Origin of the sequence: Janthinobacterium pasteuri, from assembly GCF_051380775.1 — a bacterium.
Classification (GTDB): domain Bacteria; phylum Pseudomonadota; class Gammaproteobacteria; order Burkholderiales; family Burkholderiaceae_D; genus Janthinobacterium.
Map to the genome: position 1 here is coordinate 1 of NZ_JBNYXS010000017.1, position 113,674 is coordinate 113,674.

The 113,674-nt window shown below is 63.2% G+C and carries 100 protein-coding genes and 2 pseudogenes; 62 read left to right on the plus strand and 40 right to left on the minus strand.

The genetic code is table 11. From position 1 onward, the window contains the following. Window positions 1-350: 350 nt before the first annotated feature. Window positions 351-668: a helix-turn-helix domain-containing protein gene (locus ACQ4WN_RS17180; protein ID WP_436552636.1), complete on the plus strand. Its 318-nt coding sequence runs from the start codon at window positions 351-353 to the stop codon at window positions 666-668. A 161-nt stretch (window positions 669-829) separates the two neighbouring features. Here the strand turns inward: ACQ4WN_RS17180 and ACQ4WN_RS17185 are convergent, their stop codons facing one another. Next, entirely contained in the window at window positions 830-988 is a 159-nt protein-coding gene (locus ACQ4WN_RS17185; protein WP_436552637.1) for a Rossmann-fold NAD(P)-binding domain-containing protein, read from the minus strand. A gap of 355 nt (window positions 989-1,343) precedes the next feature. Here ACQ4WN_RS17185 and ACQ4WN_RS17190 point away from each other — a divergent pair, with 355 nt between their 5' ends. Both ACQ4WN_RS17190 and ACQ4WN_RS17195 read left to right on the plus strand, forming a co-directional pair. Then, window positions 1,344-2,882, plus strand: a complete 1,539-nt coding sequence (locus ACQ4WN_RS17190) for a PA domain protein (protein ID WP_436552746.1) — start codon at window positions 1,344-1,346, stop codon at window positions 2,880-2,882. Window positions 2,883-3,127: 245 nt separating this feature from the next. Next, the gene (locus ACQ4WN_RS17195; protein WP_436552638.1) at window positions 3,128-4,468 is read left to right on the plus strand and encodes a chitinase; all 1,341 of its coding nucleotides are present in this window, start codon (window positions 3,128-3,130) and stop codon (window positions 4,466-4,468) included. A 6-nt stretch (window positions 4,469-4,474) separates the two neighbouring features. On the opposite strand, the gene ACQ4WN_RS17200 is transcribed toward ACQ4WN_RS17195, so the two are convergent. After that, window positions 4,475-4,621 (minus strand): hypothetical protein, encoded by a 147-nt coding sequence (locus tag ACQ4WN_RS17200; RefSeq protein WP_436552639.1) that lies wholly within the window; start codon window positions 4,619-4,621, stop codon window positions 4,475-4,477. 231 nt (window positions 4,622-4,852) lie between these two features. Here ACQ4WN_RS17200 and ACQ4WN_RS17205 point away from each other — a divergent pair. Then, window positions 4,853-5,005 (plus strand): annotated as a pseudogene (locus tag ACQ4WN_RS17205) (IS30 family transposase); the annotation flags it as partial. 126 nt (window positions 5,006-5,131) lie between these two features. Further along, a complete protein-coding gene (locus ACQ4WN_RS17210) occupies window positions 5,132-5,257 on the plus strand; it encodes a hypothetical protein (RefSeq protein ID WP_436552640.1) in 126 nt (41 codons plus the stop codon). Window positions 5,258-5,447: 190 nt separating this feature from the next. Here ACQ4WN_RS17210 and ACQ4WN_RS17215 read toward each other — a convergent pair whose 3' ends face one another. Continuing rightward, entirely contained in the window at window positions 5,448-5,786 is a 339-nt protein-coding gene (locus tag ACQ4WN_RS17215; protein WP_495542759.1) for a lysozyme family protein, read from the minus strand. A gap of 131 nt (window positions 5,787-5,917) precedes the next feature. On the opposite strand from ACQ4WN_RS17215, the gene ACQ4WN_RS17220 reads away from it, so the two are divergent. Further along, complete coding sequence (locus tag ACQ4WN_RS17220; protein ID WP_436552642.1) at window positions 5,918-6,340, plus strand: DUF2061 domain-containing protein; 423 nt, start codon at window positions 5,918-5,920, stop codon at window positions 6,338-6,340. Between the two features lie 13 nt (window positions 6,341-6,353). On the opposite strand, the pseudogene ACQ4WN_RS17225 reads toward ACQ4WN_RS17220, so the two are convergent. Continuing rightward, window positions 6,354-6,548 (minus strand): annotated as a pseudogene (locus ACQ4WN_RS17225) (amidase family protein); the annotation flags it as partial. Between the two features lie 115 nt (window positions 6,549-6,663). Here ACQ4WN_RS17225 and ACQ4WN_RS17230 point away from each other — a divergent pair. Beyond that, window positions 6,664-7,965 (plus strand): NRAMP family divalent metal transporter, encoded by a 1,302-nt coding sequence (locus ACQ4WN_RS17230; protein ID WP_436552643.1) that lies wholly within the window; start codon window positions 6,664-6,666, stop codon window positions 7,963-7,965. A 3-nt stretch (window positions 7,966-7,968) separates the two neighbouring features. Here the strand turns inward: ACQ4WN_RS17230 and ACQ4WN_RS17235 are convergent, their stop codons facing one another. Continuing rightward, on the minus strand, window positions 7,969-8,751 hold the full coding sequence (locus ACQ4WN_RS17235; RefSeq protein ID WP_436552644.1) for an SDR family NAD(P)-dependent oxidoreductase: 783 nt from the start codon (window positions 8,749-8,751) through the stop codon (window positions 7,969-7,971). A 189-nt stretch (window positions 8,752-8,940) separates the two neighbouring features. On the opposite strand from ACQ4WN_RS17235, the gene ACQ4WN_RS17240 reads away from it, so the two are divergent. The 5 genes from ACQ4WN_RS17240 (at window position 8,941) to ACQ4WN_RS17260 (ending at window position 11,566) form a co-directional block, all read left to right on the plus strand. Continuing rightward, complete coding sequence (locus tag ACQ4WN_RS17240) at window positions 8,941-9,333, plus strand: MerR family transcriptional regulator (protein WP_436552645.1); 393 nt, start codon at window positions 8,941-8,943, stop codon at window positions 9,331-9,333. 3 nt (window positions 9,334-9,336) lie between these two features. Then, window positions 9,337-9,987, plus strand: a complete 651-nt coding sequence (locus tag ACQ4WN_RS17245; RefSeq protein ID WP_436552646.1) for an SMI1/KNR4 family protein — start codon at window positions 9,337-9,339, stop codon at window positions 9,985-9,987. A gap of 98 nt (window positions 9,988-10,085) precedes the next feature. Further along, complete coding sequence (locus ACQ4WN_RS17250; protein ID WP_436552647.1) at window positions 10,086-10,637, plus strand: DUF4142 domain-containing protein; 552 nt, start codon at window positions 10,086-10,088, stop codon at window positions 10,635-10,637. A gap of 103 nt (window positions 10,638-10,740) precedes the next feature. Continuing rightward, window positions 10,741-11,121, plus strand: coding sequence for a hypothetical protein (locus tag ACQ4WN_RS17255; protein ID WP_436552648.1), 381 nt, complete (start codon window positions 10,741-10,743; stop codon window positions 11,119-11,121). A 28-nt stretch (window positions 11,122-11,149) separates the two neighbouring features. Then, window positions 11,150-11,566 (plus strand): hypothetical protein, encoded by a 417-nt coding sequence (locus tag ACQ4WN_RS17260; RefSeq protein ID WP_436552649.1) that lies wholly within the window; start codon window positions 11,150-11,152, stop codon window positions 11,564-11,566. Window positions 11,567-11,719: 153 nt separating this feature from the next. On the opposite strand, the gene ACQ4WN_RS17265 is transcribed toward ACQ4WN_RS17260, so the two are convergent. Beyond that, window positions 11,720-12,763, minus strand: coding sequence for a hypothetical protein (locus tag ACQ4WN_RS17265; RefSeq protein ID WP_436552650.1), 1,044 nt, complete (start codon window positions 12,761-12,763; stop codon window positions 11,720-11,722). Between the two features lie 12 nt (window positions 12,764-12,775). Then, window positions 12,776-13,207, minus strand: a complete 432-nt coding sequence (gene cadR, locus ACQ4WN_RS17270; protein WP_436552651.1) for a Cd(II)/Pb(II)-responsive transcriptional regulator — start codon at window positions 13,205-13,207, stop codon at window positions 12,776-12,778. Between the two features lie 98 nt (window positions 13,208-13,305). Here cadR and ACQ4WN_RS17275 point away from each other — a divergent pair, with 98 nt between their 5' ends. After that, window positions 13,306-15,606, plus strand: a complete 2,301-nt coding sequence (locus ACQ4WN_RS17275) for a heavy metal translocating P-type ATPase (RefSeq protein WP_436552652.1) — start codon at window positions 13,306-13,308, stop codon at window positions 15,604-15,606. Between the two features lie 129 nt (window positions 15,607-15,735). On the opposite strand, the gene ACQ4WN_RS17280 is transcribed toward ACQ4WN_RS17275, so the two are convergent. Beyond that, window positions 15,736-17,235: an MFS transporter gene (locus ACQ4WN_RS17280; protein WP_436552747.1), complete on the minus strand. Its 1,500-nt coding sequence runs from the start codon at window positions 17,233-17,235 to the stop codon at window positions 15,736-15,738. Between the two features lie 118 nt (window positions 17,236-17,353). Further along, the gene (locus tag ACQ4WN_RS17285; RefSeq protein ID WP_436552653.1) at window positions 17,354-17,938 is read right to left on the minus strand and encodes a GNAT family N-acetyltransferase; all 585 of its coding nucleotides are present in this window, start codon (window positions 17,936-17,938) and stop codon (window positions 17,354-17,356) included. Between the two features lie 97 nt (window positions 17,939-18,035). Between ACQ4WN_RS17285 and ACQ4WN_RS17290 the strand changes: the two genes are divergently transcribed. Beyond that, window positions 18,036-18,917 carry a LysR family transcriptional regulator gene (locus tag ACQ4WN_RS17290; RefSeq protein ID WP_436552654.1) on the plus strand — a complete coding sequence of 294 codons (882 nt, stop codon included), beginning with the start codon at window positions 18,036-18,038 and terminating at the stop codon, window positions 18,915-18,917. Between the two features lie 165 nt (window positions 18,918-19,082). Beyond that, on the plus strand, window positions 19,083-19,541 hold the full coding sequence (locus tag ACQ4WN_RS17295) for a hypothetical protein (RefSeq protein ID WP_436552655.1): 459 nt from the start codon (window positions 19,083-19,085) through the stop codon (window positions 19,539-19,541). A gap of 14 nt (window positions 19,542-19,555) precedes the next feature. Here ACQ4WN_RS17295 and ACQ4WN_RS17300 read toward each other — a convergent pair whose 3' ends face one another. Then, the gene (locus ACQ4WN_RS17300; RefSeq protein WP_436552656.1) at window positions 19,556-21,115 is read right to left on the minus strand and encodes an FAD-dependent oxidoreductase; all 1,560 of its coding nucleotides are present in this window, start codon (window positions 21,113-21,115) and stop codon (window positions 19,556-19,558) included. Between the two features lie 76 nt (window positions 21,116-21,191). Between ACQ4WN_RS17300 and ACQ4WN_RS17305 the strand changes: the two genes are divergently transcribed. The 3 genes from ACQ4WN_RS17305 (at window position 21,192) to ACQ4WN_RS17315 (ending at window position 23,523) form a co-directional block, all read left to right on the plus strand. Then, on the plus strand, window positions 21,192-22,418 hold the full coding sequence (locus ACQ4WN_RS17305; protein ID WP_436552657.1) for a citrate synthase: 1,227 nt from the start codon (window positions 21,192-21,194) through the stop codon (window positions 22,416-22,418). Between the two features lie 54 nt (window positions 22,419-22,472). Then, window positions 22,473-22,997 carry a MarR family winged helix-turn-helix transcriptional regulator gene (locus ACQ4WN_RS17310; protein WP_436552658.1) on the plus strand — a complete coding sequence of 175 codons (525 nt, stop codon included), beginning with the start codon at window positions 22,473-22,475 and terminating at the stop codon, window positions 22,995-22,997. Between the two features lie 73 nt (window positions 22,998-23,070). Continuing rightward, on the plus strand, window positions 23,071-23,523 hold the full coding sequence (locus tag ACQ4WN_RS17315; protein WP_034748275.1) for a PaaI family thioesterase: 453 nt from the start codon (window positions 23,071-23,073) through the stop codon (window positions 23,521-23,523). A gap of 649 nt (window positions 23,524-24,172) precedes the next feature. Here the strand turns inward: ACQ4WN_RS17315 and ACQ4WN_RS17320 are convergent. Next, window positions 24,173-25,231 carry a tyrosine-type recombinase/integrase gene (locus ACQ4WN_RS17320; protein ID WP_436552659.1) on the minus strand — a complete coding sequence of 353 codons (1,059 nt, stop codon included), beginning with the start codon at window positions 25,229-25,231 and terminating at the stop codon, window positions 24,173-24,175. A 182-nt stretch (window positions 25,232-25,413) separates the two neighbouring features. On the opposite strand from ACQ4WN_RS17320, the gene ACQ4WN_RS17325 reads away from it, so the two are divergent. Beyond that, window positions 25,414-26,436, plus strand: coding sequence for a DNA-binding protein (locus ACQ4WN_RS17325; RefSeq protein ID WP_436552660.1), 1,023 nt, complete (start codon window positions 25,414-25,416; stop codon window positions 26,434-26,436). Between the two features lie 273 nt (window positions 26,437-26,709). On the opposite strand, the gene ACQ4WN_RS17330 is transcribed toward ACQ4WN_RS17325, so the two are convergent. Both ACQ4WN_RS17330 and ACQ4WN_RS17335 read right to left on the minus strand, forming a co-directional pair. Then, window positions 26,710-27,273, minus strand: coding sequence for a hypothetical protein (locus ACQ4WN_RS17330; RefSeq protein ID WP_436552661.1), 564 nt, complete (start codon window positions 27,271-27,273; stop codon window positions 26,710-26,712). Window positions 27,274-27,423: 150 nt separating this feature from the next. Further along, a complete protein-coding gene (locus ACQ4WN_RS17335; RefSeq protein WP_436552662.1) occupies window positions 27,424-28,032 on the minus strand; it encodes a hypothetical protein in 609 nt (202 codons plus the stop codon). Window positions 28,033-28,219: 187 nt separating this feature from the next. Here ACQ4WN_RS17335 and ACQ4WN_RS17340 point away from each other — a divergent pair, with 187 nt between their 5' ends. Together ACQ4WN_RS17340 and ACQ4WN_RS17345 are read left to right on the plus strand one after the other, a co-directional pair. Then, a complete protein-coding gene (locus ACQ4WN_RS17340) occupies window positions 28,220-29,152 on the plus strand; it encodes a VirK/YbjX family protein (protein WP_436552663.1) in 933 nt (310 codons plus the stop codon). Window positions 29,153-29,275: 123 nt separating this feature from the next. Continuing rightward, the gene (locus ACQ4WN_RS17345; protein ID WP_436552664.1) at window positions 29,276-29,878 is read left to right on the plus strand and encodes a serine hydrolase; all 603 of its coding nucleotides are present in this window, start codon (window positions 29,276-29,278) and stop codon (window positions 29,876-29,878) included. Window positions 29,879-29,937: 59 nt separating this feature from the next. On the opposite strand, the gene ACQ4WN_RS17350 is transcribed toward ACQ4WN_RS17345, so the two are convergent. The 3 genes from ACQ4WN_RS17350 to ACQ4WN_RS17360 form a co-directional block, all read right to left on the minus strand. Then, the gene (locus ACQ4WN_RS17350) at window positions 29,938-30,291 is read right to left on the minus strand and encodes a hypothetical protein (protein ID WP_436552665.1); all 354 of its coding nucleotides are present in this window, start codon (window positions 30,289-30,291) and stop codon (window positions 29,938-29,940) included. Beyond that, complete coding sequence (locus ACQ4WN_RS17355; RefSeq protein ID WP_436552666.1) at window positions 30,288-31,856, minus strand: EAL domain-containing protein; 1,569 nt, start codon at window positions 31,854-31,856, stop codon at window positions 30,288-30,290. The genes ACQ4WN_RS17350 and ACQ4WN_RS17355 overlap by 4 nt, the downstream gene beginning before the upstream one ends. 92 nt (window positions 31,857-31,948) lie before the next feature. Further along, window positions 31,949-33,454, minus strand: coding sequence for an MFS transporter (locus ACQ4WN_RS17360; protein WP_436552667.1), 1,506 nt, complete (start codon window positions 33,452-33,454; stop codon window positions 31,949-31,951). Window positions 33,455-33,517: 63 nt separating this feature from the next. Between ACQ4WN_RS17360 and ACQ4WN_RS17365 the strand changes: the two genes are divergently transcribed. Continuing rightward, on the plus strand, window positions 33,518-34,414 hold the full coding sequence (locus ACQ4WN_RS17365; RefSeq protein ID WP_436552668.1) for a LysR family transcriptional regulator: 897 nt from the start codon (window positions 33,518-33,520) through the stop codon (window positions 34,412-34,414). Here ACQ4WN_RS17365 and ACQ4WN_RS17370 read toward each other — a convergent pair. Beyond that, a complete protein-coding gene (locus ACQ4WN_RS17370) occupies window positions 34,411-34,983 on the minus strand; it encodes a helix-turn-helix domain-containing protein (protein WP_436552669.1) in 573 nt (190 codons plus the stop codon). The two genes, ACQ4WN_RS17365 and ACQ4WN_RS17370, sit on opposite strands and share 4 nt — an antisense overlap. Window positions 34,984-35,074: 91 nt before the next feature. Between ACQ4WN_RS17370 and ACQ4WN_RS17375 the strand changes: the two genes are divergently transcribed. Next, on the plus strand, window positions 35,075-35,605 hold the full coding sequence (locus ACQ4WN_RS17375; protein WP_436552670.1) for a GNAT family N-acetyltransferase: 531 nt from the start codon (window positions 35,075-35,077) through the stop codon (window positions 35,603-35,605). A gap of 27 nt (window positions 35,606-35,632) precedes the next feature. On the opposite strand, the gene ACQ4WN_RS17380 is transcribed toward ACQ4WN_RS17375, so the two are convergent. From ACQ4WN_RS17380 to ACQ4WN_RS17390, 3 genes are all read right to left on the minus strand, one after another. Continuing rightward, entirely contained in the window at window positions 35,633-36,817 is a 1,185-nt protein-coding gene (locus ACQ4WN_RS17380) for a low temperature requirement protein A (RefSeq protein ID WP_436552748.1), read from the minus strand. Window positions 36,818-36,867: 50 nt separating this feature from the next. Continuing rightward, on the minus strand, window positions 36,868-37,821 hold the full coding sequence (locus ACQ4WN_RS17385; protein WP_436552671.1) for a 2-hydroxyacid dehydrogenase: 954 nt from the start codon (window positions 37,819-37,821) through the stop codon (window positions 36,868-36,870). A gap of 117 nt (window positions 37,822-37,938) precedes the next feature. Further along, window positions 37,939-38,553, minus strand: coding sequence for a hypothetical protein (locus tag ACQ4WN_RS17390; protein ID WP_436552672.1), 615 nt, complete (start codon window positions 38,551-38,553; stop codon window positions 37,939-37,941). A 294-nt stretch (window positions 38,554-38,847) separates the two neighbouring features. On the opposite strand from ACQ4WN_RS17390, the gene ACQ4WN_RS17395 reads away from it, so the two are divergent. The 8 genes from ACQ4WN_RS17395 (at window position 38,848) to ACQ4WN_RS17430 (ending at window position 47,249) form a co-directional block, all read left to right on the plus strand. Then, window positions 38,848-39,738: a hypothetical protein gene (locus ACQ4WN_RS17395; RefSeq protein WP_436552673.1), complete on the plus strand. Its 891-nt coding sequence runs from the start codon at window positions 38,848-38,850 to the stop codon at window positions 39,736-39,738. Between the two features lie 52 nt (window positions 39,739-39,790). Further along, window positions 39,791-40,948, plus strand: a complete 1,158-nt coding sequence (locus tag ACQ4WN_RS17400) for a sensor histidine kinase (protein WP_436552674.1) — start codon at window positions 39,791-39,793, stop codon at window positions 40,946-40,948. Between the two features lie 128 nt (window positions 40,949-41,076). Beyond that, the gene (locus tag ACQ4WN_RS17405) at window positions 41,077-42,531 is read left to right on the plus strand and encodes a circularly permuted type 2 ATP-grasp protein (protein ID WP_436552675.1); all 1,455 of its coding nucleotides are present in this window, start codon (window positions 41,077-41,079) and stop codon (window positions 42,529-42,531) included. After that, a complete protein-coding gene (locus tag ACQ4WN_RS17410; RefSeq protein ID WP_436552676.1) occupies window positions 42,525-43,478 on the plus strand; it encodes an alpha-E domain-containing protein in 954 nt (317 codons plus the stop codon). Before ACQ4WN_RS17405 ends, ACQ4WN_RS17410 begins: the two co-directional genes overlap by 7 nt. Then, window positions 43,478-44,287 (plus strand): transglutaminase family protein, encoded by an 810-nt coding sequence (locus tag ACQ4WN_RS17415; RefSeq protein ID WP_436552677.1) that lies wholly within the window; start codon window positions 43,478-43,480, stop codon window positions 44,285-44,287. The genes ACQ4WN_RS17410 and ACQ4WN_RS17415 overlap by 1 nt, the downstream gene beginning before the upstream one ends. A 90-nt stretch (window positions 44,288-44,377) precedes the next feature. After that, window positions 44,378-45,256, plus strand: coding sequence for a proteasome-type protease (locus tag ACQ4WN_RS17420; RefSeq protein ID WP_436552678.1), 879 nt, complete (start codon window positions 44,378-44,380; stop codon window positions 45,254-45,256). A 106-nt stretch (window positions 45,257-45,362) separates the two neighbouring features. Then, the gene (locus ACQ4WN_RS17425) at window positions 45,363-46,721 is read left to right on the plus strand and encodes an alpha/beta hydrolase (RefSeq protein ID WP_436552679.1); all 1,359 of its coding nucleotides are present in this window, start codon (window positions 45,363-45,365) and stop codon (window positions 46,719-46,721) included. A 102-nt stretch (window positions 46,722-46,823) separates the two neighbouring features. Next, window positions 46,824-47,249: a Fur family transcriptional regulator gene (locus ACQ4WN_RS17430; RefSeq protein WP_436552680.1), complete on the plus strand. Its 426-nt coding sequence runs from the start codon at window positions 46,824-46,826 to the stop codon at window positions 47,247-47,249. 13 nt (window positions 47,250-47,262) lie between these two features. Here the strand turns inward: ACQ4WN_RS17430 and ACQ4WN_RS17435 are convergent, their stop codons facing one another. The 3 genes from ACQ4WN_RS17435 to zigA form a co-directional block, all read right to left on the minus strand. After that, a complete protein-coding gene (locus ACQ4WN_RS17435; RefSeq protein ID WP_436552681.1) occupies window positions 47,263-47,499 on the minus strand; it encodes a GNAT family N-acetyltransferase in 237 nt (78 codons plus the stop codon). Window positions 47,500-47,586: 87 nt separating this feature from the next. After that, complete coding sequence (locus tag ACQ4WN_RS17440) at window positions 47,587-48,594, minus strand: CobW family GTP-binding protein (protein ID WP_436552682.1); 1,008 nt, start codon at window positions 48,592-48,594, stop codon at window positions 47,587-47,589. Between the two features lie 22 nt (window positions 48,595-48,616). After that, window positions 48,617-49,843 (minus strand): zinc metallochaperone GTPase ZigA, encoded by a 1,227-nt coding sequence (gene zigA, locus ACQ4WN_RS17445; RefSeq protein ID WP_436552683.1) that lies wholly within the window; start codon window positions 49,841-49,843, stop codon window positions 48,617-48,619. A gap of 175 nt (window positions 49,844-50,018) precedes the next feature. On the opposite strand from zigA, the gene ACQ4WN_RS17450 reads away from it, so the two are divergent. The 7 genes from ACQ4WN_RS17450 to ACQ4WN_RS17480 all read left to right on the plus strand — a co-directional run bounded on the left by ACQ4WN_RS17450 (window position 50,019) and on the right by ACQ4WN_RS17480 (window position 57,392). After that, window positions 50,019-50,675, plus strand: coding sequence for an ABC transporter ATP-binding protein (locus ACQ4WN_RS17450; protein WP_436552684.1), 657 nt, complete (start codon window positions 50,019-50,021; stop codon window positions 50,673-50,675). Next, window positions 50,672-51,868, plus strand: a complete 1,197-nt coding sequence (locus ACQ4WN_RS17455; RefSeq protein WP_436552685.1) for an FtsX-like permease family protein — start codon at window positions 50,672-50,674, stop codon at window positions 51,866-51,868. Before ACQ4WN_RS17450 ends, ACQ4WN_RS17455 begins: the two co-directional genes overlap by 4 nt. A gap of 23 nt (window positions 51,869-51,891) precedes the next feature. Beyond that, the gene (locus ACQ4WN_RS17460) at window positions 51,892-52,347 is read left to right on the plus strand and encodes a DUF3299 domain-containing protein (RefSeq protein ID WP_436552686.1); all 456 of its coding nucleotides are present in this window, start codon (window positions 51,892-51,894) and stop codon (window positions 52,345-52,347) included. Beyond that, window positions 52,344-52,799, plus strand: a complete 456-nt coding sequence (locus ACQ4WN_RS17465; RefSeq protein ID WP_436552687.1) for a TlpA family protein disulfide reductase — start codon at window positions 52,344-52,346, stop codon at window positions 52,797-52,799. The genes ACQ4WN_RS17460 and ACQ4WN_RS17465 overlap by 4 nt, the downstream gene beginning before the upstream one ends. Window positions 52,800-52,882: 83 nt before the next feature. Continuing rightward, the gene (locus tag ACQ4WN_RS17470) at window positions 52,883-54,979 is read left to right on the plus strand and encodes a bifunctional 2',3'-cyclic-nucleotide 2'-phosphodiesterase/3'-nucleotidase (RefSeq protein WP_436552688.1); all 2,097 of its coding nucleotides are present in this window, start codon (window positions 52,883-52,885) and stop codon (window positions 54,977-54,979) included. A 56-nt stretch (window positions 54,980-55,035) separates the two neighbouring features. Continuing rightward, entirely contained in the window at window positions 55,036-55,728 is a 693-nt protein-coding gene (locus tag ACQ4WN_RS17475) for a tetratricopeptide repeat protein (protein WP_436552689.1), read from the plus strand. 227 nt (window positions 55,729-55,955) lie between these two features. Further along, on the plus strand, window positions 55,956-57,392 hold the full coding sequence (locus ACQ4WN_RS17480) for a catalase (RefSeq protein ID WP_436552690.1): 1,437 nt from the start codon (window positions 55,956-55,958) through the stop codon (window positions 57,390-57,392). Between the two features lie 90 nt (window positions 57,393-57,482). Here the strand turns inward: ACQ4WN_RS17480 and ACQ4WN_RS17485 are convergent, their stop codons facing one another. The 4 genes from ACQ4WN_RS17485 to ACQ4WN_RS17500 all read right to left on the minus strand — a co-directional run bounded on the left by ACQ4WN_RS17485 (window position 57,483) and on the right by ACQ4WN_RS17500 (window position 62,016). Beyond that, window positions 57,483-57,815 (minus strand): hypothetical protein, encoded by a 333-nt coding sequence (locus ACQ4WN_RS17485; RefSeq protein ID WP_436552691.1) that lies wholly within the window; start codon window positions 57,813-57,815, stop codon window positions 57,483-57,485. A 164-nt stretch (window positions 57,816-57,979) separates the two neighbouring features. Next, window positions 57,980-59,158 (minus strand): chymotrypsin family serine protease, encoded by a 1,179-nt coding sequence (locus ACQ4WN_RS17490; RefSeq protein WP_436552692.1) that lies wholly within the window; start codon window positions 59,156-59,158, stop codon window positions 57,980-57,982. 378 nt (window positions 59,159-59,536) lie between these two features. Then, complete coding sequence (locus ACQ4WN_RS17495) at window positions 59,537-60,712, minus strand: SDR family oxidoreductase (RefSeq protein ID WP_436552693.1); 1,176 nt, start codon at window positions 60,710-60,712, stop codon at window positions 59,537-59,539. After that, window positions 60,712-62,016: a nucleotide sugar dehydrogenase gene (locus ACQ4WN_RS17500; RefSeq protein WP_436552749.1), complete on the minus strand. Its 1,305-nt coding sequence runs from the start codon at window positions 62,014-62,016 to the stop codon at window positions 60,712-60,714. The genes ACQ4WN_RS17495 and ACQ4WN_RS17500 overlap by 1 nt, the downstream gene beginning before the upstream one ends. A 219-nt stretch (window positions 62,017-62,235) precedes the next feature. On the opposite strand from ACQ4WN_RS17500, the gene prsT reads away from it, so the two are divergent. The 3 genes from prsT to ACQ4WN_RS17515 are packed head-to-tail and all read left to right on the plus strand — an operon-like array spanning window position 62,236 to window position 68,285. After that, on the plus strand, window positions 62,236-65,019 hold the full coding sequence (gene prsT / locus ACQ4WN_RS17505) for an XrtA/PEP-CTERM system TPR-repeat protein PrsT (protein WP_436552694.1): 2,784 nt from the start codon (window positions 62,236-62,238) through the stop codon (window positions 65,017-65,019). A gap of 3 nt (window positions 65,020-65,022) precedes the next feature. Further along, on the plus strand, window positions 65,023-67,506 hold the full coding sequence (locus ACQ4WN_RS17510; protein ID WP_436552695.1) for a hypothetical protein: 2,484 nt from the start codon (window positions 65,023-65,025) through the stop codon (window positions 67,504-67,506). Next, complete coding sequence (locus ACQ4WN_RS17515; protein WP_436552696.1) at window positions 67,503-68,285, plus strand: S1 family peptidase; 783 nt, start codon at window positions 67,503-67,505, stop codon at window positions 68,283-68,285. The genes ACQ4WN_RS17510 and ACQ4WN_RS17515 overlap by 4 nt, the downstream gene beginning before the upstream one ends. Before the next feature lies 1 nt (window position 68,286). Here the strand turns inward: ACQ4WN_RS17515 and ACQ4WN_RS17520 are convergent, their stop codons facing one another. Then, window positions 68,287-69,033 carry an N-acyl amino acid synthase FeeM domain-containing protein gene (locus tag ACQ4WN_RS17520; protein ID WP_436552697.1) on the minus strand — a complete coding sequence of 249 codons (747 nt, stop codon included), beginning with the start codon at window positions 69,031-69,033 and terminating at the stop codon, window positions 68,287-68,289. A 200-nt stretch (window positions 69,034-69,233) separates the two neighbouring features. Beyond that, window positions 69,234-69,857, minus strand: a complete 624-nt coding sequence (locus ACQ4WN_RS17525; RefSeq protein ID WP_436552698.1) for an XrtA/PEP-CTERM system exopolysaccharide export protein — start codon at window positions 69,855-69,857, stop codon at window positions 69,234-69,236. 252 nt (window positions 69,858-70,109) lie between these two features. On the opposite strand from ACQ4WN_RS17525, the gene ACQ4WN_RS17530 reads away from it, so the two are divergent. The 12 genes from ACQ4WN_RS17530 to ACQ4WN_RS17585 are packed head-to-tail and all read left to right on the plus strand — an operon-like array spanning window position 70,110 to window position 86,836. Continuing rightward, on the plus strand, window positions 70,110-71,639 hold the full coding sequence (locus ACQ4WN_RS17530) for an XrtA system polysaccharide chain length determinant (protein WP_436552699.1): 1,530 nt from the start codon (window positions 70,110-70,112) through the stop codon (window positions 71,637-71,639). Window positions 71,640-71,659: 20 nt separating this feature from the next. Further along, window positions 71,660-72,526 (plus strand): XrtA-associated tyrosine autokinase, encoded by an 867-nt coding sequence (locus ACQ4WN_RS17535; RefSeq protein ID WP_436552700.1) that lies wholly within the window; start codon window positions 71,660-71,662, stop codon window positions 72,524-72,526. After that, window positions 72,510-74,042, plus strand: a complete 1,533-nt coding sequence (locus ACQ4WN_RS17540) for a TIGR03016 family PEP-CTERM system-associated outer membrane protein (RefSeq protein WP_436552701.1) — start codon at window positions 72,510-72,512, stop codon at window positions 74,040-74,042. The genes ACQ4WN_RS17535 and ACQ4WN_RS17540 overlap by 17 nt, the downstream gene beginning before the upstream one ends. Window positions 74,043-74,063: 21 nt before the next feature. Then, complete coding sequence (gene wecB, locus ACQ4WN_RS17545) at window positions 74,064-75,224, plus strand: non-hydrolyzing UDP-N-acetylglucosamine 2-epimerase (protein WP_436552750.1); 1,161 nt, start codon at window positions 74,064-74,066, stop codon at window positions 75,222-75,224. Continuing rightward, the gene (locus ACQ4WN_RS17550) at window positions 75,221-76,072 is read left to right on the plus strand and encodes an XrtA system polysaccharide deacetylase (protein WP_436552702.1); all 852 of its coding nucleotides are present in this window, start codon (window positions 75,221-75,223) and stop codon (window positions 76,070-76,072) included. Before wecB ends, ACQ4WN_RS17550 begins: the two co-directional genes overlap by 4 nt. Further along, a complete protein-coding gene (locus tag ACQ4WN_RS17555) occupies window positions 76,072-77,163 on the plus strand; it encodes a FemAB family XrtA/PEP-CTERM system-associated protein (protein WP_436552751.1) in 1,092 nt (363 codons plus the stop codon). The genes ACQ4WN_RS17550 and ACQ4WN_RS17555 overlap by 1 nt, the downstream gene beginning before the upstream one ends. Window positions 77,164-77,184: 21 nt before the next feature. Further along, the gene (locus ACQ4WN_RS17560) at window positions 77,185-78,456 is read left to right on the plus strand and encodes a TIGR03087 family PEP-CTERM/XrtA system glycosyltransferase (protein ID WP_436552703.1); all 1,272 of its coding nucleotides are present in this window, start codon (window positions 77,185-77,187) and stop codon (window positions 78,454-78,456) included. Next, window positions 78,453-80,024: an exosortase A gene (gene xrtA / locus ACQ4WN_RS17565; protein ID WP_436552704.1), complete on the plus strand. Its 1,572-nt coding sequence runs from the start codon at window positions 78,453-78,455 to the stop codon at window positions 80,022-80,024. Before ACQ4WN_RS17560 ends, xrtA begins: the two co-directional genes overlap by 4 nt. Further along, complete coding sequence (locus ACQ4WN_RS17570) at window positions 80,014-81,216, plus strand: TIGR03088 family PEP-CTERM/XrtA system glycosyltransferase (RefSeq protein ID WP_436552705.1); 1,203 nt, start codon at window positions 80,014-80,016, stop codon at window positions 81,214-81,216. The genes xrtA and ACQ4WN_RS17570 overlap by 11 nt, the downstream gene beginning before the upstream one ends. 10 nt (window positions 81,217-81,226) lie before the next feature. Then, on the plus strand, window positions 81,227-83,179 hold the full coding sequence (locus tag ACQ4WN_RS17575; protein ID WP_436552706.1) for an XrtA/PEP-CTERM system amidotransferase: 1,953 nt from the start codon (window positions 81,227-81,229) through the stop codon (window positions 83,177-83,179). A 4-nt stretch (window positions 83,180-83,183) separates the two neighbouring features. Next, window positions 83,184-84,407 carry a TIGR04063 family PEP-CTERM/XrtA system glycosyltransferase gene (locus ACQ4WN_RS17580; protein WP_436552707.1) on the plus strand — a complete coding sequence of 408 codons (1,224 nt, stop codon included), beginning with the start codon at window positions 83,184-83,186 and terminating at the stop codon, window positions 84,405-84,407. Next, complete coding sequence (locus ACQ4WN_RS17585) at window positions 84,404-86,836, plus strand: glycosyltransferase (protein WP_436552708.1); 2,433 nt, start codon at window positions 84,404-84,406, stop codon at window positions 86,834-86,836. The genes ACQ4WN_RS17580 and ACQ4WN_RS17585 overlap by 4 nt, the downstream gene beginning before the upstream one ends. 57 nt (window positions 86,837-86,893) lie before the next feature. Here ACQ4WN_RS17585 and ACQ4WN_RS17590 read toward each other — a convergent pair whose 3' ends face one another. The 7 genes from ACQ4WN_RS17590 to ACQ4WN_RS17620 form a co-directional block, all read right to left on the minus strand. Then, the gene (locus ACQ4WN_RS17590) at window positions 86,894-87,595 is read right to left on the minus strand and encodes a response regulator transcription factor (RefSeq protein ID WP_436552709.1); all 702 of its coding nucleotides are present in this window, start codon (window positions 87,593-87,595) and stop codon (window positions 86,894-86,896) included. Window positions 87,596-87,602: 7 nt separating this feature from the next. Then, on the minus strand, window positions 87,603-89,000 hold the full coding sequence (locus ACQ4WN_RS17595) for a sensor histidine kinase (protein ID WP_436552710.1): 1,398 nt from the start codon (window positions 88,998-89,000) through the stop codon (window positions 87,603-87,605). Between the two features lie 124 nt (window positions 89,001-89,124). After that, complete coding sequence (locus ACQ4WN_RS17600; RefSeq protein WP_436552711.1) at window positions 89,125-90,819, minus strand: ShlB/FhaC/HecB family hemolysin secretion/activation protein; 1,695 nt, start codon at window positions 90,817-90,819, stop codon at window positions 89,125-89,127. Between the two features lie 7 nt (window positions 90,820-90,826). Next, window positions 90,827-97,003, minus strand: coding sequence for a YDG domain-containing protein (locus ACQ4WN_RS17605; protein WP_436552712.1), 6,177 nt, complete (start codon window positions 97,001-97,003; stop codon window positions 90,827-90,829). 60 nt (window positions 97,004-97,063) lie between these two features. Continuing rightward, window positions 97,064-98,026 (minus strand): tetratricopeptide repeat protein, encoded by a 963-nt coding sequence (locus tag ACQ4WN_RS17610; protein ID WP_436552713.1) that lies wholly within the window; start codon window positions 98,024-98,026, stop codon window positions 97,064-97,066. A gap of 87 nt (window positions 98,027-98,113) precedes the next feature. Then, window positions 98,114-98,959, minus strand: coding sequence for a phage tail protein (locus ACQ4WN_RS17615; RefSeq protein WP_436552714.1), 846 nt, complete (start codon window positions 98,957-98,959; stop codon window positions 98,114-98,116). Between the two features lie 98 nt (window positions 98,960-99,057). Further along, the gene (locus ACQ4WN_RS17620) at window positions 99,058-100,281 is read right to left on the minus strand and encodes a lipase family protein (RefSeq protein ID WP_436552715.1); all 1,224 of its coding nucleotides are present in this window, start codon (window positions 100,279-100,281) and stop codon (window positions 99,058-99,060) included. Window positions 100,282-100,856: 575 nt separating this feature from the next. Between ACQ4WN_RS17620 and ACQ4WN_RS17625 the strand changes: the two genes are divergently transcribed. From ACQ4WN_RS17625 to ACQ4WN_RS17640, 4 genes are all read left to right on the plus strand, one after another. Continuing rightward, window positions 100,857-101,891 carry a zinc-dependent alcohol dehydrogenase gene (locus ACQ4WN_RS17625; RefSeq protein WP_436552752.1) on the plus strand — a complete coding sequence of 345 codons (1,035 nt, stop codon included), beginning with the start codon at window positions 100,857-100,859 and terminating at the stop codon, window positions 101,889-101,891. An 82-nt stretch (window positions 101,892-101,973) separates the two neighbouring features. Further along, window positions 101,974-102,690, plus strand: a complete 717-nt coding sequence (locus tag ACQ4WN_RS17630) for a hypothetical protein (protein ID WP_436552716.1) — start codon at window positions 101,974-101,976, stop codon at window positions 102,688-102,690. A 148-nt stretch (window positions 102,691-102,838) separates the two neighbouring features. Next, a complete protein-coding gene (locus tag ACQ4WN_RS17635) occupies window positions 102,839-104,788 on the plus strand; it encodes an FTR1 family protein (RefSeq protein WP_436552717.1) in 1,950 nt (649 codons plus the stop codon). Window positions 104,789-104,894: 106 nt separating this feature from the next. Then, window positions 104,895-105,119, plus strand: a complete 225-nt coding sequence (locus tag ACQ4WN_RS17640) for a hypothetical protein (protein WP_436552718.1) — start codon at window positions 104,895-104,897, stop codon at window positions 105,117-105,119. A gap of 49 nt (window positions 105,120-105,168) precedes the next feature. Here the strand turns inward: ACQ4WN_RS17640 and ACQ4WN_RS17645 are convergent, their stop codons facing one another. Then, window positions 105,169-106,674 carry a DASS family sodium-coupled anion symporter gene (locus ACQ4WN_RS17645; protein WP_436552719.1) on the minus strand — a complete coding sequence of 502 codons (1,506 nt, stop codon included), beginning with the start codon at window positions 106,672-106,674 and terminating at the stop codon, window positions 105,169-105,171. A 260-nt stretch (window positions 106,675-106,934) separates the two neighbouring features. Here ACQ4WN_RS17645 and ACQ4WN_RS17650 point away from each other — a divergent pair, with 260 nt between their 5' ends. From ACQ4WN_RS17650 to ACQ4WN_RS17660, 3 genes are all read left to right on the plus strand, one after another. Further along, window positions 106,935-108,080, plus strand: a complete 1,146-nt coding sequence (locus ACQ4WN_RS17650) for an acyltransferase family protein (protein ID WP_436552720.1) — start codon at window positions 106,935-106,937, stop codon at window positions 108,078-108,080. Window positions 108,081-108,313: 233 nt separating this feature from the next. Next, entirely contained in the window at window positions 108,314-109,087 is a 774-nt protein-coding gene (locus ACQ4WN_RS17655; protein WP_101481324.1) for a ferredoxin--NADP reductase, read from the plus strand. Between the two features lie 529 nt (window positions 109,088-109,616). After that, a complete protein-coding gene (locus ACQ4WN_RS17660) occupies window positions 109,617-110,207 on the plus strand; it encodes a type 1 glutamine amidotransferase family protein (RefSeq protein WP_436552721.1) in 591 nt (196 codons plus the stop codon). Here the strand turns inward: ACQ4WN_RS17660 and ACQ4WN_RS17665 are convergent. The 3 genes from ACQ4WN_RS17665 to ACQ4WN_RS17675 form a co-directional block, all read right to left on the minus strand. Continuing rightward, the gene (locus tag ACQ4WN_RS17665) at window positions 110,204-111,682 is read right to left on the minus strand and encodes a serine hydrolase domain-containing protein (RefSeq protein ID WP_436552722.1); all 1,479 of its coding nucleotides are present in this window, start codon (window positions 111,680-111,682) and stop codon (window positions 110,204-110,206) included. The two genes, ACQ4WN_RS17660 and ACQ4WN_RS17665, sit on opposite strands and share 4 nt — an antisense overlap. An 85-nt stretch (window positions 111,683-111,767) precedes the next feature. Then, a complete protein-coding gene (locus tag ACQ4WN_RS17670; protein WP_436552723.1) occupies window positions 111,768-112,097 on the minus strand; it encodes an immunity protein Imm33 domain-containing protein in 330 nt (109 codons plus the stop codon). Between the two features lie 7 nt (window positions 112,098-112,104). Next, window positions 112,105-112,485, minus strand: a complete 381-nt coding sequence (locus ACQ4WN_RS17675) for a hypothetical protein (protein ID WP_436552724.1) — start codon at window positions 112,483-112,485, stop codon at window positions 112,105-112,107. Window positions 112,486-112,601: 116 nt separating this feature from the next. Here ACQ4WN_RS17675 and ACQ4WN_RS17680 point away from each other — a divergent pair, with 116 nt between their 5' ends. Both ACQ4WN_RS17680 and ACQ4WN_RS17685 read left to right on the plus strand, forming a co-directional pair. Then, entirely contained in the window at window positions 112,602-113,003 is a 402-nt protein-coding gene (locus ACQ4WN_RS17680; protein WP_436552725.1) for a GFA family protein, read from the plus strand. Window positions 113,004-113,227: 224 nt separating this feature from the next. Further along, complete coding sequence (locus ACQ4WN_RS17685; protein WP_436552726.1) at window positions 113,228-113,551, plus strand: hypothetical protein; 324 nt, start codon at window positions 113,228-113,230, stop codon at window positions 113,549-113,551. Window positions 113,552-113,674: the final 123 nt, after the last annotated feature.

The following is a 113,674-nucleotide window of genomic DNA, read 5'->3' on the forward strand; positions in this document are numbered from 1 at the left end:
AGCCACACACGCCGAGCGCATCGCCAATTCTTGCTGACGGGCCTCCAGCGCAAAAATGATTGCGAACACCTGCTCAATTGAAAATGTGACTGTTTTGTAATTTTGTGTAACTGACATGTTGCCTCCTCAGGCTGGTTTTTCTCCTCGGGCGAAAGTGCCGGGCGGGCGGCGGGGCCGCTAGTTGCCTGAGGAGGGACGGAAGAATCCGCCCGACAACGCAATATAGTCAAAGAACTTTGACGCGTCAATGAACTTCGACGTCGAAGTTCTACAACGTTGCAATATCGTTGACTGTCAACTATATTTGACGCATTGCCGCAATCAGCGGAATAGCCCTGAGGAGAGCTACAGTGAATACCCTTGAATATTTAGATGCCGTAAAGCAAAAGCTTGGCATTACCTCCGACTATGCGCTTGCCGCCCGCCTCGGTGTCACCCGTAGTGCCGTCAGCAATTTCCAACGTGGTGTTGGCGTTTTTGGCGATGACGTCGCGCTTACCGTTGCTGAAATCCTTGGCGTCCACCCGCTCACGGTTATCGCCCAGGCAAATGCCGAGCGCGCAAAAACGCCCGAGCAGCGTGCGCGCTGGTCGGGCGTCATGGAAAAATTCTCACTGTCTTTTAATGCCCTCCTATTGGGCCGTGGCCCGCATGCAGCCTTGCTCTAGCGTGCGCCAATAGGTAGTAAGTGCCCGGTGAACACTCTATAAATTATGCGAAGTGAGAGATGGATTTGATAAAACCCCCATTTCGCCAACTCCCCAATCGCAAATGCGATTTTCGCCCTTTGCGCGCAGTTAGCGTTGCTGTACGCTTTCGCTTGAACAAGCTACATGAAATACGGCTTGTCCGCGTCCGTGTCTGGTTTATTTACACCCAGCTTGGCTTGCCGGTGTAAGTCTGGTGCTTCGATGATGCTGGTGATCAGGTTTGCCACGCTCCTGCGCGACACCACGGCGCCTTTGAATGGCGCGTGGCGCGTCGTCAATTCGTAGTCGACGTCGTCTTCGGCCGACCCACTGCGCTACCTGTCCGCCTGCACCCAATAACAATATGTTTTTCATCATTTTCACGTTCATCATGGCACGGTGCCATGATGAACGTGACAGGCTTTCTTTGACGAAAGAAGCACGGCGCGCTTGAAAAAAGAGATCGCCCCTTGATGCGTGCAGGCGCATCGCCTTGTCTCGTGGTAAATTGCCGCCCGTGACCAATGTTTCATTGCCTGCGATTTTTAATCAAATCGGCAATAAAATCAGTCCCTTGCTGACTATTCTGAATGAAAAGTCTCAACATTGAGTTCCGATGATCAGGAGACCCGCATGACCCCGGCGCATCCACGCATGCTTTTATCGTACTCCCGCCGCTTTCTGTCCCTTGCCGGCGCACTAACCATCGCGACCTCCTTGTCTGCCTGTGCCAGTAAGCCAGGCCCTTGGCCTGCCCGCGCCCTGCCGCCGTCTGCTGCTGTGTCTGTCGATGCCACGCAGTTTCTATCCAGGAAGCAACTGGTCGACTGGCAAGTCGACCTAGATGAGCGTCGCCTGCGTGCCACGGGTTCGCCGCAGCATGAAGCGTTTATCGACGCCTTGCATGAACGCCTGACGCGCGCCGGTGTCAAACAACTGCGCTTCGAGCCTTTCAGTTTCCGGCAATGGTCGGTGGAAGCGGAAAACTGGGGTCTGGACGTGGTCTACGACGACAGATCTGGCGTGCTGCCCTCGGCTGGCTATATCCCATATTCGGGCGTGACGCCGCCGTCCGGCATCACGGGATGCATCGTCTATCTGGCCCCAGGGGCAAGGCCCGATGCCAGTCTGGCGGGCAAGTTGGTGCTCGTCGAGATGCCAAAAGTGGTGTGGACAGTCCAGGCTTTCCAGCAATCCGCCGTCCACATTCACGATCCGGACCACGCCATGGGTCCGGACACGCCATATGCGCGTCCGTTCCAGATGCTGGGGCCATTCAGCGCCTTGCTGGACAGCTTGCAGGCGGCCGGTGCGGCGGGCGTGATCGTCATTCTCGATACGCCGTCCAAGACGGCGGATGGTTTGTATGCGCCCCACGACGGCGTAGTGCGCCAGTTGCCCGGCGTGTTTATCGACCGCGAGCGGGGCCAGCGCCTGCGCGAAAGAGTATTGGCAGGCACGGCCCCCGTCTTGCGGCTGACCATGGCTGCCACCGTGCGGCAGGTGCAGACGCGCAACCTGGTCGGCATCATCCCCGGCAAATCCGGGGAATTGATGGTGCTGGCTAGCCACACGGATGGCCCGAACGGGCTGGATGACAATGGGGCGAACGCCATCGTGGACATGGCCCAGTATCTGGCGCGCTTGCCGCAGAACAGCCTGCCGCGCAGCGTCATGCTGCTCTTGACGAGTGGCCATCTCGCGGGCGGCGTGGGCATCGAGCAGTTTTTCAAACGCCACCAGGACGATGGCGTGACGCAGCGCATGGCCGCGATACTGGCCATAGAGCACCTGGGCGCGCTGGAAGTGCTGCCCGACAGCAATGGCTATTTGCATCCCACGGGCAGGTCCGAGCCGGCCGCCTGGTTTTCGCCGCGCACACCCGCCTTGATGGATGCGTCCTACGCCATGCTCAAAGAGGTCAACGCAGTACCCGCGTTCGTTCTGCCGTCGACCAAACCCGTTCCGAAGTATGCCGCCTTGCTTGGCGAGGGCCGGTATTTTCAGGCGGCGCATCCCATTCCCACGCTGCATTACATGGCGCAACCATATTATTTGCTCGACCATGGCATCGACACCACGACCCAGCTGGATTACCGGCTGATGCAGCGCCAGACCGTGGCCTTGACGCAGATGCTGCTGGACCTGTCGCGGGTGCCGTATGCCGATTTGCGCATGGAAACAGCGCCGTAGTTGTCGCGGCAGCCCACCTCCCTTCCCCGCCCTGCTCCTGGCGCCATTTCAAGCACCATACCAGCGCACTGGAAAACAGAGACTGGTATGGCCTGCACCGCCTGTCTCCAAGGGAAAGATTGCAATTGGTATTATGATTTTACACAAGAAATAAAACCAGTTGACTACCACCTGCAATGCTTGCACTCTGGAAAATCGGACGGTGTCTAGCCGCCTGGCCATAAAAAAATACACAAGGAGATGCGATGAACCGGACAGTCATGAATACCCTCATCCTTACCCTCTTCGGAGGGACGTTGGCCGCCTGCGGCGGCAGCAGCGAGGGAGCTGGCGCCGGCGCAAGCCAGCTGCTGGCCGGCGCCACCGAAGCGATCGCCTGCTACACCCCATGGAATAGCGGCGCCACCTACAACGGCGGTGGCAGGGCCAGCTATAACAATGTCAATTACACGGCCAACTGGTGGACGCAAGGCAATAACCCATCGACCAGCAGCGGCGGCGTCGGCAGCGGCCAGCCCTGGACGGTAGTGGGAGACTGCGGCACGCCGACCCCAACACCCACGCCTACCCCAACTCCTACGCCGACTCCCACCCCTACGCCTACCCCGACACCTACTCCAACGCCCACTCCTACCCCCACCGGCCTGGCGAAACACGCTCTGATCGGCTACTGGCACAACTTTACCAATCCCAGCGGCGCCACCTACCCGATCAGCCAGGTCAGTGATGACTGGGATGTGATCGTCGTCTCGTTTGGCGACAATGCGGGCGGCGGCAATGTCAGCCTGACCATCGACCCGGGTGCGGGCACGGAAGCGCAGTTCATCGCCGACGTGGCCGCCAAGCGGGCCAAGGGCAAGAAAGTCATCTTGTCGCTGGGCGGACAAAACGGCTCCGTTTCCGTCGGCAACATAGCCGAAGCCACCAATTTCACGAACAGCCTGTACGCCATCATCACCAGGTATGGATTCGACGGCATCGACCTGGACCTGGAAAACGGCGTGGCGCAAGGCGCGGCCATCCAGACCTATCTGCCGATCGCCGTGAAAAACCTGAAAGCCAAGGTCGGCAGCAGCTTTTATCTGTCGATGGCGCCGGAATGGGTGTATGTGGAAGGCGGATACACGAGCTATGGCAGCATCTGGGGCGCTTACATTCCCATCATCAACGCCTTGCGTTCCGAGCTGACGGTGCTGCATCCGCAGTACTACAACAATGGCGACATCTACACGCCTTACGCCACGGGCGCCATCAAGGCGGGCTCGGCCGACCAGCTGGTGGCCACGGCGCGCATGCTGATCGAAGGGTTTAATTATGGCGGCAACACCTTCGTCGGCCTGCGCCCGGACCAGGTGGGCTTCGGCGTGCCATCGGGCCGCAGCTCGGCCGGCTCTGGATTTACCACCAACGCCGACGTCAGCAATGCCCTGAATTGCCTGACGCGCCTGCTCAACTGCGGCACCATCAAGCCGCTGCAGGCGTATCCGGACTTCCGCGGCGTGATGACGTGGTCGATCAACTGGGACCGCCACGATGGCTATAACTTCTCCGTGCCGACGAAGACTGTGTTGAAAACTTTGCCGTAAGCAGCATTAGCCACGGCCGAGCAGCAGCAGGTCGTCCGGGGAAAGTCGTTCCATGTGTTCGAGCAGGAACTGGCGCTCGCCGCGTTCGTGGACGAAGGCGGCGAGCATCAGCTCAGGCCCCTGCAAGAACAGGCCGAACAGGATTTTTTCCATGATTACTTTTTGATTTTATATAATGCGTCAAGTTGCTAACGATGATAATTGCGAAAAGCAACATCGGAGATACTGTAATTGTTTTTCCGAATATCGCCGGAAGAATAGACGATGTCAATCCAATCATTGGAATAAATACGACACGCAATAAATTTCGGCGATTTTTAAAACGATTCCTATCCATGTCTTTGCTTATCTTATCGGCAGGCCCAAGGTGGTGACACCTTGTGTTCGGACCTGTCGATTTACTCCCGGGACGAACTCCAGGCCATCGCGCACTCGCTCAATACCAGGCCGCGTGCCCGCCTCAATTACGAAACGCCACTCGTCGTTGATACTCAGCACATCACGTCGCTACAAGCACCAACCACTGCTGTCAATTAACCCAGTGTTGCGCTTGCTCTTTGAAACCGCCGTAGTCGATTGCCATAATCAATAAATAACAAATGAGATTCCCCAACCTGCGATACGGCAACCCCAGCGAGTTTACCCACTACGCCATGGCCCCCCTTGGCCGACCTGGCGCGCACCGTGCGCGGCGACTTTATCGAACTGGCCGTGCGCCAGCCAAAAGAAGAGCCGCAAATCACTGAATTGCGGCTTGGTGACTTCGACCAGTTGCAGATCGCGCTATAGATGTCGCTTGCAGCACTCGCAGCGCTCACGCTTATTTTTCCTCGCCTCCAACCGGAAGCACCATACGGCTATGGGTATGCAGACGATTATCAGAACGATGCCTATTGCGAGATCGGTATGGTATTGGCTCATTTAAGTCTCAACAATGTTAGAAAGAATTCATATTCTAACAAGTAAACGGTTTATCACGTTACATTTTGTAACAAGCCCCGCTATCTGCGTGCCTCTTCAATTTCTTCTTGCCGGCATCCTGGCTGGCTGGCGAGAAATCGCTCAGGCCCGGCTTGCGGCGCATGGGCGTCCATGTTGGTTTGTTGATCTGGAAGGCGCCTGCAGCCGTCGATACGCAGCCAGGGCCGAAAACGGCTGCCGCGCACATGGCGTCGCTCAAGCTGCCGCCGCGCGAGCCCAGCAAGGCAAGGTGGTCGGCAAAGCTGCCCAACGTCGCCCCGCCGAAGAGGTTAGCGTAGCCATTACTGGCGCTCGTTCCCTCCACTGCCCTGACGGCGATGGATGCAGCGGGATACATTGGCAATTGATATTTCCCAATCCATAGCTTCAAGCTATGGATTCAGTTGAAATATTTTACTTCCTTTTGTAAATGAGAATCGTTACTATCTAAATCAAGGATAAGCGAATTCACACAGAAAGGAGCATCCCTTGTTCACCGCCATCAAAACATTCAGCCAGGTCTGCACGCACATGTCGATCGCCTTTGGCCTCGCCTATTTGCTGACGGGGTCGCTGGCGCTCGGTGGCTTGGCCGCAATCATCGAACCGGTCATCAACGTTGCCCTGCTGCCATGGCATGAAAAAGCCTGGCATGCGATCCGCCACCGCTACGCCGCCAGCCGTCGGGGCTTTGCCGCCCTGGCCGGTGAGAAAGTCAGCCAGACGGCCCTGCACATGGGCGTGGCCTTCAGCGTCATGTACTGGGCCACGGGTTCCATGGCGTTCGGCGGCTTGCTGGCCGTGGTCGAGCCAATCTGCAACGTGATCGTCCTGCCCTTCCACGACCGCTTGTGGGAAAAAGCCCGCTTTCGCCTGGAAAGCCGGGGTGCCGTCCGCCTCGCCGCCCTGTAATAGTCCTTCTTCATTAGCTGCCCACACGGGCGGCCGTCTTGGAAGCCATGGCGTCGCCCGCGCTCAGGGCCAGGTTCCAGGGATTGCGCGTGATGCCGTACAGCACGGATTTCGTGGTGGTGGCAAACGCCATTTCCGCCGTGCTCGTGCGGCAAAACGTCACCAGTCCCGCCTGGCGGAACTGCGGCATCAGATGGGAATCCAGCGCAGCGACATATGCGCGCTAGTGACGCGCGTCTGACCGGGTGGCGCTGGCGAACGATAGGCAGCTGGACGCCGCCCGCCTGTGATACGCTGCTGGCTCCACTACACAGGAGCCACGCATGCACACCGACAGCGGCCGCGCGGATACCGTCCGCCAGCCGGCCGCCCCATCCGACACCTGGCTGGGCAAGCTGGGGCCGGGCCTGATCACGGGCGCGGCCGACGACGACCCCAGCGGCATCGCCACGTATTCACAGGCAGGTGCGCAGTTCGGTTTCGGCATGCTGTGGACCGTGTGCCTGACCTTCCCGCTGATGCTGGGTATCCAGGTGATCAGCGCCAAGATTGGCCGGGTCAGCGGCCATGGGCTGGCGACGAATATCCGCCGCCATTATCCCCGCTCCTTGTTGTACGCCATCGTCGGCTTGCTGCTGCTGGCCAATGTCATCAATATCGCCGCCGACGTGGCCGCCATGGGCGATGCCCTGACGCTGATCATCGGCGGCCCCACCCATTTGTACGCCGTGGGATTTGGCCTGCTGTCCCTGCTGCTGCAAGTATTCATTCCGTATCAAAAATACGTGCACATCCTGAAATGGCTGACCCTGGGCTTGCTGGCCTATGTGGCCACCGTGCTGACCGTGCATGTCCCGTGGGGTGAAGTGGCGCTGCGCACCATCTGGCCCCAGTTCGCCTGGTCGGCCGCCTCGGTGACCATGATCGTGGCCGTCTTCGGCACCACGATCAGTCCTTACTTATTTTTCTGGCAAGCCTCGCAGGAAGTGGAAGACTTGCAGGCGGATTCCAGCGCGCAAGCCTTGCGCCGCACGCCCGAGCAGGCGCCACGGCAATTCCAGCGCATCAAGATGGACACAGCCATCGGCATGGGCTTTTCCAACCTGGTGGCGTTTTTCATCATGCTGACCACGGCCGTGACCCTGGGTGCACAAGGCATCACGCATATCGATACTTCCGCCCAGGCCGCATCCGCCCTGCGCCCCATTGCGGGTGAGTTCGCCTTCGCCCTGTTCAGCCTGGGCATCATTGGCACGGGCTTGCTGGCCATTCCCGTGCTGGCCGGCTCGGCCGCCTACGCCATGGCGGGCGCCTTTCACTGGAAAAACAGCCTGGAACTGGCGCCCAAGGCGGCCAAGAAATTCTACGGCATCATCGCCGCCGCCACCGTGCTGGGCGCGGCCCTGTGCTTTTCGCCGCTTGACCCTATCAAGGCCCTGTACTGGAGCGCCGTCATTAATGGCGTCATTTCCGTGCCCATCATGGCCCTGATGATGGTGATGGCATCGCGCCCCGCCATCATGGGCACGCTGACCATTTCGCGACGCCTGCGGGCGCTGGGCTGGCTGTCGACCATTGTCATGGCGACAGCCGTGCTGGCCATGTTTGCCAGCATGGCGTGGTGATTGTTACGCCGCCTTCGGCTTGAGCATGCCTTCCACGATGCCCAGTACCGTCTGGCGCGGCAGCAAGCGCGGCAGCCAGGCCAGCAGCCGGTTGGGCCGGCCCGCCACATGGCTGCTGCGGCCCCGGTCCAGTGCCCACAGCGCTTCATCGACGACGTCTTGCGGCGCCATGCGCTTGCCCACAGCCGCTTCGGGCGCGGCCACCACGTCGAAGAAGGCGGTTTCCGTGGCACCCGGGCACAGTGCCAGCACGCGCACGCCGCGCTGGCGGTTTTCCGCCCACAGCGCTTCCGAAAACGACAGCACGAAAGCCTTGCTGGCGCCGTAAATCGCCATGTAGGGATCAGGCTGAAGGGCCGCCGTGGACGCCACGTTGATGATGGCGCCCCGCCCCTGCGCCAGCATGTGCGGCAAGGCGCAGTGCGTGAGTTCCATGAGGGCCGTGCAATTGACGGTCACTTCGGCCGCCTGGCGCGCGAGATCGATGCTTTCGAAGCGGCCATGCGTGGCAAAACCCGCGTTATTGATCAGCACGTCGGGCGGCATGCCCAGCGCGCAAGCCTGGGCAGCGGCGCCCGGCAGGCTCAGGTCGGCCACCAGTGCGCAGGCGCGGATGCCGTGCCGCCGGGAAAGGTCGGCGGCCAGCGCATCGAGCACGGCGCCCGAGCGCGCCAGCATCAGCAAATGGGCGCCGCGCGCGGCCAGGGTTTCCGCAAAGACGCGGCCGATGCCGGACGAGGCGCCCGTGATCAGCACGGTCTGGTTGGTATAGTTGAAGGCAGTCATGGCAATTGAATCGTAGTGGAGAGAAATTCACTGTAAACTGTGGTCTTTAGTCCACGGTCAAGCGTGAAACGAAAAAAAGTGCGCATGTCTGCGTTGCATAGGCTTGTCGTACTAGCGTACTGTCTGCGCCAATACGCCTTGTCCTGCACATTTTTCGCGTTCCACAAATGAGTAGAAAGTCAAAAAACTATGCGCATCGGAGAAATCACCCGCCTGACGGGCGTCAGCAAGGACACGGTGCGCTTCTACGAGCGCCAGGGGCTGCTGGACGAAGCGCCGCAGCCGGGCATGACGAACAATTACAAGGAATACTCGGCGCAAGCCTTGCGGCGCATCGAGCTGATCGGCCACGCCAAGGCGCTGGGCTTTACCTTGAAGGAAATCGCCGAAGTCATTGCCGTCTGGCAGGAAAACGCGCTCGATGCGGCGACCAAGCGCGTCATGCTGGAAACGAAAATTGCCCAGATCGACGAGAAGGCCCGTTCGATGGCCGTGCTGCGCGCCGGTCTGGTCGATGCGCTGGCAAAGGTAGAGACGGGATGCGAGGACGGTGTCGCGATAGCAAGAAATTTACAGGGATAATCAATGACTTATTACACGCAATACCGTCACCTGGCGCTCCAGGGCGCCAAGCCAGCGCCCACGGCGCAGCAGATCGCCGTCATCGAAACCTTGCTGGAAGCGCCGCTGCCGACCGCCTTCCTGGCATTCCTGCAGGTGGCCAACGGCGCATACTTCGATTACACCACGGATGTGCCGGACGGCAGTGGCGGCGTGGAAAGAATGGGCTTCAACACCTTCTTCAGCGCCGACGAAGGTGATTTCTGCGATGAAACGCTGGTGGGTGAAATCCGCGCCGCGCGCCAGCATACGGACATGCCGGTGCGCATCCTTCCCTTCGCCCGCGATGGCGGCAATTCCATGCTCTACCTGGACTTGACGCAAGAAGGCAATGGACGCGTGCTGGCCTATGTGCAGGAGTTGCCCGAGTGGACGGGCAAGCGCGCCCACGGTTTCATCGAGCTGGCGCCCTCGTTCGATGCCTGGCTGGACAGCCTGTACATCGACCGCGATACGGTGCTCGACGAACTCGAACACAGCGTCTCGGAGCCATCCCATCTGGAGGCGATGGCGGAGTGGCTCGATATTGGCATGCCCGCCTGGCGCCGCGATGCCGGCATCGCCGCCTTGTTTGCTTTGAAGCAAGTTGAACTGTGCGCTAGCGAACAGGACTAGTCCTACGGGTATGTCCGGGACTGTCCTATGGGTGTGCGCAGGCTGGGGGCTTAACATTGCCATCAGCTTGCAGAAAAAACCATACCGAAAGGAATTCCATGCGCATCTCCACTACCAGTTCCCCTACCCCCTCCCTGAAAAGCGTGGCCATCGGCGCCGCCGTGGCGCTGTTGAGTGGCATCGCCATCAACAGCATCGCCGCAGCCGCGCCGGGCGCGTACGACAAGCAATTCCTCAGCAAGGCTGCCGACGCGGGCAGTACGGAAATTGCCGCCAGCAAAGTGGCGCAAAGCAAAAGCAGCAATCCCGGGGTGAAGAAATTCGCCGACGCCATGGTGACGGACCACGCGAAAGTAGCCGACGAACTGAAACAGCTGGCCAGCAGCAAGCAGATCGCGGTAAGCGACCAGCCCGGCGCGAAGCACCAGACGCAGATCGACAAGCTGGGCCGGCTGGAAGGCCAGCAGTTCGACAAGGAATATGCGGCCAGCATCGGCGTGGCCGCGCACAAGGAGGCCGTGAAACTGTTTACGGATGCCAGCCAGAAAGCCGGCGATCCCGACATTAAGGCTTTCGCCGCGAAAACCTTGCCAGCGTTGCAACATCATCTGGACATGGCGAACGCCTTGCAGGCGGCATTGGCGAAATAGTCAGCCATAAGGGGCGAAATGCATGCTGTACGTGCAGTATGGCAAGCATTTCCCGTCTTGACATACAATGCAGTAACTCAGTTTCTGGCACCGCCATGACCTCATGCAGCTACTCAAGAAAGCCGGCCTGATCGCCGCCGCCATCCTCTTCCTTCTCCTGCTGGCAGGCTGGCTGTTCATCAAGGTGGCGGCTGCCCGCAACGCCACCGTGTATGCCCAGCAGTGGAACGAGCAAGGCACGTGCGTGATCAAGACCTATGTGCCGCACTATGGCAAGAGCTTGCCGCACAACATCGTGCGCGCGTTGAGCACTTCCACGTTCTTCCGCGTGTACCACAAGGATGGCACCTTGCTGGAAAGCACGGAATGGGTGCTGGACATGCATGAAGACGGCATCCTCGACCATGCCCGCTGGGGCCAGAACCGCGCCATCTACCCGACCGACATGGGCTATGAAGGGTGGACCTTGCCCGAATGCGCTTGATTATTGAGCAATCAAACGAAAGATTCCCATGCTGCGCGGCCCCTGGAGTGACGCTCCCTATCTCCCCACGCTCTACCATTTCCTCGGCCCTTTCGACGTGTATGACCGCGAACACACGCTGGGAGTGGAACTCGATGCCTGGGACATGAATGATGCTGCCCAGCGCGCGGCGCTGATACGGCGCGACATCACGTCGCAGTACAAGGAACTCAGCTACCGCCACCGGCATGCGCTGGTGGCCGTGCTGGCGCAGGCGCTGCAAGACCCTGCCTACGACTTCCAGGCCATTCTCGAACATGACCCCGAGAGTACATACGCCCTGCCCGCCTTGTGGGATGAGATGGCCGACCCGCGCGCCTTCTTTGCCGATATTTACCGCCTGGTGCAGCAAGACTGGCGCGATGACCTGGCGCGCGCGGCGGCGGAAGACCCGTCCAGCTGGTAACGGAAATCATGAACGACATTAGGGCGGCCAGCCAGCGCCAGAGCAAGGGCAGCGAGGCAGTCAGCAAGGCCATCACAGAAATGGATGAATTGACCCAGCGCAATGCCGCCCTGGTCGAACAGTCGGTCGCCGCCGGGCAAAGCATGTGGGGCGTTAGCGCGGTGATTGCATGGCCGCTGCGGCGCAGTCGAGCATCCGCTTGCCTGCCGCCACCAGCGCCGGATCGCTCTCATCGTGCAGCAGCGTCCCCACGACGCTCTGGTCGGCAACGCTGCCCTGCATGGCGGCCAGGCGTGCCACGCGGTCCTGCGTGGTGCCATCACCGATGGTACGGGCGCTGAAAAAGCTGTACAGGCCGGCGATTTCGCGTTGGTGCAGCCATTCCATCAATTGCACCAGACGCACCTGCTCCACATAGCTCAGTTCGCTCACCTTGCGTTCCGCCAGCGCGTAATACACTTCCAGGCGGGCCATCCAGTTGCCCTGTGCGGCTGCCGCAAGCAACTGGTCCCAGGCGGCACCGGCGTGCAGCACCGGCAGCGGCTGCAGCTGATAGGCTTGCACGGCTTGCTGCTGCGGCAATGCGCCGTAGGCCGTGGGCGCCTTGCAGACGAACTGGCGCGCGTCGGGGCCGCCTTGCCGCAAACCGCTGGCGATATGCCGCTGGATCTTGTCGCCGATGGACAGCAGGCGCCTGGCGTGTTCCTGCATGGACCACTGCGGCGGCAATTTGCCCAGCCAGGCCAGCGCATCGTCGTTGGCCCTGGCCGCCAGCACGTAGGCCGCCGCCTTGGCCTGTTGATCTTCCTCTCTGGCCAGTTTCGCCGCATCCTGGTCGATATCGTATTGGCTGGTGGTTTTGCTCAGTTCCACGCAGCCCAGGAAGGCCTCCGGCGCACCCTGCCAGCACTGGGCTGGCACCTTCAGCTGCCAGCGCATGCTGACGGTTTTCAGAATATACGTATCCTCGCCCTCCTCCCTCTTGACATAGGCGCGGCCATCCGCCTTCGTCACCCCCTTTGTCAGCTGCTTGCCGCCAGCCGTGCTCCAGGTGTACGGGTCATCGTCTAGCGGCACGTCGGGCACGGCGTACAGGGTCAGGTAGTGGCCGGCAGCGGCAGGCGCATCGGCGGCATGGCTCAGCGGCGACAGCAGGGATAAGGTGAGTAAAGTACTTCCAGGTAGTCGTTTCAGCATGAATCAAGAGGGTTAGTGGAGTTCGGTATGGCAGGCGCAGTCGTTGCCGCTGGCCGCCTCGGACAGGTTTTGCAGGATAGCGCAGTCTTGCGACGGCCGCGGCTGGTCGCACTGGTGGCGCAGGGTCACCAGTTGCTGCTGCAAGGTTTGCAGGTTCGCCATCTGTTCGGCGATGCGCAAGATATGGTGGTCGAGCAGCTCATTGACGCTCTGGCAACCTTCGGCCGGGTTGTTTTTAAACTCCAGCAAGGCGCGGATATCCGTCAAGCCGATCTGCAGGGAGCGGCAATGGCGGATGAATTGCAGCCGTTCCTGGTGTTCTTCACGGTACTCGCGGTAGCCGGCGCTGTTGCGTCCCGGTTCCTGCAGCAAGCCCGCCTTTTCGTAGTAACGCACGGTTTCCACGTCACAATCTGTCCGTTTGGCCAGTTCTCCGATACGCATGGCGTCCCCTTTTCATTCTTTCGTGCAAATTCTACTTGACCCTGTAGCGGCTACAGGGTTTCTAATGGAAGCATACACCAATCCTGAAGGATGATGCGATGCCGCACGACAGCCATAACCATCACCACGCGCACGCGCACGACCATGAGCATGAGCATGAGCATGAGCACCAGCCTGCGCAAGATGCCAAGCTCAGCCACGGCGGCTGCTGCTCGCACAGCCACTCCGCCCCAGCTGGCGACGCCACGCCTGTCCTGCCCAGCGCCCCCATCGCCGGCGCGAGCACAGCCAAATACCGCATCGCCAACATGGATTGCCCCACGGAAGAGCGTTTGATCCGCAACAAGCTGGCCAATATGAGCGGCGTGGTAGGCCTCGATTTCAATCTGATGAACCGCGTGCTCGACGTGCATCACACTCTGCCTACACTGGCCACCGTGGAAGCGGCCCTGCACGGCATCGGCATGCAAGCCATTCCCATGGATGCGGACGCGATCGTCGCGCGCGATCCGAACGAAGGCAGCCTGTCTGGTATGCAAAAAGGCTTGCTGGTGGTCTCCGGCCTGGCCGCTGCCGGCGCCGAGGCACTGGCGTGGACCACGCACGAAGACAGTTCGCCCCTCGTCATCGCGCTGGCCCTGCTGTCGATCGCCACTGGCGGCTGGCCGACCCTGAAAAAGGGCTGGATCGCCCTGAAAACGCTTACCCTGAACATCAATTTCCTGATGAGCCTAGCGGTGTTTGGCGCCATCGCCATCGGCCAGTGGCCGGAAGCGGCCATGGTCATCTTCCTGTTCGCCATCGCCGAGCTGATCGAAGGCTTGTCGCTGAACCGCGCGCGCAATGCCGTGCAAAGCCTGATGCAGCTGGCGCCCGACACGGCGACGGTCGCCGACGCCAGCGGCGCCTGGCAGCCGGTCAGCGTGGCCACGGTGGCTATCGGCGCGACCATGCGCGTGAAACCGGGCGAGCGCATCGCGCTCGACGGCGTGGTGGCCAGCGGCGCATCGTCCGTCAACCAGGCGCCGATCACGGGTGAAAGCATGCCGGTGGACAAGGCCGTGGGCGACGTCGTGTATGCGGGCACCATCAATGAACGGGGCTTGCTCGACGTTACCGTGACGGCCAACAGCGGCAACAGCACGCTGGCCAAGATCGTTAAGGTGATCGAGGAAACGCAGGGCAAGCAGGCGCCCACGCAGCGCTTTGTCGACAATTTCGCCCGCTATTACACGCCAGCCGTCGTCGTCTTCGCCATCCTCGTGGCCGTGCTGCCACCGCTGCTGCTGAGCCAGCCATTCATGGCCTGGGTCTATAAAGCGCTGGTGATGCTGGTGATCGCCTGCCCGTGCGCGCTGGTCATTTCCACGCCCGTCACGGTGGTCAGCGGCCTGACGGCGGCTGCGCGGCGCGGCATTTTAGTGAAAGGCGGGCAATTCCTGGAGACGGGCTACCGCATCAAGGCCATCGCCGTCGACAAGACGGGCACTCTGACCATGGGCAAACCGGCCGTCACGGACGTGGTGGCACTGGAAGGCAGCAGCCGCGACGCCATCCTGCAGCTGGCCGCCAGCCTGGACGCCAATTCCGCCCATCCGCTGGCTGCTGCCATCGTCAAGGCCGGTCCGCCCGCCAGCAGCCACTTGCCTGTCACCCAGTTTGCCGCCCTGCATGGACGTGGCGTGCAAGGCGCTATCGCTGGCCAGACCTATTATCTGGGCAATGCGCGCCTGATGACGGAATTGAAGGTCTTGACGCCGGCACTGCAAGCCATCCTGGCGCGACTGGAACAGCAAGCGTACACGGCCATGGTACTGGCCACGCCGACCGGCGCGCTGGGCGTGATCGCCGTGGCCGACGTGCTGCGCCCCACGGCGGCGGCCGCCATCGCCAGATTGAATGCGCTGGGCGTGACCACGGTGATGCTGACGGGCGACAACTTGCTGACGGCGCAACGCATCGCGGCCGAGGTCGGCGTGAGTCTGGTCAAGGCGGAACTGCTGCCGGAGAACAAGCTCGATGAAATCAAGGCCTTGCAGCAGCAGTTCGGCGTGGTGGCCATGCTGGGCGACGGCGTCAACGATGCGCCGGCCCTGGCGCAGGCCGACATCGGCTTTGCCATGGGCGCGGCCGGCAGCGACACGGCCATCGAAACGGCGGACGTGGCCCTGATGGACGATGAACTGGCAAAAGTGCCCGAATTCATCGCCCTGAGCCAGCGCACGCGCAGCATCCTCGTGCAAAACATCAGCTTTGCCATCGGCATCAAGGCCGTCTTCTTCGGTCTGGCCCTGGCCGGCACGGCGACCCTGTGGATGGCTGTGTTCGCCGACGTCGGTGCCAGCCTGCTGGTGGTGGCCAACGGCTTGCGCTTGCTTCGCAATAACAAGCAAGCATAGTTCCACGTAGAAATATGTCCATCTGGATAATTGATTTAAAAAAACGCTACTGTGGCGGCTGTTCCCCACCGCCGCCAAGGTAGCCGATGACCTTCCTGCCCCGCCCGACCCTGCTGAAGCGCTGACCAATCAGGCAGCGCGGCGCAGCTCGCAAATCGCGCGGCGCTCCCGCAAATGCAGGTGACGGATGGTGGCCGCAGCCGCCATCAGGATGGCGGAAGCCGTGGCCAGCACGACAATAAACGCCTTGTCGAAGGCTGAACGGGCCAGTTCCGACACTTGCAAGCCCAGTTCGGCTGGCAATTGTTCGGCGGCCAGCAACGCCGCATCGAGCGTGTCATGGGCATTCGGCAACAGGCCCGCGCTTTCCGGGATCACCAGGGTGGCGCTGTAGACGGCCGACATGATCGTGCCCAGCACCGTGACGCCGATCACGGCGCCCAGCTCATATGACACTTCCTCGATCGAGGCGGCCATGCCGGCTTGCTGCGGCGCCACGTTCAGCATCACGGCGCTGGATGCGGCCGTCATGACAGCGCCCAGCCCCAGACCCAGGATCACCAGGCTGGCCACTTGCGCCGAGACGGCGGCGTCATGCAGCACCAGATACGATGCCATGCCGATACCGGACAGCAGCAGCGAACCCCACAGTACCTTGGCCTTGTCGGCGCGCGGCAGCATGAAACCCGTCAGCGGGCCGGCAAACACGGATGCCAGCGGCAGCGGCAACAGCAGCAAGCCCGCCTCCAGCGGCGAGAGTTCACGCACCAGCTGCATGTGCTGGCTCAGCGCCAGTTCCATGCCGATCAGGGCGGCAGACGCCACCATGGCGGCGGCCACGGCGCTGGAAAACGGCAGTTCGCGGAACAGGGCGAAGTCGATCAGCGGCTTGGCCTGGCGCTTCTGGCGGCGCACGAAGGTCAGCATGAAGAAGGCGCCCACGGCGAACGAGGCGGCCGCCAGCGCATATTCGGGCTGCGACTTGCCCAGCTCCTTGATCGCATACACGCCACCGAGCAGACCCATCATGATTTGCAACGAGCCCTTCAAGTCCCACGGCTTGTCGCGGTTACCGGCCCGTTTCGGCAGCACCACGGCCGCCAGCACCAGGGTCAGCAGCACGATAGGCACGTTGATCAGGAACACGGAACCCCACCAGTAATGTTCCATCAGGAAACCGCCGAGCACGGGGCCGAACGCGGCGCCGCCAGAGGCAATCGCCGCCCACACGCCAATGGCGAACGAGCGCTCGCGGTTGTCGGTAAAGGTCAGGCGGATAATGGACAAGGTGGCCGGCATCATCAGCGCGGCGCCGATGGCCAGCAGGATGCGCGAAAAAATCAACAGTTCCGGCGCGGGCGAAAATGCGGCGCACAGCGAAGCGATGCCGAATACGGCCAGGCCGGCAAGGAATACGGGTTTATGGCTCAAACGGTCACCGAGGGTGCCGAGGCCGGGCAGCAAACCGGAGACAACCAGCGCGTACGCGTTGATGATCCACAGTTTTTGCGAGGATGTCGCCTGCAAGTCGCGCGTCAGCGCGGGCAAGGCGGTGTAGAGCACGGTCATGTCGACCACGATCAGGAACAGGGCGCTGGAGACGATGGCCAGCGTCAGCCATTTTTTCATTGGATGCATAAACAACTCATGTATTATTTAACAACTATCGGTTTGGATGAATTTGGTGCTGCGCAAATATTTACGTTCCAGGCTGCCACGGGCCTGGCCTTGTCGGGGGCGGCGGGCGTCAGCCACGGTCGCCATCCTTGTCATCAACCGCGGCGCTCGCTGTGGAAGCGTCGAGTTCGCGCAGCATGACGACGGATACTTGCTTGAAGCCCCGGCCCTGGAAGAATTGTTGTGCCGTCAGGTTGTGCGCGCCGCATTCAAGGAACAAACGGGCGATGCCGTGGCTGCGCAGCTCGTCGGCAACCCATTCCACCAGCAAGCTGCCGATGCCGCTGCCGCGCACGGAGGGCAGCAAGACCAGGTCGTCCAGCGCGGCGAACGATTTCGAGGCGCGCTGGCGCGTGTCGATGGAGACCAGGGCCATGCCGACGATGGCGTCGCCCAAGGTAGCCACGGCCAGCAGGGTCGAATCGCCATGTGCCCAGTCATGCGACAGGGCGGCGCGGATTTCACCACGGATGACCTCAGGCAAGTCCGCGCGCCAGTTGCCGGGTGCATCGGCGCGTTCGCCCTGCAGCTCCGAATGGGAGATATAGTCGGCGCTGACGTTGTCAAGATATAACTTGCACAGCGCATCTTCGGCGGTGGCGTCGTGACACCAGCTGAAGCTGATGGCGGGGGAATTGGCTTGGGCGTTTTTCATGGCGGATCTCATGTTATTGAATTAGTAAAGGCATTTTATGTCGCCCCTGAATGGCATTCAAGTTAAAATCCATCTGTAAAACAGATAGGTGGATGCCATGCAATGGACTTTGGAACAAATGCGCTACTTCGAGGCGGCTGTCGCGGCCGGTTCGTTTTCGGGTGCGGCGCGGCGGCTGGGCCGCGCGCAATCGGTGGTCAGCACCTCGATCGGTCTACTGGAAGCGGAATTCGGCGTGGAACTGTTCGACCGCTCGCGCCGCAGTGCCGTGCTGACGGAAGCGGGCAAGGTGATGCACCTGGAAGCGTGCGAACTGTTGCGCCAGGCCGAGCGATTGCAGCTGCGCGCCCAGCTGCTGAGCGCCGCTCCCGAAGCCCAGCTGACCCTGGCACTGGACGAAGCCCTGCCCTACCTGGCCATCAGCACCCTGGTGAAAGAATTGGCGGCGCGCTATCCGGCCTTGGAACTGGTCATGCTCAACGCGACGGCGTCGGAAGTGGCGCAATACGTGGAGCAGCAGCAAGCCGACGTGGCTTTTCATTTTGACCGCGGCCCCATCTCACCCGTGCTGGAACAGCAGCACATCGGCAGCGTGGCGCAAGGCGTATTCGTGGCGAAAGGCCATCCGATGGCGCACGGCGAGGAAGTGAGCCGCAACGAGCTGACCCGCTACCGCCAGCTGATCATGGATTCTGAGCTGAACCGCGAACACGCCTTCAGCCCCGCCGTCTGGTTTTCCGACAGTTTCTACAGCATCGCGGAAATGGTGGCCGACGCGCTTGGCTGGGCGATTTTGCCGCTGAATATCGCCAATTACGACAACTACAAGGGCTATCTGCAGGAAGTGCCCTGCCCTGCCTTGGCCTTGTCACGCCTGCCGGTGCGGCGCTTGTCGATTCATGGAAAGAAACTCAGCGAGACGAGTTTGTGGCTGACGACCAGGCTGGCGGAGTTGTTGGTAGATGGGCCGAGGGGATGAGTCAAGGAACCGGAGCTTGAGGGGCAAGGGTCGAGGTATGGCACAATTCTGAATGGGCTGAACAGTCAAGTTACATCTTGATTGGCCACGCCTGTGCAAGCCACGCGTTACCAAGGCATGCGCATGCGTAAATAAACAGATATTAGTAAATATGGAAAGATTTACATGATTCACTCAACTGTCGTCAGCGGCTGGCTCGCCATGGCGAAAGACGATGCCGTGGAGATTGATCCCGACAACATCAATCACGAAGCCAAGACCAATATGTGGAGCTTTTCGCCCACGGACGAGGAAACGCCGCAGATTCATGCGGCCGATATCGTTGAGTTCATCGGCCAGGTGATCGCGGCCCGCCGCAGCGCGCTCAAAGGCGAGGACATGCTGTTCTATTGCTGGCACGATGCGCAGTGCCGCCAGTTGCGCTTCAGCCTGGTGTCGCGCTCGCATGGGCGGCTACCGTTTCGCTGCGAGTTGCGCGAAACGCAGGATCTGGCGCTGATCGCCGAGCGCGTGGTGAACGGGGACTGGCGCAATGAGCATTTTATGCAGGCGCCGTCGGAGGAAGGCGATGCGCAGGAGTCGGCGCCGTTTGTCCTGCCCGTATTCGTGGCGCCTGTTCCTTAGCAATCAGCGCACTCTCACGCCAGGAAACGCGCGGGCCGGCAAGCCTCCAGGGCTGACGCTGGCTCGCCAGTGACGATTTCCCCGCTGGCCAGCTGGCCCACGACGGCGGCCAGCACCACGCCCGGATGCATGGCGCATACATATGCTCCTTCCACCTGCGGCAAGTAGCCGATGATGGGCACGCCATCGGAGGGCATGGGGCGCAGGCCGATGCCTGCGAATTCCGGAGCGATGGCCTCGGTGCCCCAAAGTTCATTGCGGATGGCGCTGGCCATGCGCTGCGCCATGGCGGCGGGCTGGTTTTCCGGCGCGTCGTCCACATAGTCTTCCGCTGCCAGCAGGGTCCCGTCTTCATCTTGCCGCACTTCCATTGCATGGCTGGAAATGATGCCGCGCACCAGGCCCGGTGGTGCCTGGTAGCGCAGGAAGATGGCGGGCGAGGCGTGAATCGGCAGGCTGGCGCCCAGTTTCTGCGCCAGCGCGGTAGTACCCGTGCCTGCCGCCAATACGATCACGTCCGCCTCGATGACGCCAGTGGCCGTTTCCACGCCTGTCACCCGCCCGTCCTGGACGGTAAAACCCAGCACGGGCGTGTGCGTGCGAACGGTCGCACCGAGCGCCCGGGCCGCTGCCAGCAAGGCGTGCGTGGCGGCGACGGCATCGAGCGCGCCCTGCTCAGGCTCGTGGACGGCTTGTTGCGGCGGCTGGCGCAGCTGCGGTTCAAGCCGGGCGATGCGGGGCCGGTCTATCAACATGGATGCGGGCGACATCCGCCCATCCTGCGTGCCATACGACAAGGCCCCATGCCAGCGCACCGTCAAACCGGGCACTTGCGTTTCCAGCTGGCGCCAGGCGGCGATGGCGCCGCCGCGCAGGGCCGCGATGGGGTCAATCCCAGCGCAGGACGCGTTAATCCAGGCAAACGAGGTGCCCGTCACGCCCGAAGCAATGCCGCCCGCCTCGACCACGGTGACTTTTGCCCCCTTGCTGGCCAGCTGATACGCGAGCGACGCGCCGACGATGCCGGCACCGATGACGATGATGTGTTGGGGGGCCACCCGCAGCTCCAGCGTGTAGGCATGGCCATCGACAACGTTGCCCGCCACGATGGCGATATCGGGCACGGCAGTTCCCTGCACGAAACCGCAGCGCTCCAGCACGCGCACCGAGGCCGTATTGCCATCGATGGCGTAGGCGCACAGGCTTGCTAGCTGCCATTCGTCTTGCGCCAGGGCAATCAGGTGGCGCAGCGCCGCCGTGCCCAGGCCTTTGCCCGCTTGCTGCTGCCCGATGCGGTAGCCGACTTCGGCCACGCCTTGTTCCCGGTCAATGTCCTTGAGGTTGGCGCGCCCGATCAATTGTCCGTGCTCGTCGACGATGACGCACGGGTGCATGCGTCCCTGTTGGTGCTCGCCCAGGAATTGCGCGACGTGTGTTCGGATGCCGTCAACGCTGTAAAACTCGTCCGGGCGCGGGCCGATATGGCGCTCGAACCAGGCCCGGTTGGCTTGCTCGAATGCCAGCAGCGTGGCGGCGTCGTCCGGACGCAGGGTGCGAATGGTCAATGTGCTCATGCCGGCTCCTGGAAAAGCATGAGTCTAGTGACACGCCACCCGGCCCGTCAATCTTGATTCCATCAATCAATATAAAGTGACAAACGCTACAATGGCCGCCATGAACAACGATTTGTCCGCTCTTGACGCGGCGCGCCTGCTGGGCGTCAGCCTGCCTACCCTGTATTCGTATGTGAGCCGGGGCTTGCTCGCCTCCGTCAGCAATGGAGCGTCGCGCCGCAAGCGCTATCCGCAGGACGAGGTACTGCGCCTGGCGGCGCGCAAAAGCGATGCCAAGCGCGGTGGCCAGACGGCCGTGGCCGCCATGCATTGGGGCTTGCCCGTGCTGGAGACGCAGATTTCCCACATTCTCGATGGACGGCTGCTGTACCGCGGCTACGATGCGACGGCGCTGGCGCAGCACGCAAGCCTGGAGGCGGCTGCCAGCCTGCTGTGGGACGATGGCGCAAGCGACTATTTCCAGCCAGACGCGCCTGCCCTGCCGCAAGGGCTGGCCGGCACGCCGGACACGACGCCGCTGGCGCGCGCCATGTTGGCCATGGCCATGCTGGCATCCATGCCAGCGTCGGCGAACACGCTACAGTCGGGCCTGGCACTGATGCGCATCCTGGCCGCCGCTCTACTGCAGACGGCGCCGTCCTCCTTGCCGCTGCACCGGCAGCTGGCCAATGCGTGGAGCGCAGACGCGGACCAGACTGAATTGCTGCGCGCCGCCCTCGTGCTGCTGGCCGACCATGAGTTGAACGCGTCGACGTTTGCCGTGCGCTGCGTCGCCTCGACGGGCGCCAGCCTGCCGGCCGCGCTGGGCGCGGGCTTGGCGGCCCTGTCCGGAGACAAGCACGGCGGCGGCAGCGCAGCGGCCCGGCGTATGTTGACGCAGGCGCTGGCCGCGCCAGACGCCAAGGATGCCAGGGCAGCCAGGGCAGCCAGGGCAGCCATCGGCAAATTCTACGCGACCATCGCGCCGGAATTCGCCGGCTTCGGCCACCCGCTGTATCCGCACGGCGACCCGCGCGCCGCGTATCTGCTGGACCGCCTGTCGGCACTGTCGCACGAGCATCCGCAACTGCGCGCCATCCTGGCCATATGCGCCACGGCAGGAGAGCTGCTCGATGCCAAGCCGAACGCCGACCTGGCGCTGGCGGCCATGGAGCTGGCCTTCGGCTGGCCCGAGGGCGCGGGCATGTGCGTGTTTGCGCTGGCCCGCTCGGCCGGCTGGATAGCGCATGCTGCCGAGCAAGCCGCCAGCGCGGCCCTGATCCGTCCCCGCGCCCGTTACATCGGGCGGCACGAGCGCGACTAAGAATAGTCAGAATAGTCGCTTGATTTATTACGCATACGTAGTAGTATACTTCGCATGCGTACCAATACCTCCCCCGCCCCAGACCTTCCCGATGCCGCAGCCTGCCCGCTGGGCGAACGTTCGCCGCGCCTGTTCAACTTGCTCAACCTGGCGCGCCAGAACCTGTTCCGCTCGGCCGATGCCGTCTTTACCAGCGAACTGGGCTTTTCCGGCACGCAAGTGGTCGCCCTGTTTGCCCTGAAGGGCGAGGAAGGCTGCCAGCTGAAGGATCTGGGACGGGCGCTGCAACTGAAAAATTCCGCAGTGACGGGACTGGTGGCGCGCATGGAAGAAAACGGCCTGATCGTGCGTGGCCAGTCGGCGTTGGACGCGCGCGCCGGCACCCTGCACCTGTCGCCCAGGGGCGGCGAGGTGCTGGCCGCCGCCCTGCCCCTGCTCGACTGCTTGAATGAACAATTGAAGCAAGGTTTCAGCGCAGAAGAACTGGCCGTCGTCGCCCGGTTCCTGCTGCACGCCTCATGCCTGCGTTTTGCGCAAGATCAAGCCAACCCACAGACAAAAGCTGGGGTCAGACCCTGAGGGTCTGCCCCCGCTCATTGCCGTTGGGTTAAGCATTTTCATCCCCATTTTTTCTAGCCCACAGGAGTTACCCATGCACCCGAACGACATGACCGGCTTGCAACTGATGCAAGCTTTCGCGCAAGGTCTGTTCCCCCGGCCCGGCATTTCCAAGACCATGCCCATGGATGCGCACACGGTGGAGCACGGCCGCGTGATCTTCACGGCGACGGCGAATGAAACGCATACCAATCCCATGGGCGGCGTGCATGGCGGTTTTGCGGCCACCGTGCTCGACACGGTCACGGGCTGCGCTACGCACACAGTCTTGCCGGCCGGCGAAAGCTATGGCACGACGGACCTGAACATCAAGATGTGCCGCCCCCTGCCCTTCAACGTGACGGTCTACGCGGAAGGCAAAGTGATCAATGCGGGACGCAATCTGGTCATTTCCGAAGGCACGATCCGCGACGAGGCCGGTAAAGTGTACGCGCACGCGACAGCCACCTGCATGATCATCCGCCCCCGGGAGCAAGCGGCTGCATGATCCGCATTGGCAACATCGAGGAAGCCTGGCAGGTGCTGCAGGCATCCCGCCATGCTGCGCTTGCTGCTCCGCAATGGCTATCGGATACGCGCCGTGCAGCACTTCGGCGACCCTGACAGGGAGCGCATTCACTTCTTCAAGCTGCCGTCCTGGAACGCCTCATAAAACCATTTGTTCGTTTTTCTTGCCAAAGGAATAACGGCGTCATACACTGAGCCAGTTAGGCCGTCCGCCATCGGCCAGTAGTGATCGAGCGTTCAAACACATATTTACCGACCCGGGAGTTACCCAGTGGACAAAGCTTACTTCTTCATTGCGGGCGCATTTGCAGTGTCTGTGTTCCTGGGTCTCCGGAATACAAGAGTATGGCCTGCTGTTTGTCTCGTAGCGCTAGCACCCGCCGTACTCGCCCTTGCAGGGCTAGGCCTCCCGTCGACAAACGTGATGTTCGTTAGCATGCATCTTGTCGGCCTCATAATTTTGTATACCTTCATCGGCTTTATAGGGCTGCTGCTGGGCAAAAGCATCCAAAAGCGATTAGTCGCAATGGCGGCTAGATAGCCCTGCATACGCGTGCGTGAGCCTGGACAATGGCGGACGCCGGCACGGCCAGTATGGTGGTGGCGCATTCGTCAACCAACGGACACCCTCAGCCCACCGCCTTCTTCTTCGCCTTTAACAGGCTGCCCGCCGCATTTTCCTCGAAGCGCCCCGCCTCTTCTATATAGCCATGCACGGTGCCGTCGTGGCGCCACCCGCCCTGGCGCTTGATGGCCTGGAAATCGGCGCCTGCGCGGTGCGCGCTGGTGGCCATGCCACGGCGCAGGCTGTGACTCGATAATTCCGGCACGTAATCGAGCTCCGCCAACCTGGCACAGCCCTCCAGTATCGTGTTGATGCTGCTCGCGTGCAGCGCTTTCGCGCTCACATGGCCCCACTGATTGACGGGGCGCATGAGCGGACCTGTGCGGATGTGCGCCACGGCCAGCCAGGCGCGCAAGGCCGTGGCCGGGCAGCAGACGCCGTCGCCAAACGGGATCGCCTTGACGATGCCCTCCCCCAGTTGATCCGTTTTCGAGCGGGGCAAGGTGATCACCATGCCCTGCGGCTCCCAGCTCACGTCTTCCAGCGTCAATCCCACCAGTTCGCTGCGCCGGAAACCGCCAAAAAATCCCAGTTGCAGCAAGGCGCTGTCGCGCAGGGCCTTGACGCTACCCAGCGCGGTCAGTTTGGACACGATCATTTCCAGATCTTCCAAAGGCAACGCTTTGGCCTTCTTCTTCGGCTTGCCGTGCAGGCGGGCGATGCCGGCCAGGGTCTTGCGCACGGTGGGTGTGGACGCGGGGTCGGCAAAGCCCTGGTACACATGCCATTGCGACAGGGCCGTCAGGCGCAGGGCCAGGGTGCGCGCGTTCAGGCTGTCCGCATACGCCATCAGATAGCGGATGACGGTGGACTCGTCCGCAGGCAACGCCCCGCCCCACACCTGGAAGTGGCGGATGGCGGAGCGGTAGGTGCGGCGCGTGTTGTCCGACGTGGCGGCGGCGAGAAACGCCTGGTGGCGCGCGGCCAGCTCGGCATCGATCAGGGCGCCGTGTAACTGCGCAACGGCGATAGCGGCGTTTTTCGAAGGGGCAACACGGCGTTTCGAGAGGGGTAAATCGGGCATGGCGGCGGCGAAATCGCGGTTTTGTACTGGAAGGATCACAGGATAGCATGCAAACCACCCCCATAACACGCGATAAGCGATCTTATCGCATCTTATATTTTTCAATATTCATCAAAATTTATATCGTAATATTATCCAATATTACGTATCATGTAATACGTTACTAAATTTCTCTCATAGGTGGTTTCATGGCCCGCACCGGCATTCTGTACTCTGATGTTATGAAAGCAGCCCAAATCGTGGCTGCCGATGGGCGCAATCCCACCGTCGACAGCGTGCGCGAGGCGCTGGGCAGCACGGGCAGCAAGAGCACCATCGCGCCCCTGCTAAAACGTTGGAAGGAAGAGTTCCAGGGCGCGGCCGCCGTGAAAACGGAGGCAGGCTTGCCGGCTGAACTGATGGAAGCGATGCGCGGCGTGTACGACAAGCAGCAGCGCGACGTGGCGCAACAGCTGGAAACGGGCATGCAGCAAAACCGTGCGGAACTCGACGCAACGCTGGAAAAGCTGAAAAAGACGGAAACGGATCGGCTAACACTGACGGAGGCGCGCGCCGCCCTCACCCAGGAGTTGCGCGCCACCCAGCACGCGCTGGTGCAACTGAAGGAAGAACACCATTTTCGCGCCGTCACGCTGGCCACCTTGCATAGCGACAACGCGGGCCTGACGCAGCGCCTGGCCGACCGCAGCGAGGAAATCGCCGCCCTCAACCGCCAACTGGCGCAAGTGCGATCACAGTTCGATCATTACCAGGAAGCGGCAGCCGCGCAACGCAGCGAGGAAAGGGCGCAGACACAGCAACGGGTCAGCCGGCTGGAACAGGATAACGCGCAGTTGCAACAGCGCCTGCAAGGCCAGCAAGCGACCCTGGTGCAGCAAGACATGCGCCTGGCGCAGCTGCAAGCGGAACACGCGCACTTATCCAGCGTAGCGACGGCCGACCGCGACGCGCTGGCCACCGTGCGACCCGAGCGCGACCAGTTCGAATTTCAATACTTGCAGGCGGCTGCGTCCGCCGACGCCTTGCTGGCCAAGCTCGATACGGCCCTGCTGGCGCTGAACGACGCCAAGGTGGCGCTGGCCGCGCAAGACCGCCAGCTTGACATGCTGGCGGAAAATACACAGGCATCGCAGCAAAAAATAGAAAGCCTGGCGCAGGAGCGCGATGGCTTGTTGCGCGACAATGCCGGCATGGCGGCCAGGCTGGCCCTGCTCACGGATAGCAAGGAGAAACGTGATGCTTGAACCTGTTTATATGGAATGAGATATTACGCCCCCCCCGGACGGGCCTGGCCAGAAAACAGTGGGAGATCTTCCGGCGCCGGGAGCGACAATGCCACACGGTCACTGTTGGACTAGACAGTCATCCTGGACATCGCGGCATCGACACCCGCTACGATGCGCTAGGCGATGCCATCCGGGCGGCCCTCGCGCCGCAGCCGACGCAGGCAAGCACAGCGCTGAAGCATCACTCTCGCTCTCGGGTACAGGTGGCGGCCCCGTATCGGCCTGCCGCTGCTACAAGCGGCGGTTCAGCACGCTGTCGATATCGTGGCTAGCCAGTTCAAGCTCGACCATGCCGTCTTGCAGCCAGTAGCCGTCGCCTCCCCGTTGCAGTGCATCCATGTCAAGCTTGCCCAGCGCTGGCGGAATGGCGTCCGCTAGCAAAGCCGCCACGTCGCCCCATGCCGCATAGAAAAGTTTCAAATACCAGCCGTCGTCATGGGCAAAGGCGAGAAAGCGGCTGCGCAAGGCCAACAGCGGCGTGCGTGCGCCACGGTGGTCGAGCATCGCGGCCACGTCCGCCTCTAGGGAAGCAGGCGGCTTGCCCTGGCCATCGTTTTGCCAATCGGCCCAGGCATGGCTGCCGCAGGCAGACAGATCGTCATGCGCCAAGGCTGGCAGTTGCTGATGCGTCAAGGTCTGGTAGCTGGCAGGTTTCCTGGCCGTCCCGGCGCTGCCCTTGCGCACGACGATGCCATCCGCCTTGCCGAGGGCCGGCAAGAAATCCTTGAATTCGATGCCCGAAGCGACCAGCATGCGCTCGGCCGGCTCGTGCCAGATATACAGATAATGTCTCAAGTATTCGTTCGCTTCGGTTTGGGTGACGTAATTGCGGCCACGGCAGCGCGTATCAGCGCCTTGAACGCCGCGCCGTTGCCGGACTGTGGCCTGGCTCTGCTTTGTTCATGGCGGTGATCTCTTATCGTGGTCTGCCTCTGTCCGCCTGCCTCACTGCGCCGTATCGGCCATGCAGGCGACCAGCGAGGCAAGGAACTGGTGGCGCAGTGCCTGGTATTGCGCGTCCGTCGAAAAGTCGCGCGGATCGGCAGGCTGGTTCAGTATGTAGGCGGTGGCAACCGTGCGGCTGGCGGCGTGCAGCAGCGAATACATACTGATGATGCCTGGCGTGTGCGCGATACTGGCGTTATTCAATCCTAGCACTTCCACGCCATCGCGCGCGTCCGTTTCCAGGGGCAGCTGCGATGGTGGCTTACCCTTGGCGGCCATTTCCTGCATCTGCGCCACGATGGTCTCTCGGTCGGCGGCAAACTGGCCTTCGGCGCTGCGTTCGATCTTCAGGTTCGCGAATGGCAAGCTGCTCTTGCGGAACAGCATCAGCCGATAGCCATCGGCCGTCGATATCTGCCGTTCCCCCGCCGCCATCTTGACGACGCGCGCGGTCGCACGTGCCGGCAGGCGGTCCTGCGTTTTGAACGTGAACTCGCTGCGGTTGATGCATTGTGCCAATGGCGACAATGGATCGGCCGTGCGGTCTTGTGCCTGGGCACCCAGGGCGACAAGCAATGCTGGGATAGCTAGCAAATGGCGGCGGTGCATGAGGTATCAATCATCGAGTCAAGGTACCGCGAGCATAACTGTCCATATTGCCAGAAGGCAAATGTTTAGTTGCTATCCTCTAAATACCCATGAGGATAGCTTCTTAATATGAAATTCACCTTGCCCGCTTAGCATTCAGACTGGCAAGGCTCTCATTGTGCAGCGCCTGCCATTTTCCGGCAAAACCATGAATGACATCGCTTTAACCTTGCGCCACGGCGTCGCAGTGCCGCCCGCCGTGCCGCCACCTTCCGCCAGCGGCCACCGCCTGAAAGCGGTGCTGGGCGCCCTCTTCTTTCCTTGCCAGCGCACGCGCTGGCAAGCCTTCCTGGGCAGCATGCCTGGCATGAGCTCGCTGGCGCAGCTGCATCCTTGCTTGCGCTTCAAGATTTACCGCCCTTACGCTTCGCGCCAGCTGGGCTGCAGGGATCGCCTGGCCTTGCTGGAAGGGCATTATCGCTTCCTGTGGCAGGCGGGCGGGCGCGCGCTGGTCGAACGTGCCGCGCGCCAGCCCGTGGTGCTGGCCGCGTTCGAGGGCAAGGACGGGGCGCTGTACCGCTTGCAGCTGACGGCCATCCATGACAGCTACCGTGAAGGCGAACTGTGCCTGCACCTGACGCGCGATGGCCAGCCCCTGTACCTGGCCAGCTTTCTATTTGTGCCACGCGCCGATGGCGTCTCCTTGCAGCTGGGTGCGCTGCAAGGCTTGCGTTCGGAAGCGGGCGCGCACGCCGTGAAGGCGGCGACGCGGGCCTTGCACGGTTGCCGTCCGAAAAACCTGATAGTCGCGGCCTTGCGCGATTTTGGCGACTTTTTTGCTTGCAATAACCTGTTTTTGATCAGCAATGACAACCGTATCGCCCTGAATGCGCGCCGGCGGCGCCATATTGCCGCCGATTACGACCTGGCCTGGCAGGAATTGCATGCCTTGCGCATGCCCAACGGCAATTATCACCTGCCCTGCGCACCCTACCGGGCGCCGGACCTGGCCGACGTGCCATCAAAGAAACGCGCCGATGCGCGGCGACGTGGCGAATTGCTGTTCGGCATGGCCGCCGACATGCGCGCGCAGCTGGCGCGTTTGCTGGAAACGCCTGCGGCGAGCAACTTATCAATGTAGAAATAATGACAGAAAACTCAGGCAACCTTCATGCAATTGGCCTAAGCTCGGCATTCATCCCAGCCACCTTATCCAGGCGCTGGCGTGAACTTGCCTTTTCCATTGATCACTCGACAGGTTCCCATGACGTCACGCCTTGCCCTCCTTCCCCTTTGGTTCCTCGGCAGCACCGCCCTGGCTGCCCCCACCCTCGACGACACTGTGCGCCAGCGCGCGGAAGAAATCACGCACACGGGCTTGCACCCCAGCATCGTCATCGCCGTGATCGATGGCAAGAGCAGCGCCGTGTACGGCTTTGGCAGCGTGCATGCAGACAAGAACGCCAAGCCGGGCGCCGACACCGTCTACCAGATCGGTTCCGTCACCAAGACCATGACGGCCTTGTTGCTGGCCGACGCCGTCGTCGAGGGTAAGGTCACGCTCGCGGAACCGGTGGCGGCATTATTGCCCGGCTACACAATGCCTGCCTTCGACGGCAAGCCGATCAGCTTGCTGGACCTGGCCACGCATTATTCTGCGCTGCCGCGCCTGCCCGATAACTTCGCGCCGAAAAACCCCGCCAATCCGTATGCCGATTACACGGAAGCAAATTGGGCAAGCATGGCCTGGAAGCGGCCGGCACGGGCGTCGGTTCGGCGCCGCTGTTTGCCAGCGCGAAAGACCAGTTTTTCTTTCGCGCCATCGAGGCGGAGCTGGTCTTTACGCGCGACGCCACGGGCAAAATAGTCAGCGCCGTGCTCAAGCAGGGCGGGCAGGATGTGGTCTTGTCGCGCAAACCGTAAAACTCAAGCTGTCGGGTCCAGCATGAATTGCTCGACCCGGTCCACGAACGCCGCCTTGCTGCGCGAGCGCCATTCCCCGAGGAACACCTCGCTGCCTTTGACGGTTTTGCCGTGGCGGTCATATTCCACCTTGCCCATTTCAAGCACGAATTCGCCGTCCGGGTCGTCTTCCGGCTCGAAATGCGAGTTGAAGCAGTAAGCACTGTCGCGGGAATGGCCCCACAGCAGCAGCGCGCTGCTGAACCATTGCATGGTGTCCGGGCCTGGTTCCACCTCGAACAGAGTATTGACGGTGATGTGCCAACCGCCGGGCACGCGCAGCGGCTGCAAGGGATAGGGAAAGCGTGGCTGTTTCATGTGGACGATGGCGCGCGGCGCGCCCGATAAAAGGTGAGGAACTCGGCAGCCGGCAGCGCTTTCGCAAACAGCCAGCCCTGGCCGAATTCGACCTTGCGTTCGCGCAAATAATCGGCTTGTTGCTGCGTTTCGATGCCTTCGGCCACGATCAGCATGTTCAAGGTGCGGGCCATGGCGATGATGTGTGGCGTGACGCTGCTGGTGGCGGCGTCCGTACCGATGGTGTCGACGAAGGATTTGTCGATTTTAAGGGCATCTAGCGGCAGGTTTTGCAGGCTGGAGAGGCTGGAATAACCGGTGCCGAAGTCGTCGATGGCCACCGCATGGCCGCGCGCTCTCGCCTTTTCGATGGTGGCGCGGGCCGCTTCCACGTTGATGAAACCCCGCTCCGTGGCTTCCAGCCAGATCTGCTGCGCTTCGATGCCCGTGCCGTCCAGGGCGCGTTCGAGCACGTCGAGCACCCTGCCCGTTTCAATATCGCTGGCGCACAGGTTGATGGCGATGTGCAGTGCGCGGTCGGCCAGCAGCGCGTCGCGCATGTCGGCAATAACGCAAGCTATCACCTGGTCGGTGATGGGCAGGATCAGCTCGCTTTCCTCGGCCACGGGGATGAACAGGTCGGGCCGTATCATGCTGCCGTCGGGACGGCGCCAGCGTATCAGCGCCTCGGCGCCCACGCACGCGCCCGTGTCGAGCGCGATGAGGGGTTGATAATGGACAAAGAATTCGCGCCGCTCGATGGCGATCTTCAGTTCGCCCGTCAGGGACAGCCGGCGGCGCGACAGCCACACGACGATGCCGACGATGAATGCGGCCATCAGCAGGCCCAGCGGCAAGAGCAGCAACTGTTCGCGGCGCAGACTGTCGTTCAACTTGCTGCGCGGCTCGATCATGACGGCCGTCAAGCCATCGCGGTACAGCATCGCATGGATGCTGCCGTCGTGCGCGGCGCCGTACGCCGCTGGCTGGCCGGCGAGCAAGGCTTGCACCAGCGCCGGGTCCGGATGGTGCAAGGTGTCGAGCACGCCGCGCTTGCCGATGGCCACGGCCATCTGGATATCGCTGTCGATGATGACGTCGGAAAAGCGCACGGGATCGATCAGTACTTTATAGGCGCGATAAGACAGGCCCACCATGCGCTTGCCGCCGCTGATGACGGGGTGCAGGTTGAAATCGAGGCCCATGCCATTGTCCATCGTGAAGTCGGCGGGCGTGATGGCGATGTGCTCGTCCTCGATGCCCGTGGAGGTGCATTTGAGCAAGCCATTTTCAACATAGCCGATATCGTCGATGCTGCGCGTGGTGATGGTGATGCGGCGCAGTTGCTGGATATGCGCTTCCGAACACGGCGCCAGGTCCAGCGCATCGGCGCTGCGCAGGGCCATGCTGGCCGAGGCGATGGAACGGTGGGCGCGCTCGAGCGCGTAGCCGGCCAGCAGGCGCAGCCGTTCCTGCTCGCCCTGCTCGGCGCGCACGGACGACAGATAAAAGGCCAGGCTCAGGGGTGCGGCCACGCCGATGACTGCGACCAGCACGCTCGTGATGATAATGCGTTTTCTGCGCATACGATTACCTGTGGTAGTTATATGATTGCCATGTATTGCTCGATGGCATCATATTACATGCAGAGGCCGTGTACTTGAATATTGCTGAACAGTTACACTTTTCTCACTTTTTGCAGCGGCCGCGCCAGCACGAACACCAGCGCGGCCACCACGGCCGCCAGCCCGCCAGCCAGGTAGAGCACGCTGGCAAAGCCGTCGATGAAGGCGTGCCGCGCCGCTTCCTGCGCCACGGCCTGCATGGCGGGTGGCAGTTGGCCGAAAGCCTCGGCCGCGTTGCCGGCAACGATGCGCCCTATCATTTCAGGCGAGGCCTTCAAGCCGTGCAGCCACGCCAGTTTCTCGAACGAGGCGGCCGTGCGCATGGCCAGCACGGCACCCAGCGCGCCCACGGCCAGCACGATGCCGACAAAGCGCGTGGTGGTGCTGATGCCGGAGCCCATGCCCGTGCGCTCGCGGGGGATGCAGGCGAGGATGGCCTTCTGGGTGGTGCCGTTCAACAATCCTGCGCCCGCGCCCGTGACGATCATGCCGGCCGCCACCAGCCCATATTGCAGGCTGGCGGCGGCAAAGGCCGTGGCAACGTTGCCGATGGCGACGATCAGCAAACCCGTCACCAGGATGCCGCGGTCGTCCAGATGGTGCATGGCGCGCGGCGCCAGCCGGGACAGCACCACCATGGCGACGGCAAACGGCAGCATGGCGCAACCGGCCAGCACGGCGGAAAAGCCGAAGGCATTCTGCAAATACAGGGGCAAGAACGTCATCATCACTTGCGCGGCGATGGCGTAGCCGAACATGCCCAGCACGGCGCCGACAAACACGCGGCGGCCAAACAGGGACAAATCGACCATCGGCGCGCGCTGGCGCCGCTCTACCAGCACGAAGACGGCCAGCAGCGCGGCGCCCGCCAGAAAACGCAGCACGGTGGCATGGCTGGACCAGCCCGCCACGCTGGCGTCGATCAAGCCCCAGATGATGCAGAACAGGCCGGCGGAGAACAGCGCCGCCCCCAGCGGGTCGAAGCTGACGTTGGATGCATCCTTCGACTCTTCCACATGGCGCTTCACCAGCAGCATCAGGATGGCGACGACGGGCAGGTTCAAATAGAAAATCCAGCGCCAGTTGATGGCGCTCGTGATCAGGCCGCCCAGCAGGGGCGCCACCGTCATGGCCACGCCCATGGCCGCGCCCCACACGGACCAGGCGCGCGCCCGCTCCTTTTCCGCGTGAAAGGTGTGGCCGATGACGGCCAGCGCGGACGTCAGCAGCAGCGCCGCGCCCAGGCCCTTGATGGCGCGCGCCACGTTGAGCACGAACGGCGTCCACGCCAGGCCGCACAGCAGGGACGCCAGCGCGAACACGGCCAGGCCGAACAGCATCACCCTGCGCCGTCCCAGGCGGTCGGCGATGCTGCCGGCCGGCAGCAAAAACGAGGCGAACGCCAGCATATAGGCGCTGACTACCCATTCCACGTCGACAAAGCTGGCGTTCAGGCTGCGGGCGATCGACGGCAGGGAGACAGCCACCACGTTGGTATCGAGCATGATCAGCGCGCACACGCCCGAGCACGTATATAAAGTCCAGTTGGTATTTTTCATGCCTGTATTTTAAGCAGGCTTGTATTATTTCCTGTTATAAGACAAGCGCCATATAATTCACTCATGGTGAATATTGTCAAACACATGGAACTGCGGCACTTCCGCTGCGTGCTGGCCGTCGCGCACAGCCTGCATTTCGCGCGGGCAGCAGCCGAGCTGGGCATTTCTCCGCCCGCGCTGACCAAGCAGGTACAGGAAACGGAAAGTTTGCTCGGTACGCGCCTGTTCCAGCGCAGCAAGCGCGCCGTGGCCCTGACGGCCGCAGGCGAGTTGTTCGTACTGGAAGCGACGCGCGCGCTGGCGCAGCTGGCACAGGCGCAAGACGTGGCCCGACGGGCGGGACGGGGCGAACTGGGACGGCTGGAAATCGGCTACGTGGCTTCGGCCGCCTATTCCGGCGTGCTGCAAGACCAGTTTGCCTGCTTTCGCGCCAGCCACCCCGGCATCCATATCGGTGCGCGCGAATACGCGATGGATACCCTGCCCGGCTTGCTGGACCAGGGACGCGTGGACCTGGCCTTCGTGCGCCCGCCCCTGCACTTGCCGGACGGCATAGACAGCGTGGTCTTGCTGCGCGACCGCTTCGTGCTGGCAGTGCAAGCGGACAGCGCCCTGGCCCGGATTGACGTGGCGGTGCCGTCCGCGCTGGCGCAGCAGGCGTTCATCGTGCCGGAACAGGAATTGGGGACCCTGGAAGTGAGCCGGCGCGGCGGCTTTGCGCCGCAGGTGGTGTCGCGCCCGGGCAGCCTGGTGGCCGTGCTGACGGAAGTGTCGCTGGGCGTGGGCTGCGCCATCGTGCCCCACTCCGTGATGGCCAGCGTGCAATTGCCCGGTGTGTGCTTCCGCGAACTGGCAGCGCCGCAAATCAGCTCGGAAATCGCCGTGGCCTTCCGCCGCCATGAACAGGCGCCCGCCGTACGCGCCTTCATTGCCCAGTTGCGCGCTGTAGCATTGGCTTAGCCCCAGTTCTTCAATACGGCCACGGCATAGGTGCAAGCGCTGGCCGTTTCATTCTTGAACACGCAATCGGCCGGCGGACCCAGCTCCAGGCAATCGCCCGCGTCCAGCACGTGGCGGGTATCGCCTTCGATGAAGACGAGGCTGCCGCTGAGTGACCAGATCAGTTGCCGCCGCGCCACATAGGCGGTGGCCGGCATGGCCACCACGGCGCCCGGCGGCAAGCTGATATGCACGAGGTCGAGCGGCATGTCGGATGCGGGCGATACGTGGCGTCGCACATAGCCGCTCTGCGGGTCGACCCACACGGGTTGTTCGGCCTGGCGCAGCAAGCGCCCTGCGCGCATTTCCGCGCGGGCGATCAGTTCGGACATGCTCAGGCCGAAGGCGCCCGACAGCCGCGCCAGCAAGGTGGCCGTGGGGCTGCAGTCGCCGCGCTCCACCTTGTGCACCATCGCGCGCGACACACCCGAACGGGCCGCCAGCTGCGTCAGCGACCAGCCCAGGCTTTCCCGTTCGAGGCGCACCCTGGCGCCGATGCGCTGGTTCAATTCGTCTGGTTTAGTGGACATGGGGCGGATTCTATTCTTATTCTATTGGACAAGGCGTGGACGGCACTCTATGATTTGTCCATTATAGTAGACGACCAGCAAGGAGATCAACATGCACATACGCGATGCCCGAATGGGTGACATCGAGGCCATCACGGCCATCTACAACGATGCCGTCAGCAATACCCTGGCCATCTGGAATGAACGCACCGTCGATGCGGCCAACCGCGCCGCCTGGTTGGCCGACCGCGAGCGGGCCGGCTATCCGGTGCTGGTGGCCATCGATGCGCAGCAGAATGTGGCCGGCTACGCCTCGTTTGGCGACTGGCGGCCGTTCGAGGGTTTTCGCCATACGGTCGAGCATTCCGTGTATGTGCGCACAGATAGTCGCGGCACCGGTGTCGGCAAGGCCTTGATGGGAGAACTGATCGTGCGCGCGCGCGGCCTGGGCAAGCACGTCATGGTGGCGGGCATCGAGGCGGGCAATGCCGGCTCGATCGCCCTGCACAAGCAACTGGGTTTTGAAGAAGTGGGATTGATGCGCCAGGTGGGCACCAAGTTCGGCGCCTGGCTGGACCTGGCGTTCCTGCAGCTTCAACTCGATGCGCGCAGCGATCCGGACGGCATTGCGCCGCCCGGCTAAGGTCAGGCAAGCGTCAAGGATCGGGCATCAGGGATCAATATCCGGCGGCGGGCGGCGCAGCGCCATATGTTCCCACACAGCCACCAGGACCAGCACGCAACTGGTGATGCACGCCAGGATCAAAGGTGAATACAGGCGGCCATACGCCATCGGGATCAGCGCCAGGATGATCAAGATGCCCAGCAAATGCGACAGCGGTGGCGTGGAACGCTCGTTGCTGACCCATTTAAACAGCGCATTACCCAGCAGATAGAGTATCGGGCCGCCCAGCAAGGCGCTGATGCCGGCGAAGCTCGCTTCATCCGGATGCACGAGCGCCAGTTCGTCGGCCACGGCGCTGACGATCACGCCGCCCACGATCAGCACGTGGATATAGGTGTAAGCCTTGCGCGCGATGCGGCCCGGGTCTTTCGAATGGACGATGCGGTGGTGGCCCGCTTCGGCGCCCGTGTCGAAGTAGATCCACCACATGGCGATGCTGGCGACCAGTGCTGACAGAAAACCCAGCCAGTTGCCAGGCGTCCACGCCAACCCAGCGAAGGTGGCGCCCGTCACCAGCAGCGATTCACCGAGGGCGATGATGACGAACAGGCCGCAGCGTTCGGCCATGTGGCTGCCATCGACATCCCAGTCGGCTATCGTGGAGCGGCCAAGGACAGGCAGGCCGAACTGCATCCATGGACCGGCCAGGTCGATCAGCAGGGCCGCGCCCCACCAGAAGATGCGCTGGGACGGTTCAGCCAGGCCGCCGGCGATCCAGAAGATGCCGGACAGCACGGCCCACAGGGCGATGCGCTGGAAATTGCGGCGGCGCGCCAACGCTTCATGGCGCACGGCCCACCAGGCAAACAGGGGCCGGCCCACCTGCATGGCCACATAGGCGAGCGCAAAGCCCAGGCCGCGCGTGCCGAACGCTTCCGGTATCGAGGCCGACATGATCAAGCCGCCCAGCATCAGCGCAAACAAGCCGATGCGCACGGGAATGCGCTCGGGATCGAGCCAGTTGGTGATCCACGACGTGAAAATCCATACCCACCAGACGGCCATCAGCAACAAGCCCGTCTGCAACCAGCCCATGGCGCTCAGGTGCGCCAGCAAGCCGTGCGACAGTTGCGTCACGGCAAACACGAACACCAGGTCGAAGAACAGCTCGATCATGCCCACCTTGCCACTGTCCTGCCCACCGCGCGTGCGCAACAGCGATTTTGTCAATTCCATAGATACTCTTTCATTCATGCTAGTAAAACGTTCAATTCGGGCGTCTATGACTTTACCTGCGTCAATAAGGGCAAGCCGGCGAAGTGCGCGGCCAGATTATCCACCACCAGTTGCCCCATCGCATGGCGCGTTTCCACGGTCAGGCTGCCCACATGCGGCGTCAGCACCACGTTCGGCAAGGCGCGCAAGGCGGCCGGCACGCGCGGTTCCTCCGCAAACACGTCGAGGCCGGCCGCGCCCAGGTGGCCATCCTGCAAGGCGGCGATCAGGGCGTCTTCATCGATGAGCGCGCCACGGGCGATATTGATCAGAGTGCCTTGCTGGCCCAGCGCATCGAGCACGCTGCGGTCGATGATCTTGCGCGTGGCCGGCGTGCCCGGCGCGCAGACGATCAGATAATCGCTTTCCTGCGCCAGTGCCAGCAGCGATTCCGAGCGCGGCACGGAGGTGCCCGAGATGGCGCGCGGCTGGAAATAGCGCACCCGGACGCCGAAGCTGGCCAGGCGCAGTGCGATGGCCTGGCCGATCTGGCCGAAACCGAAGATGCCGGCCGTCTTGCCGCGCAGGCTGGAGGCAGGAGCGATGGCCTCGCGGCGTTCCCAGCCACCATCGCGCACGAAACGATCGAGTGCCACGATATGCCGCACGCTGGCCAGCAGCAAGGCCAGCGCCACGTCGGCCACGTCATCGGTCAGCACGTTCGGCGTGGTGGTGACGGCGATGCCGCGTTCGCGGGCCAGGTCGAGCGCCACGCCATCGAGGCCCACGCCATTCACGGCGACGATTTCGAGCGCGGTCAGCAAGGCCATGTCGCTGGCATTCAAGCCCAGCGCGCCCGTCGTGACGACGGCGCGGATGGCTGGCGCGCGTTCGGCCAGCCAGGCATGGCGCGCGTCCGCCGGCACTTGCCAGGCGTGATGGCAGGTGTATCGCTGTTCCAGCTGCGCATTGACGGCAGCCGAGGGGCTGGGAGCGAGGATGAGGAGTTCGGGGGGCATGGGCGTCCATCCGGGGGCGTGTTGATCTGAATTGCAGACGCAACTTAGCATATTTGGCGCCCTGCCGGGGATGACTGCTGCGCAATCGCCGTGAAAACCCTGTGCCGAATGCGCTCTTTAGCCAGGGCAAGGCACGCGTTTCACCTTGCCGCCCGTCCTGAACGGGTCGGCGCCAGAACCGGGGTTCTCGGCCAGCCCGAAGCACGTGGCGCCGCCGGCACTGACGACGCGCGTGGCGGGCCGGCCATCGGCCGTGAGCAATTCTTCCACGCGGATGACGGGGCCGCCGCGCCAGGCGGAAGCGACCAGCTTCTGGAAGGCGCTTTCGCTTTTGAGCTCGGTGACGGCCAGCCATGGCTGGTCTTGCTTCAACTCGCCGCGCAGGGCCTTGTCGGCGGCGCCCGCGGCCAGCCGGGCGCGCGTGCGCAAGTCTGCGCCAGACGGCGCGGTGGCGGGCGCTTCGGGCAATTCTTCGGCGGGTACGGTAATGGTTTGTGGCGTCACGGCAGGCATGTCAGGAACGGCGGGCGCCGCACTGGCCCGCGCGCGCGGCGTGGGAACCGGCAGCGGCAAGGCCATCGGTGGCGTCTGCGGCAGCGGCCGGGTCGGCAGCAAGGTCATGAACGCCACTTCCGTGTATTGCTTGAGTTGCCGTGCTGGCAGGAGCAGGAAATACAGGCCCAGCGCATGCATGGCCAGGATCAGCGCGACGGCCGCGCCTTTCAAGCTCAAGCCTCTCCGTATGCGCGTAGAAGCGGACTGTAAATGGCGGTGCAATAACATGCGGTTTCCTGTGGGCGCGGGGCGCGAAGGCCTATTCTAGCGAAACTTGAACATAGGCATTAATAAATCCACAAGGTACCGTCTGGCGCGCCTTTTCCTACCAGAATCCGGCACCCGGATGCACAAGGGCATAGGCAGACCAGCGCATGCGATGGCCCCAGTATCGCCAGGCAAAGTATCCTTGCGCCGATTTTTTCGCGTGCGTCCCTATGCCGGCACATGCGCTTCGGCGACAATGCCCGCATGAAACGACTCCCTGCCCTGCTGCTCTTGCTCAGTATGTCCCTGCCGGCTGCGGCCCAAAAGCAAGCCGCCTGCCCGTATGCCGCCTGGAAAAGCGGTTTCAAGGGCGATGCGCGGGCGCAAGCCACGTGTTTATTGCGCCCCGTCAAGCTGTATGCGCGCCTGGGCGACAGCGCGCCGCTGCCGGATTTTCTTGCCGAGCACATCGGCCAGCGCACGGGCATCGCCCCGGCCCAACTGCGCGCCTGGCTGGCCGCGCAAGGCATAGCCGAAGCCGACGTGGGCGGCCCCGTCGACGCTCCGCTGTCGCGCGCCATGGGCCGGCTGGCGGCGCCCATGGCCCGGTACTTCGTCATCCACGACACCAGTTACCCGAATTTCCTGACGGAATCCATTCCTGCCCACATCAACGATGCCGGCTGGGACTTCAACGACTTTACCTTGCGCAATCCGGCGCTGGGCGGCGGTCCGAAAGGCCATGTGTATGTAAACCGCCTGGGCGGCTCGCTGGCGGTGCGCGACTTTGGCACGCCCGGCTACGCCAGCAAGCTGGAAAAGGACAAGCCTTCGCTGACGGGCCTGTTCTTGCACGTGGAACTGGTGCAGCCGCGCAACTCCGTACCGGGCGGCGGCAAGGGCAACGACGGCCTGGCGCCCGATCCGGGCTTTACGCCCGCGCAATACGATCGGCTGGCCCTGCTGTACATCGCCGCCAGCGTGCGCAAGGGAACGTGGCTGATCCCCGCCTTCCACGCCGTGCTCGACACGGGTTTTGCGAACGGTCATGACGACCCGCAGAACTTTTCGCTGGCCGAGTGGACAGCCTCGCTTTCCCGCCTGCAGGCGGCCCTGCGGCAAGCCGATACGGGACAGCGTTTCCCTGACGGCTGATTAGGCGCATACTAATATGTATGTGCATAGCCATTCCTGTCACGGAGTTCAGGTGAATATTGCCACGGATCATCAGGCGGACCGCCAGGCAGGCGCGCGTCATCCACTGCAGCGCGCGCAGCGCCTCTTTGCCATGCGCGATGCCGTCCTCAGCGTCTGGGAACAGCGCGTGCGCGCCAACGTGCGCGGCGCGGACCAGTTGCTCACGCCCATCCTCACCAATACCTTGCCCGCCTTTTTCGATAACCTGACCGAAGCGCTGCCCCCCGGCCATCCGCGCGAAAACGCCGCCAGCAACAGTAACGTGCCGGCCGTGCATGGCAATGAACGGGCGCGCATGACCGATTACGGACCGGAACAAGTGATCCAGGAATACCAGATCTTCCGCGACTGCTTTGCCGCCGTCGCGAAGGAGTCCGGCATTACCCTGCGCGGCAAGGATTGGCAGGTGATCAACGAATCGATCGATATGGGCATCCGCGAATCGATACGCGAATTTACCACCATGCACGAAGGCTTCCGGCGCCGCATCGCGGCCGGCCTGTCGCACGACATGCGCAATCCCCTGGCCGTCATCAGCACCAGCGCCCAGTTGCTGCGCATGCCAGCGGACCCGGAACGGGTGGTATTGCTGGCGCACAAGATTGCCGAGCACAGCAAACGGCTCGACAGCATGATCGAGGAGTTGCTCAATAGCCTCAGCTACCACCAGGGCCAGCGGCTGCCGCTGGCCCTGAGCCAGTTCGATGTGCTGCCCCTGGTGCACGCGGTCGCCAGTCAGGTCAACCTGCAGCTGCCGGACAAATGCCAGGTCAGCGGCCAAGCCGTCGTCGGCTGGTGGTGCGAGAACTCGCTGCGACGCGCGCTGGAAAACCTGCTCGGCAATGCCATCAAGTACGGCGACGACGCCCCCGTCAGCGTGCACGTGGAAGCCGTTCACGAACGCCTGATCATCACCGTCCACAATGGCGGCCAGGCTATTGCGCCAGAGCAGGCCGAACGCATCTTCGACTATCTGCGCCGCGAGAACGACAGCCCCACAGCAGGCTGGGGCATCGGCCTGCCTTTCGTGCAAAACGTGGCCGAAAGCCACGGCGGCAGCATCGCCGTCGACAGCGCACCCGAGACGGGCACCAGCTTCATCTTCGACGTGCCCGTCGATTGCCGTCCCTTCGTTCAGCCCGCCGACATCCCCAAGAGTGACAGCTAGCGCACCAAATCGGTGCGAAGAACGGCACAACGCCACAAAAGTGGTCATATTTACACCTGTTCGCCCCCACCCTGTTGGCACGTTTCCTGCTGAGCTGTACGTAGACACGGCTCAAGGGAAATCACAACATGGCAAATTTTTTCAATGAAATGACTGCGGATGAAGTGGGGTCGGACAGCAAGGTACGCGAACACTATCGTGAATTTGACAACTGGCTGGCACAGCAATCCCCCGAAACCATCGCCCGCAAGCGGGCCGAAGCCGACCTGACGTTCCGCCGGGTCGGCATCACCTTCGCCGTGTATGGCGACGATGCCGGCACGGAGCGCCTGATACCGTTCGATACCATCCCCCGCATCATTCCCGCCGCCGAATGGGCGCAGATGCAGACGGGCCTGGTGCAACGCGTGCAAGCCTTGAACATGTTCATCCATGACATCTATCATGAGAAAAACATCATCAAGGCGGGCATCATTCCTGCCGAGCAAATCTACAAGAATGCCCAGTATCGCCCGGAAATGCAGGGCATTTCCGTCGCCGCCGACATTTACGCGCACATCGCCGGTGTCGATATCGTGCGCGCGGGCCAGGGCGAATTTTATGTACTGGAAGACAATTTAAGGGTGCCTTCGGGCGTGTCCTACATGCTGGAAGACCGCAAAATGATGATGCGGCTGTTCCCGGAACTGTTCGCCCGCAACCGCATCGCCCCCGTCGACCATTACCCGGACATGCTGCTCGACAACTTGCGCTCCGTCGCCCCCATGGGCGTGGATGACCCAACGGTGGTCGTCATGACGCCGGGCATGTACAACTCCGCCTACTTCGAGCACGCTTTTTTGGCCCAGCAAATGGGCGTGGAACTGGTCGAAGGCAAGGATTTGTTTGTCAACGATAACTCCGTCTACATGCGCACCACGCGCGGCCCCAAGCGCGTGGACGTGATCTATCGCCGCGTCGATGACGATTTCCTCGATCCGCTGGCTTTCCGCTCCGACTCGTCACTGGGCGTGCCGGGCCTGCTGTCCGTGTATCGCGCCGGCCGGGTAACGTTGGCGAACGCCATCGGCACGGGCGTGGCCGACGACAAGTCGATCTACCCCTTCGTGCCCGACATGATCAAATTCTACCTGTCGCAAGAGCCGATACTCAACAACGTGCCCACCTACCAGTGCCGCAAAGGGGCCGACCTGTCCTACGTGCTGGCGAATTTATCCAAGCTGGTGGTCAAGGAAGTGCATGGCGCGGGCGGCTATGGCATGCTGGTTGGCCCGGCGTCGAGCGCCGCGCAGATCGAGGATTTCCGCCAGCGCCTGCTGGCCAATCCGGGCGGCTATATCGCCCAGCCGACCCTCGCCCTGTCCGCCTGCCCCACGTATGTGGACGCCGGCATTGCACCGCGTCATATCGATCTGCGCCCGTTCGTACTGTCCGGCAAGACGATTTCCATGGTCCCGGGCGGCCTGACCCGCGTGGCACTGGGCGAAGGCTCGCTGGTGGTCAATTCCTCGCAAGGGGGTGGCACCAAGGATACCTGGGTACTCGAAGCCACATCCGCTTTTGCAGGAGAGAAAACATGCTGAGCCGTACTGCCGATCATTTGTTCTGGATGGCCCGCTACACGGAGCGGGCGGAAAACACGGCACGCATGCTGGACGTCAACATGCAGACCTCGATGCTGCCCCAGTCCGAGCAGGACGCCGAACAGGGCTGGCGCGCCACCCTGGGCATTTCCGAGCTGCAAAGCGCGTATGACCACAAATATGGCCGCGATGGTCAATTTCATACGCGCGACGTGCTCGACTTCATGGTGCGCGACCCGAACAACCCGTCTTCCATCCTCGCCTGCCTGACGGGCGCGCGCGAAAACGCCCGCGCCGTGCGGGGTACGTTGACGACCGAAGTGTGGGAAATCCAGAACGCCACCTGGCTCGACATGCAGAAACGCCTGAAAAGCAATTTGCTGGAAACGGACCCCAGCCAGTTCTTCGAGTGGGTCAAGTACCGTTCGCATTTGTCGCGCGGGGTCACGTTGGGCACCATGCTCAAGGACGAGGCGATTCACTTCATTCGCCTGGGCACCTTCCTGGAGCGGGCCGACAACACGGCGCGCATCCTCGACGTGAAGTTCCACGGCGCGCGCGACACGTCGAAAGACATCACCCAGCGCGATTTTTACTACTGGGCAGCGCTGCTGCGCTCCGTTTCCGGCTTTGAAATCTACCGCAAGGTCTACCGCGACGTGATCACCCCGGAAAGGGTGGCGCAATTGCTGATGCTGCGTGGCGACATGCCGCGCTCCCTGCTGGCCTGCATGGATGACGTGGTGGAAAATCTGAAACATATCCGCAACGATGTGTCGGCCGATACGGAACGCTTCGCGGGCAAGCTGCACGCGGAACTGAAATTCGGCCATATCGACGACATCATGAAGGCTGGCTTGCACCATACATTGACGGAGTTTCTGGAAAACATCTATGACCTAGGCAACCGGGTCAGCCGCGATTTTCTCGTTCCCCTGGCGGCCTGATGCAGCTCACTATCCGCCACGAAACCCATTACGCCTACAGTGCGCCGCTGGCCTACACCATCCAGCAGCTGCACCTGACGCCGCGTATCGAGCCGCAGCAGCGCGCCCTGTCCTGGCAAATCAGCACGCCGGGCCAGTGCCACGCCTACACGGATGCCTACGGCAATCTGTCGCACATGCTGACGATTAGCTGCAGCCATCAGTCGCTGAGCCTGGTGGCGCACGGCGTGGTGGAAACCATTTATCCACACAAGGGACGGCTGAACCTGATCGATACCTTGTCGCCGCTGTTGTTTACCATGCCGACAGCCCTGACGCAGGCCAACCCCGCCATCCTGGAGTTGGCGGCCGCCAGCCTGCCGGACCGCAGTGTCACGGCAGGCACTGGGCATTTGCTGCGCCTGGCCGAGCACATCGTTGGCAAGGTGGCGTATGAAAGCGGCGCCACCATGGTCACCACCACGGCCGGCGACGCCCTGGCGCTGGGGCGCGGCGTGTGCCAGGACCATGCCCATCTGTTCCTGGCCTGCTGCCACGCCTGGGGCATCCCTGCCCGTTATGTGTCCGGCTATATCGATCCGGGCACGACGGGCCACGCGGCCAGCCACGCCTGGGTCGACGCCTGGACGGAAGACGCGGATTTCGCGGGCTGGGTCAGCATCGACGTCACGCATGCGCGGCTGATGACGGATGCGTATTGCCGGCTGGCCATCGGACGCGACTACGATTCGGCGGCGCCCGTGCGCGGCGTGCGCCAGGGTGGCGGCACGGAAACGTTAAGAGTCGATGTGCAGATCGTGCCCGTGTAGTGGCAAGAATGAGGCTGGCCGGGCCTTGCCAGCAGGTGGCACGGCCCGGCTGGTGTAGAATGCTCTCCCCTTTTGACTTGATTTACGACGATGACTTATTGCATAGGCATGCGCCTCAACGAAGGCCTGGTCTTCCTGTCCGACTCCCGCACCAACGCCGGCGTGGACCAGGTGGGCACCTTCCGCAAGATGAGCGTGTTCGAGAACCCGGGCGACCGCATGCTGGTCCTGATGACGGCCGGCAATTTGTCGATCTCGCAGGCGATCCGCCAGGTCGTCTCCGAACACGTGGATGCGGACGGGCGCAGCGTCTGGAACGTGGCCAGCATGTACGACGCGGCGCGCATCGTGGGTGAAGCCGTGCGCACCGTGCACCTGCGCGAAGCGAAGGCCCTGGCCGAATGCGGCATCGATTTCAATGTCAGCATCATTTTAGGGGGCCAGATAGGCGCCGAGCGCTGCCGGCTGTTCCAGGTGTATTCGGCCGGTAATTTCATCGAATCGCACGATGAAAACACGTATTTCCAGATCGGCGAAGCGAAATACGGCAAGCCCATCATCGACCGTGTCATCAACCCGACGACGCGCCTGGACGAAGCGGCCAAGTGCGCGCTGATTTCCATGGATTCGACCCTGCGTTCGAACATCTCCGTCGGCCTGCCGCTCGATTTGCTCGTCTACGAGACGGGCAGCCTGTCCGTCACGCGCTTCGTCACCATCGATGAAAAGAACCAGTATTTCCGCATGATCCGCGACACCTGGGGCGAACAATTGAAACAGGTGTTCGAAGGCATCGTCGATCCCGTGTGGAATGCGGCGCCGGAGACCACGACAAACGTGCTGTCGTCGGCCAACATGCACAGCAAGCCCGTGCGCGTGGCCATTCCCGAACACGTGAGCCGCGGCGGCCTGACGGTGGCGCCCTTGCAATCGCTGGCGCAGCAGTTCAGCGACGACAAGCAGCATTGATCTGCCGCGCACCACCTGCGCACGGTGCTGGACAAGTCGCTTTGTGCGTGCTTTTATGGCGATGGCTTGATATTTCATCCATATCGAACGGAAAGGCAGGTGGCGCATGGACTTGATTACTTCCGCCGTCGTGGCGGCCATCGGACGTGGCGCACCCGGTCACGCGTCCGAAGCCGTTACCAGCCATTTTCGAACGCTCATGCAGGCCATCGCCAAGTTCGACAGCGCCACCACCATCCTGGCTGCCATCGCCGCACTGGAAGCCGAGCCTGCCAATACCCAGCTGCAACTGGCCCTGTCGGCGGTCCTGTCCACGGCGAAGGTGCCCGATGACATGGGAACCCTGTTTGCCGCGCAAAGCTTGCTCGATGCGCTGCAGCGGCCGTTCCCCCAGCTTCCCGACGTGGAAACCGTGCCCGCGCCGGCCGATAAAAGCGCCGTCGTGTCGAACTATGCGGTGGTCAAAGTGTATTTCGCCACGGACCGCCAGCGCGACGTGGGCAAGCCGCCGGCCCGGCGTTTCAGCGGCGAACGCAGTAAAGGAGTAAACAGCGGCAACGGCGGCGGCGATGGCGCGCTCAGCTACGGCAGCTGCGACATCAGCATCCCCCGCGACCACCGCATGGGCCAGCTGGAATCGCCGTCGCTGTGGCGCCTGGAATTTCGCGACGACCCGGCCAAGCACGTGGTGCTGCTCGATGCCGAGGTGCAGGACCGCGACAACTTCTTTGCGGCATTAAAGACGCAAATACGCGCCTCGGCCGCCAAGAGCGCTTTTGTCTTTGTGCACGGCTATAACGTAAGTTTCGAGGATGCGGCGCGGCGCACCGGGCAAATGGCCTACGACCTGGGCTTTGACGGCGCGCCCGTCTTCTACAGCTGGCCGTCGCGCGGCGACCTGGCCGGCTACACCATCGATGAAAACAATATCGAGTGGAGCACGCCCCATATCACGGCCTTCCTGGCCGACTTTCTCGCCAGCACGGAAGCGGCGCAAGTGTATCTGGTGGGCCATAGCATGGGTAGCCGCGGGCTGGCGCGGGCCGTGGCCGACTTGCTGGCCGCGCAGCCCCAGCTGGCGCAAAAGATCACGGAGCTCATCCTGTCCGCGCCCGACATCGACGCCGCCATCTTCAGGCATGATATCGCGCCGAAACTGGCCGGCACGCGCAACCCCGTCACCTTATATGCCTCGTCGCAAGACCTGGCCCTGGCCGCCTCGAAAGCCGTGCACGGCTACCCGCGCGCAGGCGACAGCGGCAGCGCCATGCTGATCGTGGCGGGCGTGGAAACCATCGACGCCACCGGGGTGGACACCAGCTTCATGAAGCACGCGTATTTCGCGGAAAAGCGCTCGGCCCTGTCCGACATGTTTTATCTGATACGCAATCAGGCGCGCGCCGACCAGCGCTTTCTCGACCCCGTCGATACCGTGGCCGGCCGCTATTGGACGTTCAAACCATGACGCGGCTTCATGCTTGTGGGCACACATGCTAAGATACGGCCCATAGGGTGGAAAAGGCACGGCGATGACGCCGCCAGCCGATCCCTCGCAAGCAGGCCTATCATGTTGACATCATCTTCTACACCGCAAGCCGAATCGCTGATCCGCAGTACCAACGCCCGCGTCACCAAGACACGCGTGAAGGTGCTCGACTTTTTAATGGCGCAAAGCCGTTCGCTGACCCACCATGAAATCCAGCAGGCGCTGTCGCAGGACAGCGATATCGATTCTGTCACCCTGTACCGGGTGCTGGAATGGCTGACGGAAAATGAACTGGTGCACCGCATCGCGGGCGTCGACCAAGTGTGGCGCTTCAGCGCGGGCGCCGGCCACCAGGCGCACGAGCACGCGCACTTCCAGTGCACCAAGTGCGCGAACGTCACCTGCTTCAATGAAGTCAAGCTGCCTCCGCCCGTGCTCTTGCCGGAAGGTTTCAGCGGCGGCGAAGTCGATTACCTGATCAAGGGTCTGTGCCCCCGCTGCAAGTAAGGCCCTTCTGACATCACTTGAGCAGCAAGGCCAGGTGATGCTCCTCATAAAACAAGTTACCCACGCGCATGGAGCGCGGCTGCGTGCCATACGCGATAAATCCCAGTGATTCATGTAGTGGCCGTGCGGAATTGTTTTTCGCATTCACGCTGAGATGCAGTTGCATGACGGCATGGCCAGCTTCGGCTTGTTTATCAATCTTGCCGGTGCGCAGACTTTTGCCGTGACCCAGCGCAAACAGCGCCCCCATTCACGGCGCCCAGATGGTCCGGCTCCAACCCATGTCGCATGCCGAGCAGGAAAATCAGCGCCAGGGCGGGCAAGCCCGCGTCCACGCTCATGCGGCCGCCAGGCTGACGGCGCTGGCCGCACCTGCCACGCAGCGGTCCAGTCCACGCGTCAGCATCTCCTGCGGCAAGTCGCGGCCGATGAAGATGATTTTGCTGGCGCGCGTCTCGCCGTCGCGCCACGGCGCGCCCAGTTCCGAGCCCATCAGCATGTGCACGCCCTGGAAGACGGCGCGGCATGGCAGGCCGGCGACGTGCAGGATGCCCTTGTAGCGCATTAGCTGGGTGCCGAATAGCTGCACCACGGCATCGAGAAAGTTTTCCACCTGCAACATATCGAGGGGCTGGGACTGGTGGTACACGAACGATTGCACGCCGTCGCCATGGCGGTGGCCCAGTTCTCCCAGGAAATCCGGCTCCAGCTCGACGATGGCGTTCAAATTGAAACCACGGATATTCAGGATGTCGCGCAGCGGCACGTTGCCAAAGCGCACTTTCTGCAGGCTGGCGCGGCCATTGATGGCGATCAGCCGCTGGCGCAGCGCGGCCAGCTCGTCCTTGCTGACCAGGTCCGTCTTCGACAGCAGGATGCGGTCGGCAAAGCCCACCTGTTCCTGCGCTTCCCTATGCTGGGTCAGTTGCTGCTGCGCATGGCGCGCATCGACCACCGTCAAGATGGCGTCCAGCAGGTAAAACTCGCTGATTGACGGCTCCGCAAAGAAGGTTTGCGCCACGGGGCCGGGCGCGGCCAGGCCCGTCGTTTCGATGATCACGTGATCAAACGCGATGGTTCCCGCCGCGCGTTTGGCCTGCAATTCACCGAGGATGCGGATCAAGTCGCCGCGCACGCTGCAGCAGATGCAGCCATTGTTCATTTCCACGATCTGCTCATCGCTATCTTGCACCAGCAAGCCATGGTCGATGCTTTCGGCAGCGAATTCATTTTCGATCACGGCGATGCGCACGCCGTGATCGCCCTGCAAGATCCGCTTGAGCAAGGTGGTTTTCCCGCTGCCGAGAAAACCCGTGATGATGGTGACGGGGATCAGTTCTGTCATGGCTTGTACTTTCTTTTCAAGGTCAGGCTTCCAGTTCTTCCATGCGCTGCCACTGGGGAAACGGGTCGGGCAGCTTGCGCCAGGCGGCCATGCCCTGGCGCGTTTCCGTGGTGTTGAGCAGACATTTCTTCAAGTCCGCCTCGATGGCGGCCTGGTCCATGTCCTGGCCGATGAAGACAATTTCCTGGTAGCGGTCGCCATACGTTTCGCTCCAGCCCGCTTTCATGTCCGCCACGGAGGCCGCATCCGTAGGCCAGCGCTCCTTGGGCACAGACGCCCACCACAAGCCCACCGGTTCGATATTCATCAACTTGCCCGCGCCGGACAGGCTGGCCACCCATTCGGGGCGGCTGGCCAGCCAGAAATAGCCCTTGCTGCGCACCACGCCCGGTATCGGCTGGGAAATATAGTCATGCAAGCGCTGCGCGTGGAACGGCTCTTTCGCCCGGTAGACGAAGCTGTGGATGCCATACGTTTGCGTCTCCGGCGTGTGGACGCCAGCCAGCTCCTGGGCCCAGCCCGGCATGTCGGCGGCCTGCTCCAGGTCAAACAGATGCGTGCCGAGGATGGCATCGAGCGGCACGACAGACTGGTTGGTTTCGATGATGCGCGCGCCGGGATTCAAGGCCTTGAGGATGGCCAGCACGCGCCGGCGCTCGGCCGCCTCCACCATGTCAACCTTGTTGAGGACGATGACATTGGCAAATTCGATCTGTTCCGTGAGCAACTCGGCCAACTGGCGGTCGTCGCCCTCGCCCGCGATCTCGCCGCGCTGCTCCAGGCTGTCTTCGCTGTGGAAATCTGCCAGCAGGTTGGCGCAGTCGACGACGGTGACCATGCAATCGATGCGCGCCACGTCGTTCAGGCTGTCGCCGTGCTCGTCCTCGAAGTCGAAGGTAGCGGCCACGGGCATCGGCTCGCCCACGCCCGTCGATTCGATCAGCAAATAATCGAAGCGGTCTTCCGCGGCCAGGCGCCGCACTTCCAGCAGCAAATCGTCGCGCAGGGTGCAGCAGATGCAGCCGTTCGACATTTCCACGAGTTTTTCTTCCGTGCGCGACAGGGCCGCGCCGGCCGCCTCGGCGCTGTCCTTGACGAGCGAGGCGTCGATATTGACTTCACTCATGTCGTTGACGATGACGGCCACGCGCTTGCCTTCGCGGTTGCGCAGTATGTGGTTGAGCAAGGTGGTCTTGCCGGCGCCGAGAAAGCCGGACAGGACGGTGACGGGGAGTTTGCGCTGGGTCATGGGTATCTTTCGGATGGGGGCGATTATGGGGGCCAATATGGTGGTCAATAAAGTGGCAACTAAGAGAGAAATGGATGGTTGCATTTAAAATGCAAGTCTATTGCGTTTGAATTATAATGCAGCTAAGTTGCATTTGTGCGGCAATATTTGCCTGCCGGCCACCCGAAAGAATTCCATGCTCAAGCTTGCCTCACTGACTTATGGCTATGATCCATCCACCCCCGTACTCGATATCGCCGCTTTTCACCTTCCCGTCGGGCAGCACGCCCTGCTGCTGGGGCAGTCCGGCTCCGGCAAATCGACCTTGCTGCATTTGCTGGCGGGCATTTTGGCGCCTCAGGCCGGCCGCCTCGAAGTGGCTGGCACGTCCTTGACCGGCCTCACGCCCCGCCAGCGCGACAGTTGGCGGGGCCGCACCGTTGGCTTGCTGCCCCAGCAACTGGCGCTGGTGCCCAGCTTGAACCTGCTCGATAATGTCTTGCTGCCCGCCTACGCCAGCTGCCAGCGGCCCGATCCGGCCCGCGCAGCCAGCCTGCTGGACCAGTTAGGCCTGGCCGGCAAGCTCGATGCCTACCCGCATGCCTTGAGCGGCGGCCAGCGGCAACGGGCCGCCATTGCGCGGGCCGTCTTCATGCGCCCGCAATTGATCCTGGCCGATGAGCCAACGAATCACCTCGATGATGACGCCTGCGCCACCGTCGTGCACCTGCTGGCCAGGCAGGCCGAGCAGACAGGTGCCTCGCTGGTGATTGCCAGCCACGACGCCAGAGTGCTGGCCGCCATGCCCTACGCTGCAGTGCTGCGCCTGCCGCGTCCCAGGGAGGCGGCATGAACGCGGCCACTCTGGCCTGGCGCGCCCTGCGTTACAAGCCGCTGGCGTCAGGTTTGAATCTGATGCTGGTTGCCACCGGCATCGCCATGATGGCGTTTATTCTCAGCGTCTCGGCCCAGCTGGAAAAGCACGCCGAATGCGATGCCCAGGGCATCGATCTGGTGGTGGGCGCGAAAGGCTCGCCGCTGCAGCTGATCCTGTCGTCCGTGTATCACGCCGATATTCCGACTGGCAACATCCCCGATACGGCGCTGGCGGCACTGGCCGCGCAGCCGCTGGTGAAATCCGCGATTCCGCTCGCGCTGGGCGACAACTTTCACGGTTTCCGCATCGTCGGCACCACCACGGCGCTGCTCGACCATTACGCTGCGCACCTGGCGCGAGGAGCATTGTTCACGCAACCCATGCAGGTCGTGTTCGGTGCCAGCGCCGCCCGCGAAACAGGCGCTACCCTCGGTGCCCGCTTTGCCGGCTCGCATGGTCTGGCGTCGGGCGGCGAACTGCACGAGCATGCGCCCTACACGGTGACGGGCATCTTGCTGCCGACGGGCACGGTGCTGGACCGCCTCATCCTTACGCCAGTCGCCTCCGTGTGGCGGGTGCACGAAACGGACCCCGACGATCATCCTGCCGCGCCCGCCGCAGCACTCCAGCGCGAACTGACGGCCGTACTGGTGCAATACGCATCCCCCTTGGCCGCCACCAGCCTGCCGCGCTGGGTGAATGGCCAGCCGCTCCTGCAGGCGGCCCAGCCCGCTTTCGAGGCAGCACGGCTGTTCAATCTGCTGGGCGTAGGCATCGCCGTGCTGCGGGCGATTGCCGCCGGCGTGCTGCTGGTGGCGGCCATGTCGCTGTTCGTGGCGCTGTACGGCGCGCTGGAAGAGCGCAAGTGGGACCTGGCCATCCTGCGCACCTTGGGCGCCTCGCCCGCCAAGCTGCTGCGTTTGCTGCTGGCGCAGGGATTACTGCTGTCGCTGGCAGGCGCGGCGCTGGGCTGGCTGCTGGGCCATGCGGGTGTAGGCTTGCTGGGCCTGCTGGAATCGACGCAGGACCTGAGCCTGCAAGCCTGGCGCATCGCGCCCGATGAAGCGTGGCTGCCTGTCATCGCCGTGGCGGTGGGCTTGCTGGCTGCTGCCATTCCCGCCTTGCGCGCCTACCGCACCGATATCGCCGCCACCCTGGCGCGCCCCTGAAGGAGAATCCCATCTTGAAAATCATGCTTTTGAGCACTGGACTGCTGCTGGCCGGCATCGCCACAGCGGCTCCCGCCGACGAACCACCATCGTTCTTCGCTCCCTTGACGGAGTTGCCCGGCGTGGTTTCGTGGAAATTGCTGGGCAAGGCCACCACGGTCACAGCGAAAAAGGGCCACATGGTGCCCAGATACACGGCGGAAATCAGCGCGCTCGACAATACGGAGGTGAAAGTGCAAGGCTTCATGATGCCTTTGGAAGCGGGGCAAAAGCACAAGCATTTCCTGCTGACCGTCACCTCGGCCAGTTGTTCCTTTTGCCTGCCTGCCGGCCCGGAAGGCGTGGTGGAAATCAAGAGCCGCACGCCCGTGAAATTCAGCTATGCCCCGTTCATCGTGCAGGGCAAGCTGAAAGTGCTGGCCAGCGACCCCATGGGCCTGTATTACCGCATGACGGACGCAGCTGTGGTGCCACAATGAAAACCTGGCCGGCGCTGCTGCTTTTGCTGGCCAGCCATGCGGCTGCCGCACCGCTGCAGTTTGACCTGCCCCGCCTCGATGCGGACGAGCATATCCGCCTGGACCAATTCCAGGGGCAGGCCGTGGTGCTGAACTTCTGGGCCAGCCACTGCCTGCCTTGCATCCAGGAGCTGCCGATATTGAATGCGCACGCCGCCCGCCAGCCGAAACTCGCCTTCATCGGCATCGCCATCGACACGCAGACGGCCGCGCAAGCGTTCCTGCGCAGCCACCCGGCCCGCTATCTCCAGGCCCTGGCATCGCCGTCCTTACTGCCTATCTTTGGCAATAAAATCAAGGGCTTGCCGTACACAGTGATTCTGACTTCTGAACATCGGATCTGCACGCGCCGACTGGGCTCGGCCGATGCGGCCTGGCTCAGCAAGGCCGTGGCCGCCTGCACACGCCCCTGAATCCATGCGCCTTGCACGGCTGTCATCGCCGCGTCACATGGCGGCGTTACAGTCGCGTCCTTTGAATCTTTCCGAGGGCGGTAATGAAAACAAATTGGGTCATGCTGGCGGCGCTGGCAAGTGTGGGCTTGGTCGGCTGCAACGGCGGTTCGACGACGGCGCAGGTCATTCCAGAAGGCACGACGGTCACCGTGGCGCTGCTGGAAACCACCGATATCCACTCGAACGTCTTGAGTTACAACTATTACGCGCTGGCTGAAGACACTAGCCTGGGCCTGGAGCGCACCTCCACACTGATCCAGGCGGCGCGCGCGGAAAACCCGAACAATGTACTTCTCGACGATGGCGACGTCATCCAGGGCACCCTGCTGGCCGACCTGCAAGCCGTGGCAGCGCCTGTGCCCTGCTCCGGCACCCTGGCCGTGCACAAGGCCATGAACGCCTTGAAATATGATGCGGGCGGCATGGGCAACCACGAATTCAACTATGGCTTGCCTTACCTGAGCCAGATCACCAACACGGATTTCGGCATTCCTGGCGTAGCCAAGCCGACGGGCACCTGCGGCGCGCCCGCCTTCCCTTCCGTGCTGAGCAACGTCGTCGGCGTGGCCAGCGGCAAGCCCATCTTCCAGCCCTACACCCTGCTGCCCCGCGACTTCGCCGCCACGGCGCCCGATGGCAGCAAGCTGAACGTGAAGATCAATGTGGGCGTGCTGAGCTTTGTGCCGCCGCAAATCCTCGAATGGGATCAAAAAGTACTCGCTGGCAAGGTCAGCGTGACGGGCGTGCAGGAAGCGGCCAAGCAATATGTGCCGGAATTGCGCAACAAGGGTGCCGACCTCGTCGTGGCTCTGTCGCATGGCGGCCTGGACACGAGCGCCTACAGCCCGAAGATGGAAAACGGCAGCTATCACCTGACCAGCACCGGCATCGACGCGCTGATGATCGGCCACTCGCACTTGATTTTCCCGAAAGGCAAGGAAGAAGGCGCGGCCGCGCTGGACGCCTCGTTTGCCGCCTTCCCGGCAAGCGCCAAGATCGACGCCGTCAACGGCTTTGTCAACGGCGTACCGACCGTCATGGCGCAAAGCTGGGGCCGCCGCCTGGGCATCATCAAGCTGACGCTGGCGTTCCAAGGTGGAAAATGGGTGGTGCAGCCGGCCAAGACGACGGTGGAATCGCGCGGCTTCAAGTACACGGATGGCAAGACCCTGGTGAAAGCCGACCCGGCCATCGCGCCGCTGGTGGCCACCGAGCACGCTGCCACCATCGCCTACGCCAAGCAGCCGCTGGGCATCAGCACGGATTTCGAAATGTCCGCCTATTTTGCGCTGGTGGGCGATGTCAGCGCCATCCAGTTGGTGAACCAGGCGCAGCTCGACTACGTGAAGAACTTCATCGCCACCAGCACGGATGCGACCTTGTCCAGCTACAAGAATATCCCCGTCATCTCGTGCAGCGCGCCGTTCAAGGCGGGCCGCAACGGGCCGTCGGACTTCACGGACGTGGCTGCAGGCGCGACGCCGGCCGCGCCAATCGGCTTGCAGGTGCGCAATCCGGGCGATTTGTATTTGTATAGCAATAACAACCTGCAAGCCGTGAAGATCAAGGGATCGGACTTGAAGGCGTGGCTGGAAACGTCGGCCAGGCAATTCAACCAGATCGATCCGTCCAGTAATGCCGAGCAAGACCTGGTGCCGTCGTATGGCACGATTTATAACTACGACGTGTTCTACGCGGAAAACAATGCGCTGACGTACCAGATCGATGTGACGAAAAAGCCGGGTAGCCGCATCGTCAACCTCACGTACAAGGGCGCACCTGTCGCCGATGGCGATGATTTCATCGTTGCTACCAACGATTACCGCGCCGGTGGCGGCGGCGCCGTGCCCGGCATCGATGGCAGCAAGACCATCATCAAGTCGCCCGATGCGAACCAGGCCGTGGTCAGCAACTACCTGGCGTCGCTGAGCACCAAGGGCGGCAAGGTGACCCTGGCGGCCAATGGCAGCGCGCGCAGCTGGAGCTTCGTCAAGACGGCCACGGCCGGTCCCGTGATCCTGCGTTCAGCGCCGGGCCACCTGGCGCTGGCGCAAGGCAGCGGTATCGCCAACGTGGCGGCCGAAGGCGGCCTCGACGCCAGCGGTTTCGCCAAGTACCGCATCGACCTGAGCAAATAAGGTCCATGGGCCGGGACTGCGGTGGTGCCGGCCCGTTTTGATGAAAGGTGATCCCGATGAAACACGCACTCTCCCTCCCCGCCGTCGTGCTCGCTGCCGCCCTGGCCGCCTGCCAGGCGTCGCCGCCGCCCACGCCGGCGGAAATCGAAGCCGTCGCCATGCAGGCGCGCCAGGCGGGCGACCACCAGGCCGAGCGCCGCGTGCGCAGCTGGGCCAGCAAGGATATCCCCGTCGCCGAGCGCGAACTGGCGCTGATTTACCAGCCCCGCCCGGAACGGCGCGCCGAGGCGCTGAGTCTGTTCGAACAGGCGGCCCGCGCCGGCGACACGGAAGCGGCCTTCGAGCTGGGGCAGATGTTGCGCACAGCCACGCCGGCCCAAGCCTGGCTGTGGTACCGGCAGGCGGCGCTGCAAGGCCATGCGAAGGCGGCATTGATGCTGGGCCTGCTGGCAGCCAACGGCGAAGGCGTGCCAAAAGATCAAAGCGAAGCGGCGCGCTGGCTGGAAAAGTCGAGTGAGTTGGGTAACCCCCACGCCATGTTTCTGCTGTACAACGCCTATCGCGAAGGCCGCGGCGTGCCGCGCGACCTGGTCAAGGGCCATGCCTTGCTGGAAGAAGCGGCCCACCACGAGTACCCGCCCGCCATCCAGGAACTGGCCTTGACGGTACAGGCGGACGACGCCGTGCGCGCGGGCCACCTGATGAAGGAAGCGACGGAACACCGGCACAATAACTGGAACAAGTTTTAAGCCAGCTCAATCGTGTTGTACTAGACATTGCCGAGAGGCTATGATGGCCTGGCTGCTTCCCCGGAGGCGACGGGGCTGCTGCGGGCCTCGAAAGCGCACACTGAATTTGCTTTTTTGGAAATTTGTTACTCTGGACCAGCCAAGGTGAACGTCGAACGCGTTCAGCCCAGCCAGTGTCGGGATAGGCCCTGGCTCGTCTGTTGACCTCCCTATAAAGAAAGATTCCCATGAAAAAGCTGACCACCGCCTTTGGTGCGCCTGTCGTCGACAACCAGAATATCCAGACGGCCGGCCCCCGTGGCCCTGCCCTGCTGCAAGATGTGTGGTTCCTGGAAAAGCTGGCCCACTTCGACCGCGAAGTCATCCCCGAGCGCCGCATGCATGCCAAGGGTTCCGGCGCGCACGGCACATTTACCGTCACACACGACATCACGCGCTACACGCGAGCGAAAATCTTTGGCGAAGTGGGCAAGCAAACGCCGATGTTCGCGCGCTTTTCCACGGTGGCTGGCGAACGGGGCGCGGCGGACGCGGAACGCGATATCCGCGGCTTTGCCCTGAAGTTCTATACGGAAGAAGGCAACTGGGATTTGGTCGGCAACAATACGCCCGTGTTCTTCATGCGCGACCCGCTGAAATTTCCCGATTTAAATCACGCCATCAAGCGCGACCCGCGCACGGGCTTGCGCAGCGCCAACAGCAACTGGGATTTCTGGACCTCGCTACCCGAAGCGCTGCACCAGGTGACGGTGGTCATGAGCGACCGGGGCTTGCCGCGCAGTTTCCGCCACATGCACGGTTTCGGCAGCCATACCTTCAGCTTCCTGAATGCGCAAAATGAGCGTTTCTGGGTCAAGTTCACGTTTAAAACCCAGCAAGGGATACAAAACCTGACGGATGCCGAAGCGGAGGCGCTGGTGGGCAAGGATCGTGAAAGTTCGCACCGCGACCTGTACGAAAGCATCGAAAACAAGGATTTTCCCCGCTGGACCCTGTACGTGCAGATCATGCCGGAAAAAGAGGCAGGCACGTATCACCTCAACCCCTTCGACCTGTCGAAGGTATGGCCGCACGGCGACTACCCGCTGATCGAGGTGGGCGTGCTGGAACTGAACCGCAATGCCGACAACCACTTCGCAGAAGTGGAGCAAGCGGCCTTCAATCCCGCCAATGTGGTGCCCGGCATCAGTTTTTCGCCGGACAAGATGCTGCAAGGCCGGCTATTTTCGTATGGCGACGCGCAGCGCTACCGCCTCGGCGTCAACCACAGCCATATCCCCGTCAACGCGCCGAAATGCCCGTTCCACAGCTACCACCGCGACGGCCAGATGCGCGTCGACGGCAACCAGGGCGGGACGCTGGGCTATGAACCGAACAGCGAGCAGGAATGGGCCGAGCAGCCCGATTTCCGCGAACCGCCGCTGAGCCTCGAAGGCGCGGCCGACCACTGGAACCACCGCGTCGACGAAGATTACTATTCGCAGCCCCGAGCCCTGTTCCGCCTGATGACACCGGCACAGCAGCAAGCGTTGTTCGACAACACGGCGCGCGCCATCTCGGGCGCCTCGGAGCAAGTCAAGCAACGCCACATCGGCAACTGCACGCTGTGCGACCCCGCTTATGGCGCGGGCGTGGCCGAAGCGATCGGCCGCCTGAGCAAATAAGGCAGGCTGACAGAGACGCCGGAAGGCCTGGCGACAGTCCTTCCGCCGCAGCGATGCGCGCCATGATGGTCGAGTCGCCCAGCCGGTTTGCTACCAGCGCTGGATATCGATCTGGCCCGTGATGCTCGTCTCCACCGGATAGCCCTCGACCTGCAAGGGTACGCGCTGCTTGACGGACGAATCGCGCAGGTACACGACGAGCGCTTCCTGGCCCACTGCCGTCTGCCCGACACTGACGCCTTCCACGCCATCGATGGCCATCAACGCCCGCTCGTTGCGCCGCCTGGCCGCTTCCAGGCGGCCAGGCGGCGCGGCAGGGGCGTATTGACCCATGCCCTGTCCAGCGGTCTGATCCGGCAAATACGGCATGACGGCGTCTTCGAAGACGGCATATGGCGATTGTGCGAATTTACTATTTGACATGACACACCCTCCTGATGCATTCCATCATACACCCGGCCATCCGGCGTTGTAGCCCCCTTCGCCGGCCAACACCACGCGTGACTGCTGCCCAAGATCATGATCGTGCAAAAAACAGCCTTAGGCAAGGCGGCGCAACGCCGCCTCAGCAGGCCCTGGCAGCGTGCTCAGGTGTACAAATTGATGTCGAGCGCCACCACCACCCGCCGCATCTGATTGGCAAAGGTGATGTTGCCGCCGCCGGCAAACAGCAGGCCGACAGGATTGCGCTGCTGGTTCCAGGTCCAGATGGACGAGCCGGAATCACCGCCGGCGCTGAATGCCCCGCTCACGCCCGTGATGGCGATCTGGTCCTGAAATAGCGCGACCCTGCCGCCGCCGTAATTGACGTTGATGGTGGCGCCCAGGCCCGTAATGCGCCCCTGCGTCAATTGCGTCGTGCGGCCGGATTTTCCGACCATCATGCCCAGTGCGGGCGCCACCAGCGCATTGCTGATGCGGAAGTACGCCGGCACGCCGCCGCTCAGGTAGACCAGTTCAGGACGCACGCGGTCTGGCCAGGCCCAGCCGGTCGCGCAATCGACAAAATTGACGCCGCCGCTGAAATTGAGGGGCACGAAACGCTCGAGCACGGCCACCTGGTCTTGCGGGCAGCGGCCGCCGTCCATGGGGCCCGGCTGCACAATGCAGTCATTGAACACGCCGCCATTGGAATTGGCCAGCACATGATTATTGCTAAGTATCATCAAGCGGCTGTTGCGCGGCGCGCTGCGTCCCACGGCCAGACTGCCGATGGTGCCGGCCGTGATGCGGAAATGCCCGACCGACACGCCGCCTGGTGCCGGACGCAAGCGGAATCGGTGCGGTTGCGCATCGATCACGCCCGTGACGACGATATTGACGGGCACCCTGTCGCTGGCCACGGCGCGCACGCCCATCCCCCCCACGATGGCGGCCTTGGCGCGGTCGACGGAGGTGGGCTCGGCCACGTACAAGGTCAGGGCCGGCAAGCCAGGCTCACCGGACGAGCTGTCGCTGGCGCCCTCGCCCAGGCCGATGGACACGCCCTGGATATTGCCGCCGTCGCTGAAGGCATCGGCAGCGCGCACGCCGCCCGCCTGGGAAATGGATTGGCGCATGCCGTCTTCGATGCTGCGCTTAATTTCCAGCAATTCCATGCTGACGCCGCTCAGGGCGTCTGGCACGTCCGAGACAGATGCGCTCTCGATCGTATTGTCTTCTTCGCCAGGGAGCGAAAACTGGCCGACGGCCTCTTCATCGTCCGCGTTTTGTCCCCTGCCGCTGCTGGCAGGCGGGGCAGTGAAACCATTCTCGTTGCCTATCATCGTGTTCTCCTCGTAGTTCGCTGCAAAGCACCAGTGTGGACGGGTCGCGCGGGGCGGTATTGATCTGGATTGAACCGAGCAGGCGCCTGACTGCCCTGCCCATCCGGGCCCGGCGAGGCTATCAATAGTTCCCTCTTCAAGCTTGAGCAAGATCAGGCGTGCGGGCAGAGGCGGCGCCGTATACTCGGCCGACAGGCTGGAACTGGACCGCTCCACGGCAGCAACGCCAGCAACGGTACGGATGGGAAAACAACGCCGACCGCGGCGCCCACGCAACGCTAGACAAACCGGAGGGACCCGATCCGACGACTATCGCTTGCCTGCCGCGCGCAGCCCACCAGGCAAGCGAGTGCCGGCTGCCGGGAAGCGGCGCCTTCATCAGGCGCGGCTTGCTTGCTGCACATACCAGGCGATGGTCTGCCGCAAGCCCTGCGTCAGGTCGTGCGTGGGCACATAGCCAAGCAAGCGGGCCGCCTTGGCGATGTCCGCCTGCGAATGGCGCACGTCGCCGGCGCGAAATGCGCCATATTGCGGCGCCAGCGGCACGTGCTGCGGGCGGACGGCCAGCAACATCTGCTGCATGCTGGCCTGCAGCTGCGTCAGGCTGGTGCTGGCGTTGACGGCCACGTTGTAGACCTGGTTCACGGCGGCCGGATCGGCATGCGTGGCGGCCAGGATATTGGCTTGCACGGCATTGTGCACAAAGCAGAAGTCGCGGCTGGTGGCGCCGTCGCCATGGATATGCACGGCATTGCCGTCCAGCATGGCGGCAATCCAGCGGGGAATGACGGCCGCGTAGGCGCCCAGCGGGTCTTGCCTGGGGCCGAAGACATTGAAATAGCGCAGCCCCACCGACTGCATGGCGTAGCAGCGCGCGTACAGTTGCGCATACAGTTCATCGACATATTTACTCAAGGCATACGGCGACAGGGGCGCGCCGATGTGCTGCTCCACCTTCGGCAAGGCCGGGTGGTCGCCATAGGTGGCGCTGGACGCGGCGTACACGAAGCGCGATACGCCCGCGTCGCGCGCGGCGGCCAGCATGTTCAGGAAGCCGCTGACATTGACGGCATGGCATAGCAGCGGGTCTTCCAGCGAACGCGAGACGGAACCGAGCGCCGCCTGGTGCAGCACATAGTCGACAGGACCGCCAGCGTCGGTACGGTCGCGGCCGGCAGTAGCCGCTTCAGCGTCGCCAATGCCGGCGGACTGCGCCGGTGCACCACACGCGCGCACGCACGCCTGCGGGTCGCGGATATCGGCCTCGATGAAGGTGAAGCGCCGCCACGCCGCTTCGCCCACGCTGGCGCGCACCAGTTCCAGATTGTGGCGGTGGCCCGTCAGAAAATTATCCAGGCCGCGCACTTCCTGCCCCAGCTGCAGCAAGGTTTCCAGCAGGTGCGAGCCGATGAAGCCGGCCACGCCCGTCACCAGCCAGCGCCGCGGCGTTTGCAGCAGCTGCGCGCAGGCCAGCGCATACGCGCCTGCCGCCGGGCCGCCAGCATGAACACCTTGCGCCGTGTTTGCGCCTTGATCGAAGGCGTCGGCCGCCATCACAGCCGCCACACGTGCAAGCCGGCATCTTGCAGCGGACGGGGGTCGAAATGCGATTTGATGTCGATGAAACAGCCGTTTTCCAGCACCTTGGCCTGGAAATCGGCCAGCGGTCGGGCCAGCAAGGCCTGGTGCGAGACGGCGCTGATAATGGCCTCGGCCCGCGGCAGCTGTTCCCAGCTTTCCAGCGCCAAGCCGTATTCTTCCAGCGCTTCGTGGCCATCGGCGACGGGGTCGTGCACGTGCACCTGCACGCCATACGATTGCAGTTCGTGGATCATGTCGACCACTTTCGAGTTGCGCAAGTCCGGACAATTTTCCTTGAAAGTCAGGCCAAGCACATTCACGTGCGCACCCTTCAGTTTAAAACCGGCGCGCACCATTTCCTTGATGGTTTTTTCCGCCACGAACTTGGCCATGCCGTCATTGATGCGGCGCCCGGCCAGGATCACATGCGGATGGTAGCCCAGCATTTCCGCCTTGTGCGTCAAATAGTAGGGGTCGACGCCGATGCAATGGCCTCCCACCAACCCTGGACAAAACGGCAGGAAATTCCATTTCGTGCCCGCCGCCTGCAGCACTTCCAGGGTATCGATGCCGATGCGGTCGAAGATAATGGCCAGCTCGTTCATCAGCGCGATGTTCAGGTCGCGCTGCGTGTTTTCGATTACCTTGGCCGCTTCGGCCACGCGGATGCTCGAGGCCCGGTGCACGCCCGCCTCGACCACGCCTTCGTACAGGGTTGCCACCTTGTCCAGGGTGGCGGCGTCGTCACCCGAGACCACCTTGCAGATGCTGTGCACGGTGTGCGCCTTGTCGCCGGGGTTGATGCGCTCCGGCGAAAAGCCCACATGAAAGTCTTCCTTCCAGCGCAGACCCGAATGGCGCTCCAGGATGGGGATGCAGATTTCCTCGGTGGCGCCCGGATACACAGTCGACTCGTAGATGACGATGGCGCCGCGCCGCATGTGGCGTCCGACGGCCGCGCTGGCGCCGGTCAGGGCGGAGAAATCGGGATTGTGCGCGCTGTCGACGGGCGTGGGCACGGCCACGACGATGAAATCGGCCAGTTGCAGCTCGGCCGGATCGCAGCCCACGCTCAGCCACTGCGCTGCGCGCAACTGTTCAGTACTGACTTCTCCCGTGGGATCGATATGCTTGCGGTAACTTTCCACCTTGCGTGCCGACAAGTCAAAGCCGATCGTGCGCTGGCGCATGCCAAACGCGACGGCCAACTGCAAGCCGACATAACCGAGCCCCACCACCGCCACCACGTCCGCCTTGCTATCCACGCTGCTATCCATATGCATGTGCTCCCAATGGTTGCGGCCTGAGCATCGCCGTGCGGGAAATTTTACGGTCGCCGGCCCGGCCATTCTTGAGCGGGAACAAGGAACCAGGAGCAGCGGCACGTCCGTGCGCGGAGAATCGGCGGCTTGTTGAGCGCAATCAAGGAGAGCGGCGCCCATCTTCTTAAGCTAGGCCATGACCATCCCTCATGCACGCCGCTACCGGAGACTTCCATGGCCCGTTCCCTGCCCCGCCCTTTTCCTGGTCTGCCGGCCGCCGCGCTGTGCTGCACCCTGCTGCTGCCCTTGCTGACGGGGTGCCACGGCACGCAGAGCAGCGAGTCCCTGCTGGCCGACGCCCAGCAGTACCGCCAGAAGGGCGAGGCGCGCGCCGCCATCATCCAGTTGAAGAACCTGCTGCAAAAGGAGCCGGACAACGGGGCGGCCCGCTTGCTGCTGGGCAGCATCTATCTCGACACGGGCGAAGCGCTGTCTGCCGAGAAAGAATTGCGCAGGGCAAAGTCGCTGGGCATGGCGGCGCAGCAAGTGATGCCATTGCTGGGCAAAGCCTGGCTGGTGCTGGGCCAGTTCGACAAGGTACTGGCCGAGATCGCCGACGATGCGGCGCAGCCCGCCAGCGTACTGGCCCTGCGCGGCGATGCCCTGCTGGCCCTGGGCCGCCAGGACGAAGCGCGCGCCGTGTTTGCGCACCTGCTCGAAACCCATCCGGGCCAGGTCGAGGCCCTGCTGGGCCTGGCGCGTCTGGCGGCACTGGAGCAGCAGGTGACGGCAGCCGAGCTGCTGCTGGCGCAAGCCATGAAAACCGCGCCCGCCAACCTCGATGCCTTGCGCCTGCAGGGCGACCTGCAGCGCCTGCAAGGCAAGAACGGGGCGGCGCGGCTCGCCTACATGCAGATCCTCAAGCTCAAACCGGACAATACCCAGGCCCATATCGACCTGGCCAACCTCGATATCGTGGAAAACCGCTACCTGGAAGCGGCGGCGCAGCTGGCCACGGCGCGCAAGACAGCGCCCAACAGCCTGGGCCTGCTGCAGACCCAGGCGCTGCTCGATTTCCGCCAGGGCAAGAACAAGGCGGCACTGCAATCGTTGCAACTGCTGCTCAAGGCGGCGCCCGAGCACATGCCGTCCATCCTGCTGGCCGGCGCCGTGCAGCTGAAGCTGGGGTCGCCGCAACTGGCGGAAAACTATCTGCAGCGCTTCCTGGCCGTCTATCCCAAGCATGTATATGCGCTCAAGATGATGGCGTCAATAGAACTGATGCGCGGCAAGACGAACGCCGCCCTCGAACTGCTGCTGCCCTTGCTGTCCGCCTTTCCCGACGACGTGGAACTGCTGTCGCTGGCCGGCGAGGCACATTTGCGCGCGCGCCGCTACGACAAGGCCACGGCGTATTTCGAAAAAGCCAATACCCTGGCGCCGGACACGGCCAGGCTGCATGCGGCGCTGGGCATCAGCCGCCTGGGCATGGGCGAGAACAGCCGTGCCATTGACGAACTGGAACGCGCCAGCATGCTCGACAAGAGCACGCCGCAAGTGGGCACCATGCTGGTGATGACCTTGCTGCGCAGCAAACAGAACGACAAGGCCCTGGCCACCGTCAAGATGCTGGAACAGCAGCAGAAAGGCACAAATCCCCTGCTGCTGAACCTGAAAGGCGGCGTTTACATGGCCTTGCGCGACGTGCCCGCCGCGCGCGCCAGTTTCGAGCAAGCGCTGGGGATGGACCCTGTCTATTTACCCGCCCTGAACAATCTGGCGCAAATCGACCTGGCCGGGAAAAAGCCGGAACAAGCGAAACAGCGCTTCGAACGGGCGCTGGCGAAAGCGCCGAAAAATGCCGACCTGTGCGCGGCGCTGGCCAAGCTGGCTACTTCGCAAGGCAAGACGGACGAAGCGCGGCGCTGGCTGGAGCGGGCCCACCGCGACAATCCCGACGCCGTCGCGCCGGCCCTGCTGCTGAGTAACTTTTACCTGCAGACGGGCGCGCCCGACAAGGCGCTGGAACTGGCGCGCACCCTGCAAGCTGGCCACCCGGACGACGCCGATGCGCTGGCCATGCGGGCGCAGGTCGAATACGGCGCCGGCCGGACGCAGGCGGCGCTCGACAGCTACAACAAGCTGGCCAGCCTGCAGACGACGTCGGCGCCGCTGCAGATGCGCATCGCCAGCCTGTACCTGGCACTGGGCGACGGCCACACTGCACTGCAAGCCGTCAAGCGGGCGCAGGCGCTCGATCCCACCCTGCTCGAAGCGCGCGTGCTCGAAGTAAGCCTGCTGCTGTCGCTGAACCGCCAGCGCGACGCGCTGGCCGTGGCACGCCAGGTACAGCAGCAGCAACCGAAGCTGGCAGCCGGCTACAAGCTCGAAGGCGACGTGCTGATGGCGCAGAAACTGCCGCAGGAAGCCGTCAAGCTGTACCAACACGCGCTTCAGATCAGCAAGATCGGCCCCATGCAAGTGCAGCTGTACCGCGCTTTGCTGGCCGCGGGCCAGGTGCGCGAGGCGGATGCGCGCATGGCGGCCTGGCTGAAGGACCTGCCCGATGACCTGGGCGTGCGCACCTACCTGGCCGGCGCCAAGCTGGAGGCAAAGCAATATCGCGCGGCCATCGAACAGCTGCAGTACATCGTTGCCAAGGACACGGCCAATCTGGCGGCGCTGAACGACCTGGCGTGGGCGTATCAGCAGGAAAAAGATCCGCGCGCGCAGGCGACGGCCGAGCAGGCGCTCAAGCTGGTGCCAGACAACCCCATCGTGCTCGATACCCTGGGCTGGATCGTGCTGGAACAGGGCGACGTCAAGCGCGCGACCACCCTGCTGCGCAAGGCGGCTGGCCTGGCGCCGAAGTCGCCCGACATCCAGTACCACCTGGGCGCGGCGCTGGCGAAATCGGGCGACAAGCCGGGGGCACGCAAGCAACTGGAACAGCTGCTTGCCGCCAACAAGGATTTCCCGCAACGGGCCGAAGCGCAGGCCTTGCTGACCCAGCTCTAGGTCATGCTGGCACACGCGGCCCTGCCCGGCCTGGCGGTACGGCTGCTGGCCTTGCTGGCGGGCGCGGGCTGCATGCTGGCCTTGCGCCATTATCCGCTGGGCCACGACTGGCCCGGCCTGCTGTTTGCTACCCTGCTGCCCGCCTATTTCCTGCTGCTGTGCTGGCGTCCCGCCTGCTGGCTGTTCTGTCTGCCCGCCTTGCTGCCCGTGCTGGACCTGGCGCCGTGGACTGGCTGGTTCTTCCTCGAAGAAATCGACGTGCTGCTGTTGCTGACGGTCGCTTGCGGCTATTGGCGACTGGGCGGGCCGGACCGGCCTGCAGCGGCCCGGCTTTCGCCCGCCGCACGCGCCTGCCTGCTGCTGTGCAGCCTGGCCTGGCTGGCGGCGCTGCTGCGCGGCGTCCTGCCGCTGCCGCCCCTGGCCGCGTATGCCTGGGACAACTATCTGAGCCCCTACAACAGCTTGCGGCTGGGCAAGGCCTGGGCCTGGAGCATGCTGCTGCTGCCGATGCTGCTGCGCGACGGGGACGCGTCCGCCCTGCGCCGCTACGCGCTGCCGGGCATGCTGGCCGGGCTGGCTATGGTGTCGCTGTTCGCGCTGTGGGAGCGGGCCGTGTTTCCCGGTTTGATGAACCTGTCCAGCGACTACCGCATCACGGCGCCGTTTTCCGCCATGCACACGGGCGGCGCCGCGCTGGATGGGTATCTGGCCCTGAGCCTGCCATTTGCAGGACTCTGGCTGGCGCGCGCACGCAGCCGCTGGCAGGCGGCGCTGGCCTTGCTGCTGCTGGCACTGGCCCTGCACGCGGCTTGCGCCACTTTTTCACGGGGCCTGTACGCGGCCGTGGCGGCGGCCATGCTGCTGGCCGTGCTGCTGGCCTTGCCGCAGACCCTGCGCATAGGCCACGGCGTAGCGCGGCCCCGTGCGGGCCGGCGACCCATGGACAAACTCTTGCTGAGGCTGCTGCTGGCCGGGCTGGGCACCGTCCTGCTGGTGACCATGTTCAGCGTGGCCGGCTACCGGGGCTTGCTCGCCGCCGTGGTCCTGCTGGCGGCCAGCTTCGTGCTGGCGGCGCGGCCCTTGCCGTGGCGCCTGGTGGCGGCCAGCCTGCTGTGCGCGCTGTGCCTGCAGGGGCTGCTGGCCAGCTGGTGGCCGGAAGGGACCGGCCAGCAGGCTGCCGGCTGGCTGAAAGGCCCGTATTTCCTGTTTCTGCTGTCCGCCATGCTGCTGGCGGGCGCGCTGTGGCCGGGCGGTGCTGCCAGCAAAAGCCCAGCCAGGCTGAGCCTGGCGATGATGGCGTGGACCATGCTGGCGTGCAATCTTGTCTGGATAGGCTGGCACTGGGCCGGTGCTCCCGCCCTGACGCCAGCCGGACTGGTCGTGCTGCTGGCCATACTGATGCTGTGCACTGGACGCTTGCGCCCACCGCTGTGGCGGCTGGACCGCGCCAGCCTGAGCATGGCGGGCGCGGCCGGCATCCTGTTGCTGCTGGCCATACCCGTCTCGGCCAGTTATTACGCCACCGAACGTTTCGCCACCACCGCCTTTGACATGCAAGGCCGCTTGCGCCATTGGCGGCAAGTGCTGGACATGCAGCCATCCGCCTGGGGCGATCAGCTGTTCGGCATGGGCATGGGCAGCTTTCCCGCCAAGTATTACTGGCACAATCCCGGGCGCGAGGTGCCAGCCAGCATCGCGTATGTGGAGCAAGACGGCGAGCCTGGTAATTATTATGTGCGCCTGGCCAGTCCCGGCTACAGCGCCGGCTACGGCGAACTGCTGCGGCTGCTGCAACGCCTGCCCCTGCAGCCGGCCACGCGCTACACGCTGGCGCTCGACGCGCGCAGAAGCGGCGCCATGCCCGTGCTGCTGGTACGCCTGTGCCAGAGACAATTGCTGTACGCACAAAACTGCGTGCATGTCCCCCTGCGCCTGCGCCTCCCGCAACCAGGCGCGCCAGCCGACGCGTGGCAGCACTATGAAGTAGCGTTCGACAGCGCATGGCTGGGCGCTGGCGCCTGGCTGCTGCGCCCGCCCGTGCAGCTGGAACTGGCGGCCAGCGGCACGGCCACCGCATCCGTGATCGAGCTCGACAATCTGAGCCTGCGCGCCCCCGGCGGCGAGGAATTGATACTCAACGGTCGCTTTACGCAGGCAAACAATTACTGGTTTTTCAGTAGCGACCACCATCACTTGCCGTGGCATATCAAGAGCCTGGCGCTGCAGCTGCTGGTGGAAACGGGCTGGTGCGGCGCACTGTCCATGCTGGGCCTGCTGGCCCTGGCCGGCCTGCGCCGGCTGCGCCAGGCCGCAGCAGGCGACCAGGGCGCGCTGGCCTGCGCCGCCGCCCTGCTGGGTTTTCTCGTCGTCGGCCTGTTCGACAGCCTGCTCGACGTGCCGCGCATCGCCCTGTTGTGCTACCTGATGCTGCTGTGCGCTCTGCTGCAGCCCCCGCCGCCGCCTCCTGCTGAAAGTACGCCGCCATGAAAGCCCTGTCGTTGACATTCTCCTCCGCCCTGATGTGCTGCCTGGTCCTTGCCCTGGCCGGAGCGCCCTGTCGTGCCGATCAAGCCCTGGCGCAAGTCATTGCGCGCGTGAAACCGTCCATCGTTGGCGTGGGCAGCTTGCACAAGACGCGCACGCCGCCCATGCATTTCATCGGCACGGGATTCGTCGCGGGCGATGGCTTGAGTGTGCTCACTTGCGCCCATGTGATCCAGAAACTGCTCGACGCCAATCCCGACGAAGTGATCGGCATTCTCACGGGCCAGGGCGAGGCGACGCAATTTCGCCAGGCCAAAGTGCAGGTGCTGGACACGGAACACGACCTGGCCCTGCTGCGCCTGGCGGGCGCGCCACTGCCTGCCCTGGCGCTGGGCGACGCGGCCACGGTGCGCGAAGGCCAGGCCATGGCGTTTACGGGATTTCCTCTGGGTACCTTGCTGGGCTTACATCACGTCACGCATCGCGCCACCGTGTCGTCGCTGACGCCGGTGGTCACGCCCAGCGACAATGCGCAGCGCCTCGACCCACGGCGCCTGGCGCAACTGAAAAAAACGCCGTACATCGTGTTCCAGCTGGACGCGACGGCATATCCGGGCAGCAGCGGCAGCCCCCTGTTCGATCCCGAGACCGGTCTCGTCTACGGCATCGTCAACATGGTGTATGTCAAAGGCTTGAAAGAAGCCTCCATCAGCGCGCCCAGCGGCATCACGTATGCGGTTCCGGGCAGCCATATGCAGGCGATCATGCTGAAAAATAAATGAGTCAGTTGCGCCCCTGCCGCAGCCGGTCGGTGATGCCAGGTTCATCCCATGTCGGGAAGAAATAGGGGTAAAACGATCGTTCACCTCCATGCTGTTCCATCATGCCGCCGTACTTGTGGATCTGGGCTCCCATGTGATCGAGGTCCAGGCGCAGCAGCACAGCCGGCGCCCCCACGCGCGTACACTCTCGCTCGCCGCCAAAATCCTTGAAACCGAGCATGCGCTTGTAAAACACCACATGCCGTGGATTGACTTCAATCACGTAATCCGTAAAGCCGTGAATATTGTGGGCATAGATATAAGAAATATGTATCAGCGCCGCAAACACGCGCTTGCTCACGCCCTTGTCGATGGCCAGGCGCGATGGTTCGCACAGGCGCCGGCCCTGCTCGCACAGCACGTCGAGCTTGTCGCGGAAGTTTTCATCGGCGGGCAAGCCCGTCTCGTCATTGTCCAGGCACAAGGTCATGGTACCGACGGTGGAGCCTGCCGTTTCTGCAAACAGGGTGATTTTATTCAGCGCATGCGCGATGCCGGGATCGACGGCATAGCCGCGCCAGCCGTACATCTTGCGGATCAGCAAACTGGCCGCTTCGCGCCGGCCACGCGAATTGGCCATGCGGATATGAAAGCGTTGCAGGTCGAGCTCGTGCTCCATGGCCGGGTCGATCTGCCCTTCGCCCACCACCAGGTCACTGAAGGTGCCTGGCGTGTCGAAGGAAATAATGGGTTCATCTTGAAAGCTCATCTTGTCCTCACGTTCATCGGCCGCCGTCGAGACAGACTGAAGCCAATGCCTTGTGACAAGAAAAAACCGAAAAAAGTTCCCGCCATCAGCTAAAAAAACAGAAGAAATTTCCATCTAGATGGAAAAAACACACGCTGAAATTTGCCGAAAAGTATAAAAAGACAAATATAAGTACTGTTTTGATATTGCACAGATCGTTACTAAAAGAAGCTCTCCGGTATCAACAGCACGTCGCCCGGCCGCATCATGACGTTGGCGGAAATATCGCCATTCTTGAGCAGGTCATCGAGGCGCACGCCCAGCTGCTGCTGGCTGCCTTCGCGCATGCGGATGATGCTGGCCTTGTTGCCGGCGGCAAAGTCAGTGATGCCGCCTACGGCGATGAGCACGTCCATCAGCGACATGCCCAGCCGGTACGGCAGCGCCTGCGGCTTGGCCGCCTCGCCGATGACCCGGATCTGCTCGCCGTACGGGCCCGAGAAATTGGTGACGATGACCGTCACCACCGGTTGCTGGATGAACTTGCCCAAGGCGTGCTCGATGTCGCGCGCCAGCTGGGTCGAGGTCTTGCCGCTGGCGGCCAGATCCTCCACCAGCGGCGTGGTGATCTTGCCGTCCGGCCGCACGGCCACCGTCAGCGACACTTCCGGATTGCGCCACACAATGATGTTGACGGAGTCGCCCGGGCCAATCAGATAGTCGTGCATGGGCGCGCTGTCGTCGGCGGGCGCCAGCGGATAGCGTGTGCGGCAGCCCCCCAGCAAGCTGGCGCTACCTGCCAGTACCAGCGTGTGGCATAGAAATGCACGGCGAAACGGGTTCATGCGGGGCCTCTTCGAGTCGATGGCGCGTCCATGGCCGGCCCCGCAGAACCAGCCTGGGCCGCGAACTTCCCATGATTATGAAAACCCGGCAAGTGAACCTTGAGGCGTATCAAGAAGCAATCATCTTGGGAAATCTTGCCCGACAGGCGCCCTATACTTTGCTTACTCAACAGGCAAGCATTCCTTGCAAGACGCCGTTGTCCGCGCCGCCCAGCCATCGACCGTGCAGCACCGTCACCAGAAGGAAGCGACATGGAGCAATTGATACAGCAACTGCTTTCCAGCCTGAAAGGCATCTGGAAGTACCGCTGGCATGCGGTGCTGGTGGCGTGGCTGGTGGCGATCGTCGGCTTCATCAGGGTGATTACGCTACCCGACAACTTCCAGACGTCGGCGCGCGTGTTTGTCGATACGCAAACCATCCTCAAACCGCTGTTGGCCGGCATGACCAGCGTGCCGAACACGGAACAGCAGGTGGCCATCATGAGCCGCACCCTGCTCAGCCGCCCGAACGTGGAGCGCGTCATGCGCATGGTCGACCTCGACCTCGATTCGAAGACCGTGCGCGAACACGAAGCCCGGCTCGATGAGCTGATGAGCCGCATCAAGATCACCGGCACCAACGCCTACGACATCTACACCATCAGCTACAGCGGGCGCGACCCGAAGCTGGTGCGCGATGTGGTGCAAAGCCTGCTGACCATCTTTGTCGAAGGCAGTTTCCAGGGAAAAAAAGGCGATTCGCAGAAAGCCGTGCAATTCATCGACGAGCAGATCAAGAACTACGAGGATAAGCTGAGCGCGGCGGAAAACCTGGTGAAGGAATTCAAGATCCGCAACAACCTGCTGCTGCCGCGCCAGGGCATCGACTATGGCAGCCAGCTGCTGATGTCGTCCGATAGCCTGAACAATGCCAAACTGGAACTGGTCGAGGCGGAACAATCGCGCAAGGCCATCCTGAGCCAGATCGAGGGCGACGAGCCGGTGCTCGACCTGGAGCCGAACGCGTCGGCCATCACGAATCCGGAACTCGACGAGCGCATCGCCTCACTCAACAAGAATCTCGACAGCCTGCGCATGCAATTTACGGAATTGCATCCCGACATTATCGCCTCGAAGCGCCTCATTGCCCAACTGGAAGAGCGCAAGATCGAGGAAAGCAAGCTGAAAACGGCATCCGGCGACCCGGGCAAGAACTACAGCCCCATGCTGCAGCAACTGAAAGTGGCGCTGACGGACGCGGACGCCAAGGTGGCCGCCATCCGCGCCCGCGTGCAGGAATACAACGCGCGCAATGAGCGCCTGCTGGCGCAAAGCAATGCCGTGCCCGAGGTGGAATCGCAGCTGGCGCAACTGAACCGCGACTACATCATCAACAAGGAAAACTATGAAAAGCTGATCGGCCGGCGCGAAGCGGCCAAGCTGTCGGGCGAACTCAGTTCCACCACCGAGATGATGGCCTTCAAGATCATCGACCCGCCCACGGTGCAATATGCGCCCGTCGGCCCGAACCGTCCGCTGCTGTTCAGTGCGGCGCTGGGCGCGGCCCTGGTGGCCGGTATCGCCACGGCCCTCTTGATCAGCCAGGTGCGCCCCACCTTCCTCAGCCCCGCCGAACTGCGCGATGCCACGGGCTTGAACGTCCTGGGTACGGTATCGATGAACTGGACGCCGCTGCAGCAGGTGCGCCGCCGCCGCGCCCGCTATGGCTTTGCCGGCTGCCTGGGCAGCCTGTTTCTGCTGTACGGCGGGGTCATGACGGCTGCGCTGCTCAAATTCTAGACCACGCCACGGGAGCAACGATGACCAGCAAGGAGCGCAGCACCAAGGACAGCGGCAGGCAGGATCCCCTCATCCTGGGCGTAGCCGAAGCCCCCGTGCCGTACGCAACGGACAGCGCCGATGGCGCAGACGGCGCGGACACCCTGGCGGCGGCCGGCAACCCCCAGTACCGCACTCTGAACCTGGCCCGGCTGGCGGAGCAAGGCATGCTCACGCAGGAAGGCGGGCGCAGTTCGGTGGCCGAAGATTTCCGCATCATCAAGCGCCCGCTGCTGCGCCAGGCGCGCGCCACCGGCGCCGAGGCCATCCGCCATGGCAACCTGATCGTCGTCACCAGCGCCATGCCTGGCGAAGGCAAGACGTATTGCGCCGTCAACCTGGCCATGAGCATCGCCATGGAAATGGATATCACGGTGCTGCTGGTCGATGCCGACGTGGCGCGCCCGTCCGTGCTGAAAGTGCTGGGCCTGTCGCCCGAGCCGGGGCTGATGGACGTGCTGCTCGATCCGCAGCTGTCCATGGCGGACGTGATCCTGAAAACCAACGTGGCCAATCTGCGCATCCTGCCCGCCGGGCGCAGCAACAAGCATGCGACGGAATTGCTGGCCAGCCGGGCCATGAGCCGGCTGCTGGCCGAGATCGCCAGCCGCTACGCCGACCGCGTCGTCGTCTTCGATTCGCCGCCTCTCTTGATCACCAGCGAAGCGCACGCGCTGGTGGGACAGATGGGCCAGGTGGTGATGGTGGTCGAGGCGGAAACGACGACCCAGCACGCCGTCAAGGAAGCGCTGCGCCAGATCGACTCGTGCGAACACATACATTTGATCTACAACAAGACCAAATCGTTCCCCGGCAACGACTACTACGGCTATGGCTATTACGACTAGCCGCCGCACGCCGCCGGCGCTGCCGCTGCTACCGTTGCTGCCCTTGCTGCTGCCCATGCCGGCCTTTGCCGTCGACTGGCTGGTGAAACCCTCGCTGCGCCAGCGTGTAAGCTATACGGACAATGCGCTGCGCGCGCCACCCGGCAAGGCGCAATCGGACTTCATCACGGAAATCGCGCCCGCCATCGCTCTCATCGGCACGGGCCCGCGCCTGCGCGTGGACCTCGATTACAGCTGGCACAAATTCCTCTCGGGGCAGCGCGGCAATAGCGATAACCACGACTTGCGCGCTGCGGCCGACGCCGAACTGGTGCAGGACTGGTTCTTCATCGATGCCAACGCCAGCGTGAGCCGGCGCAACATCTCGCCGTTCGGCCCGCAACTGATAGCCGAGCTGCCCGACACGGACAATGCCAGCACGGTGCGCACCACCGGCATCAGCCCCTACCTACGCCACCGCTTCCGCGGCCTGGCCACGGCCGAGCTGCGCTACACGCGCAATATGCTCGACAGCGGCGAATTGCTGTCCGTACACAGCGATGAAATGGAATTGCTGCTCAGCGGCGAGCCGCGCGGCAGCGGCTGGACCTGGAACGCCAGTCACGACGTGCGCCGCACGCAGGACAGCAAGCTGGCGCCCGTGCGCATGCAGCGCAGCAGCATGGGCCTGCGCTATCCGTTCGGCAGGAAATGGGCGGCCACGGCCAGCGGCGGCACGGAAAAGGAAGGCTATATGTCAAGCAACGGCAAGGCGCCGGAAGGCCGCTTCTGGTCGCTGGGCGGCATATGGACGCCGTCGCCGCGCACCAGCGTGGCCTTCAGCACGGGCAAGCGCTTTTTTGGCAATACCTATAGCCTGGATGCAAATTTCCTGCAGCGCCATACCAACTGGCAATTGAGCTACAGCGAAAACGTCACCACCCTGCCCACGCAGTTTGCGCGCCTGAGCGACCGCGACGCGGGCCAGTTGCTCGATCAATTATGGCGCGCCATCTTTCCCAATGCGCGCGACAGGCGCTTGCGCATCAATGCCTTCCTGCGCTACGCCAACAAGCTGGGGCCCGAACGGGGCGCCATCAATTACTTCAGTCACCGCTATTTCCTGCAAAAACAGCTGCAGCTGACGATGGCGCGCGCCACGGCGAAAAGCACGATGGTGGTTGGCATCACGGCCGTCGACCGCACGGCGCAAACGGCCAGCGGCATCGAGAGCCCCTTGCTGCCCGGCATGGAGTTCGGCAGCGAAGAGCGCACGCGCCAGGTCGGCAGCAACCTGGGCTGGAGCTGGCAAGCCAGTTCGCGCACCAGCATGAATGTCAATGCCGGCTACGCCAGCGTGCGCTCGCTGAGCGTGCCCCGGCGCGACAACAACATCACCGTGACGGCGGGCTACACGCGCATCCTGCAGCCGAACATGACGGCCAGCATCGACGTGCGGCACATGCGGCACACCAGCAACCGGGGCGGCGACTACCGCGAAAACGGCGTCAGCGCCACGCTGACCATGCAATTCTAAGGAGGCAGCAGCATGTCCAGCATGTCCCATCGTTCGCTTCCGTCCGCCGCGCCGACGCACCTGCTGTGCGTGGTAGCCGCGCGCCCCAACCTCATGAAAATGGCGCCCATCCTGGCCGCCCTGGCCAGCCAGGCGCCCGCCGTGCGCGTGACATTATTGCATACTGGGCAACATTACGACACGGCCATGAACGGCCAGCTGTTCACCGACCTGGACCTGCGCGCGCCCGACATCGCCCTCGACGTCGGCTCCGGCAATCACGCGCAGCAGACGGCCGAGATCATGCGCCGCTTCGATGCCGTGCTCGACGCCCATCCGCCGCTGGCGCCCGATTGCGTGCTGGTGGTAGGCGACGTCAATTCCACGCTGGCTTGCGCCCTGGTGGCGGCCAAGCGCGGCACGCCCGTGATCCATGTCGAGGCGGGCTTGCGCAGCGGCGACCGGCGCATGCCCGAGGAAATCAACCGCGTGCTGACGGATCAATTGGCTAGCCTGCTGCTGACGAGCGAAGAAGGCGCGCGCGCCAATCTGCTGCACGAAGGCATCGCGCCCGAGCGCATCCACTTCACGGGCAACGTCATGATCGACAGCCTGCGGCAGCAGTTGCCACGCGCCGTTCCGCCCGCCGCCACCCTGCGCGCCCACGGCCACGCCTGCCCGGCCGTGTATGGAATCGTGACCCTGCACCGGCCATCGAACGTGGATGACCCGGTGCAGCTGGAAGCGCTGTTGCGGGCGCTGGGGCAGCTGTCATGCCAGCTGCCGCTGCTGTTTCCCATCCACCCGCGCACCTTGGCCGGCCTGCGCCTGGCTGGCATGGAACCATTGCTGGCGCGACATGCCATCGTCTGCCTGCCGCCGCTGGGCTACCTGGAAATGCTGGGCCTGATGCAGGGCGCGCGCCTGGTGCTGACCGATTCGGGCGGCATCCAGGAAGAAAGCACGGCCCTGGGCGTGCCCTGTCTGACCCTGCGCGCCAATACGGAGCGGCCCGTCACCGTCAGCGACGGCACGAATACCCTGGCCGGCACGGACCCGGCAGCCATCCTGGCGCTGGCGCGCGCCATCCTGGAGACGGGTGGCAAGCGGGGCCGCATTCCGCCCCTGTGGGATGGCCATGCAGCCGAACGCATCGCCGCCGTCGTCGCGCCCTGGCTGGCGGCGCTCCGGGGCACGCCATGACGCCGCCAGCCATACTACGCAACGCCCTGACCATCGACGTGGAAGATTATTTCCAGGTGTCCGCCTTTGCGCCCCACATCGCGCGCGCCGACTGGGCGCACCTGGAATGCCGGGTCGAGGCGAATATCGAGCGCATCCTGCTGCTGCTGGCAGAGCGCCGCATCCACGCCACTTTTTTTACATTAGGCTGGATCGCCGAGCGCTATCCGGCCATGCTGCGCCGCGTGGCCGACGCCGGGCATGAAGTGGCCAGCCACGGCTATGCGCACCTGCGCGCCTGCGAGCAGTCGGCCGCGCAGTTCGCCGACGATGTGCGCCACAGCAAGACCATCCTGGAGCAATTGACGGGGCTGGCCGTGCACGGCTACCGGGCGCCCAGCTTTTCCATCGGCGCGGCCAATCTGTGGGCCTTCGACGTGCTGCAGGAAGCGGGCTACCGCTACAGTTCCAGCATCTACCCGATCCGCCACGACCACTACGGCATGCCCGATTCGCCCCGCTTCGCCTGGCGTCCACGGGGGCCGCAGGGCGTACTGGAACTGCCCGTCAGCACCGTGCGCCTGCGCGGACGCAACGTGCCGGCCGGCGGCGGTGGCTATTTTCGCCTGATGCCGTATGCGCTGTCGCGCTGGCTTTTGCGGCGCATCAATTCGCGCGACGGGCAAGCTGGCATATTCTATTTTCATCCCTGGGAACTTGATCCCGGCCAGCCGCGCCCGACCGGCCTGAGCGCGAAGACGCGCTTTCGCCACTATCTGAACCTGGGGCGCATGGAAGCGCGGCTGGCACGCCTGACGGGCGACTTCACCTGGGACCGCATGGACCGTATTTTTCTGGAAAGCACATGATGCACGAGGCCAGCCTTCCTCCCTCCCCGGCACCGTCCAGCGCCGCCATTGCCGTGCGCTCGCTGCAGGCGCGCGAGCATGCGCGCTGGGATGCCTTTGTCGAGGCCTGTCCCGAAGCGACGTTCTTTCATCGCGCCGGCTGGCAAACCATCATGGAACAAGGTTTCCGCCACGACAGCCATTTCCTGTACGCGGAACAGGACGGGCGCATCGCCGGCGTGCTGCCGCTGGCGCATGTGCGCAGCCGTTTGTTCGGCGCGTCCCTCGTCTCGCTGCCGTTTTGCGTGTACGGCGGCATCGCCGGCGGCAGCGCGGCCATCCGACTGGCCCTCGACGACGCCGCGCAGGCGCTGGCGCGGCGCCTCGGCGTGGGGCACCTGGAATACCGCTGGCGCGAGGTGGCGGACAATGCGCAGCAGAGCGCAGATGCGTGCTGGCTGCAGAAACCCCTGTACGCAACCTTCCGCCGCCTCCTGTCCGCCGATGCCGAACAGAATCTGCTGGCGATACCGCGCAAGCAGCGTGCCGTCGTGCGCAAGGCCATGGCGGGCGGCCTGCACAGCGCCGTCGAGCATGACCTCGCGCGTTTCTATCCGATCTACGCGGCCAGCGTGCACCGGCTGGGCACGCCCGTCTTCGCGCGCCGCCATTTTTCCCTGCTGCGCACGGTCTTCGGCACCGATTGCGACATCCTCACCGTGTATCACGGCCGGCAGGCGCAAGCCAGCGTGCTGCTGTTCTATTTCCGCGATGAAGTGCTGCCGTATTACGGCGGCGGCACGCCGCTGGCGCGCAGCACGGGTGCCAACGACTTCATGTACTGGGAAGCGATGCGCCGCGCCTGCGAACGCGGCTGCCGCCTGTTCGATTTCGGCCGCAGCAAAATGGGCACAGGGGCCTTCGACTTCAAGAAGAACTGGGGTTTTACGCCGCAGCCGCTGCCGTATGCCTACCAACTGGTGCGCGCCACGGCCTTGCCGGAAGTCAACCCGCTCAATCCCAGGTATGCGCTGTTCATCCGCGCCTGGCGCCGCCTGCCGCTGCCGCTGGCCAACCTGCTGGGGCCGCACATCGTGCGGCAACTGGCCTAAGCAACTGGAGATGGACACACTATGCGTGAACTGCTCTTCCTCGTCCACCGCTTGCCGTATCCACCCAACAAGGGCGACAAGATACGCTCGTGGCACATGCTGCAGTACCTGAGCCGGCATTTCCGCGTGCACCTCGGTTGCTTCATCGACGATGACGACGACTGGCAGCATGCAAAAACCGTGGCCGCCCTGTGCGCCAGCACGCGCTTCATCGACTTGCGGCGCGGCGCGGCCCGCTGGCGCGCCATGCGGGCGCTGCTGTCGCAGCAAGCCATGAGCGTGCATTACTACCGCGATGCGCGCCTGCTGCAATGGGTCGATGGCGTGCTATCGGGCGGCAAGGTGCGCCACGCGCTGGCCTTTTCCGGGCCCATGGCGCAATACATCGACGGCAGCGCGGGCCGCGACCTGCACCGCGTGATCGATTTCGTCGATGTCGACTCCGATAAATGGCGCCAGTACGGCGACAGCAAACCCTGGCCCATGTCGCTGCTGTACCGGCGCGAAGCGCAGCTGCTGCTGCAGTACGAGCGCCATATCGCCCAGCAGTTCACGGCCGCCAGCTTCGTCTCGCCGGCCGAAGCGGCCCTGTTCCGCCAGTGCGCACCGATGGCGCGGCGCAAGACGGGCCATGTCAACAATGGCGTCGACACGGTGTATTTCAGGCCCATGCCGACCCAGCCCGGCGTGTATCCACCCGGCGTGCAGGCACTGGTGTTTACGGGCGCCATGGATTACTGGCCGAACATCGACGCCGTGCAATGGTTCGTGCGCCACGTCTGGCCCGCGCTACGGTGCCAGTTTCCCCAGCTGCAGTTCTATATCGTCGGCAGCGCGCCCGTGGCCGCCGTGACGGCGCTGGCCAGGGTTGCCGGCGTGGTGGTGACGGGCAAGGTGGCCGACATCCGGCCCTACCTGGCCGGCGCGGCGCTGGCCGTGGCGCCCCTGCGCATCGCCCGCGGCGTGCAAAACAAGGTGCTGGAAGCGATGGCGATGGGCAAGATCGTGCTGGCCACGCCGCAGGCACTGGAAGGTATCGCCGCCCAGCCGGGCCTGGAACTGCTGCTGGCGCGCGACGACGCCGAATTCATCCACCATGCCGCGCGCGTACTGCGCAACGCGCATGGCGGCGCGGCCATCGGCGCGGCTGCGCGCCAGCTGCTCTTGCAAGATTACGACTGGGAACGCAATCTGCGCAGCCTGGGCACCATGCTGGGCCTGCCTGCCGAGGTGGAGGCGGCCTGCAACGGCGTCGCCGGGCCAACACAGCCCGTGGGGGAGATATCCACATGAGTCTATTGCTCGACCAGGCGGCACGCTTGCCGGACACGGCCGTCCTGCCGCATGGCGAGCACCGGCGCCATGCCGCCCTGGCGGCCCTGCTGCTGGCCCTGGCCGCCGTCGTGCTGCTGTACCACGCCACGTTCTGGTCGATGGTGGAATTGTGGTCGCGCTCGCAGACCTTCGCGCACGGTTTCCTGATTGTTCCCATCAGTTGCTGGCTGGCCTGGCGCCAGTGCTCCCGCCTTGCCGCGCTGGCGCCCCAGCCATCGCGGCAAGGCTTGCTGCTGCTGGGGGCGCTGGGCCTGGCCTGGCTGCTGGCCGACGCCGCCAACGTGCCGGTGGTAGAACAATACGCAGCCACCGCGATGCTGCCCGCCTGCGTGCTGGCCATCCTGGGTTGGTCGGCCGTGCGCCTGCTGGCCTTCCCGCTGGCGTACCTGTTTCTCGCCGTGCCGTTTGGCGAAGTCTTTCTGGAACCCCTGATCGACTTCACGGCCGCCTTCACGGTGACGGCGCTGCAATGGACGGGCGTGCCCGTGTTTCGCGATGGCAGCCATTTCTCGCTGCCTACCGGTAACTGGTCGGTGGTGGAAGCGTGCAGCGGCTTGCGCTACCTGATTGCCGCGCTGGCCCTGGGCGCCCTGTACGCCCATGTGCACTTCCACAGCATGGGGCGACGTTTGGCTGTCATGGTCGCCGCCCTGCTGGTGCCCATCGTGGCCAATGGCGTGCGCGCCTACCTGATCGTGATGCTGGGTCACCTGAGCAATATGCGCCTGGCCGTGGGCGTCGACCACCTGATCTATGGCTGGCTGTTCTTCGGCGTGGTGGTGCTGCTGCTGTTCTGGCTGGCCGCGCGCTGGCGCGAGTTGCCGCCCCCACGCATCGTGCCATCCGTATACCCTGGCGCTGGCACGGCCGGCATGCGCGCTGTCATCCGCGCCAGCGTGGCCTTCCTGCTGCTGGCATCGCTGTGGCCGGCGCTGGCCAGCCATCGCCACGACGACGCCGCAGCGCCCGGCTACCCCGTTGTGCTGGCCTTGCCCGATCCACCCGCCTGGCGGCGCCTGCATGATGTTGCACTCGCCTGGCAGGCGCCATATGCGGGCGCGCCCGCGCGGTTTGCCGCCACGTATGCGCACCAGGGTGACGACGGCGCGCCGGTCGGCTTGCAGCTGCACTGGTATGCGCGCCAGGCGCGCGATGCCGAACTGCTGACGCACCAGGCCTTGCCGTATGGCGCGCGCTGGATGCCGCTGGCGCAGCGCGTGCAGCATGTCAGCCTGGCCGGCGGCGCCCTGGACGTGCGCGAAAGCGTGCTGGGGCACGGCGGCGAACGCCTGCTGGTATGGCGCGTCTACCGCCAGGGCGGCATCATCACGGCGCGGCCCGTGCTGGTAAAACTGCTGCTGGCGCAAGCCAAACTGCTGGGCATGCGTCAGGATGGTGCCGACATCATCGTCTTTGCCGCCTACGACGAGCTGGCGCCGCCACCGCGCATGCGCCTGCAAGCGTTCGTCCAGGCGGCACTGCCCGTCATCGAACAACGCTTGCAGGAGCTGCCGTATGGCCCTTGACCTCGATACCGGCGGCATGGAAGCGGCCAGCGCCGCCCCCCTGATCGTGCACGTGATCCACCAGCTCGACGTGGGCGGGCTGGAAAACGGCCTGGTCAACCTGATCAACCATTTGCCGCCGGAACGCTACCGGCACGCCATCGTCTGCCTGAAGAACGCCACCGCGTTTCGCCAGCGTCTGACCGCGCCTGGTGTCGATGTCATCAGCCTGGACAAGCGCGAAGGCAAGGACTGGTGCCACTATCTGCACCTGTACCGCGTACTGAAACAGCTGCGCCCGGCACTCGTGCATACGCGCAACCTGGGCTGCCTCGAAGCGCAACTGCTGGCCTGCCTGGCCGGCGTGCGCCTGCGCGTGCATGGCGAACACGGGCGCGACATGAGCGACTTGTACGGCACCCGCCGCAAGTACCGGCTGCTGCGCAAATGCATGCTGCCGCTGGTGCAGCACTTCATCGCCGTCAGCGCCGACCTGGGAACATGGCTGGTGGACGCCATCGGCGCGGCGCCCGCGCAGGTATCGCACATCGGCAATGGCGTCGACAGCGTGCAATTCCATCCGCGCCTGGGGCCGCCAGCCGCCGTGGGGCCGCCCGGCTTCCTGGGCAACGGCACCTTCGTCATCGGCAGCGTGGGCCGCATGGCCCCCGTCAAGGACCATGCCTCGCTGGTGCAAGCGTTCCTGCTGCTGCTGGAACAGCCAGGCGCCCGCACGCGCCTGCGCCTGATCATCGTGGGCGACGGAGCGTGCCGCCAGGCCTGCCTGACCCTGCTGCAGCAGGCCGGCGTGGCCCATCTTGCCTGGCTGCCCGGCGCGCGCGACGACGTGGCGCAGTTGCTGCGCGCCATGGACCTGTTCGTGCTGCCCTCGCTGGCCGAAGGCAGCTCGAACACCATCCTCGAAGCGATGGCGACGGGGCTGCCCATCGTCGCCACCCAGGTGGGCGGCAATGCGGAACTGGTGCAATCGGGCTGGAGCGGCACCCTGGTGCCGTCCGGTTCGCCCGAGATGCTGGCCGACGCCATGCTCGACTACTACAGCATGCCCGAACTGGGCCCGCGCCACGGCGCGCGCGCGCGGCGCCAGGTGCTGGCCGAGCACAGCCTGCCCGCCATGGCCGGCGCCTACCTGGCCGTGTACGACCGCCTGACGGGCGCGCGCCAGCCCTCTCCCCTGTCCACCACTCCCTGAAAGGCCTCCCATGTGCGGCATCAGCGGCATCTTTGATTTGCAGGGCCAGCGCGACATCGACGTGCTGCTCTTGGCGCGCATGAACCACAGCCTGCGCCACCGGGGGCCGGACGATGGGGGACTGTACCGCGAACCGGGGCTGGGGCTGGCGCACCGGCGATTGTCGGTGATCGACCTGGCCAGCGGCCAGCAGCCGCTGTTCAACGCCGATCGCAGCATCGCCATCGTCTTCAACGGCGAAATCTATAATTACCGCAGCCTGATGGCCGAACTGCGCCAGTTCGGCCATCATTTCCGCACCAGCAGCGACACGGAAGTCATCGTCCACGCCTGGGAACAGTGGGGAGAACACTGCGTGCGGCACCTGCGCGGCATGTTCGCCTTCGCCCTGTGGGACCGGCGCCGCCATCTGCTGTTCCTGGCGCGCGACCGCCTGGGCGTGAAACCCCTGTATTACGGCGAGGCGCAGGACGGCACCCTGCTGTTCGGCTCCGAACTGAAAGCCCTGCTCGCGCATCCGGCCATGCCGCGCGCGCTCGACCCGTTGGCCGTGGAAGAGTATTTCGCCTACGGCTACGTGCCCGAGCCGCGCAGCATCTTCCAGCACGCGCGCAAGCTGCCGCCCGGGCATACCCTCTCCATCCGCGCCGGCCAGCCGCTGCCCGCGCCGGTATCCTACTGGGACATTCCATTCACGCCGCATCCGCCCGCCAGCGAGGCGCAGGCGGCCGACGAACTGCTGGCGCGCCTGCGCGAAGCGGTGCGCATCCGCATGGTGGCCGAAGTGCCGCTGGGGGCCTTTTTGTCGGGCGGCGTCGATTCCAGCGCCGTTGTGGCGCTGATGGCCGGCGCGAGCGCCACGCCCGTCAACACCTGCTCCATCTCGTTCGGCGACCCGGCGTACAACGAGGCGCGCTACGCCGACCTGGTGGCGCGCCGCTACGCCACGGCGCACCATGCGCGCCAGGTGGAGCAGGACGACTTCGAGCTGATCGACCTGCTGGCCAATCTGTACGACGAGCCGTTCGCCGACAGTTCCGCCATGCCCACCTACCGCGTCTGCCAGCTGGCGCGCCAGCGCGTCACGGTGGCCCTGTCGGGCGATGGCGGCGATGAAAGCCTGGCAGGCTACCGGCGCTACCGCCTGCACACGCGCGAAGAAAAAGTGCGCAAGGCGATGGACCCATTGCTGCCGGCAGGCCTGCGCCAGTCGCTGTTCGGCACCCTGGGGCGGCTGTACCCGAAGGCCGATTGGGCGCCCCGTTTCCTGCGCGCCAAGACCACCTTCGAGGGCCTGGCGCGCGACACGACGGACGCGTATTTTCACGGCGTCAGCCTGCTGGGCGACGCCATGCGGGCGCGTTTGTTCAGCCCCGAGCTGCGCCGCAGCCTGCACGGCTACCGCGCCGTGGAAGTGCTGCGCCGCCACGCGCTGGCCAGCCCCGCGCAAGATCCGCTGTCGCAGGTGCAGTACCTCGACTTGAAAACCTACCTGCCCGGCGACATTCTGACCAAGGTGGACCGGGCCAGCATGGCGCATGCGCTGGAAGTGCGTTCGCCCTTGCTCGACCATGAACTGGTGGCGTGGATGTCCGGCCTGCCGCCGCAGTTCAAGCTGCGGCGCGGTGAAGGCAAGTACCTGCTGAAAAAAGCCCTGCGCCCGCTGCTGCCGGACGCGCTGCTGTACCGCCAGAAGATGGGCTTTTCAGTCCCGCTGGCCGACTGGCTGCGCGGCCCGCTGCGCCAGCGCCTGCAACAGCGCCTGCTGGGGCCCACCCTGGCGCAATGCGGCCTGTTCGACATGGACTACGTGCGCCTGCTGCTCGAGCAACATGCGAGCGGACGGCGCGACTACAGCGCGCCCCTGTGGTCGCTGCTGATGTTCGAAGCCTTCCTGCGCAAGGTGCTGCCCGTCGATGGCCGCAAGGCGCCGGCGCAGGTGCCGGCCATGGCAATCGAGTGAATCCATGCGCATCCTGCACATCCTCGACCATTCGCTGCCCCTGCACAGCGGCTACACCTTTCGCACCCTGGCCATCCTGCGGCAGCAGCGCGCGCTGGGCTGGCACACCATGCAGCTCACCAGTGCCAAGCAGGGGCCGGTCGATGGCGCGCAGCAGCTGGTCGAGGGCTGGCATTTCTACCGCACGGCGCCCATTGCCCGCTGGTGGGCGCGCCTGCCCGTGCTGCGGCAAGTGGCCGTCATCATCGGCCTGGCCGTGCGCCTGCGCCGGCTGGCGCAGCGGCTCCAACCGGACATCCTGCATGCGCATTCGCCCGCACTGAACGCCATCGCCGCCCTCAGCGCAGGGCGCGCGCTGGGCATCCCCGTCGTGTATGAAGTACGCGCCTTCTGGGAAGACGCGGCCGCCGACCATGGCAGCAGCCGGACCGGCGGCTTGCGCTACCGGCTCACGCGCGCGCTGGAAAGCTTTGCGCTGCGCCGCGCCGACGCCGTCACCACCATCTGCGACGGCTTGCGGCGCGAGCTGTGCGCGCGCGGCGTGCCCGCGCATAAAATCACGGTGATCCCGAATGCCGTCGACGCCGGGGCCTTCGATGGCGCTCCCGATCCCGCGCTGGCGCACAGCCTGGGTCTGGATGGCTGTCCTGTCATCGGCTTCATCGGCTCCTTCTATGCCTACGAGGGTCTGGCCCTGCTGCTGCGCGCCATGCCGCGCCTGTTGACGGCGCAGCCGGCGCTGCGCCTGCTGCTGGCCGGCGGCGGCCCGCAGGAAACGGCGCTGCGCACGCTGGTGGCGCAATTGGGCATAGACCACGCCGTGGTCTTCGCGGGCAGAGTGCCGCATGCGCAGGTGGCCGCGTATTATCAGCTGGTCGACATCTGCGTGTATCCGCGCCTGCCCATGCGCCTGACGGAGCTGGTGACGCCCTTGAAACCGTTAGAGGCGATGGCGCAGCGCCGCCTCGTGGTGGCGTCCGACGTGGGTGGCCACCGCGAACTGGTCGACCATGGCAAGACGGGCATGCTGTTTCGTGCCGGCGATGCCGAGGCGCTGGCGCAGGCGGTATTGAACCTGCTGCTGGCGCCCGAGAGCTGGCCGGCGCTGCGGCACCAGGCGCGCGCGTTTGTCGAGACGGAGCGCAGCTGGAGCGCCAGCGTGGGCCGCTACGCGCCCGTGTATGCGCGCGTGGCCGCGGCACGCATGGCAGCGGGAGCGGCGCCATGATCTTCACGGGCCTGCGCATCGCGCTGGTCGGCCCGCTGCCGCCGCCGGCCGGCGGCATGGCCAATCAAACGCAGCAACTGGCGCGCAAGCTGCGCGAGGACGGCGCGCAAGTGCAGCTGCTGGCCGTCAACGGCCCAGTAGTTCCCCCCTGGCTGGCGCGCATCCGCTACCTGCGCGCGGCGCTGCGCCTGCCCGTGTACCTGTGGCGCCTGTGGCGCACGGCCAATACGGTCGACCTATTCCACATCATGGCCAATTCCGGCTGGTCCTGGCATCTGCACGCGGCACCGGCATTGTGGATCGCCAGCCTGAAAGGCAAGCCGGCCCTGCTCAACTACCGGGGCGGCGAAGCGGCCGTCTTTTTTGCCCGTTCGCCGCGCCTGGTGGCGTTCAGCCTGCGCCGCGCCAGCGCCATCGTCGTGCCCTCGGCCTACCTGGCCGGCATCTTCGAACAGTATGGTCACACGGCCCACATCGTGCCGAACGTGGTGGACTTGCAGCGCTTTACGCCGGCGCCGCCGCGTGCGCCCGCCGATGGCCCGTGCATCCTCGTGGCGCGCCACCTGGAACATCTGTACGACAACGCCAGCGCCGTGCGCGCCTTTGCCCTCGTGCGACGGGCCTTTCCCTCGGCGCGCCTGGTGCTGGCAGGCGGCGGGCCGCAGCGCGCGGCGCTGGCGCGCCTGGCCAGGTCGCTTGGCGTTCTGGACTCCGTGCGCTTCGCCGGCACTGTCGACAACGCCGCCATGCCGGCGCTGTACCAGGCCAGCGACATCGTCCTCAATCCCAGCCTGGCCGACAACATGCCCATTTCCGTGCTCGAAGCGCTGGCCTGCGGCGTGCCGGTCGTCAGCACCAACGTGGGCGGCATCCCCGCCCTGCTGCAGGACGGCGTGACGGCGCTGCTGGTGCCGCCCGGCGAGCCGGCCGCCATGGCGCAGGCCATCGTGGCGCTGCTGCGCGACACGCCGCGCGCGCAGGCGCAGGCAGCCGCGGGCCTGGCGCACGCCGCCACTTTCGGCTGGCCCGGCATCGCGCCCGGTCTGGCCGCGCAGTACCGCCGCATCCGCGCCGCGCCGCGCCCGGGCGCCTACACGCGCTGCGTCGCCCGCTGGCTGTTTCCCCTGCATGAATGGTTCAAGGGCCACCACAGCGCGCGCCTGCTGCGCCGGCTGGAACGCTCGCAGTGGTGGAGCGCGCAGCAGCTGCAGCAGTGGCAGCTGGCGCGCCTGCGCGCGCTGCTGCGCCACGCGGGCGAGCACGTTCCCTACTACCGCGCGCTATTTTCCAGCTGCGGCTTCGACCCGGAACAGGTGCGGCAACTGGCCGACTTGGCCCGCCTGCCGCTGCTGCGCAAGCGCGATATTGCCGGCGCGCGCGACAGTTTTAAATCCACCCGCGCCGTGGGCTTGCGCCCGTTCGCCACGGGCGGCTCCAGCGGCGAGCCACTGCAGTTTTTCCTGGGACGGCGCAGGATCAGCCACGACATCGCCGCCAAGTGGCGCGCCACGCGCTGGTGGGGCGTCGATATCGGCGACCGCGAAGCCGTGCTATGGGGTTCGCCCATCGAGCTGCAGGCGCAGGACCGCCTGCGCCGCCTGCGCGATGCCCTGTTGCGCAGCACCCTGCTGCCCGCCTTTGCCATGTCGCCCGCACGCCTCGATGACTATGTCAGGCAATTGCGCCGCTGGCGTCCGCGCATGCTGTTCGGCTATCCGTCGGCCCTGTGCCGCATCGCCAGCCATGCCAGCGCGCGCGACTTGCCGCTCGACGGCCTGGGCGTGAAAGTGGCGTTCGTCACGGCCGAACGCCTGTACGACGAACAGCGCGCGCAGATCGCTGCCGCCTTCGGCTGCCCCGTGGCCAACGGCTACGGCGGGCGCGACGCGGGTTTCATCGCCCACGAATGCCCGGACGGCGGCATGCACATCACGGCAGAAGACGTCATTGTGGAAATCGTCGATGGCCAGGGCCAGCCGCTGCCCTTTGGTGCCACAGGAGAGATCGTCGTCACCCACCTGGCCACACGCGACTATCCGTTCATCCGCTACGCCACGGGCGACGTGGGCGCGCTGGGCACGCAAGCTTGCGCCTGCGGACGCGGTTTGCCCCTGCTGCAAAAGATTGAAGGCCGCAGCACGGATTTTCTCACGGCGTTTGACGGCACCGTCATGCACGGCCTGGCCCTCGTCTACATCGTGCGCGAACTGCCGCAGGTGCGCAGCTTCAAGATCATCCAGGAAAGCTTGCTGCGCACGCGCGTGCTGCTGGTCTGCGTGGCGCGCCTGGACGACGCCACCCGCAGCGCCATCGTGACGGGCTTTCAGGCCAGGCTGGGTGCGCAGGTCGACATCGCCATCGAGGAAGTCGACGAGATCGCGGCCGAGGCCTCGGGCAAGTACCGCTATGTGGTGAGTGAGGTGGCGTAGGCGGCAGCCTTCAGCTTGATGCAATAGCAGATGTCCATACTCATCCATATATCTTGCTTAATCACTTGCAGTGACCTCGCCGTCAACAAGAGCAATTTCGCCTGCGAAGCAATATCCGAATGAATGCACGGTACGGATCGGGATATCAACGCCGGTCTGGCTGACGATTTTTGCACGCAAGCGACGCACCAGTGAATCGAGCGAGCGGCCGCTATGGTAGTCATCGCGCTGATACAGCTTAGTGAGAATCGTCTTTTTCTGTACCGGCAGACCAGGCTTGCTGGCCAGCAATTCGAGAAACATCAGTTCCTTCAGGCTGAGTGCGACCTGAACATCCTGGGCAAGACGCAGTTCCCATTGCGTAGCAAAAATAGTCCACCGATCCGGCACGTCGGGTACCTCTACGGTGGTTTTCCGTACGCGCTGGGCGATACTGCCAATCACCGCAGACAGTTCGCGGCAGTCCACCGGCTTGACCAGATACTGGTCTGCGCCAGAGTGATAACCTTTGAGCTTATCTTCTATCGCGCTGCGGGCGGTCAGGATAATGATACCCATATTACTATTGGCGCGCACATATTCGGCCAGTACATAACCCTCCTGATCCGGCAAGCCGACATCGATCACGGCTATCTGAAAATCGCATTTTGGCAAAGCCTGATAAAACTCAGCCGCATTACGCACAGCGATGATATGCATGCCATTCAGTTCGAGCCATTCCACCACGCTGTCGCGCAAATCTTCATCATCTTCTACCAATAAGACTCTAATTTTTGATGGCACCGCTTTGCGCCTCCTGTATAGGCAAAGGTAAGGTGATAGTCGCTGAAGTGCCTCCTTCAGGCCGGTTAACCAGCATGATGCTGCCTGCATGTTGCGCAATGATACGCTGTACCAGATACAGGCCGATGCCGCTGCCGGCGACAAACCCCGTGCGACTGCCACGGAAATACTTGCCATAGACCAGGGCCAGCTCATGTTCTGGAATACCGGTGCCATTGTCGTCTACTGTGAGGAGCAATGCACCATCGTTTTTCCTCAAATGGACATTGACCATCCCTTGTTTAGGCCCATATTTGATCGCATTATCGAGTACATTCAAGAATGCCGTCTTCAGCAACTTGCGATCCCCATGAAAGACGATGGGTTTCGTATAGTGGAACTCCAGCCGTGGTGCACGCTCACGCCAGAAATCGGCGGCTTCTTCGATAACACTGCGCAGAAAATCCGGCATGAAGATCGCTTCGCAGACGATATCAGCTTTCCCGTCACTATTTTGATCCCTATGCAGTGCGGTTTCTGCCACTTCAACCAGTCGTAATACGGCGCGCTGCATTTTTTCGAGGTTGGAACCGAAGTGCCGAGCGCCGTTCCGTTCCTTATTTTGCAAAATATCCAGATTGGTCCGGATGACAGCCAACGGTGTACGGTACTCGTGTGAAAACATTTCCACGAATCGGGTCTGGTTTTCCAGCGCTTCCTGTTTGGATTCCAATGACAGCAGCAACTGATGCTTGATACGCTCAAAATACAGCAGCAGCAAGGCCGGAAAAAATAACAGCGTGCCGGCCAAAGGTACCAGGTAGACAACCACTATATTGATCTGGGACATCAACGCAGAACTCAATCCGGCCGGTTGATAGAGTAAAACGGCGATGCGCAAGCCATGCGCCGTCATCAACATCAATAGACCGACAATCGCCATTTCTCGCGCATAGCCAAGCTTGCCAGAAGCGGTTTCCGGATGTCGTGCCAATAGCGTTTGCAAACACAGTACAAAAACCAGAATCAGGCTGGCACTGCTGAGACAGGCACGGGCGGAAAACTCCGCCTTGTTTTCTATTAACAGAAAATACGCACATGCAAACAAGGCGACAAGAAAATAGGCCCAGCGGCCTATTTTCTTCCCAAAGAACGCTCTCAATCCAACCCACACAACGATACAGCCAGCAAACAATGCGACATTTCCCGCCATCAATAACAAGCCTGGTGGGCGCAACGCATTCAGTATGATGATCGTCATTCCAGCAGCGGTCAGCACACCGGACATGGCCCACAGACGCGTATAGCGTTCCGTGGGCGCGGCAAAATAGACGCCAATCATCGTTGCCGAAATACATAACTGTGTCACGGATAATGCAATGCTGGCTGTTTGATGATCCATGGGAACAGTGTGTTCGGGTAGCGTAAGAGAAGGCTGCCGGTCAAACGCACCAGCTCAATGTGCAAAAAACATTTCCAGGAAACCAGTATTTTGCCTATCTTACCAGATCGGCAATGAGCAAAAATCAGAAGCCCTTGCTCGCCACCAGCCAGGCACGCACCGGCGACGGCTTGGCCAACAATGAAGGTGCCGCCCCCAAGCGTGTTGCCACCGACATGCTCGCGCGCCACTGGTCGGGACCGGCCCAGTTCAGGCCGATACCGGCACCCGACAAGGTCGCGCTGTTCTCTGCCTTGGTCCAGGGATGGCGGTTGACTTTGACATACGCACTGTCCATAAACGCCAGCACCTGCCATCTCCCGAACGGCAGCGCTCCCACATCATGGCGCATTTCCACAGTGCCGACATAGCCGCTGTCGCCGGACATGGCGCCGATGTCATAGGCACGGACCGTATAGGGACCACCAGCCGTCATCTTTTCAGCGGAGTCCAGATTGCCGTCGGCCCATTGCCCACTCAAGTTGAGGTACAGCGAGTCGCGCGGCGTCAGCCCCTGCAAACGGGCAATATTGGCATTCCACTTGGAAAATCCCCCACTCGTGCGTGCGGTAGCGGCATCCGATGCCGCAGCAGAGGAGTTATCAAAACCGCCACGTCCGCTGGTCCAGCCCAGGCTTGCCATGCTCATGCCACCAGCCAGCAGATTGTCGCGCAGGTCACCGTTCACGCTCACGATCCAATTATCCAGATGCCGGTCGGTACGCAGGTTGCTGACGTCGATATGATCGCGCAGCTTTTTGGCATCGTATTGCAATTGCGCATAAACATTGTATCGCTTGGTGCGCAGCAACGGATGTTTCGCCCACAGGCTGGCAACCGTGGCCGTGCCATTGGCATCGAGCGCACTGGCGGTGCTGCCCAGCTTGTAATGCAATGCCGAGTAAGCCCCGCCTGCCCTGGTCCCCTGGCCGTTGAGCAAGGTGTCGTATGCCACCCGGCCATAATTCATGCCCTCACCCGTGCTGATGATGTTGGCGCTCAGGATATCGCCATGATGAAACGGATTGACGATATTAAAGTTGCCGCTCAGGCGCATGCGCCCGATATAGCGGTTACCGTAATTGTCCAGCGAAACATTCGCCAGGACCAGGCGGTTGTAACGCGCCTCGACATCCATGTCGGCCGTACCGACCGCCGAGCCCGGTTTAAGGACAGCGTTCACGCGCACGCCCGGTACATCGGACAACAACAGCAAGGCACGATCGAGTTCGGCATCGGCAATCAATTGCCCACCACTGAGCGGAACCAGGCTGGCCTGGAGCAAAGCGTCGCTGACTTCGCTGCGGTTGTTCAGCCGGACTTTGCCGTAATGAGCCTCGACGACCTGGATGATGATGACGCCGTCGGTGATCGTCTGCACCGGTATGATGGCCCGCGTCATCGGAAATCCATGGCCCTGGTAGTACGCCGTGATGCGCCCGGCCAGTTCGTCGAGTTGCGGCAAGGTCAGACTTTTACCTTCCTGATCGGCGACCAGTGCATGCAGCGTCTGTGTGGAAAAAGCGGTATTGCCAGTGATACGCAACGCGTTCACGTGCATCGGCTGCGACGGCGGCAAGCTGGCATCGCTTTTCGGCTTGACCTCCAGGTTCGGCGCATTCGGCTGCGCCACAGCAGGGACTACCGGTTGTAATTGTTGCAAAATCGACCCGGCGTTGGGCGTCGTTTGCGGGTCGGCGGCATACGCATCGAGTGGCACCAGCAACAATGCGGCGTACAGGGGCTTGAGCAAGAAGGACTGCTTGGGTATGGTGGTCATGTATTTGTTATTCTGTGATGCTGTTGGCGACGAGCGGCAATTGCATGCCGCCATTTAGAATTTGCAGCGTCGGCGCAGGCGTACCGAATCCGGTGCTGGTATTGAGCAAGCGGGTGCCGACCGTGTCCTGCACAGGCTCGGCTCTGCTGGTGCCAGCATCGGTCTGCTGCACCACCAGCGTGGAAGACAGGTTCAATGCCTGCGGCTGCGCCAGGGCTTGCGGCGGCAACACGGACGACTGCACCTGCGTCACCGTGTTCTGAATCTGCTGCATCTGCGTGGTACTCACGCCTGGCGTGGTGGGCACGACGACAGGCGCGGCCGTAATGCTGGCGACTGCGCGCGTTTGCTCGGCAATGATGTAATTGCCAATATCGGCTCCGCCATAAACGCTGCTCAGATTAACCGTCTTGCTGGCACCAGCGGCCGCGTCAGAGAACAGGCCGGTCGAGCTTATCGTAATCACATCCGAACCGAACTTGCCGGCCAGCGTGGCATTGCCGGCATTGACCGTGGCCGCCGTGCTGCCGTCATACACTTTATCGGCTGCAGTGATGCCACTGACCGTAATCGATGCCGGTGTAATGCTGGCGGTCAGCACGTTGCGGTCGACGATATTGTAGTTGCCGGCATCGCTGCCGGTCAGCGCGTAGCCACTGACAGTCACCAATTTATTTTTACCAACATTTTTATCGGCAAAGGTAGCAGTTCGCGTACCGCCCAGCGAGACGATGTCGCGCCCCATGACGCCAGAAAGACTGGCGGAGCCGCTCAGTGCAGCCGTGGTCGTGGCGTCGTAGACCTTGTCGGTGGCAGTCAGGCCCGTCAGTGACAAATCAGCTTTGCGTATGGTGGCAGTGACGCCCGTCGGTTGCTTGACGGCGTAATTGCCGGCATCGGCTCCCGTCAAGATGTAGCCAGACACGGCAACAGCTTTATTCGCGCCCGCATCCTTGCTGGCAAATTGGCCAACAACCTGCCCTCCCAGGCTGACATTGTCCCCTGCGATCATGCCCGAATACGCCACATTCGCGGTATTCAAGCCCGCCGTCGTCGTCGCATCGTAGGTTTTATCCACGGCGCTGATGCCGGTCAGGGTGATGCCCTTGGCGGTCACCGTATAGCTGCTGCCAGCCGTGCCCAGCACATTGTAGTTGCCCGACAAACCGCCGTTGCCGCTGCTGCCCAGGACGAGGCCGGCTGCGCTGCCCAGCGCCGTGCCGGTTTGCACATTCTTGCTGGCCAGGTTGGACGCATCGCCGGCGCCGCCGACGCTGAAGGTTTGTCCGGCCACGCCCGTGGCCGTCAGCGAGCCGCCCGCCACTGCGGTGTTGCCATCATAGGTCTTGCTGCCGGACAGGACCAGGTCGGCCTTGCGGATGGTGGCCGTCACGCTGGCCGGCGGCACCACCTTGTAGTTGGCCGCATCCAAGCCCGTCAGCGCATAGCCAGTGACGGCAACGCTCTTGCCGCTGCCGGCGTTGGCGTCGGCAAAGCTGCCGCTGCCTGTGCCTACGACTGACACGTTATCGCTGAGCAAGGCGGTAACACTGGCGCTGCCGCTCAGTGTTGCGCCGGTGCCCGCATCATAGGTTTTATTCACGGCGCTGATGCCCGACACCACCAGGTCGGCCTTGCTGATCGTCGCCGTCAGACCTGTCGGTTGCGTGACGACGTAATTGCCGGCGTCCGACCCGCCCAGACTGAAGCCGGAGACGCTGACCGTCTTGTTCGCGCCCGCATCCTTGCTGGCAAAGCTGCCAACACCGTGGCCGGCCAGGCTGACGTTGTCCCCCGCGATCATGCCCGAGTACGCCACATTCGCGGTATTCAAGCCCGCCGTCGTCGTCGCGTCATAGGTTTTATCCACGGCGCTGATGCCGGTCAGGGTGATACCCTTGGCGGTCACCGTATAGCTGCTGCCAGCCGTGCCCAGCACATTGTAGTTGCTTGACAAGCCGCCGTTGCCGCTGCTGCCCAGGACGAGGCCGGCTGCGCTGCCCAGCGCCGTGCCGGTTTGCACATTCTTGCTGGCCAGGTTGGACGCATCGCCGGCGCCGCCGACGCTGAAGGTTTGTCCGGCCACGCCCGTGGCCGTCAGCGAGCCGCCCGCCACTGCGGTGTTGCCATCGTAGGTCTTGCTGCCGGACAGGATCAGATCGGCCTTGCGGATGGTGGCCGTCACGCTGGCCGGCTGCACCACCTTGTAGTTAGCCGCATCCAAGCCCGTCAGCGCATAGCCAGTGACGGCAACGCTCTTGCCGCTGCCGGCGTTGGCGTCGGCAAAGCTGCCGCTGCCTGTGCCTACGACGGAGACGTTATCGCTGAGCAGGCCGCTCACTGCGGCCGTGCCGCTCAAGGTCGCGCCGGTGCCCGCATCATAGGTTTTATTCACGGCGCTGATGCCCGATACCACCAGGTCGGCCTTGCTGATCGTCGCCGTCAGACCTGTCGGTTGCGTGACGACGTAATTGCCGGCGTCCGCCCCGCCCAGACTGAAGCCGGAGACGCTGACCGTCTTGTTCGCGCCCGCATCCTTGCTGGCAAAGCTGCCGACACCGTGGCCGGCCAGGCTGACATTGTCCCCCGCGATCATGCCCGAATAACCCACATTCGCGGCATTCAAGCCCGCCGTCGTCGTCGCATCGTAGGTTTTATCCACGGCGCTGATGCCGGTCAGGGTGATGCCCTTGGCGGTCACCGTATAGCTGCTGCCGGCCGTGCCCAGCACATTGTAGTTGCCCGACAAACCGCCGTTGCCGCTGCTGCCCAGGACGAGGCCGGCTGCGCTGCCCAGCGCCGTGCCGGTTTGCACATTCTTGCTGGCCAGGTTGGACGCATCGCCGGCGCCGCCGACGCTGAAGGTTTGTCCGGCCACGCCCGTGGCCGTCAGCGAGCCGCCCGCCACTGCGGTGTTGCCATCATAGGTCTTGCTGCCGGACAGGATCAGATCGGCCTTGCGGATGGTGGCCGTCACGCTGGCCGGCTGCACCAGCTTGTAGTTGCCCGCATCCATACCCGTCAGCGCATAGCCGCTGATGGCAACGCTCTTGCCGCTGCCGGCGTTGGCGTCGGCAAAGCTGCCGCTGCCTGTGCCTACGACGGACACGTTATCGCTGAGCAGGCCGCTCACTGCGGCCGTGCCGCTCAAGGTCGCGCCGGTACCCGCATCATAGGTTTTATTCACGGCGCTGATGCCCGATACCACCAGGTCAGCCTTGCTGATCGTCGCCGTCAGACCTGTCGGTTGCGTGACGACGTAATTGCCGGCGTCCGACCCGCCCAGGCTGAAGCCGGAGACGCTGACCGTCTTGTTCGCGCCCGCATCCTTGCTGGCAAAGCTGCCGACACCGTGGCCGGCCAGGCTGACGTTGTCCCCCGCGATCATGCCCGAGTACGCCACATTCGCGGCATTCAAGCCCGCCGTCGTCGTCGCATCGTAGGTTTTATCCACGGCGCTGATGCCGGTCAGGGTGATGCCCTTGGCGGTCACCGTATAGCTGCTGCCGGCCGTGCCCAGCACATTGTAGTTGCCCGACAAACCGCCGTTGCCGCTGCTGCCCAGGACGAGGCCGGCTGCGCTGCCCAGCGCCGTGCCGGTTTGCACATTCTTGCTGGCCAGGTTGGACGCATCGCCGGCGCCGCCGACGCTGAAGGTTTGTCCGGCCACGCCCGTGGCCGTCAGCGAGCCGCCCGCCACTGCGGTGTTGCCATCGTAGGTCTTGCTGCCGGACAGGACCAGATCGGCCTTGCGGATGGTGGCCGTCACGCTGGCCGGCTGCACCACCTTGTAGTTAGCCGCATCCATACCCGTCAGCGCATAGCCGCTGATGGCAACGCTCTTGCCGCTGCCGGCGTTGGCGTCGGCAAACGTACCCGTGGCGGCGCCACCCACCAGAGACACGATGTCGCCGCCGATCAGGTCGGACGACGAAATGCCCGCCCCGGTGAGCGTGGCGCTGGTCGTGCCATCGTAGGTCTTGTCACTGGCGGACAAGCCGCTGACGTTGATGCTTTTGGCCGTGATCGTCCCCGTTTTGCTGTCGAGGCCATTCAGGTAATAGTGCCGGCCAAAATGGGCAATCGTGGTGCCGCCGCCACTGAACGTCACGCCACTGATCGTCACAGCCTTATCGGTGCCAGCATTCTTGTCGGCAAAAGTGGCCGCCTGGCCGGCAGTATTGAGCGTCAGTCCGGTCGGCATGGTCAGCAAGCTGTTGAGCCCGGCCAATCCGGCGTTCATCGTGCCGTCATAGACTTTGGGTGCTATCGTACCGCTCAAATTGACTGCCATATAAGCAGTCAGCTGACCGGGATTGTTGATGTACAGCGTATAATCCGTCGGCGTGTCATAGCTGCTCGGGTTGTAATAGATGCTGACGGCGCTTGCACCACCTACGAGGAAAATATTGCTATGAATGGCGCTGGGATCGTCAAAAATGACCGTGCCCATGCCCCTGGCGCCATTGTCGGCCCTCAGCACGATGTTGCCGCCCCCTTGAGCCTCGATGCCTCCGCCAAGATCGTTGAACGTTCCCGCAAAAGGTACATTATGAGTTAATTTGAACTGAACATTGCGATAGGCACTCAGCGTCAGGGTCGTATTGCTGGTCCAGTTAGGGATACTGGGATAGCCGACGACGGAGTAGTCATTGCCGAAACCGATGCCATCGAGGATGATGATATCGCCATTGCCAGACCCGCCTGCGGTACAGGTCGTTCCCGTGCAACTGGCGGAGGCGCCGGTGGTCTTGATGGTCACGTTGCCATTATTGAGCGCCGTCGACAGGACGCGCGTGTCGACATTGATGCCGTAAGCATTTCCCCAGATACTGGCATTGCCGATCAGGATATCATCGGGATCGAGCAGCCACTCTCCCGCCACGCCATGGGGCGCAGCCGTACTGACGGAGGCGCTGGCGTTGACGTTCAAGGCCTTGCCGGAGGTTTCCACCTTGCCACCGTTGCCCGCAATCACACCGCCACGCGCCGTGATACTGCCATTGAATTGCGTGCTGTTATCGGACCAGACCGCCACATTGCCGCCATTACCGCGGCTGATGGCATCGGCCTTGATCGAGGCGCCAGCGTCAACCACGGTCGTGTGCGCGCGTTGCTCGCTGCCGCCACCGAGGAAACTGCCGCCGACCAATGCCGTGCCGCCGCCCTCGCCAGACACATCAATCGCGCTGCCTGCCGCCAGCTTGACCGTTCCGCCGAGCACCTTCACGGTGCCACCGCTTGCGCCGCCGCTACCGGACGCATCGAGTGTGCCGCTATTCGTCGCGCTGCCGGCACTGCCCGCCGCCAGCACAATCGAGCCGTTGACATTGTGCACACTGCGCGCCTGAACGATGCCCGTGTTATTGATCACGCTGGCCAGCAGCGCATCCCTGGCGCCGGCCGAGAGCCATACCGCGCCACCGTCGGCCTTGATGAGGCCGCCATTTTCGGCCAGGTTGTTCAGCGTGCTCTGCTTGACCTGCAAATTGACCAGGCTATCGCCAGAAAATGCCAGCGTGACATCGCTACCCGCACCCAGCGCCACCGCACCCGCACCCGCGTTGATGCTGCCCTGATTACTGACCGTATTGCCGATGAAGGCAACATAGCCGCCATGGGCCGCATTGATGGTGCCCTGGTTGATGATGCTGCCCGTGCCGCTGCCGCTGAAATGGCGGGTCGTGCCATTCAGGCCCGCATCGCTGATATCGAGCGTGGAGGCAACCAGGCCACCCACGTTGATGTGCGATCCTGCACCAAACAGCACGCCATTCGGATTGATCAGGTAGACCTGGCCATTGGCATTGAGCCGGCCGAAGAATTGGGTGCCATTCGTGTCGCTGATACGGTTGACGGCAATGGCGCTGGCCGACGGCTGGACGAAATTGACCGTCTCCTGGCTCGTGGTATTGAAAGACTTCCAGTGCAATGACAGGTTCTGGCTAGCTTGCGTCACCGTGGTGGTGGAACCGTTCTGGCTGATGGAGCCGTTGCCGGCCGTCACTTGGCCGCCTGTCGGCCCGGCCATGGCGACAGGGGTGGCGGCCAGCAAGGCGCTGAAGACAAGACTGCGATTGGCTGCCTTGCCCCTGCCCCTGGTGCGTTCCGGCACGATGACCCAGGCGTGGTGCACATGGCTCCAGATGAGTCGATAAATTCTGTTCATGGAAGCATGGCGCATGATGGTTTTCTCTGGTTGGCGGTTCGATGCGCCAATGGCGCACCGCTTGTTGCATGAATGTCAATTGGCAGAAACTTTGCCCAGGTGCTCGGCAACCCGGCGGTCTAGCGCCGGCTTCCACTCTGCCGGCATCACCTGATTGACCAGTTGAGCAATACGCTCGATCTCGGCCAGTGTTGCCGCATTGTTTGTGGTAGCTCTGGCAGCGCTGTTCCACATATAGATCTTCGCCAGGCTGGCCGGCGTCAGCGCACCAGTGGCCGGGTCGGGCGCGCTGTTGGCATACAGAATGGCCACCGGTAAATAGGCCGGGGCATACCCTTCGGCAGCCGCATGTTCCAGCCATGACAAGGCCAGCGCCGGATTCGCCTCGCCGCCCTCGCCCTGTCCCAGCATCACGCCCAGGCGGTATTGCGCCAGATGGTCGCGGTTTTCCGCGGCCTGCTGATACCAGGAACGCGCGGCTGCCAGATTCTGCGGCACTTCCGTGCCATCCTTGTAATAATCGGCGATGCGCAGCATGGCCGGTGCCGAGCCTGCCTGCGCCGCTTGCGCACACAGCTCCAGGCCGTGTTCGACATTCTTGCCGACGACCAGCCCGCTGATGTACAGTTGACCGGCCGAACAGAGCGCATACGCAATGCCCGCCTGCGCCGCCTTGCGGTACCATGCTTCGGCCGCCTTGCCGTCGGCTGCCTGTGCTATCCCTGTCGCCAGGCAATCGCCAAAAAACTGTTGCGCAGCCGGAATGTTGCCCTGTGCAGCCTTGCCGAACCAGGCGCAGGCCGCTGCCGGATTGCGTGCACGCCCCCATCCTTCGCGTTCGATCAATCCCAGATTGAATTGCGCCAAAGGATTGCGCGCGGCGACGCGCGCATACTCCTTGTAGGCGAGCGCATATTCGTGAGAGGCCAGAGCCTTGTCGGCCTGCTTCAATTCAGTGCTCAGCTCGCGCGGCGCGGCGCCGGCCTGTAACACGACAAGCAGCGGTGCGATCATTGCTGCAACAGCCAGGGTACGCAAAGTAAATACTCCAGATAAAGTCATCAGCGGTGGCATGCCCATCGACCTGCCACCGGTTCAAGGACGATCAGATCGCCAAGGACAAGCCTAGTCCCGGCTTGGATACATCCCATTGGTGGCCGCGATGTAGTACGTCAATGCAATGTAGGACGGCCTGTTATCAAATGCCGCGCCACCCCCGATGATGTTCGTTTGGCCAGTGGCCGTTGCGGTGCCGGCTACGGTGCCTGCCAGCGTCTGGGTGGGTATCGACACACTGGCCATGCTGGCAGGAACCGTGACCGACACGCTGCCGCCGCTGATGGCGCCGGCATTCAGCGTCGCATCCGGAGCCGATGAGGCATAGATGCTGGAGGAGGCAGCAGGTGCCTTGCCCAGGTAGGCGCCCGAAGGCGAAGCAGCGCCGTTGGTCGTATTGGCCACATTCATTTTCAAGTCCGTTACCGTGCCGGTGCCCGTGGCAGCGGCAATGGCTGCCGTGCCCTTCAGCGCAGGCAAGGTCAGGCTGACCGTCAGCTTGCTCAGCTCGACGGGAATGGTGCTCACCGTGAACATATGCGGTGGCAACTCTGCAACTGTCAGCTTGATGCTGTCGATCCCACCCTTGCCGCCGGCCATGTAGCTCTCGCCGTTGGCGCCAACCACGAACTTGCCGCGCAGATCAGGCAGCTTGAACATGGTCGTGCCAGTGCTGCCGTAAGTAGTGCCGATCAGCGAATACAGTGCCACATTGGCATTGATAAGCATGTCCCTCCCGTCGGCCACCACGTACTGCCGATTGAAATTGCCGAAATTGAATGGCACGGCCATGATGCAGATACTTGCCAGGATGGGTGTATCAGAACAGGCAAAACTGCTGGGTGTCCAGGCTGCCGATACGATGCCGGCGATCAGTGCGGCGCGAGAAAAGGGCTTCTTGACGACAGATTTCATGTTGTATTTCCCCTTGATGTGAAGCGAACGTCTTATGTGATGCGTAAATTTTCTGCATTGCCAGTGCGCTTTGACGTCATCGATGCACCTGCCCGTCACTAGCCGCTAGCGCCAGGATGAAGAATTTTTTCCAGAATGCTGACAATCGCCGCAATCCGGTGCGTGGCATCGTTGAATTCGATGAGGCCAGGAACAGTGGGGCCGTGTCCAACAGCAGGAAAATCCGGGCCGAGAATCTCGGAGATATACGCCTTCACATGCTGGTTCCCTGCCATGGTCAGATACGCGGCTGCCGTTGCAGGGGCAGGCCCTGGCGACCCGCCTGAAAATTGCGCGCTCGGCAGCGCGGCATACAGTGTTTTCGAAGCGGCCGAATCAGCCAATGCAGCCAGCACCACGCCATAAATCTGTTCCGGCAGCTTTACCCCGCCTTCGGCATCCGAGTTGCCATAAATGGTCAACAATTGAAGAAGGGTGCTCAGGGTCCAGGCATGCGGCACAATATCGTACTGATTGCGGATCAAGATGTTCCAGTTCTGCCAGGGTTTCTCTCCAGCAGCCTTGCGCGGAAAGGCATGGGCAAACCGCCTGGAAAAGCTGCCATTTCCAGGCGATGCTCCGGCGGTCGGATAAACCTGTACCCGATCAAATGCCGACAAGGCACCGTGTTCCTCCAGGTACAAGGCAAAAGTCGGGGCCAGAGCGCCGGCAAGGCTATGCCCGGTAAAGATGATGCGCGCGCCCTCGTTGACCGTGCCATTGAGCTGTCGAATAAAATCGGACAGACTGGTTTTTCCATGGGCCGGATCTGTAGGCGTCAACGCTGCGATATGTGCCACGCCAGTCGCCGTGCCTTTGGAAATGACCGGCATGAGAGAATCGTGAGAAATGACCGTGGCCGACGGTATTGCGGGATGGTATTGCGTCCAGCTGACAGTAGAAGACACGGTGAAATTTTCCACGATCCAGTCATAGCCGGATATCAAATTAGTGGCGGAAATGGCAACCACATGGGTTGCTGCCGTTGTCCCATCCTCAAATGTCACTGCCGGATTATAGAAAACCAGCGCCGCATTTTGCGCCACTCTGGACTCTGCTCCGCGCCATACGGCTGGCCCCCAGGCGATTTGCCAGCCGTCCCCCAGCCCCGCCGTAACCACCGGCAGGGGCAATGTCGCCTGTATATTCGTGGCAAGCTGGGCTTCCAGCGGGTCGCCATGCGTGCCCGGGGTATAACGCTCTTTGGCTATATAGTCAGAAGCCAGATTCGACAATAAGGACAGGGAAAACGTCTGCTGAAAAACATCAAAATTTGCTGACATGATCTCTTTCTTATCTAAGACTTTCGTGAATAAAACTGCATGCCGACGAGTGGAAACGGCGTTAAGTGTTGTATTCAGCGTGGTCTTCTGATTTATTTTTCTCGCCAGGATGAATACAGAGACATTTCATGATCTTTCAGGCGTTCCAATTTGCTCAGTATAGTGAGAGAGTTACTTAAATAACAAACCACCAATATCCACCAGAAGTGACCAATTGTGACGCCAGCTGCTTCCTTGTCAGGGACGACGGATGCAATGACCCGCCCTTCAATTCTTCGGCGACATCAGAGAAGCGGCATATTGCGAATGCTGTTTTAAATAGGGCACATTTATTGAAAGCGTCACCCGAGGGATTGAATAGTGACGAAGGAGGCTGTTCTTGAAGTTCTGATATTTAGGTAACATGCGTTCATACTTTGATGTAGATCAATCAATTTTCGAATCGCATGCAGCAGAATGTGATCATTCGCAAGTCTCTGTCGACCAGACTATGGCACAGCGCTTGGCAGGCGCATGCCTTGCCCTCAGCCCGGCGCCCTGCACTACGCCTAACCAACTTCATAAGGAATAACATGATCCCCACTACCATGAAAGCCGCCGTTGTCGAACAACTGGGCCAGCCCCTGGTGCTGCGCGACGTCCCCGTGCCGGTGCCCGGCCCCGGCCAGATTTTGGTCAAGACGGAAGCTTGCGGCGTGTGCCACACGGATTTGCATGCGGCGCGCGGCGACTGGACCGTCAAGCCTTCGCCGCCGTTCATTCCCGGCCACGAAGGCATCGGCCTGGTGGTGGCCATGGGCACGGGCGTGACCGAGGTGCAGCTGGGCGACAGGGTCGGCGTGCCCTGGCTCTACTCGGCTTGCGGCCATTGCGAACATTGCCTGGCCGCCTGGGAAACCGTGTGCGCCGAGGCGCAGTTCGGCGGCTACACCAAGAACGGCGGCTTCGCCGAATATATTCTGGCCGACCCGCGCTACGTCGCGCATATTCCAGCCGGGCTGTCCGCCGTGCAGGCGGCGCCCCTCATTTGCGCCGGCGTGACCAGTTACAAGGGCATCAAGGAAACGGGCGCGCGGCCGGGCCAGTGGCTGGCCGTGTCCGGCATCGGCGGACTGGGCCACCTGGCCATCGAATATGCGCTGGCCATGGGCTTGCGCGTGGCGGCCGTCGACATCGATGAAGGCAAACTGGAGCACGCACGCGCCCTCGGCGCCGAAGTGACCATCAATGCCCGCCAGGGCGATCCCGTTGCGGCACTGCGTAGTGCGACCGGTGGCGGTGCGCACGGCGTGCTGATCACGGCGCCATCCATCGATGCCTTCCAGCAAGGCGTGGCGATGACGCGCAAGCGCGGCACCTGCGTGCTGGTGGGCTTGCCGCCGGGCGATTTCCCGACGCCGCTGTTCGACGTCGTCGCCAATTGCGTAACGATACGCGGTTCCTTCGTCGGCACCCGCCAGGACATGGCCGAAGCGCTTGCCTTTGCCGCCAATGGCAAGGTCAAGGCTGGCATCGAATTGCAGCCGCTGTCGGCAATCAATGACATCTTCAGCCGCCTGGAGCAAGGCAAGGTTGCCTCGCGCGTCGTGCTCGATTTCAGCAGTAACTGATCAGTACTATAACCAGGCGGTGTATCTGTGCGACGGCAAGGAATTGCCCTTGCTATGATGGCATATCATAAAGGATACACCGATGAAAACCTCGCGCTTTTCTTCCCTCTCTTGCCTGCTGGCCTGCGCCGCCCTGGCCTGGCCGCTTGCTGCCAGCGCGGCCGACCAGTCCGCCCCCTCCCTGCCCGGACACTATTACCTGCAAGGCGTCATGGAAACGGGCTCCGAACTGCTGTTGAAAAAGGACGGCACCTTCGAATGGATGCTCAGTTACGGCATTACCGACCAGCAAGCCAGCGGCGCATGGAGTGTTGCCGGGGACACGCTGACCCTGGTGTCGGGTAACGGCGGCAAGGAGCCGCAGTTTCGCGTGTTCGAGGAAGCGGAAATGCGCATCCAGAAAGCTGCCGAAGCGGGCCAGTGGGTAGCCATCGTCGGCTTTCCCCGGCTGGGACCGATGGCCGGCGTGGAAGTGACGTTCGAGGCGCACAGCGGCAAGACAGCCACGGCCGTCAGCGCGGCGAACGGCGATGCCATCGTCCACATGCCAGCGTCGGAACGCTGGGTACGCGCCGGCTTGCGCCGCCAGGGTGCGCAGGCCGGCTATCAATGGCTGGCCGTGCCGCCCCCGCGCGCGCAGGAACGCATCGCCGCGTTCGCCGTCACCGACAGCCAGTGGCTGCGGGGTCAGGCGTTCCAGAAGCTGGCCTTGCGCGTCGTCAAGGGTGGCCTGCAAGTGGTCGATGCGGACAGCAGCCTGGCCAGAGGCCTGTACGCGAAACCGGCATCGAAGCAGTAACCTTCCCCCTCCCTCGTTCCATTCTCCAGGCACGCTGCCCCGGTCAAGAATATTGACCCGGTGGCGTCCACGCACGCCCGTGCGCCGTTGACACCCTGCACCGTCTGTCCTATAGTCGCCGGGTTAACAAGAAATGAGAATGAGAATCATGTTCATTAAAATGAAAAAATGGCTCGTCTGCTATCCGCTCGTGGCCGCCAGCCTCAGCCTGCTGCTGGCCGGCGGCGCGCAGGCGCAAGTGGCCGATCCTGGCGCCGGCGCCAAGCAGTTGTGGCAATTGATTGATTACGTTGCCGTCGATTACAGCGGTGCCATCGAGCATGGCAAGGTCGTCAGCGAAGCGGAATACGCGGAAATGCTCGATTTTACCGACAATGCGACGACGCAGATCGCCGCCCTGCCCGCCCACGCTTCGAAGGCGGCCATCGCCGCCGCCATCGCCGAATTGCGCGCGGCCGTCGTCGCCAAGGCCGATGGTGTGGAAGTCAAGCGCCTGGCGCACCACGCGAACGGCTTGCTGATTGCTGCCTATCCGATTCCCGTAGCGCCCAAAGTACTGCCCAATCTGGCGCGCGGCGCAGCCCTGTATGCGGCCCAGTGCGCTTCTTGCCACGGCGTGGCCGGTGGTGGCGACGGTGCGCTGGCGGCCAGCCTGGAACCGAAGCCGATCGCCTTCACGGATGGCGAACGGGCGCAGTCGCGCAGCCTGATGGCGCTGTACCAGGTCATCTCGCAAGGCGTGGCCGGCACCTCGATGGCCAGTTTTGGCCAGCTGTCCGAAAACGAGCGCTGGGACCTGGCCTTTTTTGTGGGTGGCATGTCGCACGACGCGGCGGCGCGCGCGCACGGTGAAAAGCTGTGGCAAGACGATGCAAGGGCCAAAAACCTGTACGCGGACCTGGCTGCCGTGACGACCCTGACGCAGGAAGCGGCGGCATCCAAACTGGGCGCGGTCGAGGCGCAAGCGTTGACGGCGTACGTGCGCAGCCATCCCGACAAGGCCGAGGCGCACAAGCCGGCCGGCCTGGCCCTGTCGCGTTTGCGCCTGGCCGAAAGCCTGGCCGCCGTGCATGCGGGCGACCGCGCGGCCGCTACGCGCCTCGGCCTGTCGGCCTACCTGGACGGTTTCGAACCGATCGAGCCGATGGTCGGCGCGCGCAACAAGTCCTTGCTGCTGGCCGTGGAAAACGCCATGCTGGCCTACCGTTCCGCCGTTGCCAAGGGCACGGTGGCCGACGCCGAAGCGGCGGGCGAAAAGCTGCAACAACTGTTCAGCCATGTGGAAGCGGAACTGGGCGACGCCAAGGCCGAGCCGATGACGACCTTTATCGGCGCCCTGACGATCTTGCTGCGCGAAGGCGTGGAAGCGCTGCTGATCGTGATCGGCATCATCGCATTCCTGCGCAAGGCCAAGCGCAACGACGTGCTGCCGTATGTGCATGGCGGCTGGGTCAGCGCGCTGGTGGCGGGCGGCCTGACCTGGGTAGCGGCAACGTATCTGGTGACCATCAGCGGCGCCAGCCGGGAAGTGAGCGAAGGGCTCGGTTCCGTGTTTGCGGCGCTGGTCCTGCTCAGCGTGGGCTTGTGGATGCACCAGAAGAGCAGCGCCGGACGCTGGCAGGAATACCTGCACGAGAAACTCACGGCAGCGATGAGCCGGCGCTCCGCCTGGGGCTTGTTCGCCCTGGCCTTCATCGCCGTGTATCGCGAAGTCTTTGAAACCGTGCTGTTCTATTCCGCCCTGGCGGCGGACGGCAATGGCGGCGCCCTGCTGGGCGGCTTCCTGGTGGCCATCGTGCTGCTGGTCGCGATCGCCTGGGCCTTGCTGCGCACCAGCGCCCGCATGCCGATCGGCAAGTTCTTCTCGTGGACATCCGCGTTCGTGGCCGTGCTGGCCGTCATACTGATGGGTAAAGGTGTGGCCGCGCTGCAGGAAGCGGGCTGGGTCGGCGTCAGCCCCGTCGATTTCATGCGCATCGACGTGCTGGGCATCCTGCCCACGGCCGAAACCCTGCTGGCGCAGGCCGCCATCCTGGCCATCATCGTTGCCGGCTACGGCTGGAACCGCGTGTCCGCAGGCAAACGCAAGCTGGCCTGAGCCTGAAACATGCCGGCCCGGCAAACAGCCCCCGATAGCCTCAAGCAGCTGTCGGGGGCTGTTACATTGCGGCTAGTTATCATGCAAAGTCGGCAGGCGACTTCGCGTGGCTGTGTACTCTTATTCGTGCCAGCGAGGTCTCGCACACCACGCTGTCGTCGATGACAGCTTGGCGCAACCGCAGTGGCTGAAACGCTGGCGCAAGCTGGGCGAGCCGGGCTTTCGCTTCATCAATGGCCGCAATGGCCAGCCCCGCTCGCTGGAACCGCGCCAGTTCGGCGGCTTGCCGGGCGCGCTGCGGGCGCAGATCAGCAATTTTCTGTCAAAATAGGCGTGGTCTCAGGCGACCATGCAGCAACTGGCGCGCCAGCTGTACTACCTTACCAGTAACCGAGCAATTTCCACCAGGTCGTGCCGACAACGGCAAAGATCAGCAATTCCACCACGCACATGATGAAACCGACGCGCCACCAGTTGCCCATCGTCACGAAACCGCTGCCGAAGATGATGGGCGACGTGCCTGTCGCGTAGTGGGTCAGGGTCATCATGATGGCCGAGCCGGCCGTCATCATCAGCATGAACGGTACGTGGTATTCGGCGGGGATCAGATGCAGGCCCACCGTCAGGAAGGCCAGCAGCATGGCGCTGATGTGGGCCGTCGTGCTGGCAAAGAAGTAATGCGAGAACACGAACACCAGCACCAGGACGGCGGCAATCGGCAGCCAGTCCATGCCGCTGGCGACGATGGCCGCCTTCATGCAGGCCGAGAACCAGGCGATCACGCCCGTCTTGTTCAACTGCTCGGCCATCATCACCAGCGCGCCGAACCACACGAGGGTATCCCAGGCGCTCTTTTCGGATAGCACGTCGTCCCAGTCGATGGTGCCCGTGATAATCAACACGAACAAGCCGACAAAGGCCACCACCGTCGCATCGAGCGAAAACGCGGGGCCGAGCAGCATGGCAGGCACGTTCGCCCACAGCAACAGCAGTAGAGCAAAAGTGCCCAGCATGACTTTTTCCGATGGCGACAGCGGGCCCATGCCCTTCAATTCCGCCTTGGCGTAGGTGACGGCGTCCGGCGTGGCTTTCAATTCCGGCGGCGACAGCCAGTAGATCATCAGGGGCATGACCAGCAGGCACACCAGGCCCGGCAGCAGCATGCACAGGGCCCAGGTGGTCCACGTCAGGTGGAAACTCTGGCCGCTGGCCTTGGCCACGAAATCGACCACCAACGGATTGGGCGCCGTGGCCGTCAGGAACATCGCCGAGGTAATCGGGTTGGCGTGATAGTTGACGAGGGCCAGATACGTGCCCACTTTACCTTCCGTGCCCTTGGCAGGGTCCGAATCGAAGGCGTTGGCGATCGATTTCATGACGGGGTGGACGATGCCGCCACCGCGTGCCGTGTTACTCGGCGTAAATGGCGCCAGCACCAGTTCGCAAATCGCCAGGCCGTAGCCGATGCCCATGGTGCGCTTGCCCAGCCGGGAAATGAACAGCAGGCCGATGCGGCTGCCCAGCCCCGTCTTTTTCAGGCCGCGCGAAATCAGGATCGCCACGACGATCAGCCAGATCAATGGATTCGAAAAACTGCTGAGCGCATCCGTGATGGCGCCCTTGGACGAGGTCGACGTCACTTGCGACAATGACACGATGACGATGGCCATCATGGCCATCACGCCGATCGGCATGACTTTTAATATGATCGCCAGGATGGTGGTGAGGAAAATCGCCACCAGGCCCCAGGCCTTGGGCGTCAAGCCGTCCGGCGCCGGCAGCAATAGCATGCTCACCAGCAAGGCGGTGCAAATCAGGGCGGGGACGAGGCGGAATGGGACGGCTTGCTTGAAATGCAGGAACATGGCGCGCACTGTTTTATACATCTTTATTACCTTTCGCTATGGGGTCAGGCATCGTGGCAAGCGGCATGGTGCGCGCAGAGTCTTGGGCTGGCGCGCAGGAAAAACGCACCTTCAACGATGACAGATGCCCAACAATTCTGTTCGGCAATATCATACACGCAAGGCGCCCCCGTCCCCGGCTCCATTCGTTGGGCCTTTCCCGGCAATTGCAAAATCGTTGACCTGCGAGCGACATTTCTCACATAATCGCCCCTCATGCTATCAAACCGACAAGGACGCCATTGCAAGCCCGCAACCATCATATCGACGCCCTGCGCGGCGCGGCCATCCTGTGCGTGCTGCTGCTGCACTTCGCGCTGGCCTATGGCTTGAAGAACAGCCCGCTCGTCGTTCTGCCAACTTGGCTATTGAAAGCCGCCTACCAGGGCAATTACGGCGTGACCATGTTTTTCGTCATTTCCGGCTACCTGATCACCTCGACCTCGCTACGCCGCTGGGGCGACCTGGCGCGCATCGACCTGGCGGCGTTTTATGCGTACCGCATCGCCCGCCTGCTACCGTCTCTGCTGCTGGCCCTGTCCCTGATCGTGCTGCTGGGCGTGCTGGATGTGCCCTTCTTTGCCAATTCCGATGGCGGCAAGGACTTGCCAGCCAGCTATTTCGTCATCGCCATCGCTTCCGTGCTGACCTTCTGGCACAACGTGCTGATGCAAAGCGCCGGGTATTTCAATTACTGCCTGAACGTGTACTGGTCGCTCTCGGTCGAGGAAATGTTTTATCTGCTGCTGCCGCTGTCGTGCCGCTTCCTGCGCCAGCGTCACCGGATCATGCTGCTGTGCGGCGTCGCCATCGTGGCCGGTCCCGTCTACCGCAGCCTGCATGCGGGCAACGAAATCTATTTCATGTATGGCTATGTCGCCTGTTTCGACGCCATCGCCATCGGCTGCCTGACCGCCCTGCTGACGCAACACTGGCAGCCGGGCGCGCGTGCCGGGCAACTGTTGCGCTGGATAGCGGGCCTGGCCCTGGCGGCCGTGTACGTGCGCGGCATCGGCGGCCATGAAGCCTTCGGTTTCAGCGCGATCGCGCTGGCCAGCGCCACCTTCATCGTGGGCGCCACGGCGGGCCAGGCGGCCAGCCAGGGCCGCCCCGGCCCGCTGCAATGGCTGGGACGGCACAGCTATGAGCTGTACCTGTTCCATATCATCGTGCTGGCTGCCATGCGCAATGTGGTCGACAAGGCGGGCCTGGGCTACGCGGAGCGCCTGCCATGGCTGGCGCTGTTCCTGGCTGCGACCGCGCTGGCGGCCGCCCTCGTCGCCCGCTGCGTGTCCGAACCGGCCAATACAGCCCTGCGCCGGCGCTTCCGGGGCGTCGCCACGGCCGCGCCTGCACGCGCTGGCGGCAGTCCTGGAGCGGCGCCTTGAAAAAGTGAGCCAGGTCAAGAGAGCGCGTGCCCACCGCCCGTTTCCGGGCGAATTTCAGCCCAGCCTTACCATTCGCACTATAATGTTGGCACCGTGTGCGGCAGCATTGGCGGCGATAGACGGTAACAATTTCGTGTGGACGCCAGTACAATAGCGTCTGGGCCTACACAGGGTTTCACTTTTGCCAGCAGTTGCCAGCAACTAACCATTTTTTTGACCAGCCAACAAACACTATGAGTTCGATGAATGAAGAGCGCGTATTAAGCGTGCACCACTGGACGGATACCCTGTTCTCCTTTACCACCACGCGCGACCCGTCGCTGCGTTTCTCGAATGGCCATTTCACCATGATCGGCCTGCGCGTCGATGGCAAGCCATTGCTGCGCGCCTACAGTATCGCCAGCGCCAATTACGAAGACCATCTGGAATTTTTCAGTATCAAGGTGCCGGGCGGCCCCCTGACGTCGCGTTTGCAGCACTTGCAAGTGGGCGACACCGTCATCGTTGGCCGCAAGCCGACGGGCACCCTGGTGTCCGACTACCTGCTGCCAGGCAAGCGCCTGTACATGCTGTCGACGGGCACGGGCCTGGCGCCGTTCCTCAGCATCGTGCGCGATCCGGACATCTACGAGCGCTTCGACCAGCTGATCCTCGTGCATGGCGTGCGCCAGGTCGATGAACTGGCCTACCGCGAGCTGCTGGAAGAGCATCTGCCGAAACATGAATTCCTGGGCGAAATGGTCAGCGACAAGCTGCGCTACTACCCTACCGTGACGCGCGAAGACTTCCGCAACATGGGCCGCATCACGGCACTGATCGAGAACGGCAAACTGGCCGAAGACCTGGGCTTGCCAGAGCTGAACCCGGCCGAAGACCGCGTCATGATCTGCGGCAGCTCGGACATGCTGCGCGACCTGAAAGAGATGCTGGAAGCGCGTGGCTTCAAGGAAGGCAATACCTCGACGCCTGGCGACTTCGTGGTCGAGCGCGCGTTCGCCGAGAAGTAATCCGCAACGCCTCCAAGGGCCCGGTCCCGCCGCACATTGCGGCGGCGCCGGGCCTTTTTCATTGGCGCTTCAGCGGTCCTTCGCTGCCCCGCGCTGGTACTGCAAGCCATTCATGAAGCGCTGCACGGGCTGGAAGTCGCCGCTGAGGATATCGTCATGCGACGCGTAATATGTGCAAAGCGGCTGGGATAGCGCATGTCATAGCTGGGATGGCCACCCAGCAAGTACACCACGTCCCTTACCGTAGTTGATGAAATCGCTTTCATCGGCCTCGCCCGCCAGCAGTCCGGCAATGCTGAACAGGACACGGCAAAACAGCATCAGCATGGAGGGACAGGTACCAGGCATTCAAGGGGAAAGCGGCCCTCACGGACGGGCCAGCGATCGTAGCGTAGTCCCTTGCTGCCTGTACCACCATTTCACGCGTGCTCCTGACATAAATTGTCAGTGCTTTCTATTATGCTTTCGGCACCAACAGGCTAGCCAGCCTGTATTAATATTGACATCTCCACCTGCGACAGGACTTTTCATGACACGTGCCATCACCATACTGACCGAGAACTTTGCCGATTGGGAAACCGCCCTGATCAACTCCACGGCGCGCCTGTATTACGGCTTTTATACGCAGTTCGCCACGCCCGGCGGCCTGCCTGTCACCTCGTCCGGCGGCATGCTGGTCACGCCGCAACTGGCGCTGGAAGCCATTTCGCTCGATGAACTCGACTTGCTCATGGTGTGTGGCGGCAGCCACTGGCAAAGCGGCAAGGCGCCCGACCTGGGGCCCCTGCTGCGCGCCGCCCGCGACAAGGGCGTGGTACTGGCCGGCATTTGCGATGGCACCCGCGTGCTGGCGCAGGCGGGCGTGCTCGACAACGTGCGCCACACCTCCAATTGCGCCGACAACCTGAGCGATGTCGGCTATGCGGGCGCCGCCCTGTACCAGGATGTGCCTTGGGCCGTGGCCGACCAGCGCATCATCACGGCGCCAGGCACGGCGCCCGTCACCTTCACGCAAGAAGTCTTGCGCGCCCTGGGCATAGATGACGAGAATCTGGCCGCTTACCTGGCCATGCATGGGGCCGAGCACGGCAAGGCTGCGGCTGCCCAGGCAGCCCGTTAGTCGGCAACCAGCACGCGCAGACGCGCCACGGCGTGCTTGTTGCCGGGGTCCAGTTCCAGCGAACGGCGGTAATGCGTGATGGCCAGCGCCGTGGCGCCGTCCGCCTCGTACGCTTCGGCCAGGCTGTCGTGGCCGTTCCCCCGTTGCGGGTAGAGTTGCACGCCAAGCTGGAAAACGGCGACCGCCTGTTTCGGCTGCTGCCGGCGCAGCAGACGGTAGCCCCAGGCATTCAAGTCGTCTTCGGTGGGCGCAGACAGGCCATGCTGGCGCCGGATGGCCGCCAGTTTCTTGTCCAGCCCGTCGAAACTGTCGCTGACCGCGGTGTTGCGCAGCAGATGCGCGGCATACGCGCCGCCGCGCTGCTGGCGCAGGGCGGGAATGTAAAAGCCGGCGACGGTATCGATCAGCTGTTCCGGCTGGCCGCCGGCCAGGTTGCTGAGGATAATGACGGCCAGGCCTTCGTCCGGATACACATAAAAGGCAGAGCGGGCGCCGCCGATGCCGGCCACGGCGCGGTGCTCATCGCGGCCGATGGTGGGCCAGCCCAGCGCCCAGCTCGCCGGTTTGCCGTCATTCAAGCTGGTCGGTTGCCACAGCCTTGCCACGCTGGCCGGTGCCAGCAAGCGCCCCGACTGCAGCGCGATGAGCCAGTTCGCCAGCTCGCCCGCATTGCTGTTGATGCCCGCCCCCGCGCGCATGAATACGGGGAAATCCTCGTTCACGTTGCGGTAGCCGTTGCCGCCCCTGTCCAGCAGGTAGGAACTGGCCTTGCCCACGACCACGTCCTTCGCATCGCCAAAGCCGCTGTGCGGCATGCCCACCACGTCAAACTGCTGACCCTGGATGAAGGAGACAAAGGGCTGGCCACTTTGCCGCTCGATCAATTGTGCCAGCAACACGTAATTGGTCTGGTTATAGCGATAGCGCTCGCCTGGCTGGGCTTCCACCGGCAGCGCCTGCACGGCTTTCCACGCCGCGTCGGCGTCGTCCGGCTGCGGCCCCACCAGCTTGCCGCTGCGCTGGTCCAGCACATCGGGCAAGCCCGAAGTATGGTTGAGCAATTGGGTCACTGTCACGGCTTGCCAGGCTGAAGGCAAGCCCGTCAGGTACTGGCCGATGGGCGCGGCCAGATCGATCTTGCCCTGTTGCACCAGTTGCATCACGGCCACGCCCGTAAACGCTTTCGTCGCCGAATTGATGGAGAACAGGCTGGCGTCCGTCACCGGCACCTGGTATTGCAGGCTGGCCAGGCCGAAATTGCGCTTCAGCACGACCTTGCCACGCTGTATCACAGCCAGTTGCAGGCCTGGAATCTGGCGCTCCTGCATTTCGCTGCGCAAGAAGGCGGCAAGATCCTGTTCCGCGCGCAAGGCCTGCGGCCCGCTGGCGGGGGCGGCATTAGCGGCTGCGGTGACGGGAGCGGCAACGGCGGCAAGCGCCATGACCAGCAGGACAGACGGCAGGTGTGGGTTCAAGATGCGGCTTTCAGCAAGAGAAAACGGAACAGCAGCATCCCATACCTATTTATCAACGTCAACGACAATCTTACAGGTAAGAAAGTTACTCTTCCAGCCACACGTCTTCATAGCCTTCGCGGTCGAGAATGAATTTGGCGCCGCTGGGCAAGGCCAGGTAATCGACCACCTGCGGCAGCATCTCGCGCAGGTGTTCCGCATGCAGGGGCTGGTAAAAGCCGCTGGCATCGTCGTGTTCGCCGCAGTGGATGAACCAGCTGATGGTGCCATTTTCCGGCAGCACGATGCGCGTGCCGTAGATGGGCGATTGGTCCAGGCTGCCGATGGCCAGGGCCACCATGGGCTCGGACGCCTGCGCCGGCAAGCCGAATTTGTCGCAGATGCGCTGTTGTGTTTCGCTGATCAGTTCAGTCATGGTGCTCTCAGGATCCGATGTAGTGGTAACGCAGCCGCAACGCGCCATCGTGGCCGGACATTTCCAGGTGCAAGGTTGCTTCGCCCGGCTTGCCATCGGCCAGCAACAGGCATTCCAGACCCAGCGGCCCCGCGTCGGTGGCATACACATCGACGGCAGGACGGCCGCCCTTGCCCGGCATAAAGGCCTGCGCCAGCGGTGCCAGCGACAGCGCCTGGTTTGCCGAAAAATAGCTGTCGAGCATCTCGAGGATCTCCTCGGCCACGGCTGGCGACAGAGACCAGTCGCGTTGCAGCGCAACAGGATCGCGCCGGTCGAGCGTGTGCACGAAGGCGGCCGCCTGTGCATATGCCTGTTGCCGCAGGCTGTCGGTCATGCTCATTTCCATGCTGCGACTCCTCTCTTTTGAACAGGCGCCATTATAGTGCGCAGCCTGTTGCATGCCACACTCTTGCCATGCCAGCAGTTGCATGACAGTACGGCATCCCTGTAAAGTGGGCCACGATGAAAAAAACCTACCATGGCAGTTGTCACTGCGGTGCCGTGCGCTTCGCGGCCGAGATCGACCTGGCGATCCCCAGCCTGCGCTGCAACTGTTCCTTTTGCCTGAAGGTGCGCTGCTGGGCCAGTCTGGTGCCGCCCACGGCCTTCCGCCTGCTGGCCGGAGAGGCGGACTTGAGCGAATACCGCTTCGGCGCCGGCCGCGAGCGCCACTATTTTTGCCGCCATTGCGGCGTGCGCCCGTTTGGACACGGCGATTCTGCCGGCAGCGGTGCGTTTGTCGGCATCAGCGTCAGTTGCCTCGATGACGCGTCGGTGGCTGAACTGGCCCAGGTGCCAGTCACCTTTATCGATGGCAGGCATGACGAGTGGGACACGCCGCCGCAGGAAACACGGCATCTGTAAAAATGCAATGCAGAAATGGTTGTCACGCACCACGGAGTTTTCCTACGTGGCGACAGCGAGTACCCCTATGGTTAAGCCAACGTCAGGCAGCGAAAATGGCCTTAACGGTGCTGCACGGCGGGTGCCGCACGGTGCCGGAGGCCAGCAGGCAACAGCATCCTTATCCATCCTCACGCCATCCTTGGTGCGGATGATGGCGCAGACTAACCATAGGGGTAACGATCATGACTTCAAACAGCAACGACAAAAGTGGCAAGCAGTCGAGCAAACCACAATCGGGCAATCAACAGTCGGACAAGCCATCCGGCAACCGCCAGTCATCTGGTGGCACCCAGGGCGGCAAGCCGGACCAGCATGTCGAGGCGGGCCGCCAAAGCCACAAGAATGACGGCAACAAGCAATCTGCTTCGCAACAAATGGGCCTGGGCAGGAGCGCCAGCGAACAAGCGGGTTCCGGCGCCGGTTCGCGCGGCGGCGCGCATGAGCAGCATGTGGAAACGGGACGGGAAACGGGACGTCAAAGCCACAAGCATGATGACAAATCCTGAGTGCCGAATCGTATGATTGCCGGCAAATCTGCCGGGACTCCGCTATAGCATGGACCGGTGCGGCAGTGCCGTGCCGGCCCATGGGTACCGTAGGGCCAGGCCCGCCATTTCATGGGCGGTCCG

What these genes read in the sequence shown, in the direction of transcription:
- ACQ4WN_RS17290 (WP_436552654.1), top strand. Translation starts at nt 18,036, where the DNA reads ATGCAATGGACTTTGGAACAAATGCGCTACTTCGAGGCGGCTGTCGCG.
- ACQ4WN_RS17200 (WP_436552639.1), bottom strand. Translation starts at nt 4,621, where the DNA reads ATGGAAAAAATCCTGTTCGGCCTGTTCTTGCAGGGGCCTGAGCTGATG.
- ACQ4WN_RS17585 (WP_436552708.1), top strand. Translation starts at nt 84,404, where the DNA reads ATGATCTTCACGGGCCTGCGCATCGCGCTGGTCGGCCCGCTGCCGCCG.
- ACQ4WN_RS17660 (WP_436552721.1), top strand. Translation starts at nt 109,617, where the DNA reads ATGACACGTGCCATCACCATACTGACCGAGAACTTTGCCGATTGGGAA.
- ACQ4WN_RS17215 (WP_495542759.1), bottom strand. Translation starts at nt 5,786, where the DNA reads ATGTATCCCGCTGCATCCATCGCCGTCAGGGCAGTGGAGGGAACGAGC.
- ACQ4WN_RS17555 (WP_436552751.1), top strand. Translation starts at nt 76,072, where the DNA reads ATGCACGAGGCCAGCCTTCCTCCCTCCCCGGCACCGTCCAGCGCCGCC.
- ACQ4WN_RS17480 (WP_436552690.1), top strand. Translation starts at nt 55,956, where the DNA reads ATGAAAAAGCTGACCACCGCCTTTGGTGCGCCTGTCGTCGACAACCAG.
- ACQ4WN_RS17195 (WP_436552638.1), top strand. Translation starts at nt 3,128, where the DNA reads ATGAACCGGACAGTCATGAATACCCTCATCCTTACCCTCTTCGGAGGG.
- ACQ4WN_RS17240 (WP_436552645.1), top strand. Translation starts at nt 8,941, where the DNA reads ATGCGCATCGGAGAAATCACCCGCCTGACGGGCGTCAGCAAGGACACG.
- ACQ4WN_RS17245 (WP_436552646.1), top strand. Translation starts at nt 9,337, where the DNA reads ATGACTTATTACACGCAATACCGTCACCTGGCGCTCCAGGGCGCCAAG.
- ACQ4WN_RS17465 (WP_436552687.1), top strand. Translation starts at nt 52,344, where the DNA reads ATGAAAACCTGGCCGGCGCTGCTGCTTTTGCTGGCCAGCCATGCGGCT.
- ACQ4WN_RS17230 (WP_436552643.1), top strand. Translation starts at nt 6,664, where the DNA reads ATGCACACCGACAGCGGCCGCGCGGATACCGTCCGCCAGCCGGCCGCC.
- prsT (WP_436552694.1), top strand. Translation starts at nt 62,236, where the DNA reads ATGGCCCGTTCCCTGCCCCGCCCTTTTCCTGGTCTGCCGGCCGCCGCG.
- ACQ4WN_RS17335 (WP_436552662.1), bottom strand. Translation starts at nt 28,032, where the DNA reads ATGCACCGCCGCCATTTGCTAGCTATCCCAGCATTGCTTGTCGCCCTG.
- ACQ4WN_RS17455 (WP_436552685.1), top strand. Translation starts at nt 50,672, where the DNA reads ATGAACGCGGCCACTCTGGCCTGGCGCGCCCTGCGTTACAAGCCGCTG.
- ACQ4WN_RS17300 (WP_436552656.1), bottom strand. Translation starts at nt 21,115, where the DNA reads ATGAGCACATTGACCATTCGCACCCTGCGTCCGGACGACGCCGCCACG.
- ACQ4WN_RS17645 (WP_436552719.1), bottom strand. Translation starts at nt 106,674, where the DNA reads ATGTATAAAACAGTGCGCGCCATGTTCCTGCATTTCAAGCAAGCCGTC.
- ACQ4WN_RS17495 (WP_436552693.1), bottom strand. Translation starts at nt 60,712, where the DNA reads ATGGCGGCCGACGCCTTCGATCAAGGCGCAAACACGGCGCAAGGTGTT.
- ACQ4WN_RS17315 (WP_034748275.1), top strand. Translation starts at nt 23,071, where the DNA reads ATGCACCCGAACGACATGACCGGCTTGCAACTGATGCAAGCTTTCGCG.
- ACQ4WN_RS17570 (WP_436552705.1), top strand. Translation starts at nt 80,014, where the DNA reads ATGGCCCTTGACCTCGATACCGGCGGCATGGAAGCGGCCAGCGCCGCC.
- ACQ4WN_RS17310 (WP_436552658.1), top strand. Translation starts at nt 22,473, where the DNA reads ATGCGTACCAATACCTCCCCCGCCCCAGACCTTCCCGATGCCGCAGCC.
- ACQ4WN_RS17430 (WP_436552680.1), top strand. Translation starts at nt 46,824, where the DNA reads ATGTTGACATCATCTTCTACACCGCAAGCCGAATCGCTGATCCGCAGT.
- ACQ4WN_RS17355 (WP_436552666.1), bottom strand. Translation starts at nt 31,856, where the DNA reads ATGCGCAGAAAACGCATTATCATCACGAGCGTGCTGGTCGCAGTCATC.
- ACQ4WN_RS17345 (WP_436552664.1), top strand. Translation starts at nt 29,276, where the DNA reads ATGACGTCACGCCTTGCCCTCCTTCCCCTTTGGTTCCTCGGCAGCACC.
- ACQ4WN_RS17620 (WP_436552715.1), bottom strand. Translation starts at nt 100,281, where the DNA reads ATGTCAGCAAATTTTGATGTTTTTCAGCAGACGTTTTCCCTGTCCTTA.
- ACQ4WN_RS17250 (WP_436552647.1), top strand. Translation starts at nt 10,086, where the DNA reads ATGCGCATCTCCACTACCAGTTCCCCTACCCCCTCCCTGAAAAGCGTG.
- ACQ4WN_RS17635 (WP_436552717.1), top strand. Translation starts at nt 102,839, where the DNA reads ATGTTCATTAAAATGAAAAAATGGCTCGTCTGCTATCCGCTCGTGGCC.
- ACQ4WN_RS17540 (WP_436552701.1), top strand. Translation starts at nt 72,510, where the DNA reads ATGGCTATTACGACTAGCCGCCGCACGCCGCCGGCGCTGCCGCTGCTA.
- ACQ4WN_RS17275 (WP_436552652.1), top strand. Translation starts at nt 13,306, where the DNA reads ATGCCGCACGACAGCCATAACCATCACCACGCGCACGCGCACGACCAT.
- ACQ4WN_RS17580 (WP_436552707.1), top strand. Translation starts at nt 83,184, where the DNA reads ATGCGCATCCTGCACATCCTCGACCATTCGCTGCCCCTGCACAGCGGC.
- xrtA (WP_436552704.1), top strand. Translation starts at nt 78,453, where the DNA reads ATGAGTCTATTGCTCGACCAGGCGGCACGCTTGCCGGACACGGCCGTC.
- ACQ4WN_RS17510 (WP_436552695.1), top strand. Translation starts at nt 65,023, where the DNA reads ATGCTGGCACACGCGGCCCTGCCCGGCCTGGCGGTACGGCTGCTGGCC.
- ACQ4WN_RS17520 (WP_436552697.1), bottom strand. Translation starts at nt 69,033, where the DNA reads ATGAGCTTTCAAGATGAACCCATTATTTCCTTCGACACGCCAGGCACC.
- ACQ4WN_RS17490 (WP_436552692.1), bottom strand. Translation starts at nt 59,158, where the DNA reads ATGATAGGCAACGAGAATGGTTTCACTGCCCCGCCTGCCAGCAGCGGC.
- ACQ4WN_RS17280 (WP_436552747.1), bottom strand. Translation starts at nt 17,235, where the DNA reads ATGAAAAAATGGCTGACGCTGGCCATCGTCTCCAGCGCCCTGTTCCTG.
- ACQ4WN_RS17550 (WP_436552702.1), top strand. Translation starts at nt 75,221, where the DNA reads ATGACGCCGCCAGCCATACTACGCAACGCCCTGACCATCGACGTGGAA.
- ACQ4WN_RS17670 (WP_436552723.1), bottom strand. Translation starts at nt 112,097, where the DNA reads ATGACTGAACTGATCAGCGAAACACAACAGCGCATCTGCGACAAATTC.
- ACQ4WN_RS17325 (WP_436552660.1), top strand. Translation starts at nt 25,414, where the DNA reads ATGAAAGCAGCCCAAATCGTGGCTGCCGATGGGCGCAATCCCACCGTC.
- ACQ4WN_RS17285 (WP_436552653.1), bottom strand. Translation starts at nt 17,938, where the DNA reads ATGAAAAACGCCCAAGCCAATTCCCCCGCCATCAGCTTCAGCTGGTGT.
- ACQ4WN_RS17260 (WP_436552649.1), top strand. Translation starts at nt 11,150, where the DNA reads ATGCTGCGCGGCCCCTGGAGTGACGCTCCCTATCTCCCCACGCTCTAC.
- ACQ4WN_RS17530 (WP_436552699.1), top strand. Translation starts at nt 70,110, where the DNA reads ATGGAGCAATTGATACAGCAACTGCTTTCCAGCCTGAAAGGCATCTGG.
- ACQ4WN_RS17560 (WP_436552703.1), top strand. Translation starts at nt 77,185, where the DNA reads ATGCGTGAACTGCTCTTCCTCGTCCACCGCTTGCCGTATCCACCCAAC.
- ACQ4WN_RS17255 (WP_436552648.1), top strand. Translation starts at nt 10,741, where the DNA reads ATGCAGCTACTCAAGAAAGCCGGCCTGATCGCCGCCGCCATCCTCTTC.
- ACQ4WN_RS17655 (WP_101481324.1), top strand. Translation starts at nt 108,314, where the DNA reads ATGAGTTCGATGAATGAAGAGCGCGTATTAAGCGTGCACCACTGGACG.
- ACQ4WN_RS17360 (WP_436552667.1), bottom strand. Translation starts at nt 33,454, where the DNA reads ATGAAAAATACCAACTGGACTTTATATACGTGCTCGGGCGTGTGCGCG.
- ACQ4WN_RS17675 (WP_436552724.1), bottom strand. Translation starts at nt 112,485, where the DNA reads ATGGAAATGAGCATGACCGACAGCCTGCGGCAACAGGCATATGCACAG.
- ACQ4WN_RS17435 (WP_436552681.1), bottom strand. Translation starts at nt 47,499, where the DNA reads ATGGGGGCGCTGTTTGCGCTGGGTCACGGCAAAAGTCTGCGCACCGGC.
- ACQ4WN_RS17350 (WP_436552665.1), bottom strand. Translation starts at nt 30,291, where the DNA reads ATGAAACAGCCACGCTTTCCCTATCCCTTGCAGCCGCTGCGCGTGCCC.
- ACQ4WN_RS17460 (WP_436552686.1), top strand. Translation starts at nt 51,892, where the DNA reads ATGCTTTTGAGCACTGGACTGCTGCTGGCCGGCATCGCCACAGCGGCT.
- ACQ4WN_RS17575 (WP_436552706.1), top strand. Translation starts at nt 81,227, where the DNA reads ATGTGCGGCATCAGCGGCATCTTTGATTTGCAGGGCCAGCGCGACATC.
- ACQ4WN_RS17235 (WP_436552644.1), bottom strand. Translation starts at nt 8,751, where the DNA reads ATGACTGCCTTCAACTATACCAACCAGACCGTGCTGATCACGGGCGCC.
- ACQ4WN_RS17365 (WP_436552668.1), top strand. Translation starts at nt 33,518, where the DNA reads ATGGTGAATATTGTCAAACACATGGAACTGCGGCACTTCCGCTGCGTG.
- ACQ4WN_RS17605 (WP_436552712.1), bottom strand. Translation starts at nt 97,003, where the DNA reads ATGCGCCATGCTTCCATGAACAGAATTTATCGACTCATCTGGAGCCAT.
- ACQ4WN_RS17340 (WP_436552663.1), top strand. Translation starts at nt 28,220, where the DNA reads ATGAATGACATCGCTTTAACCTTGCGCCACGGCGTCGCAGTGCCGCCC.
- ACQ4WN_RS17420 (WP_436552678.1), top strand. Translation starts at nt 44,378, where the DNA reads ATGACTTATTGCATAGGCATGCGCCTCAACGAAGGCCTGGTCTTCCTG.
- cadR (WP_436552651.1), bottom strand. Translation starts at nt 13,207, where the DNA reads ATGCGTATCGGAGAACTGGCCAAACGGACAGATTGTGACGTGGAAACC.
- ACQ4WN_RS17615 (WP_436552714.1), bottom strand. Translation starts at nt 98,959, where the DNA reads ATGAAATCTGTCGTCAAGAAGCCCTTTTCTCGCGCCGCACTGATCGCC.
- ACQ4WN_RS17370 (WP_436552669.1), bottom strand. Translation starts at nt 34,983, where the DNA reads ATGTCCACTAAACCAGACGAATTGAACCAGCGCATCGGCGCCAGGGTG.
- ACQ4WN_RS17405 (WP_436552675.1), top strand. Translation starts at nt 41,077, where the DNA reads ATGGCAAATTTTTTCAATGAAATGACTGCGGATGAAGTGGGGTCGGAC.
- ACQ4WN_RS17415 (WP_436552677.1), top strand. Translation starts at nt 43,478, where the DNA reads ATGCAGCTCACTATCCGCCACGAAACCCATTACGCCTACAGTGCGCCG.
- ACQ4WN_RS17470 (WP_436552688.1), top strand. Translation starts at nt 52,883, where the DNA reads ATGAAAACAAATTGGGTCATGCTGGCGGCGCTGGCAAGTGTGGGCTTG.
- ACQ4WN_RS17685 (WP_436552726.1), top strand. Translation starts at nt 113,228, where the DNA reads ATGACTTCAAACAGCAACGACAAAAGTGGCAAGCAGTCGAGCAAACCA.
- ACQ4WN_RS17190 (WP_436552746.1), top strand. Translation starts at nt 1,344, where the DNA reads ATGCTTTTATCGTACTCCCGCCGCTTTCTGTCCCTTGCCGGCGCACTA.
- ACQ4WN_RS17265 (WP_436552650.1), bottom strand. Translation starts at nt 12,763, where the DNA reads ATGCTGAAACGACTACCTGGAAGTACTTTACTCACCTTATCCCTGCTG.
- ACQ4WN_RS17475 (WP_436552689.1), top strand. Translation starts at nt 55,036, where the DNA reads ATGAAACACGCACTCTCCCTCCCCGCCGTCGTGCTCGCTGCCGCCCTG.
- ACQ4WN_RS17295 (WP_436552655.1), top strand. Translation starts at nt 19,083, where the DNA reads ATGATTCACTCAACTGTCGTCAGCGGCTGGCTCGCCATGGCGAAAGAC.
- ACQ4WN_RS17595 (WP_436552710.1), bottom strand. Translation starts at nt 89,000, where the DNA reads ATGGATCATCAAACAGCCAGCATTGCATTATCCGTGACACAGTTATGT.
- ACQ4WN_RS17485 (WP_436552691.1), bottom strand. Translation starts at nt 57,815, where the DNA reads ATGTCAAATAGTAAATTCGCACAATCGCCATATGCCGTCTTCGAAGAC.
- ACQ4WN_RS17395 (WP_436552673.1), top strand. Translation starts at nt 38,848, where the DNA reads ATGAAACGACTCCCTGCCCTGCTGCTCTTGCTCAGTATGTCCCTGCCG.
- ACQ4WN_RS17630 (WP_436552716.1), top strand. Translation starts at nt 101,974, where the DNA reads ATGAAAACCTCGCGCTTTTCTTCCCTCTCTTGCCTGCTGGCCTGCGCC.
- ACQ4WN_RS17680 (WP_436552725.1), top strand. Translation starts at nt 112,602, where the DNA reads ATGAAAAAAACCTACCATGGCAGTTGTCACTGCGGTGCCGTGCGCTTC.
- ACQ4WN_RS17425 (WP_436552679.1), top strand. Translation starts at nt 45,363, where the DNA reads ATGGACTTGATTACTTCCGCCGTCGTGGCGGCCATCGGACGTGGCGCA.
- wecB (WP_436552750.1), top strand. Translation starts at nt 74,064, where the DNA reads ATGTCCCATCGTTCGCTTCCGTCCGCCGCGCCGACGCACCTGCTGTGC.
- ACQ4WN_RS17515 (WP_436552696.1), top strand. Translation starts at nt 67,503, where the DNA reads ATGAAAGCCCTGTCGTTGACATTCTCCTCCGCCCTGATGTGCTGCCTG.
- ACQ4WN_RS17375 (WP_436552670.1), top strand. Translation starts at nt 35,075, where the DNA reads ATGCACATACGCGATGCCCGAATGGGTGACATCGAGGCCATCACGGCC.
- ACQ4WN_RS17440 (WP_436552682.1), bottom strand. Translation starts at nt 48,594, where the DNA reads ATGACAGAACTGATCCCCGTCACCATCATCACGGGTTTTCTCGGCAGC.
- ACQ4WN_RS17525 (WP_436552698.1), bottom strand. Translation starts at nt 69,857, where the DNA reads ATGAACCCGTTTCGCCGTGCATTTCTATGCCACACGCTGGTACTGGCA.
- ACQ4WN_RS17385 (WP_436552671.1), bottom strand. Translation starts at nt 37,821, where the DNA reads ATGCCCCCCGAACTCCTCATCCTCGCTCCCAGCCCCTCGGCTGCCGTC.
- ACQ4WN_RS17500 (WP_436552749.1), bottom strand. Translation starts at nt 62,016, where the DNA reads ATGGATAGCAGCGTGGATAGCAAGGCGGACGTGGTGGCGGTGGTGGGG.
- zigA (WP_436552683.1), bottom strand. Translation starts at nt 49,843, where the DNA reads ATGACCCAGCGCAAACTCCCCGTCACCGTCCTGTCCGGCTTTCTCGGC.
- ACQ4WN_RS17535 (WP_436552700.1), top strand. Translation starts at nt 71,660, where the DNA reads ATGACCAGCAAGGAGCGCAGCACCAAGGACAGCGGCAGGCAGGATCCC.
- ACQ4WN_RS17410 (WP_436552676.1), top strand. Translation starts at nt 42,525, where the DNA reads ATGCTGAGCCGTACTGCCGATCATTTGTTCTGGATGGCCCGCTACACG.
- ACQ4WN_RS17600 (WP_436552711.1), bottom strand. Translation starts at nt 90,819, where the DNA reads ATGACCACCATACCCAAGCAGTCCTTCTTGCTCAAGCCCCTGTACGCC.
- ACQ4WN_RS17450 (WP_436552684.1), top strand. Translation starts at nt 50,019, where the DNA reads ATGCTCAAGCTTGCCTCACTGACTTATGGCTATGATCCATCCACCCCC.